Origin of the sequence: Rouxiella sp. S1S-2, assembly GCF_009208105.1 — a bacterium.
Classification (GTDB): Bacteria; Pseudomonadota; Gammaproteobacteria; order Enterobacterales; family Enterobacteriaceae; genus Rouxiella.
Genome location: NZ_WFKL01000001.1, coordinates 1,785,733 through 1,897,473, shown reverse-complemented (window position 1 = coordinate 1,897,473; position 111,741 = coordinate 1,785,733). Strand labels below are relative to the sequence as shown.

The window sequence follows — 111,741 nt, the reverse complement described above, 5'->3', positions numbered from 1 at the left end:
TAAGACATGTCGTTCTGACGAGCTGCTGCGTTGATACGCGCGATCCACAGCTGACGGAACTGACGTTTCTTTTGACGACGGTCACGGTAAGCGTATTGACCAGCTTTGATAACAGCCTGGAATGCAACACGATATACGCGCGAACGGGCACCGTAGTAACCTTTCGCCTGCTTTAAAATTTTCTTGTGACGTGCACGTGCAATCACACCACGTTTTACGCGAGCCATATGCTCTCCTGAGTTTTATTCTTGATTAAAAAAAAGTGATATATCTTAAAACAGATATATTTTTAAGCGTACGGCAAACATGCAGCAACGAGACCCAAATCGTTCTTGGATACCATGCCTTTTGGACGCAGGTGACGTTTACGCTTAGTCGATTTTTTGGTCAGAATATGACGCAGGTTAGCGTGCTTACGCTTAAAACCGCCATTGGCAGTCTTTTTGAAGCGTTTAGCGGCGCCGCGTACTGTTTTGATCTTTGGCATTATTAATAATTCCACTTCGCATTGTTAATAACATGAATCAGTAAGGCGAACTTGAACCACAGCGTGCAAGCACGCTGTGGTTCAGGCTACTTGTAGAGCCTTATTGTTTCTTCTTGGGTGCGAGCACCATAATCATCTGACGGCCTTCGATCTTCGTAGGGAAGGATTCGACCACTGCCAGATCAATATCTTCACACAGGTCTTTACGGACGCGGTTAAGCACTTCCATACCGATCTGCTGGTGCGCCATTTCACGTCCGCGGAAACGCAGCGTGATTTTGGCTTTATCGCCATCTTCCAGAAAGCGAATCAGGTTGCGTAGTTTGACCTGATAGTCGCCATCATCTGTACCAGGTCGGAATTTAATTTCCTTAACCTGAATAACTTTTTGTTTCTTTTTCTGTTCTTTAGTCGATTTGCTCTTCTCGTAGAGGAACTTGCCGTAATCCATGATTCGGCAAACCGGCGGCTCGGCATTCGGACTGATTTCTACTAAATCAACACCAGCTTCCTCAGCTTTTTCAAGAGCTTCATTTAGACTCACAATACCAAGTTGTTCGCCTTCGACGCCTGTTAGGCGAACTTCTAGGGCGCGAATTTCTCTGTTAATGCGATTAGGACGCGCCGGTTGAACTCGTTTTCCGCCTTTAATACTTTATTCCTCCAGTTGATGAAGACTTCTGCTGCGGATTTCCGCCAGCAGTTTGTCAACGACTTCGCTGACGTCCATGCTTCCCAAGTCTTTGCCACGGCGAGTACGAACGGCAACTTTGCCTGCTTCGACCTCTTTATCGCCACAAACTAACATGTAGGGAACACGACGCAGCGTGTGTTCGCGGATTTTAAAGCCAATCTTCTCATTTCTCAAGTCGGCTTTAACGCGAATACCTGCATCTTGCAGTTTCTTGGTTAATTCTTCGACGTAGGCAGCCTGTGTATCAGTAATATTCATTACCACTACCTGTACCGGTGCAATCCAGGTCGGGAAGAAGCCCGCGTATTCTTCAGTCAGAATACCAATGAAGCGTTCCATTGAACCCAAAATTGCTCGGTGAATCATAACCGGGGTTTTACGATCGTTGCTTTCGCCGATGTAAGTCGCGTCTAAACGCTCCGGTAATGAAAAGTCGAGCTGCACGGTACCACACTGCCACGCACGATCCAAACAATCATGCAAGGTAAATTCAATTTTTGGTCCGTAGAAGGCACCTTCGCCCGGCTGATATTCGAAAGCGATGTTATTTTCGACTAACGCAGCGGCCAGGTCTTTTTCTGCACGGTCCCACATTTCATCAGTACCGATGCGCTTGAGAGGACGGGTCGACAGCTTGACCACAATCTTTTCAAAGCCAAAAGTACCGTACATATCGTAGACCATTTTGATGCAGCTGTTCACTTCATCACGAACCTGCTCTTCTGTACAGAAGATATGGGCATCGTCCTGAGTGAATCCGCGCACGCGCATCAGTCCGTGTAACGCACCCGAAGGTTCATTACGGTGACAACTGCCAAATTCAGCCATACGCAGCGGCAAATCGCGGTAAGACTTCAATCCTTGATTGAAAATCTGCACGTGACCCGGACAGTTCATCGGCTTGATGCAGTATTCACGGTTCTCGGAAGAGGTGGTGAACATCGCATCTTTGTAGTTGTCCCAGTGGCCGGTTTTTTCCCACAGCACGCGGTCCATCATAAACGGACCTTTGACTTCCTGATACTGATAAGACTTCAGCTTCATGCGCACGAAGGCTTCCAGCTCACGGAAGATAGTCCAGCCGTCGTTGTGCCAGAACACCATACCCGGCGCTTCTTCCTGCATGTGGTAGAGGTCAAGCTGCTTACCAATTTTACGGTGATCGCGCTTGCCCGCTTCTTCCAGACGTTGCAGGTAAGAATTTAACTGCTTTTTATCCGCCCAGGCCGTGCCGTAGATGCGCTGCAACATTTTATTGTCGCTGTCACCACGCCAGTAAGCGCCAGAGGTTTTCTGCAGCTTAAAGTGATGGCAAAAACGCATATTGGGTACGTGCGGACCGCGGCACATATCAACATATTCTTCGTGATGATACAGGCCAGGACGGTCGTCATGACTGATGTTTTCATCAAGAATGGCAATCTTGTACTGCTCACCGCGACTCTCGAAGGTGTCGCGCGCTTCCTGCCAGCTGACTTTCTTTTTAATAACGTCGTAATTCTTTTCAGCCAGCTCGTGCATGCGCTTTTCAAGCAGATCGATATCTTCCTGAGTCAGCGTGCGGTCCAGGTCAACATCGTAATAAAAACCGTTGTCGATAGTAGGACCAATGGCCATTTTAGTGTTAGGCCACAGTTGCTTGATAGCATGACCCAACAGGTGCGCACAGGAGTGGCGGAGAATTTCTAAACCAGCCTCGTCCTTCGCGGTAATAATGGCTAATTGAGCATCGTTCTCGATAAGGTCGCCAGCATCCACCAGCTCACCGTTCACACGACCGGCGATACAGGCTTTTGCCAGACCTGGACCGATATCCAGGGCAACATCATAAGGGGAAACGGGATGATCAAACTGACGCTGACTTCCATCAGGGAGAGTAATAACAGGCATGTTCTTTCCTCATCTACAGTGGTGCCCCACACGACAGAGCACATATAGAAAAATATATGTATTTGAATTCAGTTGGTTAATTGCGCTATTTAGCTTTACCTTGCCAAATATATACACGCCTAAGCCCAAAAACGGCAGAGCCGAGGATGTGACGCAAAAAACTGGCTAGAGTGTAACACCCGTAAAGCGCACTTTTCCAGCAGCCCGATGCGCTAAATCTTGATTTTTTTCGTGTAATTGCGAGTTGTGGGTTGCATAACGTGCGGAAAACGTATCGATGAGCGCCTGGATATTAAAAATCCTCCCGTTACCAGCCGTGCCATTAAAGGGAGGATTGTATCGTAAAAGACGGTACGTACAGGTTAGCGCATGGCCAGATAGGCCGTGTTCACTTTCCACAGATAGCGCGGCGCCTGAGGGGCGGGATGATTCTGCTGAATGTGTTTGTAGAACTGCTCTGGCGTCAGTTGATTGATTTTCGCCACGGCATAAACCCGGTCTTTCGAAAAGGTTCTCAACAGTGCTCCAGCTCCGTTTACATAAGCAACCGTAGTGGCATAGCGCAGGGTTTGAGGATTATTTATCCCGGCCAGCTGCTGCTGCAACATGCTTAGGTAAGCGGTACCCAAATCAATATTTACTCGCGGATCTTTTAGTTCATGGGTGCTCGGTTGCCCATAGCGTCCTTTAAGTCGGTAGGCGTCTCGTCCGGCGGTGGAGGCTTTCAACTGCATTAATCCCACGGCGTTCGACTTGCTCACGGCACCAGGATTAAATCCTGATTCAACCTGAATAATGGCTTTTACGAGTGTCTCATCAACACCATAGGTGCTGGCGGCCTGTTTAATAACGCTTCCGTAGGGACCCTGATGCATCAACGAGGAAGAGTCTTCGACGAAAGGTTTATTCGGTAGCAATTTACTTGTTTGCATGGGGGGTTCTTTTGCGCACCCCGCCAGTAATAGCGCAGTCGTCAAATAAACAAATTTTAGTTTCACTTGAGATCTCTCGCGACCAGGACGAAAGCAAGCATATACACATTTTTTAAACACTAGAATATATTTTTCGTCTATTATTAATAATGGTAGATGAAACAAGGATCTGGGGAATTAGTCGATCGGATAATTCCTGTATTAATGTCAGATTTTGGTTATATAGCATTTTTTAATGTTATTTCTTCATTTGTAATTAACGAGCCGTTCGGTCTCGCTGTGTTAAATTTCACCGTCAGGCGCAGAGCCTGTGCGCGCGATCGGGGTTTTCATGCCGTAAAAAAGCTAACTTAATGAATTATCTGGCCAGTCAGAAGGGGTGATACCATGTGGCAAGCCGTTAATCGTCTGTTGAGTGAACATCTGGGCAGTGCAGAAATTCGTGAACGCGTAGAGCTGCCGGGCGGGGAGATTCATCCCGCATGGCGCGTTAGCTATGGTGACAAAGACGTTTTTGTGAAGTGTAATTCCCGAGAGATGCTCCCACTGTTTGCCGCAGAAGCTGACCAGCTTGCTCTGCTCGCTAAGAGCCATACGGTGCGCGTGCCTCAGGTTTATGGCGTCGGTAGCGACAGAGATTACAGCTTTTTACTGCTAGAATATCTCCCCCTCACCTTGCTTGATGTTGAAAATGCTTTTGTTTTGGGTCAGCAGCTGGCCAGTCTACATCAGTGGAGTGAACAGCTTGAGTTTGGCCTCGATTTTGACAATGAACTTGCGACAGTCCCGCAGCCCAATGCGTGGCAGCGGCGCTGGGCGACCTTTTTCTCGCAGCAGCGTATCGGATGGCAGCTGCAATTGGCCGCCGAAAAAGGCATGAACTTTGGCGACACCGAGCTGATCATTGAGCGCGTACGCGCCAGGCTGCAAAATCATCAGCCCCAACCGTCCCTGTTGCACGGCGATCTTTGGCCGCATAACTGCGCACTGTCCAGTGAAGGGCCAATAATTTTCGATCCCGCCTGCTATTGGGGAGACCGAGAATGTGATTTGGCCATGCTGCCGCTCTATCCTAATGTTCCCTCGCAACTGATTGACGGATATCAAAGTATTACCCCGTTGCCCAGTGGCTATATTGAGCGGCAGTCGGTCTATCAACTTTACTATTTATTGAACCGCAGCAATCTGTTTGGCGGTCAGCATATGGTGGTCGCAGAACGGGCGGTAGAAAGATTATTACGTGACAACTAAAACGGCAGTGGTGTTAGGAATTATCTGAATAAAGCCCAGTCACAAAAATATGACCGGGCTTATAACATCGATATTTTACGTTATTTATTAGCCCAACAAGCCTAATAATTTCAATACGAAGTATGCAACGATGGCGATAATAAGCGGCAAGATATACAGCGGGAAAATTTGCAAAAAAATGGTGTGACGGGGAATAATAATCCGCTCTTCCAACTGCTGCTGCGTTCTCGCGTCTGTAACTTTTGTTTGTTCCAGGATTAGCTGATCTTGAACACCCTCACGAATGTGTCGCACCTGTCGCGACATACGTGCTCCGCTTGCCTGCAGGGCAAGGCCCACGAAAATAAGCCAGTAAATCACAATGAACATGATATTTGCGCTGGTGATGCCCTGTCCTAGGACAGGTAACGGCGCGTTGTACCAAAAAACGTTCAGAAAAGGGGTGTTAAACTTGGCCATGTCAACCATAACATGAACAAAATCAATCATTACTGCATTGATTCCTTTTTCGGCTTTGGTTTGCTCATAAAAGAAATTAAGCAGTGAGATCACCGTTGAAAGCAACGCAGGTATAAAAATCACCCACCCCAGGATCCTTTTTAAGACGGCGACGCGCCCTGCCTGTTGATACGTCATGAATTCCCCTCGTTAGGACGTCTCATTAGAAACGTCAGTTTACCCGTAGTTAACGAAACACGCCCAAAATTTTAGTTAACATCTTTTAATGGCTCATTATTTCTGCACTGAGTGCCCCAAACGACTGTGTTATGCTCTTTTTCAATCTAGATAATTCAGTGTAATCGGGAGTGGTAAAAATGAGTCATGTAAAACCCGTTCAAGCCGCAATTTTTGACATGGATGGCCTATTAATTGATTCCGAGCCGTTGTGGATGCAGTCTGAGCTGGAAATTTTTTCAAGCATTGGGGTCGATATCACTAAAAAACATCTGATCCCGCATACATTAGGTCTGCGTATCGATCAGACTGTACGTCTCTGGGCACAGGCCTTGCCCTGGAAAGGCCCCAACGAGGCAGAAGTGACTGCACGAATTATTGCCCGCACGATTGAACTGGTTGAAGAAAAGAAACCGCTGCTGCCCGGCGTAATACAAGCGTTACAGCTTTGTCAGGCCCGTGGACTTAAAATTGGTCTGGCTTCCGCTTCACCTCTGCATATGCTCGATAAAGTATTAGAGATGTTTAGTCTGGAGGGCTATTTCCAGACCCGCACATCAGCTGAGCATCTGGCCTACAGCAAACCTCATCCAGAAGTCTATTTACTTGCCGCTGAAAGCCTGGGTGTCGACCCGCTAGACTGCGTCACGCTGGAAGACTCTTTTAACGGTATGATTGCCACCAAGGCCGCCCGTATGCGCTCAATCGTGGTGCCAGACCACGCGCTAAGCGGAGACCCGCGCTGGTCCCTGGCCGATGTCAAACTTTCATCGTTAACCGAGCTGACCGTCGAACATCTGGGTTAACCCACGCATCATCCAAACAAACGAGAAAGACGGGCTGTAAAGTCCGTCTTTTTTTTGCGTTAATGACATAAAGCATGACGTCACACTCAAAAATTAAAACATCATTTCATTTTTATTGAATTCATATGCCAATGGTCCTATGCTTCTTTCATTGAGGATTAGCGGGGTATTGGAATTTTCCTTCTGACTCCCCTTTTCATTTTGTACCCGAAGAAGAGGCAATGACATGCAAGTCCGTCAAAGTATTCATAGCGATCACGCCAAACAACTCGATACCGCAGGACTTCGCCGCGAGTTTCTGATTGAGAAAATCTTTGAAAAAGATACTTACACCCTTACTTACAGCCACATTGACCGCATCATTGTTGGCGGCGTGATGCCGGTTTATAGCGTGGTGTCCGTGGGCAATGAAGTAGGTAAACAGTTGGGCGTCAGCTATTTTCTTGAGCGACGCGAACTGGGCATCATCAACATTGGTGGGCCAGGCCTGGTTGTGGTTGATGGCAAAACCTACGAAATTGGCAATGAAGAAGCGCTTTACGTCGGCAAAGGGGCAAAACAGGTCGAGTTCAGCAGTGTAGATGCCCTGCTTCCTGCCAAGTTTTATTACAACAGCGCACCGGCGCACAGCCGATTCCCAGACAAAAAAATCACGCTGGCCGAAGCCTCACCCACCACGCTGGGCGATGCGGCAACCGGTAACCGGCGCACCATCAATAAGTTTATCGTTCCTGACGTGCTAGAAACCTGCCAACTCACCATGGGCCTCACCAAACTTGAGCCAGGCAGCCTGTGGAATACAATGCCGTGCCACACGCACGAGCGCCGCATGGAAGTCTATTTCTACTTTGATATGGACGAAGACACCGCCGTGTTTCACATGATGGGGCAGCCACAAGAAACCCGTCACCTGTTGGTGCACAACGAGCAGGCAGTGATTTCACCAAGCTGGTCGATTCACTCGGGGGTTGGCACCAAGCGTTACACCTTCATTTGGGGCATGGTCGGTGAAAATCAGGTATTTGATGATATGGACCACGTGGCCATTAACGAGCTGAGATAATTTTTACCCACTGAATTTATCTGCATTCACTGCGGGCGCGGCTGCATCATCGGCGCCAGGCAGTTTGAATGAACATTCAGTTTGAACGGTAAATAAGAGAGTCAATCATGGTGCTTAACAGTTTTGATTTACAAGGGAAAGTGGCGTTGGTCACCGGCTGCAATACCGGATTGGGACAGGCCATGGCCGTCGGCCTGGCGCAGGCGGGATGCGATATAATTGGTGTTAATCGCTCCGAACCCCATCAAACGCTCGACAAGATACACGCACTGGGTCGGCGATTTCTTGATTTACGCGCTGACCTGACCAGCATTGAATCTATCCCACGCCTGCTCGAAAGTGCCGTCAGCGAGTTCGAACACATTGATATTCTGGTTAATAATGCCGGGATCATTCGTCGAGAAGATGCGTTGGCGTTTAGCGAACAAGACTGGGACGACGTGATGAACGTCAACAGCAAAACGCTGTTCTTTATGGCGCAGGCCGTGGCTCGGCAGTTTATCAAGCAGGGCCGCGGCGGAAAAATCATTAACATCGCCTCAATGCTCTCTTTTCAGGGCGGCATCCGTGTGCCTTCCTATACTGCGTCGAAAAGCGCCGTGATGGGCATTACCCGACTGCTGGCCAATGAGTGGGCAAAATACAATATTAACGTTAACGCCATTGCTCCGGGCTACATGGTGACCAATAACACCGAACAACTGCGCGCGGATGAAAGCCGCAGTCAGGAAATACTTGACCGTATTCCCGCCGGGCGGTGGGGCGAACAGCAGGACATTATGGGACCGGTGGTGTTTCTGGCGTCGAGTGCTTCGGACTATGTTAATGGCTACACTCTGGCAGTAGACGGCGGATGGTTGGCCAGGTAGTGACAAAAACGGCCATGACACTGTCACAAAAACACTATTTTAAATCTATTTTTCAATAAATTGACAAATAGTTACAGGGTAACACCTTCCGCATAAAACCGCTTTCCTCTATACTGGATAAAATAACAGTTATTCAGTTCGGATGCATTATGACTGCGGAAGGTCATCTCATTTTTTCTATTGCTTGCGCAGTGTTTGCCAAAAAGGCACAGCTGTCACCCGAACTCGCCCACGGCGACTGGTGGCATATTATTCCTGCGTCTCTTCTAACCTCGTTGCTACCGGATATCGATCATCCTAAATCACTGCTTGGTCAGCGACTAAAATGGATATCGCAACCGATGGCCCGCATGTTTGGCCATCGCGGATTCACCCACAGTTTGCTGGCGGTTGCGGCAGGCATTTTTTTGCTTAAAACTAAACTGCCGCACGACTGGGTTATTCCTATAGATGCGCTGCACGCCATGGTGATTGGGTATTTAAGCCACATTATCGCCGATATGCTTACGCCTGCCGGGGTGCCGCTGCTTTGGCCATGTCGCTGGCGTTTTCGATTGCCGCTGATCAGCAGCCAAAAAGGCAATCAGCTTGAACGTACCTTCTGCCTGTTGATGGTTGGCCTTACCTTGTTTTGGCCGAACTGGACGCCCATTATCGGTGCAATCAACCCGCACGGCTTGAGCTTCATTTTGAAGTATTTAACCTGATGGCGGTGATTAAACAGCCCGATTGGTTTTGCACTCAGCGCAAGGTTTTGCAGAGAATTGCTATTTAACGTGAAGAACAGAGGTTTAACTCGTTGGATAACATAATGTTTTAACAAGGATCTCTTTACTTTCTGTCCCGATCTCGCCGACTGACGGAAAAACAACCGTCCAAGAGGATGGCCGCCGTGGATTTCGTCGCGCATCATGTGATTGAGAGAGAACAAAAAAACCCGCAAACTGCGGGCTTTTTTATGCACAAAGGGAATGTCTTTGCAGCGGCTCAATAATTGGGCGAGGCTTTTGGGATGCTTGCCACAACTCATATTCAGACTGCATATTGACCCACATCTCGGCACTCGTACCAAGCAGGCAAGACAAGCGCAGCGCCATGTCAGCAGTAATTGCCGCGTGCGCATTTAGAATGCGAGACAACTGAGTACGTGTGATTTTCAGGGCAATCGCTGCGTCAGTGACGCTAACGCCTTCCAGATAGTCCCGCAGAACCTCGCCTGGATGCGGCGGATTAAACATGTGCATAGCAACCTCCATCAGTGATAATCGCGGTAATCGACAAGGACGGCATCGCCATCTTCATCAAAACGAAATGTCATGCGCCAGTTACCATGAACCGACACAGACCACACACCGGCCTCGTTACCCTTCAATGGGTGGAGGTCCCATCCCGGAGCACTCATATCAGAAGGTTTTTTAGCCTTACTTAACGCGAACAGCTGTTTTCGCAGCCGAGATTCATGCATAGCCTGAATTCCCGCAGTAGAGCCTGTCCTATAAAACGTCTCCAATCCTTTGTGTCTGAAGCTCTTAATCATCTTCGATGCACCGTAGTTGTGTAGTCACACTATACGACACAAAGGTCTAGTTATCAAGAATGCATAAATCCCGAACAATGCAGCCCATACATCGAAGCTAGGGCACATTGTGGGCACTTAAAATAATTATTACTTACCAATCAATTGGCTAGATATAACCCAAAGTAATAGCCCATTCCTTTTGGTTATAATAAATCCCTCTTTTGATCTGATACCCTATGCATCAGCGAAATACACTGGTGCACCCTTCTAAAGGCAGTACTCACTAGTACATTTAATTAAAGTTATCTCTGGAGCTTGGGTATGAATCTTCCGCTCGTATTAAACGTGGTGGTTTTCGTTGCCCTCCTTTTGCTGTTGGCTAAATCTAGCCGTACACAATGGAGTCTGGCAAAAAAGGTCTTGGTTGGCCTGGTAGTCGGTGTGGTATTTGGTCTCGCGTTACAGCTGATTTATGGCCCGGACAGCGCGGTACTCAAAACATCGATTACCTGGTTTAACATCGTCGGTAACGGCTATGTGCAACTGTTGCAAATGATCGTAATGCCGCTGGTATTTGTCTCAATTCTGAGCGCGGTTGCACGTCTGCACAACGCCTCTTCATTGGGTAAAATCAGTTTCCTGACCATCGGTACCCTGTTGTTCACCACGCTGATTGCCGCGCTGGTTGGGGTCTTCGTTACCAAGCTGTTCGGTCTCACCGCAGAAGGTCTGGTACAGGGCACGCAGGAAACGGCGCGTTTAGCAGCAATACAAACCAACTATGTGGGTAAAGTGGCTGACCTTACCGTGCCACAGATGGTGCTGTCATTCATCCCTAAAAACCCCTTTGCCGACCTGACTGGTGCAAGCCCAACCTCTATTATCAGCGTGGTTATCTTTGCCGCTTTCGTGGGCGTTGCCGCCCTGCAACTGGTGAAAGACGACGCCGAGAAAGGCCCTAAAGTATTAGCCTTCATCGACATCCTGCAATCATGGGTGATGAAACTAGTACGCTTGGTGATGAAACTGACCCCGTATGGCGTATTGGCGCTGATGACCAAAGTGGTGGCCGGTTCAAACATCCATGACATCATCAAACTTGGCAGCTTCGTGGTGGCTTCTTACCTCGGTCTGGCAATTATGTTCGTCGTGCACGCTCTGCTGCTCTCCTTCACCGGCGTAAACCCGGCGAAGTTCTTCCGCAAAGTATGGCCAGTACTGTCTTTCGCCTTTACCAGCCGTTCGAGCGCAGCAACCATTCCGCTGAGCGTAGAAGCACAGACTCGTCGTTTAGGTATTCCTGAATCTATCGCCAGTTTTGCCGCTTCTTTTGGTGCGACGATTGGCCAAAACGGTTGTGCGGGTCTTTATCCGACTATGCTGGCGGTGATGGTTGCGCCAACAGTAGGCATCAATCCGTTTGAGCCGATGTGGATTGCGACGCTGGTCGGTATCGTGACACTGAGTTCTGCGGGTGTTGCAGGCGTGGGCGGCGGTGCGACATTCGCCGCGCTTATTGTGCTGCCTGCCATGGGCCTGCCAGTTACGCTGGTTGCGCTGCTGATTTCAATCGAGCCGTTGATTGATATGGGCCGTACCGCACTTAACGTCAGTGGTTCAATGACTGCGGGTACAATTACCAGCCAGCTGCTTAAACTTACTGATAAAAAAGTGATGGATGAAGAAGAGCACGCCGAGCTGGCGCATCGTTAATCGCATCTATTGAAAGGTAAAAAGGCGAAGCCCTGTGCTTCGCCTTTTTTATGCATTCTAGCCGCGCTTGATACGCTATTTAAAACGGATACTGATGATATCCCAGCTGTTCGGAGATATTACGCGCCGCAGTATGCAGCATGGCCACGTAATCACTTTTGCTCTCCTCCGAGAAGCGAATGGTCGGGAAGGAGATACTCAGGCCGGCAATCACCACCCCAAAGCGGTCGAATACTGGCACCGCGATACAGCGCAGCCCCTGCTCCTGCTCCTCGTTATCTTCGCCATAACCTTGGCTGCGTACTTGCTCGAGTACTTTAACCAAGCTTGGCGCATCCATCACCGTATGCTCGGTGCTGCGAGTAAACTGCATATCCGCCAGCAGGGCGTCTACGTCGTTCTGCTCGCCCCAGGCCAGCAGGACTTTACCAATGGCGGTACTGTGCAGAGGATTACGGCGACCAATGCGCGAATGCATGCGCAGGTTATACATCGAATCAATTTTATGGATGTAAACAATGCCGTCTTCGTCGAGCGCGCCGAGGTGAATGGTTTCACGGGTCAGACGCGATATTTCACGCATTTGAATGTCAGCACTGCGAATAAGATCAACATTCTGCAGCGCTTTAGCACCCAGTTCAAACAGCTTGAGGGTCAGCGTGTATTTTTCCGACTCCCCTTCCTGGTCGACATATCCCAAAGACTTCATCGTTTGAAGAAAACGATAGACTGTGCTTTTGGACATCATGACGCGCTGTGAAAGTTCAGTGATGCCAATTTCGCGCTCATCACCCAGAGCCTGTAAAATGCCGAACACTTTAAGTACCGATGAAACGGAATCGGGTTGCTTATCAAGATCTGCGATAGCCATAATCTTTTTACCTGCCTGATTTATATTTTGAGCATTATTCCATAAATGGGCGACAGATACTTTTTTTGTTTCATTAAAAATGGAACAGCATTTCTGTAAGAGTGAACCGAAAAAAAGAAATTGTGAGCTAAATGTTAATTCTCGTTACAATTAATAAAGTTCACCCACGCCCTGCGAATTCAGACGCCGGGTAGTTAGCATGGTAATATTTGCCACTCTTACTAGCACAACGCTGACGATCAGACATGATAACCACGGTTAATGATGGACTTCCTACTCCCCAACGCTATGGGGCAATACTGACGATTGCTTTGGGCATCACCGTTTCCGTGCTCGACGGCGCGATTGCCAACGTGGCACTGCCGACCATTGCCCAAGACCTGCACGCCAGCCCCGCGTCGTCAATTTGGATAGTAAATGCCTATCAGTTAGCAATCACTATTTCGCTGCTCTCATTAGCCTCACTGGGCGAAATCTTCGGCTACCGCCGTGTTTACATGATAGGCCTGGTCGTTTTCAGCTTCACGTCGCTGGCTTGTGCGCTGTCAGATTCATTAATGACCTTGACCGTTGCCCGTGTGTTACAGGGCTTTGGCGCGGCCTGCATCATGAGCGTAAACGTGGCCCTGGTGAGAATAATTTATCCGCAGCGTTTTCTTGGGCGTGGAATGGGCATTAACGCGCTGATCGTCGCGGTCTCTTCCGCGGCAGGACCGACGGTTGCGGCGGCCATCCTCTCCTTCGCCAACTGGCCGTGGTTGTTCGCTATCAACCTGCCTATCGGGCTGATTGCCTTTTGTATGGGATTGAAGTTCTTGCCCGCCAACTCCACAAAGTCCTCGGGGCAGAAATTCGATTTTATCAGCGGGATAATGAATGCGTTGACCTTCGGCCTGCTTATCAGCGCCATCAGCGGCTTTGCGCAGGGGCAAAATAGACTGCTTATCCTCGGTGAAGTTATCGTACTGGTGATCGTCGGCTGGTTCTTTGTACGTCGTCAGCTAAACAAGACCTCGCCGCTGTTGCCGGTCGACCTGCTACGCATTCCCATTTTTACGCTGTCGATAGGCACGTCAATGTGTTCATTTGCCGCGCAGATGCTGGCGTTTGTTTCGCTGCCGTTCTTCCTGCAAAATTCATTAGGCCTCGACGCCGTCTCGACCGGACTGCTGCTAACCCCGTGGCCGCTGGCGACGATGGTGATGGCACCGATTGCCGGACGTTTGGTTGAACGCTTCCACGCAGGTTTCCTTGGTGGTATTGGACTGGTGGTCTTTTCGTTGGGACTCTACTCCCTGGCGCTGCTGCCAGACCACCCTTCGCATCTGAATATTATCTGGCGAATGATAATCTGCGGTGCCGGTTTTGGCCTGTTCCAGTCACCAAACAACCACACTATTGTTTCTTCTGCGCCGCGCAGCCGCAGTGGTGGCGCCAGCGGCATGTTGGGTACCGCGCGGTTGTTGGGTCAATCAACAGGCGCCGCGATGGTGGCATTAATGTTCAATCTGTTCGGCAACCACGGCACCCACGCCTCGCTGATCCTCGCCGGTTCACTGGCGCTGGGTGGCGCATTCATCAGTATTATGCGCATGACTCAGAAATCAGTGACTCAGCAAAAAGTTTAAACAGTCTGTTCGTTTTAATAAAAAATAAAAGGCCCGGCATATGCTGCCGGGCCTTTTTCTTTTGAGTAATCTACTGCCTGAGATTTAAAAACTACTTCAGGTATTCACCACTGCGCAGCGCTTCAATACGCTTGTCCAACGGTGGGTGCGACATAAACAGCTCGCTAAAGGTCTTGGACTTGCCGTTAATACACAGCGCCATCATGCTGCTCGCTTCCTGCGGCTCATGACTGGTTTTTAAACGCTGCAACGCGGCAATCATTTTCTCGCGCCCTACCAGCTTGGCAGAACCCGCGTCGGCGTGAAATTCGCGGTGGCGTGAGAACCACATGGTAATGATGCTGGCAGCAATACCAAACACCAGTTCAAGCACCATTGAAACCGCAAAATAGACCAGCGGATTGCCGTTGCCGCTCTCTTCATTGTCGCGGTTGCCGGACAAAAAGCCCGAGGCGATTTGCGCCAAAATACGTGAAATAAAGATAACGAAGGTGTTCACAATGCCCTGAACCAGGGTCATTGTCACCATGTCACCGTTTGATATATGACTGATTTCATGGGCGATAACGGCCTCGGCCTCGTCTTGGCTCATGCTTTGTAGCAGGCCAGTACTGACCGCCACCAGTGATGCATCGCGTCGGGCGCCGGTCGCAAAGGCGTTAATGTCGGGTGCATGATAAATTGCAACCTGTGGCATTTTAATGCCCGCCTGCTGTGACTGACGACTGACCACGTTTAGGAGCCAGCGTTCGGTTTCATTGCGCGGCTGCTCAATCACTTCTCCACCCACCGAGCGTAACGCCATCCATTTAGACATCAGCAAAGAGACAAACGCACCACCAAAGCCGAACAGACCGGCCATAATCATCAGTCCCATCACGCTGCTAGAACGAATGCCTGTCAGGCTGAGTACCAGCCCGAAAACCACCATTACTGCCAGGTTAGTTAACAGGAACAACGCTATACGCATCATAAAATTAATACTTCCTCATTGTTGTTGTCATCGTTGGAACATTCATACCGTCTTAATCAGACAGGATAACCTGATCCTATGGGCTTACTGACAGGATTCAAGGGGTAAGGCAATTCAAAGGCGCTAATTCACAATACTTTACATTTTGAAGCGTTTTGTAGATAAATCGCAGCTAAAAATTGCAGATAAATAAAAAATAAAAAAGCGCACCGGAGTGCGCTATTTAAAAAGACCTTCACTGCTGCAGCATTAAGACCTACTTCGACTGGCTGTCCTGCGCTTTTTCAAGCTTAGACAAGTCAACGGCAATATGGTCCGCCTCGTCGAGGTAAGGGTCCGGCGCAATATAATCTTTCGGTAAATCGTCGAGAGATTTAATGGGCTTTTTGCCGTCACGTTTAAAGCGCTCATTTAAGCGAGTTAAACGAATCGCGTCATCTTCTTTATCTTCTTTATCACGCTGGGCGTAATTCAGAGAGACAACGTCGCGCTTGGTCTTGTTGGCATTGTATTTTGCAATATCCTGCTGGATGTACTGGAACTCAGGATCTTTGGCTATACGCGCATCGTGCTCTTTCAGCAGTTCAGGGATAAAAGGTTGCAGGTCACCCGTCTTGGTATACGTCGCAGCATTAATACTGTCCCAAGGCATGGCGTTGTCTTCAAATCTTTCACCCACGTCATTGTCGATCAGGCCCGTAGGCATGACGATGTCTGGCGTAACGCCTTTGCGTTGAGTACTGCCACCGTTAATTCGATAGAATTTTTGGATGGTGTACTGCACAGAGCCCAGAGCTGGCCATTCAGGACGCAGCATCTGATCGTAAATACGGTTCAATGAACGGTATTGCTGAACGGTCCCTTTACCGAAGGTAGGCTCACCCACGATAAGCGCGCGACCATAATCTTGCATTGCTGCCGCAAAGATTTCGGAAGCCGAAGCACTGTAGCGGTCAACCAGCACCACAAGCGGGCCTTTGTAATACACCACGCCGTCGGTGTCGCTGTCTTGGCGGATGTGACCGTTGTTGTCACGAACCTGCACAACAGGGCCGCTCGGGAAGAACAGTCCAGACAGAGAAACCGCCTCGGTCAGCGCGCCTCCGCCGTTGGTACGCAGGTCGATAACCAGGCTGTTAACGTTCTGCTTGGCCATTTTCTGCAGCTGAACTTTAACGTCATCGGTCAGGCCAACGTAGAAGCCAGGAATATCCATCACGGCAACTTTTTCGTTACCGACTTTTTTGATGGTCAACTTCACGGCGCGGTCTTCAAGACGGATTTTCTCACGAGTTAACGTAATAGTACGCGTTTTGGTTCCCTTGCCCGCTGGCAGAACTTCCAGACGAACCTTGCTGCCTTTTGGTCCCTTGATGAGCGAGACAACGTCGTCAAGACGCCAGCCAATCACATCAACCATAGGCTTACCTGTCTGGCCGACGCCAACGATACGGTCGCCTACTGCAATGGTTTTGCTTTTGGCCGCCGGGCCACCTGCTACCATCGAGTTGATCACGGTATAGTCGTCATCGCCCTGCAGAACCGCACCAATACCTTCCAGAGACAGGCTCATTTCGGTATTAAATTGCTCAGTGCTGCGCGGGGACAGATAGTTGGTATGTGGATCAATTTCGTGCGCAAACGCGTTCATCACCAGTTGGAAAACGTCTTCGCTGTTGCTTTGCGTAAGGCGTTTCATCGCAAAGCGATAGCGCTTGCCGAGAATGTCGCGAATTTCCTGATCGTTCTTACCGGTCAGCTTAAGGTTCAGTTCGTCATATTTGACTTTCTGATCCCAAAGATGGTCCAGCTCAGTGGAATCTTTCGGCCACGGAGATTTGGTACGATCGAGGGTTATAGTGTCATTTCCGGTGAAATCCATCGGGCGCTCAAGCACGGACAAAGCATATTGATAACGCTCAAAACGACGTTTTTGCGCCAGATTATACAGTGCGTACGGCGTAACCAACTGACCGGATTTCAACTCTTCACCCAGCGTGCCGCGCTTGTCGGCAAATTGGGCAACATCTGAAGCCATGAGTACGTTATGGCCATTATCGAGCATGTTCAGGTAACGATCGAAAATTTTACCCGAAAAATCTGCATCAAGACTGAATTGACGATAGTGCGAACGGGTAAAGCGTGCGGTAACACGCTCACTCACCGTTGCGTCCTGTGGTTCTTGTGCCAATTTTGGGAGCTGACTGATAGTGACCGGTGCACTATCATTCGCAAAGCTGGTGTTAACCAGACCTGTTCCCGCAAAAAGCAGACCCGCAATCACGCTTAATCTGACAAGTTTGTTCATGCCTGAGTTGGCCTCCGTATCAGAACTGCAAGTGTTCTGCGCGCACGATCATCGCCAGACCCGAAGAGAGTTGTACGCGAACGCCATCTTTTGCAATTTCCAAAACGGTGGCGTCCATAGCACTCTGACCTGCTCTGACTTTGATTTCCTGGCCAATTTGCAGCTTGGTGATATCTGTAACTGGCACCTGACGCGGTTGGCTCACCTCACGTGCGGGACGTGGAGTGCGCGGTTTGCGATTTTCTTGACCAGCAACAGCGGCAGGCGCATTTTCACGACGCGGAGCAGGTTTTTTTGCTGCCGGACGTGGGCGACGCGGCTCGGCGTTTTCACCGTTAGCTTCACGACGCTTAGCCTGTTGTTCAGCACGTTGTGCCTGAACGCGGGCTTTCGCTTCTTCCAATTGTTTACGGGCATGCTCAACGTGCTGTTCTTCAAGAACACCACAGGCATTGCCGTCAAGGTCAACGCGCTGAGCGCCAACTTTGACGCCATACAAATAACGCCAACTAGAGGTATAAAGACGCAGAGCAGAGCGCAATTGTGTCTTGCTCAAATTCTCTTCGCCCTGAACGCGCTCTACCAGATCCTGAAAGATACCGATCTTTAATGGGCGCGCTTCACCTTCGGCGCTAAAGCAAAGCGGGAAACGCTCTGCCAAAAAGGCGATGACTTCTTTACTACTGTTCAACTTAGGTTGATTTTCCATGAAATTTCCTGATTACAACGGGTTTGCCAACCGGCGCAGGCATGAACAGGCGTCATTATAATGACCCCGTCCGTAAATGCTACGTTATCCGTCGATCAACTTGCGATCAAATTGACATATTTTGCAGCACCACTGTTTTCCAGGTGCTTGCAAAGCCCGGCTACCAATTCTGTTAGCCCCTGTTCATCCACTTCGTCGAAGCGTTGATAAATAGTGCTATCGATATCTAAAACACCTATAACCTGACCTGCAACGGTAATAGGTAAGACGATTTCTGCATTGCTGGCAGCATCACAGGCTATATGGCCAGGGAAGGCATGCACATCACCCACGCGTTGTACCGCGTTTTCGGCAACGGCCGTTCCACATACGCCTTTACCTACCGGAATGCGCACACAGGCAATTTTGCCCTGAAACGGACCCAGAACCAGCGAGGAGCCGTCCATCAGATAAAATCCCGCCCAGTTCACGCCCTCAAGACGCTCGTAAAGCAAGGCACTGACATTGGACAATGTTGCAATAAAATTGTTTTCCCCAGCGATTAACGCGTTCAGGTCACGTTTTAATTCCGTGTAGAATGCTTCTTTAGTCATGTTGTAACCATTATAACCAGAGGGTAGACCGCTATTTTGCACGCTTAGCCTCTATAAAATAAGCAATAAATGCGTATCTCGGCAAGGTTAATCCTATGTGTCTTCAAAAAGACTGGCCTACAATATATGTTTTGCCAAAGACAATTTATGTTCTGACGTTTGCATGATACGTTATTTTATCTAAAAATCCTGACCTTCTTGGCGTTAACATCGCCAGATAACCAAAATGTCTGCTTTTTGAGACAATCAGCCATAATTTCTACTGCAGGTCATTTGCAAACAGGCCCTATGAAAATAAACACAATATCAGGCCCGCTGCCACAAACGCGCTATCAGCGTTGCAGCGAGTGCGACTACCTTTTCACTTTGCCCGCCCTGCGCAGGACGCAAACTGCGCACTGCCCGCGCTGCAATAGCAAAGTTGAGAAAGGCAAAGTCTGTTCTCTGCCTCGCCTGATAGTCATTGCCATCAGTATTCTGGTTTTAATGCCTTTTGCCTATACCGAACCTTTAATCAGTATTCGCTTGCTGGGTACCCGCATTGACGCCAGCCTGTTTGAAGGTATCTGGCAAATGTCGAGCCAGGGATCACCGCTGACCGCCAGCATGGTGGCCTTCTGTACCGTTGGCGCCCCCCTCACGCTCGCAGGCTCGATTTTGTATCTGCATTTTGGCAGTAAATTTGGTATGAATCTCAAGCCGGTGCTGCTGATGCTCGACAGGCTTAAAGACTGGGTGATGCTCGATATCTATCTTATCGGTATGGCAGTTGCCTGCATCAAGGTGAAAGAGTACGCCGATATTGATATGGGACCCGCTCTGGTGGCCTATATCATGATGACGATTCTGGTGACGCTGACGCTGATTAACCTCAATATCGAACAACTGTGGGAAGAGTTTTATCCGCAGCGTCGCCCAAAAGGCGTGCCTCAGTCTCTGGTGCTGTGCCTGTCGTGCAAGTTTACCGGTCACCCCGATGTGCGAGGTCGCTGTCCACGCTGCCATGTTCCCATGTCGCTTCGCTACAAGCACAGTCTGCAAAAAACCTGGGCAGCGCTTATCTCGGCGATGGTGCTACTCGTGCCGGCCAACCTGCTGCCCATTTCGATTATCTATGCCAATGGCCAGCAACTTAAAGATACGATTTTTTCCGGCGTCGTGTCGCTGGCCACTTCCGGTAATGTGCCGATTGCCGCTATCGTGTTTATTGCCAGCGTGCTGGTGCCTTTTACCAAGGTCATTGTGCTACTGACACTGCTGTTAAGCATTCACTTCAAGGCGCACCAAGGGTTGAAAACCCGCATTCGCCTGCTGCGACTGGTTACCTGGATTGGCCGCTGGTCAATGCTGGATTTATTCGTTATTTCACTGATGATGTCATTGGTCAACCGCGACCAGTTACTCTCATTTACTATGGGTCCGGCCGCTTTTTACTTTGGTTCTGCCGTGATACTGACTATTCTTGCCGTTGAATGGCTCGACAGCCGCCTGATTTGGGACGCACATGCAACAAGAAACGCCGAATACACCGACTGAAGCACGGGTCAAAAATCGACGCCGGATCTCCCCTTTCTGGCTGCTGCCGTTCATTGCGCTGCTGATTGCCGGCTGGCTTATCTACAGTAATTATCAGGAACAAGGCACCACCGTCACCATCGACTTCCAGTCGGCGGCGGGGATCGTTGCCGGTCGTACTCCGGTGCGTTATCAAGGGGTTGAGGTAGGTACCGTTCAGTCTCTCAGCCTGAGTAAAGACCTGCGTACTATTATGGTCAAGGTCAGTATCCGCAGCGAGCTGGCCGATTCTCTGCGCGAAGGCACCCAGTTCTGGCTGGTGACGCCCAAAGCCTCGCTGGCCGGTATTTCCGGACTCGATGCGCTGGTTGGCGGTAACTATATCGGCATGATGCCGGGCAGCGGCAAGGAGCAAGATCACTTTACTGCCCTCGACACACAGCCTAAATATCGTCTCAATACTGGCGAGTTAATGATCCATCTTCACTCAAGGGATTTAGGCTCATTGAGCACCGGCTCGCTGGTCTACTACCGCAAAATTCCCGTCGGGAAAGTCTATGATTACGATATTGAAGCAGGCAACAATGGCGTGACTATCGACGTGCTTATCGACAAACGCTTTGCGCATTTAGTGAAAGATAACAGCCGCTTCTGGAACGTCTCCGGGTTTAAAGGTGACTTTAGCCTCAGTGGGGCAAAAGTTGAAATGGAAAGCCTGGCCGCGCTGGTCAATGGCGCCATTGCGCTCGACTCCCCTGCCGATGGCAATCAGGCCAAGGCTGATCAGTCGTATGAGCTTTACCCCGATCTAGCACAGAGCCAGCGGGGCGTAGACATCAATCTTGATTTACCCAGTGGGGATGGCCTCACTGAAGGGCGCACACCGCTGATGTATCAGGGTCTTCAGGTCGGTACGCTGACCAAAGTCACGCTGCAGCCTGACAACAAGGTCACCGGCAAGCTGACTGTCGATCCGTCAGTTATCGACATGATGCGTAGCGGTACGCGCATCGAAATGAACAGTCCTAAAATCAGCCTCAATAATGCCAAGATAAGCCAGTTGCTGACCGGCAATACGCTGGATCTCATTCCTGGAGAAGGTGCGCCACAAAACCACTTCACCGTGCTCGACAGCAGCAAGCGCATGCTGCAGGACCCGGGTGTACTGACTCTGCAACTGCTTGCGCCACAAAGCTACGGCATTGATTCAGGCCAGCCGCTGCTGCTGCACGGCATCGTGATTGGTCAAGTGCTTGACCGCACGCTGACTGACGCAGGCATTGTCTTTAATATCGCTGTAAGCTCTCAGTACAAGAATCTTCTGCATCTGGACAGCAAGTTTGTGGTCAACAGCCGTGTCGACGTCAAGCTGGGCCTCGACGGCATGGAAGTACTCGGCGCCAGTGCGCAGGAGTGGATCGACGGCGGAATTCGCGTGTTGCCGGGGACTAAAGGCGCACCATCAGGTCAATATCCGCTCTACAGCAATTCAGAGAAGGCCGAACAGGGTATTAAAGGCGACAAACCTTCTACCACGCTGACTCTCACCGCCAAAAGTCTGCCAGACGTACAGACCGGCTCTGTGGTGCTGTACCGTAAATTCCAGGTCGGTGAAATTGTCAGCGTGCGTCCGAAGGCCAACGAGTTTGAGGTAGATGTCTACATCAGTCCTGAGTATCGCAATCTGTTGACCGCGAAAACTATTTTCTGGGCCGAAGGCGGTGCCAAGGTGCAGCTTAACGGCAGCGGTCTCACCGTGCAGGCGTCACCGCTTGACCGTGCGTTGAAAGGTGCCATCAGTTTTGACAACCTCGAAGGGGTGACGGTCAGTAAAGGCACCAAGCGCGTGCTGTATGATAACGAAACCGCCGCACGCGCAGTAGGTAGCCAGATCACCCTCAATACTTACGACGCCAGTAAGATTTCGCCAGGAATGCCAATCCGCTACCTGGGCATCACTATCGGCCAGGTTGAATCACTCAAGCTTGACCCCCAGTTGAATCAGGTGGCGGCCAAAGCCGTACTCTATCCAGAATATGTCGATACTTTTGCTCGCCTTGGCACCCGTTTCTCGATTGTTTCTCCCGAGATTTCAGCGGCTGGCGTGCAGAATCTCGATACTTTGCTGCAGCCGTATATCAACGTTGAAGCCGGTAAAGGTCCGTCTAATCGCACCTTTGATTTGCAAACCGCCACCATCACCGATTCGCGCTATACCGACGGTTTGGCGATTGTGGTTGATGCTACCGAGGTAGGTTCGCTGCAAATCGGTACGCCGGTGCTGTTCCGCGGCATTGAAGTGGGCACTGTAACCGGATTCCGACTGGGTGAAATGGCCGATCGCGTTAACGTTTCGCTACGCATCAGCAAAAAGTATCAATACCTGGTGCGCGATAACACCACCTTCTGGCTGGCCTCTGGATATAATTTACAGTTCGGTCTGACTGGCGGCAGCTTCAAAAGCGGCACCTTCCAGCAGTTTATCCGCGGGGGAATCGCCTTTGCCACCCCGCCAACGACGCCAGTGGCGCCAAAAGCCTCCACCGGACGCCATTTCCTGCTGATGCCTGAAGAACCTAAAGACTGGCAGCAGTGGGGAACCGCCATTCCGAAAAATTGATCCCCCCCCGTCTTCACGGCGGGCCTGATTGATTCAGGCCCGCCGTGACTCTCCTATCACCTGCTGGAATTTTTCTGCTTAGCGTTTTCCTATGGCACTTTTTGCACAATAAGCTATTCTCAAAGCTGGCTCAACTGGTCATACCTGTAGTGAGCTATTGAATAGTAAAATTTAACAAGGGGCATCTCATGGGAAAATCCAGCATTCGAATCGGCAGTTTTGAAATAGATGATGCACAGCTGTCGTCACCTGAAGCCAAAGGCGGTGACAAAGTGTATATACCGTGTAAATCCGATCCTGACTTATGTATGCAGCTTGATGCATGGGATGACAATGTCAGCGTGCCCGCCGTATTGGATGGCCGTCACTCCGTGTTATACAAAGAAAAGTATGACAGCCAGAAAGATGAGTGGATTATGCGTCTTGAGTAGTTAAAGACATTAGCGCCACGCCGCGCCCGGCAAAAAATCGGGCAAATTGCGTCACCGGCAGTTGCACGTAAGACTGTGTCGCTTCGTTGTGCCCTGAGGGATTATGAAAGGTGATAACGCCCTGCTCAACGGCGGTGACCAACACCAGATGCCCCCCCGTGCGGGGCGGCACGTTGTCAGGGTGGCGAATGCCGGGATGCACGGAAGCAATAAAGAAACGATATCGCCGCAGCTCATGGGCAATATCGTCGGCGATAAGCTCGACCCTGACCTGTGCGGAAACGTTAAGCTCTTGTTTTAAAAACTCGACGAAGGGTGCATAGATAAGCCCGCGGATATTGTCCCCTTCGCGCACATAGGCGCCATAGGGCATGCTTCGACGTGTCAGTTCAAGGACAGGCACCACTTCTCCCGTGGTGGCGGCCAGCGCCATTTTCAGGCAACACATGCCGCAAACGTGATTGGCCCACTCGATAAACTCCGCCTGAGACAGTGCACCGGATTCTGGCCAAACGTCGATATCCCGCAAATCCTTTTCGCCACTCAGAATATCGGGAGCCGAAGAGGGTGACTCCCATTGGCTGAAATACGGTACCCGTTGCTCGACAGGCATCCTCGACGATTTTTTATTGGCAGCAAACGACATGAGATTGATTCTCCAGGGCATTAGCAGGTTATGGCGGGATTTTTGAATGCGACGGCCAACGCGCAAAAGCGGGCCGTCGGGGTCAATCAGAAGGTTTCAACCAGCTCGAATTTCATCAGCAGCAGCGGCATGTCCGGGGAGAACATATCGTAGGCTTCAAAGAAGCGCTGAAGCTCAACGCGCCAGGAAGCCAGCGTGCGATCGCCCTCACCTTCTGCATAGGCATGCTCTTCGGTGACCAGGTCAAAAGGCACCTGTTTTACTTCCGTGAGTTTAACCGCGCAAACCGGGTGATTTTTACCGTCAACCACCACAAAGACTTCACCCACTTCAGGGGTGCCATCATCGTCAAGATTGGCGCAGGTCGCAGTTTTCACACCGGCGATGACTTTCTTCGCCAAATCATCGGCCTGCGCCTCATTGTCTCCAAAAGACCAACGCTCGGCGTCTTTGTACTTTTGCGGGAGAGGAGTAAGCATAATTTATCCTTTTAATTTAACCGGCCTACAGAGTTCACCCTGTAAACATTAGCACGAAATTTTAATAATCGATCACGGGCACTTAACCGGCAGGCTTTGTGGCCACTGACGGACATTGCCACTGCCGTAAAGCACCTGCACACCGCATTCACGGTCAACGCGTGCCAGCGGTTTGCCGGTCGCGTCCACCATCATCGACATTTTCCGGGTCGACACTATCGTCACGCCACTGTTGAAGGCAGAGACGGCCTTAAATACCGGTGGGATAACAAAGCTGCCCTGCGCGTTAACAAATCCGTAGTCTTCACCCACTTTGGCAAACGCCAGCCCTTCGGAAATCACCCCGAGATCGGCAAAGTTCACCGCAGGTGCCGGGTGTCCCTGTGCGTCAATCCAGGTTTTGCTGCCATCAGATTTGGTTAATACTGCCTGACCGCCTTGCATACGGCTGCCAATGCCTGAGACGGTGATCGCCAGCTTGCCCGTTGAGTCAACATAGCGAGTGCTCGGTTTGCCGTCGTCGCTGTCGTAAGAGAGCGACATGTCGCTGTTTTGCGGCAGAACCCAGTTTCCTTCAGGCATGGCGGCTACCCGCGCGCCCTTCTCGTCGATAAGTTCGGTGCCCTGTGGCTGAATGCGCAGAGCACGCGAGTTCACAAACGCCGAACTGGGTAAAATTTGCGGCTGTATCTGCCAAATACCCTGTGAGTTTAAATAACCAATCTGCGGCTGACGAGAAAGTTTCACCCAATCGCCCACGGCGGTGATCTTCGTCTGCTGCTCGTGCAGTTCAATATCGCCCTGCGCGTTGAGCAGCCACGATTGACCTTCGGCCGAACTGGTAAGAATACGCCCATCGTTAAACTGATTGACGCTCAGATCGGTAGTCGGTGCTATCCGCTCCTTGCCGTCGTTGCCGATAATCGCCGACTGAACGCTTGAGGCCGTTTGCTCTGCCGTTTTCAACGGCAAAGTCAGTTGCCACAGTGCGCTGTTAATGCGACGCACACTGGCATAATCTGCCTTCACTCGCGCTTTACCGGAGGCATCGATAATGCCCCACAGACCGTTTGGCAGTTGAACGTCGGCCAACCCGTTGGAATAGGTGCCAACCGACTGATAAACCGGCTCGGCAATGACCTTTTGGCCCACGACGTCATAAATACCCCACGCAGCGCCTTCGGCAGCCGTTTCGCGGAACCTGAACCAGCCATTGCCAATCGACTGCATCTCAAAGACGTTAGGCAGCGCAAAATGTTTGCCGCTGGCGTCAATGACCGTCAATTTTCCATCCTGATAGTCGAAGGCGTAGCCGTTAACGTAAGGGGCTATATTGTCTTCGGTCAGAGGAATAATGGTTTTCCCCTGCGCGTCAATCACGCCGGTTCCTTGGGCTGTTTTAACAATAAATTGTTGCGCCATGCCGCCCTGTGCCGACTCACTGCTGTCGGCGGCTTGAATGTCCTGCCATTTGCTTTCGAGCTGAACACTGCCGTCGGCGCGAATAAATCCGGTACCTGGCTTAGGGTCATCGGAATCGGGACGCACCAGTGCCAACGGCGCACTGCTGTCGCTCTGCGGCTGATTGAGCGGCTGGATGCGGTAATCGTTTAATAGCGAAACATTTTTCGCACTCAGCAGCATTTTACCCGTGTTATCAACAATGTTGATCACCTGCCCACGATCGTCATGCAGCCACAGACGACCATTAATCACCTCGGCATTGTTCACCTGCGCCAGCCAGCTGACAGCCTGAGCTCCGCCAATCAAATTACCGTCGGGAGAGATTATCGCGTTGACCTTGTTTTGCTCACCGCGCGTCGTCAGTAGAAAAAGACCGGTCGGCTGATCGGAAGGCGTGCTCTCTTTTGGCAGCGTGACTGGCTGTTTTTTGCCTGGCACATACACAGTCAGACTTTCTTTCGCACTGTTGTCGAGTAAAAAGTCGCCCTGCACAGTCAATCCGGCGACAGCTTCATTGCTTAAAGAAGCAAGCAGGTTGCCACCGTTGTCCAACAGGCTATTTTTATCTGCCGTTTTCGCCAGCCAGAAGTGGCTGTTTAGCGCTTTTACTGACTGATAAACCTGTTCCACCAGCGTGCCATCAGCACGTATTAGTTGCACCCCGGCTGACGTTTTAGCCATGGCCAGCGCGCTGTTCACGTCGCTTAACGTAATATCGCTAAACTGTGGATTGATACGCCATGCCAGATTTTGGTCGGCAATACCAAAGCCGCTATCGCTGTCACGCGCAATAAACAGGTCACTCTGACCAAAAGGCTGTACCACTTCCATTTTATCGCTGGCGACGTGACGCTGGTCGTCCGGCGAGAGCAGCACCGTTTTGTAATCCAGAGCCAATCGAGCTGGATTACCGTCGCCAAGCTGAACGTCATCCACCAGCTCATCGAGCGGTTTACCCACCGTTTGACCTTTGCGATTAATAATTTCCGGTTTACCTGCATTAATGACCACGGCAAGTTCAACCTGAGTAAAGGTTCCTGCTTTGTCAAAAGTGGGCTGAATCGCCCAATTGCCGGTTGAATCGATGTAACCCCACTTGCCTTTCTGCTTCGCCGCCGCCAACCCGTAGTGGAAATCTCCAACCTGTTCGAAAACAGGTTTGATAACCAGCTGTCCCTGATTGTCGAGGAATCCCCAACGGTGGCCGCTCAGCCCTTTGGTCAGTGCAACGTCATCAATGGCCTGTTGTGCGTCAGGCAGCAGTAAGGCTGCGCGTCCTTCGTGCACAGCCCGAATACAGATATTTTGCGTGGCAGACAGGGCCATTTCGGCGCGCTGCGTACTCTCTGTCGTGGCGCTGGGAGCAAAGCAAGAGGCGTCAGTTTCAGCCGCTAACGACGGCATCGCAAAGGCCATCAGGCCCAGCGCGCCACCGGTGGTTAACATTTGACGAACGGTGCGCGCCAGCAGTGTCGTGTTCATGAGATTCATTGTGCACCTCCGGCCTGCGCAGAACTTGCACAACTTACTGTTTTAGCAGGCCAAGTTTGCTTGTCTTTGGCATCGACAATAACCCGCTGATTGCAGCGTATCGGCAGCTGCGCCTGAACGGCACCGTCAGTATTTATCAGCTGTACTAGCCCTTTTGCCGCAACCCAAGCGCGTTTTTCACTAAAATCAGTGGCCCAATCAAACTTTGGCAGCAGCGTAAAAGTGCCCGTGCCGTTGATATAACCAATTTGTGAACCGTAGGTATCCTGCTTCACCGCTTTGGCGCGCGTGTCTTTCATTGCGCCAACCTGAGTAAAGTAGGAACCGATCAACGCCTTACCGCTAGAATCGATAAAACCATACAGTCCATTGCTGCCGCGAAGTGGCACCATACCTTCACTAGACTGGGCAACTGCAATGCTGCTTAAGCCAGAATAACGTTTAATTTCATTACCCTGCGTGTCATAGAGCACCGTTTCTCCGGTGTTATCGTCATTCATTGCAATACGGTCCATAGAGGCCAGAGGCTGTGCGCCCTCTTTATCTTGCAAAGGCTCAACGCCGTTAGCATCAATCAGAGTAATACGCTTGTCGCTCAAGGCACTCGCCCAGTTCTGCGGCGCAATAAAATTCAGTGCAGCCGAATAAACCGGTGCAATCTGCCAGTCACCCTGACTGTCAATGGCACCGAAGTGTGGGCCAAAGTGCAGCAACGCCCAATTGCCCTCTACATGAACGGATTCGGGCACGATTTCTTTGCTGACGACCGAACGGCCATCATCGTCCATTAAACCGACCCCGCCATTTGACGGCTGAATCAACCAGTGGCTATCGCCCACCTTCTGCGGGTTACTCAGCAAATCCGTGGCCAACGCCAGACCGGTCACGGCGCTATACAAGCTGTAGCGACGGTTGCTGTCGCTGTGCTCTCCGGGCTGGTCACCGTCGGAAACCACGAAAATGCTGTCGCCAACCGGCTGAGGTTTACCGCTTTGGGCTGCATCAGGGGCGATCGCCCACTGACCTTTGCCGTCGATAACGCCCCATCCTGAATCAACCTTGGCGAGAGCATAGCCCTCGTGGAAAGACTCAAGCTGGATAAACTTGGGGGCTATTTTGCCGCTATTGGCCGCAATATCCCAAATACCCCAGCGCCGTGCGCTGTCGTCCCCCTGAGTGTAGAGCAAGTCGGGACCGGAGATGCCCTGCGCGGTTTGAATCACGCGCGTCGGAATATCAATAACGTTGCCCTGAGTGTCAATCACCTTGCGGCTTTCAACGTTTTTATCATCAACCACGCTGGCCCAGGTATAGGCGCCGTCGAAAGGCGTAATTTGTTTAAATTTAGGCTGAATGGCCCACTGACCATTGGCGTCAATCGCGCCTACGGTGCCATTTTCAGTTTTCACCACCAATGGACCGCGAAGTCCGACAGGCCCAATGGCAGCCCACTGGGGACTGGTGAAAATTTCACCTTGGGCAGTAAGAACAGAAGGCGTTTTCTTTTTGTCGACAGGCGTTAACAACGCCATAGGCAAGCCGGCGGATTGACTGTTGGCAGTGGCATCTTCAAGCGACCGAGTATCCAGCGGTTGAACTTTGTACTCATTGAGCGCTGTCAGCGTCGACGGCGTGACGAGCCCTACACCGTTGGCGTCATAAATTTGAACCAGTTGGGCGGACTTATCCTCACCCTGACGGCTATCGGCCTGCAGTATCCACAAGTGACCATTCTGACTGAGCAATTGAGGCCGGGTGGCTTTAACATCAATGACGCGGTTATCAGGGCCAATCATGACGACACCCTTGGCACCTTTACCGACTAACCAATTGCCCCACGCCTGAAAAGCGTCCGCCTGATCGGCCGGGATGTCCTGAATTTTTTCTAATTTATTACTGAGTAATTGCTGAGTATTATTTGCATCAACAACTAGCCAACTGCCCGAGCTGAGCGGCTTAACCGACTTAAACTGCTCTTTACTCAGACTCACGCCGGATTTATCGACAAATACCCAACTTGACTTTCCTTTCACCGCAATAACGTCGCCATTGAGCACCGGCTCGTTGCGCGTTTTGAGCTTAACCGGTTCAATTGCCCATCCGCCGTTATCGTCGAGATAGCCCCAATAACCGCTTTGTCCCGTATCACGCACTTGTGCGGGTATCAGCCCCGACTGTGGCTCGTCAAGGTTCATCACATCATCGGGCAACGCCAGAGAACGGCCAGTAGAGGCGTTCCACAGGGCAGGAGAAATCTGCATTTGCACGCTGGCCAAAGATTGGCCCGGCTTAAAGCCTTCTGAGTCTAAAGATGCGGCGAACGGCAGCGTTTTTATCACCGCACCCTTGCGGTCAATCAGGGCCAGCCGGTTGTCAGTGACCACCAGCGCCGTGCCCTGACTGTTAAAATCGGTGGCTCGCGTAAAGCGTGGCGCAATAGCAAAATTGCCTTTTACATCTATATAGCCAAACAGGTCGTCTTTTTTAACCGCGGCCAAATCGTTTACAAAACCGCGTGCTTCGCGATAAGCCGGTTCGATAGCCATCTGTCCAGACGTGTCAATGTAGCCCCAAAGCCCCTGCTCATCGCGGCTTGAGCCCATTAATACCGGTGCTAAACCTTGTTGAAAAGGTTGCTGGCAGCCGTCGGCAGTTTTTGCATTGGCGCACGCCCGTAACCAAGCGTCATCAGCGTGGGCCGGGGTACTGAAAGTGGTTGCCAGAACCAATGTCAAGGCACTGAAATTCATGACATGTTTTAGTGTTTCGGAATAAATCATCCGATTCCCTTATGACTGAAAATGATGAGATTTGACGCTGAGGCCCGCAATCGTTCTCAAGGCACAGCAGGCAGCGAAAATACGATAATAATAAAGTTTAATAGAATTTTGTTCGCTGATTCTTATAGGGTGTCAGCTTGTGCAAGAAAAAGCAGCTATTTTATTAGCTGGTAACCAATGAATACACTTTATAACGTCATCGGGGTCTAAAAAAACCACATTTTTGACTTAAGAACTTCAAAATTCATCAATTCGCTTCGGCTATTCCCTCACCCACTTTGTTCAAGCACAACAGGCTGCGCCTGCGGGGGCTTTTTACAACACGCTCTCCTACACTTTCAATCAGATACAGGGGGATACCCCGTCCTGCATGACATGTGCCGTATGGGCATTGCCATCCAGGTTCATACATTGCATGCTGTAGACTTAAACACGTCGTGGCTCGGTCCCACCGGGCTGACCCTCTTTAAAGAGACAGATTATCTGACATGAATAATAAAAATCTTTGCACCGTTGCTGACGTAGCCGATCTTGAATCTGGCCTGCGTGAGATTCGCCAACATCTGCACCAAAATCCAGAATTATCTAATGAAGAAGCCAAGACGGCTGAACTGGTGGCCAACAGGCTGCATGCATTAGGTTTTGAAGTGACGACCGGCTTAGGCGGCCACGGCGTAGTGGGCTCTTTAAAAGTGGGGAACGGCACACGCTCTGTTGGCATTCGCGCCGACATGGATGCACTGCCGATTACTGAACAAACTGGCCTTGAGTATGCCAGTCAGGTGAGCGGAAAAATGCACGCCTGCGGTCACGACGGCCACACCACCATGCTGCTTGGCGCTGCACAACAGCTGGCGCGCAGCCGCAACTTTTCAGGCACCGTGCATTTAATTTTCCAGCCAGCGGAAGAAATTGGGTTTAACAGCGGCGCGGAACGTATGCTGGCTGAAGGCCTGTTTGACAGATTCCCCTGTGATGCCGTCTACGGCCTGCACAACCATCCCGGATATCCGGTTGGTAAAATGATGTTCCGTCCGGGCCCATTTATGGCGGCCTGCGACACCGTTAACATCACCGTTCACGGCAAAGGTGGACATGCGGCACGTCCTCACATGACCGTAGACCCGATTCTGGTTGCCAGCAGCCTGGTCGTAGCACTGCAAAGCGTGATTTCACGCAACATCGATCCGAATGAAACCGCCGTCATTACCATCGGCTCACTGCATTCTGGTCACGCGGCCAACGTTATCCCTGATTCCGCACGCCTTGAGATGAGCGTTCGTTCGTTTGACGCAGGCGTCCGCAAAATCCTTGAACAACGCATCCGCTCATTGGTCACCAACCACGCCGAAGGCTACGGTGCGCGCGCTGAGATTGAGTATGTGCCCGGCTATCCTGTGCTGGTCAATCATCAACGGGAAACCGACTTTGCCACCCAGGTCGCGCAAGAACTACTGGGTGAAGAGAACGTGGTTGCCGATTTACCGCCAATTTCGGGCAGCGAAGACTTCGCGTACTTCCTGCAGCAAAAGCCTGGCTGCTTCCTGCGCTTAGGGAATGGCGACAGTGCGGTGTTACATAATCCGGCTTATAATTTTAATGACGAAAGTTTACCGTTCGGCGTGGCCTACTGGACCCGTTTGGTTGAACGTTATCTGAACGAGAAAATTTAACGACAGAAACCAAACCAGCGCATGCCGAGATGAAAATGATTGGCGTGCGCTGCATTATAATCGGGACCGATAATATTGCCGAAAAATGGGCATCCAGTAGCAAAAACCTGATGCAAAAAGTCTGACTCTCGCCCTTCCCGCTTCCACCCTGACGCCACGCTAATATTTTCTCCACCGCTCATTCTGAACATTGCCACATCCAACGCGTCTGCCGTGGCATGTTCGCTAAGCCTCCCCTGCGCACGGTGATAAATATTTCGACAGGCATAGCTGCCAAGATGATCGATGCGAATCAATTTTTCGCCTAATACCCTTTGTGCCATCGGACTCGCCGCCTGGGCAACAAACATTGTAGTGCTTACCGCCAGAGGGCAACTGGCAAGAAAACTTGAGCTCAGTGAAACCGATCCAAAGTTTTGTACTCGCACTGCGCCGTTAAGCGGACACTGTCCATCCGAAGAGGCAACTGTTTGGAAATTGATCAAGCCATCAGCTTTTGCTCTGTCTAACACGGCCAGACAGGCATCCTGATTTTTGCTTAATCTTCTGAGTTTATACTGAGTAATGAGGCCAGGCGGATCGGTCACCGACATCGGCGTGAAAGGATTGTACTGCGCCGGGAGTTGACTCTTCAACCAAGGAAAAGTCGTCACACCCACGACCAATAAAAATAACGCAAAGAGGATATAACGCATACCCTTGCTCCTCTGGCGATGATTGCAGCTCGAATTTTCTATTATAGTGAAAGATATGCGTTTTACTTGAGGAGAGGTCAGGATGGAAGCGAATGCTGAAACCGTTGTATCGAATCAGGCAAATATAGTCGCGATTGGTGGCGAAAGTGATGAAGATTTACTGCAAATAACCCCTATCGACAACTACATTTTATCTTTAACTCACAAAAGTGCGCCCAGGATACTCTACATTTCAACTGCCAGCGGTGACGTGCCGGAGCGAATTGAGCAATTTGAACAAAAATTTACCTCCGCGGGATATGATGTCAGCAGTCTGGCGTTGTTTCGAACCCCTTACCCTACGTCAAATCAGGTTGACGACCTGATTTCGCGGGCAGACGTTATCTTTGTTGCAGGCGGAAATACTCGCGCCATGCTGGCCATCTGGAGAGAATTTTCAATCGATCAACTGGTAAAATCAGCGATGCGCCGCGGCGCAGTGTTATGCGGGGTCAGTGCGGGGGCCATTTGCTGGTTTGATTTGGGGCACTCGGACTCCGGCGGAGGTTATTCCCTGATTCCTGGCCTTGGTTTAATTACGGGCGTTATGTGTCCGCACTTTGGTGCGGAAGCAGGGCGTGAAGAATCTTTTAACACCCTGCTGGCAGAGCAGAATATTTTCCCGGCCTATGCTGCAGATGATGGCGTTGCCCTGCATTTTCGTGATGGAAAACTTCATAAAATAATCAGGACTGAAGCAGCCAAAGACGGAAAAACGCGGGTATCACTTAGCAAAAACGATCCGCCCACTGCTGGATAGCCTGCTGCCCGAAATGGGCCAGAATCACTTTGAACCATGCAGTAAATTGCAATGGAGAGTGGTTGATGGCGTCAAAAATATCGGATACCGTCATCCACTGCCAACCTTCCGCTTCTTCAGGGTTAAGCGCCGGTATGCGGTTGAACAGCCCAATAAATGTGTGATTGTATTCGTTTTCGATCAGGCCATTTGAAACATCAACGCGATATAAAATCTGATCGACCTCATGCAACATACAGGTGAATCCCATCTCTTCATTAAGACGGCGCGTTGCCGCTTCGAGGTTGCTTTCATCGGGTCGTGGATGCCCGCAGCAAGAGTTGGTCCACAGCCCGCCAGAGTGATATTTCCCGCTGGCGCGCTGCTGTAACATTAGCCGTCCCTGACTATCAAAAATAAACACCGAAAATGCCCGATGCAGTGCACCCTGTTGGTGTACCTGCATCTTGCTGCCGATGCCGACCTTATTATCCTGTTCATCAACCAGAATCAGGCGTTCTTCTTGCGTAATCAGGGACATAACTTTATTTCACTCTAGTCAAACTATAGCGCTCGGCAGCATTGGTATTTAAAGCCGTTTCAAAGGTCTGCGGCGTGCCATCAAGCTCAATGGTCATAGCTTTATCAATTGGTGTTATCGCACAGGAAAATTTCACTTTCAAACTGTGCACACCGTTAGGCAAGTACAGGTCAACGTACTGATTCTTCTGGAGACCTGCCGCTTCTTTGTTATCGACGTAGACGATTAACGGACAGCTCTCATCAAGAATAGATCCTGAAAGTTGAGGTTTGCGGTGTACGCGGATTTTCGTGGTATTCGGTTTTTGTGTGGTGTAGGCCTGAAGAACCTGTTGAGTTGGCTCATAGGGGCCGCTTGAACATCCTGCCATCACCAGCGCAGCACAAATCAGGATTAACTTTCGCACGTTAGAGTCTCCGCGATTTAACAAAAGAAAAATTTATCGCCAATGAAGCGATACAAAGTTCACAGAGCTAAACCGTGGCAGAGTACTCATTACGCTTGAATCGGCGATTTCTGATTTCAAACTGCACCGAAGGCAAAAATTCGGTTAACCCTCAGTGCAGAGAAGAGAAGAGAAGGCCTCTAATCTAACGAAAGTTGAAAATTGAATATATTCTTATGGTGCGTTTCCGAGAATATTTCCACTTTGAAACTCAACGTGCCCGCCCGTATGAAAATGCTGCTGCGCAAATTCCTCACGGCCCAAGGGTATCACCTTCGTTATCTCACCTTCAAAGTTACCATCGTCTGCTTCGGTAATCTTGGCTTCCAATCGGTAGCTAACCGGCGGATCCCCAACGGGAAAAGTCACTAATGTGACTTTGTCACCCAATGTAAACTGTGTTAGCAGTTGTAATGGCGCTTGCTCAAACATTGCTTCGCTCATTTTTCAGTTCCTTTTGGATGAGGGTTTTCACGAACACACCTGTCTTATGCAGATTGTTACTACGTTTTATTTACCGACTTGCCGTAAGCGTAGAACATTTCTTGATTTTTATTTGTGCCCTTGGTTTGAGTTTTTAAAAATCTGCTCCGCCTGACGCACTTCTACCTCCTGTCCCTTGCTCCCATACTGAACATTACGCTGCTCTGACGACAACTTACTAAAAAATTTAACTTTTCTTTAATTCGTTACAAATCGAGAAGATGCGAAATTTGCTGTTTAAGTTAAGTTAAATAGCACAAAATGCTTACGCATAAGTTGTACAGATTGAAATTTGTGTATAAGTTTAATGCAGCTCAACTGGAGCTCGTAACGAAGATGCTTTGCATTGCCACTGAAGGGGATACTTGATTTCCACCTTCAGTGGTATTTTTTTACTGTTTATGGGGTTAGAAAATGTCTCAAATTAACAGCGTTGAGTTAGATAATTCCCCTTTTCGTGCAAAAGTTCTTAAAAGTGAATTAGAAGTTATCCAAGATATAAAAATCGAGCTTTCCACACATGGAAAACTCATCAGTAATAAAGCGATTATGATTAAACTTCTTGAGCTTTTAGAGATTGAAACAGATGTCGTGCAGTTGGATGTCTATAGAAATGCGCTTGAAAGCGTCGTTTATAAAACGCCAGATGACCTAATATGACACCTCCATCACAGGACACGGTAAAAGCGTGTGTCTTGTGATGAAAGTTACCCACTCTGAGAATTGGCACTTGTAATATGCCAAAACTAACGCCTAGATCATTGGCTGGCCGCTCTGATCAACTCAACGACTAACGGCGAAAGCTCTCCACGAAGGGCCGCACGCTCAGACTGGAACAGTGTAGCAACAAAGAATTTATGGTCAGGCAATTCAATACCCCGCACGTCCCCTTCGCTGTCCCAGGCACTAATACGCAGCTGATAGTCCTCAAGCTCCGAGACGAAATCTGGATTTACCCCAAAACTGCAGTGATAGCCCTCATGGGTATAGAGCTGGCCGTATGCCTTGGCAATAACTGAACCTTCTTTAATACGAATGTCACCGGTTTTCTCAATCAGAGAGCAGGCCAATGGAAGGATCACCATGCGACCTTCAGCGTCAGTTTCAGCATGCGCAGCATCTTCCCAGCCCAGTACATTGCGAGCATATTCAACGGTTGCATACTGAAAACCACCGCAGCTTCCCAGAAAAGGAACATTATTTTCGCGTGCCCAGGTGATTGCCAGAAAAGCACCAGCATCGTGTAGATAGGGACTCGCCGGAACCACCCAAATAGCGTCAAAATCTGCCAGTACAGAAGCATCTATCACGCTGGGGGTGGGAAGCCATTGGGCAGAGACGTTGAGTTGAAGAGATTCAGCAGCGAGTTGTACAGCGAGAGGGATAGCCTGGTGGGCAACGACTTCAGAACGAAAATCACCAACCAAAGCAATACGGATTTGCGGGTTCATCATTACTTCCTGTGCAGGTAAAAAAGGATGCTACAGCAGCGCTTAAAAAGGTGCAATAAGAGAGTTATGGCAAATTTCAGGCAACAAAAAACCGCCCGCAGGCGGCTACAAATTATTTACGTAGGATGCTTTCGCAGTGTGGCGTTCAAGGCTAAATAAATTAGCAGGCATCCAATTAAAATTAAAAAACGATAGCCTATTAAGCGAAAGAGCCATATCCCTCCCACTCCGCCAACGAGAAATGCCATTAGGGTAAAAAAATGGAGCCTGAGACGCTCAAGGTAAAGTGGCGCATCTTTGGGTGATTCCTTCCTTCTCACTACATCGAAAAGCATGGCTAATTCAATGCCAATGTCGGTGGACGTCCCAGAGACATGGGTTGTTCTTACACGCGCATTCGATATTCGTGTAACGACCGCATTCTGTAGCCCCATTAAAAAACTAAGGCTCAGGATCAATACGACACCAGGTGAAACCAGCGTTGACCAAGTCTCAACAATGCCCAACAGAACGAGTGCGGCGCCTTCAATCAGGATATTAAGCGCATAGATGGAACGAATGTTCTTCCTACGGCCCGCATTGATGAGAGTTGTGGAGAAAGCCGCTCCGGCAATAAAAATACCGACGATTGACAGAAAAAACATGCCGGGACCAAAGCTTGCTTTGGCGAGATGATCGGATAGTGAAGAGACGTTCCCTGTCATATTGGCAGAGAAAAAACCTACGGCCTCAAATGCCGCCGTATTTAAAGCTCCAGCAACCGCAGCGAGAGTACAGGCCAAGCGACTGTCGGCGCTATTATTACGGGCCTCCTCAATGCTGATGAGCATAATGCTTACCGTATGAAATTCAACTTGCAGATATAATCTGCCGATTTTTGATGATCAACAAGCGGTTAAGAGTACGTTAGCCACTCGGAGGCCCAAGCTACCTTCGTTAGGGTTGCGCAACTGCGGGCAGATTTTGGGTCAGACGTATAAAATTGACTTCACGCTCGCAAAAGTTCAGGCCGCCTGAAAGCCCACCAGCCATGCATTTCACTGGTGACCCCTCCCTAAGACAGAGCAAACGGATCGTATAGGCGAATGTAATGTTAATGGGCTTATCTTTAAGGGATCCCCACCGACTTATCACGAGATACGTAGCCTGGCGGGTCGACTTTATGATACGGAAAAAGGGAAGGATTTCGCGAGGAAATTATTAGGGCATAAGTCAGTCAAAATGACCGATAAGTAGCTGGATACTCGAGGGAAGGAATACGTGATTCTTTAAAGACCGGATATGATATTTCGTGGAAATTTCGAGCTTAAAGAATAAAACACTTTAAAATCAGTAAGTAAAAAAAAGACCGAATACGATTCCTATATTCGGTCTAGGGAAATGGCTCTTGGGAGAGAGCCGTGCGCTAAAAGTTGGCATTGATGCAGGCGGTTAAGCCTTACAACTTAAAGCGTAGCCGAGGATGGATGCTTTACCAGCAAGTTTGACGCGTGGTGATAATAACTTTGCGGAATTAATAACGTTTTGTGACAACATTCGCAAAACATAATATTAACATTGCCGGTGTGAGCCCCTGAGGGCGTTGTTTAGGGAGTTTTCAGAGGCCGACGGGTCAGCCTCTGGGTCGTCCAAAACTAGCAGAGCGTAACGGCGCGTTCGATGAACGGAGTCAGGCTCATTTTATGCCCGGGATTTTTAGGGTCATCTAACTGAATAATACTCAACGGCTGAGCACTGACCTTACCCTCTTTGACCCGCTGCGTCGCAACGTCGTTGAGAGGATACTGAGCCAACGTGCTGTCATTAATCACGAACAGGGCTTTACCAGGTCGACACTGCAGCATGACTTCTTCACGGGTAAAGGCCCATGTTTTTCCATATTCCAGGCGGCTTACGGTAACAACTTGCGGGGCTGCAAAACAGCTGGCAGAGAGGGTGAACAACAGGCACCCCAGCAGTGTTTTCTTCATGACTCTTCCTCGTTTCACTTTTTCAAAATCAATCTTGTTGCCAGTCTCATCCATGGCGCATTATCTGGATGCTTAATTGGGAGACAGGGTAGCAAAAAGGCTTACCAAAGCAATGACCAAAAGGGCTAAACCCAGCTCTAACCAGCAAACGGCTATTGTCCGTTGCTGCGCAAGGGGCGAGTGATGCGCAAGCTGCGGTACAAGCCGGTAACGGTTATAGACCGCCGCAACGACCATGACTGCCACTAGCAAGGTTTTACACACCAACAGTAATTCATACGGTGAATGCATATTGGTGGGCCAACGTTGCAGAATCAGTCCGCCATTAATTACACCGGTCAATATCACTACGGCTACGGCAATATGACCCCAGGTCGAAAAGCGCAGCAGTGTCACAATTGCTGCCGGTCGATAAGCGGATTGATGAGTCAATGCCATGCAGGTCAACAAAGGAACCAGACTGCCGAACCAGTATGCCGCGCTGAGCAGATGCAACGCATGGTTGGCGCGTTGCAAAAATCCGCACGCCCCTTCACGCATGGCTGCATGTCCAATCAACGCCTGCCCTATCAGCATTCCCGCACTAAGCAGCAGCACTAGCAGATATCGCCCAGGTAATCTGTCGATGAGAAGCAGTAACAGTGCGCAAACTGACATCAACATATGCCAGCGCCAAACATCACCAAAAGTGGTAGTCAGTACTAACATCCAAACATTAAGGTTGATGGTGTCTGTCCACCCGTTGCCCATCACTCCCGCCTGAACTGCCAGCATCAGGAATGAGGTAAACGCCGAGACGAAGGCTGAAGTTAAAATTAGCGTCTGGTTTTTACGCGCTAAAACCGCCGAAAATCCTTCCGGCGATAAAAGTCGGGTAAAAACGCAGGCACCAAACAGCTGCATAACTGAAACAAAGTGCACAAATCGGCATAGAACAAAAAGCGACGCCAAACTCATGTCGTTATTTCACTGTAAAGGTGTATTTACCTTGGGTTTTATGTCCATCAACGGAAACAACGTGCCATGAAACGACATATTTCCCACTGGTGAGCGGCACAGGCAGGGAGATTAAAACCTGAGTATTGTCGTTGGTGGCGAGCTTAAACTCACCGGTTTTAACGGCTTTATTATCTGGACCACTAACCTCAACCTTGCTGAAGTTTGGCTCGACACCTTCGCTGAAACCTAATGTCAGTTCGCCTGGCGCAACGCTGACCTGGCTGTCTGCCGCCGGAGTCTCGCTTTTGAGATGGGCGTGGGCAAAAGCCTGTTGTGAAATCAAACCTGCAGCTAAAACACAGGCAGTACCGAGAGTACGCATACGCATCAGTTTTTTAATAGACACAATTTATCCTTGGCTAGCTGAACATGAAATTTACGCGCAACTTTAGCGCAAACCGCCGCCAGATTCTGTCAAAATTAATGGGTAATGATTACTGAATTAAAGAATTGAGCAGATTTCGCACGAAAAGTTCAGAGAGGGCGCGGGAATAATCCTATGAATACTAAGGATAAAATAAAAACGCAGAGCATGATAATCAGGCTCTGCGTTGATGCAAGACTTAGAAAACTCAGGCTGCAGGCGATTGACCGACCATGTTCTTCAGATCTTTATCGACAAAGAACAGGCCATTGCCGGTGTTGCTAACCAAGCCGAGTTTATCGAGCACAGATTTGAACAGAGTCTCTTCTTCATGCTGCTCTGCGACATACCACTGCAGGAAGTTGAAGGTAGAGTAATCTTTGGTGGTCATTGCCAGGTCGGCAAGTTTGTTGATCTCTTCGGTGATCAGCTGCTCATGCTTGTAAGCAAGATGGAAAACGTCAGACAGTGATTCAAAATCGGCGCGCGGCGCTTCGATAGTGCCCAACAGCGGCAGTGCGCCGGTGTCGCTGACATATTTGAACAGGCGATGCATGTGGTCCATCTCTTCGCGAGAGTGCTCCATCAAAAATGCAGCCGCACCTTCAAAACCTTTATCACTGCACCAGGCACTCATCTGCAAATATAAATTAGCCGAGTAGAATTCAAGATTCAGTTGTTCGTTGAGCTGCTTGATCATATCTTCTTTAAGCACGATGAGTCTCCAGAATTTAATATTCTTAATTGAATTAGTTTTGTTTGCGTTATTTGTGAGCATTATGCCCAACTCTATTTGAAATAAAAAGGGTTGTTTTCACTAATCGAATTAAAATCAAAGAATTAATATAACATACTGATAAAAATGGTTTTATATTTTACACAAACTGAGCAAGATATTGTTATTGAGAATTATTTACTGAATTTACCGCATTAAAAAGAATCATTCTTATTTCGATTGTTTTTTATTAGCCGCTCTATTTAGGTTAATTAATAGGAATTTCAAACCATGAATATAAATGATTAGTAATCTCATTTACGTTAACTCGATTTTTAATCATTAACGCCAAGCATTCACCTGAGCCTCGCGCTCTTGTACAATGTGGAAAGAATCGATTAGCAGGAAGAGAAAGATGAACCGTAATCTGGCGGAAATTAGCAAAGACGAGATGGATAAAATCAACGTAGACCTGGCTGCCTCTGCCGTTGCGTTCAAGGAACGTTACAATATGCCCGTCGTCTCGGAGATTGTAGAACGTGAGCAGCAAGCGCATTTACGCGACTATTTTCGTGAACGCGTGGCTTTTTACCGTGCAGAGTCACATAAATATTCCCGCCTGCCTTACGAGCCCAAACAAAAATAGTTTTGGCTATCGGGCAGACGGGATAAACAGCAGAACTCTGTCAGTTACGGGCAAACTTCTGATTAGCACGGATCAGTTGGTCGAGTATACCGGGCTCATTAAATGAGTGGCCCGCACCTTCGATGATGTGCAGCTCAGCTTCGGGCCAGGCTTTTGCCAAATCCCACGCATTCTGCACCTGACACGCCATGTCATAGCGGCCGTGAACAATGACTGCAGGAATGTGACGAATCTTGTCGACGTCATGCAGCAGTTGATCGTCGGTATCCATAAAGCCCAAATGGGTAAAGTAGTGGTTTTCAATGCGTGCGAATGCCAGCGCAAACTCGTCTTCTCCAAAAGACGCCGAGTCTTCGGTGGGCAGCAGCGTCACCGTCTCCCCTTCCCACAGGCTCCAGATTTTTGCCGCTTCAAGCTGCACCTGGCGATTTGAGCTAGTCAATCGCGCGCGGTAGGAGGCAATAACATCTTTACGCTCTTCCTCAGATAAAATTGAAAGAACGTTTTGCCATTTGTCAGGGAAGAAGCGCGACGCCCCGTCTTGGTAATACCACAACAGTTCCTCTTTGCGGATAGTAAAAATACCGCGCATTACCAATTCGCTGACGCGATCGGGATGTTTCTGCGCATACGCCAAGGCTAGCGTGGAGCCCCAAGAGCCACCAAATACCAACCATTTATCAACCCCAGCCATCTCACGCAAGCGCTCGATGTCCTCAACAAGATGCCAGGTGGTGTTGTTTTCAAGACTGGCGTGCGGTAAGGAGCGGCCACAGCCACGCTGGTCGAACAGCATGACGTCATAGTCGTTCGGATCAAACAGTTGACGATGCACAGCCGAGCAACCGCCGCCTGGCCCGCCGTGTAAAAATACCGCGGGTTTACCCTTAGGGTTACCGCTTCTTTCCCAATAAATTTGATGCCCATCGCCCGTATCCAGCAATCCACTGGCGTATGCTTCCCGAGGTAAATACAACCCTTTTAATTTACGCATAACATTTCCTGTTATTTTTTCAGTCCAGTGTATTGATTTGCTTACTCCTCTTTACTATCAGCCTAACCGGACAAGGGGGTCAATCACCTTCCCGCTTCCTGGACAAAAAAGGCCAAAAATTTCGACCAAGAGCACAGTAATTCATCAACATCGCACAGATAATCGCCAGTTGCCTCTTCGTTGACCAAAAAGTCTGGTTTAACAGTCTATTGTCTGAAAAGTTGACGTGCCCTATTGCAACTTTGCGTAAATAGGCAGTAAATAGCATAGCAACCCAATCCACCCGATTTAGAGAGGCGTATATGAGTAAAGGAATGGATAGCAAAAAGAATGCGAAGAAAAAGCCACTGAAAACCCCAGCCGAGAAAAAGGCTGAGAAACGTGCCAAAAAGACCTCAGCGTAATACATACTGAATTCGCAGCAAAATAAACCCGCCAAGCGCGGGTTTTTTGTTAATGGCCTAAGTTGCAATCATCCGAGAACATTTCATGAGTCACTTTATTATTGCTGCGGCGCAAATCACCTGCCTGGCCGGTAATATCGACGTAAACCTTAAACACCATGCCCACGTTGTGGCCCTTGCTGCCAAGCAGCAGGTAAAACTGCTCATTTTTCCAGAGCTTTCGCTGACCGGTTATGAGCCAGAGCTTGCTCGTAAGCTTGGCATCACGCTTCAGGACCCACGTCTCGAAACGCTGAGAAATCAGGCAAAAACTCATGATATGACGATTGTTATTGGTGCCCCTCTGTGCTGCTCGGACGGTGATGCTCTGTTTATTGGCGCGATCGTTTTCTCGCCAGACGGCACTCTCTACTCTTATACCAAACAACATTTACACGGTGCAGAAGAGGCATTTTTCACTGCAGGTCAAGGTGGACCTCTATTACCCCTGGGCAACAAAACGTTGGGCCTGGCTATCTGCGCGGACATCGGTGTACCTTCTCACCCACAATTTGCTGCTGATAATGGCGCCGATATTTATGGTGCAGGGGTATTAATTTCAAAGCCAAGCTACGACAAAGAGAGCGCAATGATGCGCTGCTACGCCGAGAAACACGCAATGACCGTGATCATGGCAAACCACTGCGCCCCCACCGGCGGCTGGATCCCGGCAGGAAAAAGCGCGATATGGTCTGAGCTAGGGCATGAAATTGTGGTTGCACCCGCCAATCAGGACGCACTGGCTATTGCCACACTGACGCCACAGGGATGGAAGGGGCACGTTGAACTGGTAAGCTATCAGGGAATTTAAATTACAGGAGCAAAGAAATGACTTTCAGGGTGATTGATACAGAAACCTGCGGGTTCAACGGCGGCGTGGTGGAGATTGCCTCGGTCGACGTGGTTAACGGAGCCATCACTCGGCCAATGAGTGATTTGGTCTGCCCAGACCGTGAAATCAGTCCTCAGGCCATGGCAATTCACCATATTACTGAAGAGATGGTTGAGGATAAGCCTCGGATTGCCGTTGCGGTGAGAAGGTATCAGGATCATCCATTTTATGTCGCGCACAATGCGGCTTTCGACCGCGCCATGCTGCCTGAAATGAACGGTCAATGGATCTGCACTGTCAAGCTGGCGCGCGAGTTATTCCCAAACCAGCCTAGCTATAGTCTGCAAAACTTGCGCAGCAGTCTTGCGTTAGAGGCTTACCCGCCTGAACATTTACATCCCCATCGTGCATTATACGACTGCTATGTCACCGCGGCACTGCTTCAGCGCATTCTCAACGAATCGGGTTGGGAGGCAGAGCAGATGGTTGCTATCACCGAGCGCCCTACTCTGCTGCGCACGCTGAAGTTCGGGAAATACCGAGGGCAGAAGATTGCTGAAATCGCACAGCAAGACCCGGGATATTTGCGTTGGATGTTAAAGTCTATCGCCGATCTGAGTGCCGACATGAAGTACAGCCTGAATTACTTCCTGCAGAAGTAGTCAGCTTGGCTGTAAATCATAATCTGCCAGAGGCAAAAGAGAGAGCACAGGCTCTCTCTTTTTTATACTGATTTTTATATGAAGAAGTTCTGATTACTGCTGATTAAGCGCAATCACAAACGCGTACTCCATCGCAATATCTTCATACGCTTTAAAACGTCCCGACTTACCACCGTGACCGGAGTCCATGTCGGTGTACATCAACAGCTGGTGATTATCCGTTTTTAGGTCACGCAGTTTGGCAACCCATTTAGCAGGCTCCCAATACTGCACCTGAGAGTCATGTAAACCGGTTGTCACCAGCATGTGCGGATAATCCTGCGCCTTAACCTGATCGTACGGACTGTATTGCAAGATATAGTCGTAATAGGCTTTGTCATTTGGATTGCCCCATTCATCATATTCGCCAGTAGTCAGAGGAATAGACTCGTCAAGCATGGTGGTGACCACGTCAACAAACGGCACCTGTGCCACAATGCCGTGATAAAGCGTGGGTGCCTGATTGATAATAGCGCCCATCAGCAACCCACCTGCACTGCCGCCCATCGCATACACTTTATCTTTCGCGCCAAACTGCTGTTTGACCAATTCTTCCGTCACGTCGATAAAGTCGTGGAATGTGTTCATTTTGTTAAACAACTTGCCATCGTCATACCACTGTTGACCCAAATCAGCACCGCCGCGAATGTGCGCCAAAGCAAAGACAAAGCCACGATCCAGCAGGCTAAGACGGCTTCCACTGAAGCCCGGATCCATGCTGCTGCCGTAAGATCCATAGGCGTAGATCAACAGAGGATTATGCCCAGGTTTAAACAGCTCATGGCGATAAACCAGCGATACGGGCACTTTCACACCGTCGCGGGCAGTGACCCACACGCGTTCGCTGCGGTAATTAGCCGAGTCAAAGTCTTTCACTTCCTGCTGCTTCAATAGCGTGCGCTCGCCGCTGTCGAGATCTAACTCAAACAATGAGCTGGCCGTGGTCATTGAGGAATAGCCGTAACGCAACAATGAAGTATTAGGATCCGGATTGAATGAGAGCCAGGTGACATAAGTTGGATCGTCAAATGTCAGCGATTTCTCTTCACTGGTCTTCCAGTGGATCTGGCGCAAATGGGTCAGCCCATCCTGACGCTCTTCGATAACCAACCAGTCGCGGAACAGGCTAAAACCTTCAAGCATTACGTCATCGCGCGCGGCGATCAGCGTCTGCCAGCTGGCTTCATCGGCGGTTTCACTTTTATAAAGACCAAAGTTTTTGCCGTCTTTATTGGAGCGAATATAGAAGTTACCCAGATAATGATCGAAAGCGTATTCATGGTCTTTGCGGCGCGATAAAAACATCTTTGGCTCGGCCAAAGGATTATCGGCGTCGAGCAGCAACACTTCAGAGGTCGTCGTGCTGTCTAAATGAATAAGGATATAGCGCTCGGAGGTGGTTTTGTCGAGGCCGACGTAAAAAGTATCGTCTTTCTCTTCATAAATCAGCACATCGTCCACCGGGTCGGTCCCTACTTCATGACGATAAACCTGATAAGGCAGCAGCGTGGTCTTGTGTTTGCGCACATAGAAAAGGGTTTTTGAGTCGTTGGCCCACTCAGCACTTCCTGAGGTATTACTCAGAACTTCCTCAGACCAGCTGCCGTCGCTCAGATTTTTAACGCGAATATCATACTGGCGGCGTGACAGAAAATCTTCGGCCACCAGCAGTTTGGCATTATCCGGACTGACGTCTAATCCACCCAGCGTGTAAAACTCACCTTCAGCCGCGCGTTCGTTGCCGTCGATGAGCGTTTGCCACTGCTCTGATTCTGCTGCGGGTTGACGAAAGTAGATAGCATACTCATTACCCGGCTCATAGCGAGTCTGATAACGGTAGCCGTGCTTCACATAAGGAACTGAATGATCCTGCTGAGGAATACGGTCGACCATTTCCTGATACAGCGCCTCTCGCAAAGCCTGATGCGGCTGCATTACCTGCTCGGTCCAGGTATTTTCAGCCTGAAGATAATTGAGCACGTCTTCATCGCTGCGCTCATCGTCGCGCAGCCAATAATAGTCGTCCACGCGCGTATCGCCGTGCGTAGTTATAGGATACGGACGTTTTTCAGCCTTTGGAGGTGTCATCATTACGGGTCTCATTTTCCTCAATTTTACTTAACGCAGCAAAAAGGCCTTACAGTTCTTGCCCTTGATTTTGCCTTCCTGCAAACGCTGTAAGGCTTTTTTGGCGCTATTTTTGCGGATTGCCACATAGGCATGAATCGGGAACATATCAATTTTTCCGACGTCGGCAGCAGTCAGGCCCGCATCACCGGTCAGTGCGCCGAGGATATCGCCCGGGCGAATTTTTGCTTTACGACCGCCGTCGATGCACAGCGTCACCATTTCTGGCTCAAGCGTCGTTGCCGCGGCAGACAGGCTTTGCGAGGCTGACTGCCATTTGAATTTCTGATTCAGGTAATCTTCGAGTGCGTGAACGCGCACCATTTCCTGCGGCGCTACCAGGCTAATTGCCTGGCCACTGGTGCCTGCGCGACCGGTACGCCCTACGCGGTGCACGTGCACTTCAGGGTCGAAGGACAGCTCGTAGTTAATCACCAACCCAAGCTGTTTAATATCAAGACCGCGCGCGGCCACGTCGGTCGCGACCAGCACACGGCAACTGCCGTTAGAGAAGCGAATCAATACCCGGTCGCGGTCGCGCTGTTCTAAATCACCGTTGAGCGCCAGCACGCTAATGCCTTTGCTGGCCAACGTGTCGGCCACTTCCTGACAGTCGCGCTTGGTGTTGCAGAATACAACGCACGAGGTCGGCTGATGCTGATAAAGCACGGCGGCCAGCAGCGACAAACGGCTGTGGCGATCGGCTTCAATAAACACCTGCTCGATATCGGCCACGTCATCGCCGCCTTCAATTTCAACGTTCAGCGGCTGGCGCTGGAACTTACCGCTGATGCGATCGATGCCTTCCGGATAGGTCGCGGAAAACAGCAGCGTCTGGCGAGAAGGTGGCGTGTAGCTGACCACGTCTTCGATGTCTTCGCTAAAGCCCATATCGAGCATGCGATCGGCTTCATCAAGCACTAAAACTTTCAGCTTATCGAGTTTGAGCGTGCCCTTGCGCAGGTGTTCCTGAATGCGTCCCGGCGTGCCGACGACGATATGCGGCTGATGCACCAGCGAGTCGAGCTGTGGCGCGATAGGCTGGCCACCACACAGGGTCAGAATTTTAATGTTCTGAGTGAAACGCGCAAGGCGACGGAGTTCTTTACTGACCTGATCCGCCAGTTCACGGGTTGGACACAGCACCAGCGACTGACAAACGAAATCGCCAACGGTAATTTTGTCCAGCAAACCAATACCAAAGGCGGCCGTTTTGCCACTGCCGGTTTTTGCCTTGGCGCGAACGTCTTGCCCGAGCAAAATCGCAGGCAGCGAGGCTTCCTGAATAGGCGTCATTTGGGCATAGCCCAGCTCTTCAAGGTTGGAAAGTTGTTCAGATGGCAAAGTCAGGGTGGAGAAAGAATGCGTGCTCAAGGCGATAACTCTTTATATAAGGCGAATAAAAACGAAGCGGCGCGAGACAGTCAGCGCCATGTATTACTGATGATAATAACAGAGAAGGGGAAATTACGCCTCAGTGCTGTTTCACGGCGTCAAAAAAACCCGCAACGCAGGCGGGTTTTAGAATAACGTTATCTTGTATTTTCAGTTGCCAAAAACCTTGGCGGCCTGACCTGGAAAGTCAGAAAACTGATTACAGCGCGACGACGTTGGCAGCAGACGGGCCACGTGGGCTGTCTTGAATGGTGAATTCTACGTTCTGACCTTCAGCCAGAGTTTTGAAACCATCGCTATGAATTGCAGAAAAATGTACGAAAACGTCTTTAGAACCATCAGCAGGGGTGATGAAACCAAAACCTTTGCTTTCGTTGAACCATTTTACCTGACCAGTTAACTTGCTCATTTTACTATCCTTTACTTTAAAAAAAGCAGCCGCCTCGATCGCGGATGCCCAACTATTAACGCATATTCAGCGCCTGCACGCAAATCGTGACGAAACAACGCAAACGTTTTCGTAGCACAGGATTTTCCTATATAATGCGCCGAAACAGATCCGGGATCGCCGGAAATAAGGTTATTAACCGCAACAAATCTATCATCATCACTGACAACGAGTTAGGTATCCCGCTATGTTAACCATTGGAACTGCACTGCGCACCGACGCTACCCGCGTCATGTTATTGGGCTCTGGCGAACTGGGCAAAGAGGTGGCCATTGAATGCCAACGTCTCGGTCTGGAAGTCATCGCCGTCGACAGATATGCCGATGCGCCTGCAATGCAGGTTGCCCACCGCAGCCATGTTGTCAACATGCTCGATGGCGAAGCGCTTAAACAGCTAATTGAAAGCGAACGCCCTGACTTTATCGTGCCGGAAATTGAAGCGATTGCCACCAGCATGCTGGTTGAGCTGGAAAAACAGGGTCACAACGTGGTGCCTTGCGCCGAAGCCACCCGCCTGACCATGAACCGCGAGGGTATCCGTCGTCTGGCCGCCGAAACGCTGAAATTACCGACCTCTACCTACCGCTTTGCCGATGACGAAGCCAGCTTTAAGCAGGCGGTGCAGGAAATTGGTTACCCGTGCATCATTAAGCCGGTAATGAGTTCTTCTGGTAAAGGACAGAGTCTGATCCGCGGCGAAGAAACGCTGCAGGCAGCATGGGACTACGCGCAGCTGGGTGGTCGTGCCGGCGGCGGTCGCGTAATCATTGAAGGCCTGGTGAAGTTTGATTTTGAGATAACCCTGCTGACCATTAGCGCCGTTGACGGCATTCACTTCTGCGCCCCTATTGGCCATCGTCAGGAAGACGGCGACTACCGCGAATCCTGGCAACCGCAGCAAATGACCGAACTGGCGTTACAGCGCGCGAAAGACATCGCCAAAAGCGTCGTTGAAGCACTGGGCGGTCATGGCCTGTTTGGCGTTGAACTGTTTGTTTGCGGTGATGAAGTGGTGTTTAGCGAAGTGTCCCCTCGCCCACACGACACCGGCATGGTGACGTTGATTTCTCAGGATCTTTCCGAATTTGCGCTGCACGTGCGCGCATTCCTTGGCCTGCCAATCGGGACTATTCGCCAGTTCGGCCCTGCCGCTTCTGCCGTAATTTTGCCTGAGCTGACCAGTAATAATGTGAGCTTCAGCGGTTTGGATCGGGCTTTGGTAGGATCGAATCAGGTGCGTTTATTTGGCAAACCAGAAATTGTCGGCAAACGTCGTTTAGGCGTAGCGCTGTCGATTGGCGATACCGTTGAGCAAGCCGTTGAAACGGCAATCAGGGCAGCCGCAGCGGTAGTCGTAAAGGGCTAACCTTGCAGGGTTGGTGCTGTAGAACCTTACACACTGACTTTTGAATAGATTTATCTGGCCGTTGCACTTGGCATAAACAATACTTTGCATAATAAAAGGTACTTTACGCAAAGTGATAAGTCCGCTGCAACGGCCACTCTTTTCAGAATAGTTTATTCATCATCTTCATCATCAAAAATAACCGTCACGCGGTCACCTTTGTGGGTTTCACGAATTTCGGCGGCAACCGTGGCGATAGCCTCACCGCTGCTCATGCCTTCCTGCATTAATACATGAATACGATCTGCGGCTTCTTGCTGCTCTTTGTGTGAAAGTGAAGGCATACCAGTGAGCATAAGAGTGTTCCTGTCTTCAAATAACGTAAATGTTGCGAGCTTAGCCGAGCATTATACGCCTTAATCTTCCAATGACCTACCCGCATCAAATCTATGCTAGGATCCTCTCGCCAGAATTGCATTGTCATCACGTCAGGAACTTTGCCGAAACCATGTCAGCCGCCCAATCCATTGAATGTAAAGTCTTACCTTATCAGCCTGATGCGTTGCTCACCTGCTTTGCGCCACTCTCTTCTTTGCCTTGGGCGATGCTGCTGCACTCCGGCTCTGCCCGGCATGCGCATAACCGTTTTGATATCCTGGTCGCCGATCCGATAGTCACGCTGACAACCCGCGACGGGACGACTGACATCGAACGTCTTGAGACATCGCCGACGCAAATCGAAACCCGACATGCTGATCCTTTCTTATTATTGCAACAAGAGCTTGAGAGTAGCGGTCTGCAGGCTGTGTTTACCCCTGACTTGCCTTTTCAGGGCGGTGCGCTTGGGCTGTTGGGCTATGATCTTGGCAGAACTGTCGAAGCCCTGCCCTCGCAGGCTGAAAAAGATATCGCGCTGCCAGACATGGCAATGGGCATCTATGACTGGGCGCTGATTGCCGACCACAAGCTACAGCGGCTGACGTTGCTGTCTCACGGTGATATTAATCAGCGTTATGAATGGCTAATGCAGCATCAGGTCAAAAAATCTGCGGTTGATTTCCGACTGACCTCAACGTGGCAGGCGAACATGACCCGCGAGGAGTACGGTGAAAAATTCAGGCAGGTGCAGGAGTATTTACACAGCGGCGACTGTTATCAAATCAATTTGGCTCAGCGTTTTAAAGCAGAATATGAAGGTGATGAATGGCAGGCGTTTCTGCGGCTGAACAACACGAACCGTGCACCGTTTTCGGCCTTCCTGCGATTGCCTGACAATGCGGTTCTCAGCCTGTCTCCGGAGCGTTTTATCTGGCTGGAGCAGGACAGAGTGCAGACGCGTCCCATTAAGGGCACTCTGCCACGCAGTGAAAATCCAGAAACTGACCGGCTTCAGGCACAGCGTCTGGCGCGTTCAGAGAAAGATCGCGCCGAGAATCTGATGATCGTCGATTTACTGCGTAACGACATTGGTCGCGTAGCCACGCCGGGCAGCGTGAAAGTGCCCGAACTGTTTGTGGTCGAACCTTTCCCCGCCGTGCATCACTTGGTGAGCACGATCACCGCCAGACTGCCCGCCGCGTGTCATCCGGCCAGCCTGCTGCGCGCATGTTTTCCGGGTGGATCGATTACCGGCGCGCCAAAAATCAGAGCAATGCAGATTATCGAACAGCTCGAACCCCAGCGCCGAAATGGCTACTGCGGCAGCATCGCCTACATCAGCTGCTGCGGCACCATGGACAGTAATATCACCATTCGCACGCTGTTGACCGAACAAGGAAATATGTTCTGCTGGGCCGGTGGCGGTATTGTGGCCGACAGTCAGGAGCAGGCGGAATATCAGGAAACCTTTGATAAAGTCGCCCGCATTTTGCCGTTGCTCGGCCAGGACGTCGTGCAATGAATGCCTTCGGTGACGTCAACTCTCAGCCGCTGCCTCCGGCGGTGGAAGAGTTTGTGCGTCAGTTTCAGTTACACCTTCCAACACAAACTGTCCACAGGGCGTCGGGTCGTCGTCAAGCCGCCGTGCTGGTGCCGATTATCTGTCGGGAAGAACCTACGCTATTGCTGACTCGCCGATCGGATAAACTCAGAAAGCATGCGGGCCAGGTCGCGTTCCCGGGCGGTTCTGTCGATGAGTCAGACCTGTCGCTGGTGTTTACTGCCTTGCGTGAAGCTCACGAAGAAGTGGCGATTCCGCCCGCCTCGGTGCGCGTGCTGGGGCAGTTGAATCCGGTAGACAGCAGCAGCGGATTTCAGGTCACGCCGATTGTTGGACTGCTGCCGGTTGATGTCCCGCTGCATCCTAATGAGGATGAAGTGGCCGAACTGTTTGAAATTCCTCTTCAGGAAGCGCTCAACCTGGCGCGCTATCATCCGCTTGATTTCCACCGCGCCGGCGTCAGTCGCCGAGTTTATCTTTCGTGGTATGAAGAGCAGTTTGTATGGGGAATGACCGCAGGAATTATTTTACAGCTGGCGAAACAGATTGGCCGGTAAGATTACTCTGTGAGCTGCGTCCCATCTTGCTTTTCTCTAATGCGACGAATTACTTTATTTCATGCGAAAACCGCTGTGCTATCCCTCATGCCCTTTTACACTATAGATCTAACAAGTGAACAATAAATAAACAAAGTTTGGGCAAGTCTGGCCACCCAAGAATGACCTGCAGCCGATTTGCCCCAATCAGGAGTCATTACGTGATCAGTGTTTTCGACATGTTTAAGGTGGGTATCGGCCCGTCGAGTTCCCACACCCTCGGCCCAATGAAAGCAGGCAAACAGTTTGCCGACGACCTGTTGGAAAAAAACCTGTTGCACGACGTTACGCGCATCGCCGTCGACGTTTACGGTTCGTTGTCACTGACCGGTAAAGGTCACCATACCGACGTCGCCATTATATTAGGCCTCGCCGGTAACAAGCCTGATACCGTCGATATCGATGCCATTCCGCACTTTATTAAAGACGTAGAACAGCGCCAGCGTTTGCCCGTTGGCGATACCCAGCATGAGGTGGACTTCCCTCGGGACAGCGGCATGGTCTTTCGCAGCGAGAATCTTTCGCGTCACGAAAACGGTATGCAGATCCACGCATTCGTTGGCGAAAAGAGGGTTTACAGCAAAACTTATTATTCGGTAGGCGGCGGATTTATCGTCGACGACGAGCATTTTGGCCAACCTGTTTTAGACCAGGTGACTGTGCCCTACGCCTTTAATTCGGCCAGTGAAATGCTGCAAAAATGTCGTGAAACCGGCCTTTCTCTGTCGGGCCTGATGATGAAAAACGAGCTGGCCCAGCATAGCAAAGCCGAAATTGACCGCTATTTCGAAACGATTTGGCAGACTATGCAGGCCTGTATCGATCGTGGCCTCAATACTGAAGGCGTGCTGCCTGGCCCGCTGCGCGTTCCGCGCCGTGCCTCGGCGTTGCGCCGCATGCTAGTGTCGAACGACAAGCTCTCCAACGATCCCATGGTAGTGATTGATTGGGTGAATATGTTTGCGCTGGCGGTAAACGAAGAGAACGCTGCAGGTGGCCGCGTTGTAACAGCACCTACCAACGGCGCCTGCGGCATTGTTCCCGCCGTGCTGGCCTACTACGACAAGTTTATCGGCTCAGTCAGCCCGGACATTTACCAACGCTATTTCCTGACATCAGGCGCTATCGGCATCCTTTATAAGATGAATGCGTCAATTTCAGGAGCAGAAGTCGGATGTCAGGGTGAAGTGGGCGTGGCTTGCTCAATGGCGGCGGCAGGTCTCACAGAACTGCTCGGCGGCAGCCCAGAGCAGGTTTGCGTGGCAGCTGAAATTGGTATGGAGCATAATTTGGGTCTGACCTGTGACCCTGTTGCAGGACAGGTTCAGGTTCCTTGTATCGAACGCAATGCTATCGCGTCGGTGAAAGCCATCAACTCATCGCGCATGGCGCTGCGTCGCACCAGCGAGCCGCGCGTATCGTTAGATAAAGTAATTGAAACGATGTATGAAACCGGCAAAGACATGAACTCGAAATACCGCGAAACATCCCGTGGCGGGTTGGCGATTAAAGTTCAGTGTGATTAATGCTTAAAGGGCGTTAAGCAGGCTCGCGCCAACGAGGGCAGGCATTGAAAAATGCCTGCCCTTTTTACAGATTACTCTTCTTGGTCTCGCCCATCGTGGGAGGAGATTTTGGTAATACGCACACGTTCGATGCGGTATTCAGCCACTTCAATCACTTCAAAGCGCAGAGGGGGTATTTCAATAATTTCCCCCTCAACAGGCATCTGCCCGGATTGCGAAAGCAGCAGACCTGCAAGGGTTGCATAGTCGGCATTCGGGCTGACCAGGTCATAGGTGTTAAGCAGTTGTTCAAGCGAGTGCAGGTCCGTGCCGCCTTTTGCCATCCAGCCGTCACCATCAACCACTACGTCAGGCGTTTCGTCTTCGTCGGGGAATTCACCGGCTATCGCTTCGAGTACGTCAAGCGGCGTCACCAGACCTTGAATAACGCCAAACTCGTTGCTTACCACCACTAAACGCCCTTTCGCGCGACGCAGAACCGCCAGCAGCTTGATAACGTCCATGGTTTCGGGCACCACGATGGGAGGCGTTTTCTCGGCATAAGCCACGATATCCTCACCGTTTTCCAGCGCCACCAGCAGATCTTTTGCTCGCACCACGCCGATGACGTCGTCCAGAGACTGTCGGCAAATCGGGAACAAACTGTGCGGCGTATCCAGTAACTGTTCGCGGATATCTGCGGCAGAACGTTCACAGTCAACCCATGAGATGTCGTTGCGTGGCGTCATAATGCTGCGCAGTGTGCGCGAGGCCAGGGTCAACACGCCACTTATCATAAAACGCTCTTCTTCGGCGAACGTTTCATCCTTCGGCTTGGCGGCGTCGTGATTGTCGTCTTCATGCTGATGATTATCGCGCTTACCGCCCATCAGTCGATGAATTGCTTCGGCGGTGCGTTCACGCATCGGGCGATGTGACTGACTTTTCAGGAAGTTTCGGCGCGCAATCTGGTTAAACAACTCAATCAGAACCGAGAAGCCAATCGCCGCGTAGAGGTATCCTTTCGGAATATGGAAGCCAAATCCTTCGGCAATCAGGCTAAGGCCGATCATCAGCAGGAAGCTAAGACACAATACAACGACCGTAGGATGCGCATTCACGAAGCGCGTCAACGACTTAGATGCCAGCAGCATGACGCCCATGGCGATAACCACGGCGGTCATCATCACGGCAAGGTTGTTCACCATACCCACGGCCGTAATGACCGCATCGAGCGAAAACACGGCATCCAGCACCACGATTTGCGCCACGACCGACCAGAAACTGGAATATCCGCGGTTATTACCGCCTATGTCATTGTGCCCTTCCAGCCGTTCATGCAGCTCGCTGGTGGCTTTAAACAACAGGAAAAGTCCGCCGACCAACAGGATCAGGTCACGTCCCGAGAAGGTGAATTGTGCAATGCTAAACAGCGGAGTGGTGAGTTTCACCATCCACGAAATCAGAGAGAGCAGTCCCAGGCGCATAATCAGCGCCAGTGACAAACCGATAATGCGTGCTTTATCTCGCTGTTTTGGCGGCAGTTTGTCGGCCAAAATAGCAATAAATACCAGGTTGTCGATCCCCAGCACAATCTCTAACACGATCAGTGTCAGCAAACCGACCCAAATCGAAGGGTCCATTAAAAATTCCATATCAGACTCCGCATTGAGTAATCAGAAAGAAAGGCACGGTCAGTAGCGTTTCCACTAACGCGTAACTTGGGTTCAAAAAACAGGCGATCGGGAGCAACCTTTGGCGGTAAGCCATTGGAAAATAATGAGCACGGTTTTAGAAAGGCTGTTGTTCCTGAAACAGGCGTTTTGGCGCAGTGGCCAAGCCTTGGGTATATCGCTTTCTGGGGAGTCAAAAATATTGTGGTTGCGAGCGAGGTAAAGCGTCTTCGGTGACGGTCCATAAGGTGGGCTGATGCCCGGTACTCCTGTGTAATAATTGGAAATACAATGTAACAGGTCTACTTCTCGATGCAAAGTTCCTTTTAAGGCGCATTAGCCTAACTGCACCTATGCTGAGAGTTGTTTTATGCGATAAATCATTTAAATGCTCAAATCAGGCCGATCCGGCCCTTATGCATCTCTGAATTACTGACTGTCGTCACATAATTTATTTTTTCACGCACTAAAATAAATCGAGTCGAGACTTTCGGCCGCGATTTTTGATGTTTGTTTGTTGATTTTTCAGAAACAAAAGGAATGGAGAGTTTTTTTAACTCAAAAATAATGTAGGGAACACAGCATTCGCCAAAGGAAACCATTGGTGAATTATAAAAGCTCCATCACTTATGTGCAGAATCCGCAAAGCGGGTTAAAAGAGGAGGTAGCGAGTGAGTATAGCTATTATCATCGGCACTCATGGTTCAGCGGCGGAACAGCTGCTGAAAACGACGGAAATGTTAATAGGCGAGCAAGAAAACGTTGCCTATATCGATTTCGTCCCTGGGGAAAACGCCGATACACTGGTTGAAAAATACACCGCAAAGCTTGAAGGTTTAGACACCCAAAGCGGCGTGCTGTTTTTGGTGGATACCTGGGGTGGCAGCCCGTTTAACGCCGCCAGCCGCATCGTCATCGATAAAGAAAATTACGAGGTCGTCACCGGAGTTAACATTCCAATGATGGTCGAAACGTTTATGGGACGCGACGACAACCCTTCCCTTTCCGAGCTCACCAGTATTGCGCTCGAAACAGGTCGGTTAGGCGTTAGAGCCTTAAAGCATGACGAACCTGAGAGTGATAAGCCCGTTACTCCCCCACCGGCTGCAAAACCCGCCGCGCCAGCTAAACCACTCGGTCCCAATGACCACATGAAAATTGGCCTGGCACGCATCGATGACCGTTTAATTCATGGACAGGTTGCGACCCGCTGGACCAAAGAGACCAACGTAAACCGCATCATTGTTATCAGCGATGAAGTCGCCGCCGACACGGTGCGTAAAACGTTGCTGACTCAGGTTGCGCCTCCAGGCGTAACGGCCCACGTTGTTGACGTTGCGAAAGCTATTCGCGTTTATGACAACCCGAAATATGCCGGCGATCGCGTTATGTTACTGTTCACCAACCCGACTGACGTTGTTCGTGTTGTTGAAGGCGGCGTAAAACTTAGCACCGTCAACATCGGGGGCATGGCGTTTAAGCAGGGTAAAACGCAGGTAACCAATGCCGTTTCCGTTGACCAAAAAGATATTGAAGCATTTAAGAAATTAAATGATAGAGGTATCGAACTCGAAGTGCGCAAAGTTTCCTCGGACAGTCGTCTGAAGATGATGGATTTGATTAACAAGATGAATTAATGAAGCCAGCGCAAAGCGTCCGGCTAGCGCTCATGCTGCGGACGATTTAGGTCGGCATTATTTTACTCAGCTTCCTTTTTTATAGGAGAAGGTCAATGGAGATCACCACACTACAAATTGTGCTGATATTTATTGTCGCATGTATTGCCGGAATGGAATCCATTCTGGATGAGTTTCAGTTTCACCGTCCATTAGTGGCCTGTACGTTAATCGGTATTGTTCTCGGCGATATGAAAACCGGGATCATTATCGGGGGTACCCTCGAAATGATCGCGCTGGGTTGGATGAACATCGGTGCCGCCGTGGCGCCTGATGCCGCTCTCGCGTCGATAATCTCAACTATTCTGGTTATTGCCGGTGGGCAGTCGATTGGTGCAGGTATCGCGTTGGCCATCCCTCTGGCCGCAGCAGGTCAGGTATTAACCATCATCGTTCGTACTATTACCGTGGCTTTCCAGCACGCAGCTGACAAGGCGGCAGAAAAAGGCAATCTCAGTGCCATTTCGTGGATACACGTTTCGGCGCTTATTCTGCAGGCGATGCGTATTGCCATTCCTGCCGCGATTGTTGCTGTTTCAGTCGGAACCAGCGTCGTTCAAAGCATGCTGAGCGCCATCCCAGAAGTCGTTACCAGCGGTCTGAACATCGCCGGTGGCATGATCGTGGTAGTAGGTTACGCCATGGTCATCAACATGATGCGCGCTGGATACCTGATGCCCTTCTTCTATCTGGGCTTCGTTACCGCGGCATTCACCAACTTCAACCTGGTTGCGCTGGGCGTAATTGGTGTGGTGATGGCAGTGCTGTATATCCAGTTGAGTCCGAAGTACAACAAGTCTTCACAGGCTGCCGGACCGGCTCAGGGTATTAACGATCTCGACAACGAATTGGACTAGGGTGAGAGAAATGGTTGATAAAACTCAAGAGAAAAAACTCACACCCGGCGATATTCGCGGTGTGTTCCTGCGCTCAAACCTGTTCCAGGGGTCATGGAACTTTGAACGCATGCAGGCGCTCGGCTTCTGTTACTGCATGGTGCCGGCTATTCGCCGTCTTTATCCTGAAAACAACGACGACCGCAAACAGGCGATCAAACGTCACCTGGAGTTCTTTAACACCCATCCTTACGTGGCGGCACCGGTTCTTGGTGTAACCCTGGCGATGGAAGAACAGCGTGCCAACGGCGCGCCTATCGACGATGCGGCAATCAACGGCCTTAAAGTGGGTCTGATGGGTCCGTTGGCCGGCGTGGGCGACCCCATCTTCTGGGGTACAGTACGTCCGGTGTTTGCAGCATTGGGTGCAGGTATCGCGATGAGCGGGAGCCTGCTGGGTCCGCTGCTGTTCTTTGTACTGTTTAACCTGGTACGCCTGCTTAACCGTTACTACGGCGTGGCCTATGGCTACAAAAAAGGTGTTGATATCGTTAACGATATGGGCGGCGGATTCCTGCAAAAACTGACTGAGGGGGCGTCAATTCTCGGCCTCTTTGTGATGGGGGCGCTGGTCAATAAGTGGACGCACGTTAACATACCGCTGGTGGTTTCAGAGATAACCGACAGTACCGGAAAAACCACGGTGACCACCGTACAGGGCATTCTCGATCAGTTAATGCCAGGCCTGGTGCCGCTGCTGCTGACTTTCGGCTGTATGTGGCTGCTGCGTAAGAAAGTCAATGCGCTGTGGATCATCATGGGCTTCTTCGTATTGGGTATTTTCGGCTATTGGATTGGTCTATTAGGCCGCTAATCGCTCAGCATCAATCGGGGGCTAATCAAGCCCCCGTTTTTTATCAGGAGGAAATTTCGGCATGACGTTGACAGATATCGCACTGGTTATTTTTACTTTTTTGCTGTTGGCCTATGCGGTTTATGATGAATTCATCATGGATAAAAAGAACGGCAAAACCTTGCTCAGGGTTAATCTGCAACGCAGAAACAAAATTGACGCGATCATTTTTATCGGCCTGGTGGCTATCCTGCTCTACAACAACGTTAACGCACACGGCAGTCCGATCACTACGTACCTGCTGATTAGCTTAGGCCTGGTGGCGTTTTATATTTCGTTTATCCGCTGGCCTAAAATGCTGTTGAAACCCACCGGCTTCTATTACGCCAATATCTTCATCCACTACGCACGGATCCAAACGATGAACCTCTCCGAAGACGGCGTGCTGGTGATACAGCTTGAGCAGAAGAAATTGCTGGTCAGGGTGAGTGAACTTGATGACCTTGAGAGAATTTATAAGGTCATGGTCAGCTACCAATAGCCGACTCTTTACGGCGAAACAGGCTTATCACGAAGTCAGTTTCACAGCTAAAGCTCTCACGCTGCGATAGCTCGGCCATCACCGCTTCGGTTGCTCGCCAGGCGAACGGCGTCATCTGTAATAAATCAAAAGCCTGTTTGCCATTAAGGTTCATGCTGTACTCCAGTGACTCGGTGCTCACTCGCTCAAAACCTTCCAAACTCTCTTCTGCGTCACTGTGAAGCTGAACTTCAGAATAAATGCAGGCTTTTAACTGATATAAATGCCGCGGTCCGGGCGCTACGGTTAGCACTAATCCTGAGGGTTTAAGCGCACGATGCAGCTCGGCGGCTTTGCAGGGCGCGTATATGCGCACAATCGCATCCAGAGAGGCGTCGGCAAAAGGCAGGCGATGGCTTGAGGCAACGCAGAACGCCACGTCAGGATAGCGTTTAGCGGCATAACGGACGGCAACCTTGGCAACATCAAGCCCATAAACCTGTATGCGACGACGGGCATTAAGCGCCTGCTCCATTGCCGAGGTGTAATAACCTTCACCACAGCCAATATCCAGCAACGCATCGGCTTCAGCACTCAGATGCTGGTCAAGCAGCGCAACCACTCTGTCACGCAGCGGCTGGTAGTGTGCCCCTTCCAGAAAAGTGCGGCGTGAAAGCATCATCTCGGCGCTGTCACCCGGTTGTTTAGACCGTTTATGCTGCACGGGCAAAAGGTTTACGTATCCCTCTTTGGCATTGTCGAACTGATGATTGTTTTCGCAGCGCCATTGTTTATCAAGGCGTTGCAAAGGAAGATGACAAAGAGGACATTGATAGGTCATGCATATTTCCAGAAAGGTGATGCACCAGGGAATTGGGCGCCGGTGTCTTGCAAAATTACGGGGTCCAAGTCTAAAGAAGCAGCGTGACAGTTGCAACTTTTGCCCGGCAGCGGCGGCTTATAAAAACGGCAAAAAAATACGGTAGCAAGCGGCCCTCGCCCAAGGCTACACTGCTAAGAAGTCATTTTTAGCCCGGTTCTATTCCCTAACCGACCTTATCAACCAATAGCGATCGTTTGATGCCATGAGTGATTTTTCTGCCCTGCTCAGCCAAGTACCGCGAATTCAACACGGATTTGGCAGTAAAGAAGCATTGTTACCTATTTCGTTGCGGCCCTACAGCGACAGCCTACCCACTAAAAAACAGGTTCACGGCTTAAATATTGTCGATGTCACCGTACCCCGACAACACTGCGGCGAAGCTGACGGGTTTTATACCGAATTGCCAGGAATTCTACTGGCCGTGTTTACCGCAGACTGTTTGCCGATAATTTTTAGCCGCAAAGACGGTGGCGCGGTGGGGGCGGTGCATGCCGGATGGCGAGGATTGCGCCACGGCATTATCGAGCAAATGGCACAGCGCATTAATCGACAGGGTTCAACCGCGGACTGGGTTGCGTCGATCGGCCCGGCTGCGGGTGCCTGCTGCTATGAGGTAAGCCAGGAGTTGGTCGATGAGTTCCAACAGGGTTTGAGTCTTCCGCCAGCGCTTATTTCGCCGTCCTATCGGCATCTTGACCTTGGCGCCATAGCCCATGCCAAACTGATTCAGGCCGGTTTTTCGGCGGTGGATTTCACTGGGAGTTGCACCATTTGCACGCCCAACACTGCTGAAACAGTCACAGAGCAGACACCGAACGCCCAGTTTAAGTACACCAGCTTTCGTCGCAATAGTTTGCAACGCGCAGTAGACCCTTCCAAACCCGGCATCAGCGGCCGCAATCAGCAATCGGGAATAATCATCCTGCCCGACTGAGAGAGGGGCTTAAAATCACTTAAAAGTACAAAAACAAAAAACCCGCACCAAGGCGGGTTTTTTTTACAGCTAACGCTGCTTAGATTGCAGTTACGTTAACTGCAGATGGGCCTTTCTGGCCATCTTGGATTTCGAACTCAACGTTCTGGCCTTCAGCCAGAGTTTTGAAGCCGTTACCCTGGATTGCAGAGAAGTGTACGAACACGTCTTTGCTGCCGTCAGCTGGAGTGATGAAACCGAAGCCTTTAGACTCGTTGAACCACTTAACTTGACCTTTGATCTTTGCCATTTTGAGTATTTCCTTTGGATTGTTTAAACCGCCCTGCGGCGTTACACAGACAAACTTGAGTCGTTACTGCTTGAGGCACTAAGATAAAAATCGGCAGAGAAGCGGTATTCAACGATAACGTCTTTACTCAAAACTTCTTTACTGAAAATGCCACACATATACAGAACTGTACCTCGTTTTACCCAGATGCGTTATCACATACTCTGAATTTAATGGCAAGCCATTTTTAATCAGTGATGGACCTGTCGCACATATTTGAGCCGGTTAAAGGCACTTACTGCCAATGCAGACGAAAATAGGTTGGTAGCCCTGCTATTTTTTGCACAGAAGAAAACAGGGCCTCACAAACAAATCAATAACCGTTCACCGCTGATTATTGATCAATAAACGCCGAACAGTAAGAGTTAAAATCAGCTTTAATTGAATTATTATTGTATTTGATATAACAGAAATCACGAATACGCAAGCGTTTCAGTGTATCTGCTGCTAATACAGAATCGGTCTCTTGGACCAACTCAGGCAGTCATAGCAGGGTTCTTGAGGTTTACCAGGCGTCATTTTTCCCCCAACCCACTACTGACAGGAAAGCAGGCCATCAGTACGAAAGTTGATCTGCCTCAATGACTAAATTGATTGATTATGCAGTAACCAATACAGACATAATGGTACTACTCTGGTGCAAACGTCCTATCAACCCGTATTCCACTGCACCTTAAGCGTGCGGGTTTTGAAACATATAAATAAAGTTCTGAGTCATAAGGAAGTTCACCGCCTCCCCCGCTTCAAGCCCCGTTTTTATAAAAGATGACAGTAAAAAATTGCCCTACAGCAATGATTTTACAATTTGATGAAATTTATATTAAACGGAATGTGTAAAATTCAAACAATATATTCAAAACATGGCAAAGCATATTCAATAATCAAATTTAGAATAACCGTGAACCAGTTAGCATTTTTATTATTTAATATTTCCACAACCGGCTTTTTACCCCGTTGGTCGAGAGGCATTTGCCCCGTGACACATCAGTAAGCGCATTGCAAACCAGTACCAATGCCGTCTGGCAAGGAGGCTACAGCAGAGGGATACGCAAACCTTGGTCAAAACATCTGCCATATAGGCTAAAAATCAAATTATCTCTGGCCGACATTCGATTAATGAGATTTAACGAGTGATTGTTCTGTATAGCGGAACTGACATTTTTTGTTTGGCACAGACAATTTAGCGGGTTTATCTTAACAAGATATTAACAAGGGAGGTTTTATTGTGCTGTTTCTAATTGATAAAATGTCTCATCCGAAAAACTCAGACGCTAATTTCTAATCCTCCAGAAATATCGCGTCTCAATTTTCATAACGAAATATGTTGCCCTATTTTTAACGGAGAGAAGTTTTCTGCACTCAATCCGCCCTGCTCAATCGCACTGACTAATTCTTTTGGCGGTTCGTCCAACGATTCATCAGCCAATTCGAATACCCCCCAATGAATGGGAATAGCGCGATGACATCGGGTCTCTTTAAACACCTCTACCGCCTGTTGAGGATCCATATGATGAGACTGCATGAACCATCTTGGTGCATAGGCCCCGATGGGAATCGCTGCAATATCAAAGGGGCCAAGCCGCTGTCCGATTTGAGAAAACTGTTCGCTGTAAGCACTGTCGCCTGAAAAGTAGAAGCTCAATTCATGATGCTTAACGACCCAGCCACACCACAATGAGCGATTTCTATCCCAGGGCGTACGCATACTCCAGTGGCGCGCGGGTACCGCATGAAAACTCACACCGTCCATAATAAGCGCATCCCACCAATCCAGTTCTTCGATGAAATGGGCACCCTGACGTTCAAGCCAGGGTTTCATCCCCAAGGGAACCAGGAAAATGGCCTGTGGAAAGCGTTTAACCAATTTACGAATGGTTGATCTATCAAGATGATCGTAGTGATTGTGTGAAATCATCACATAATCTATTACGGGCAGGTCCGCCACGCTCACTGCTGCAGGCGTTTTACGACGCGGGCCATAGAAACTCAGTGGAGAAGCGCGCTCAGAAAGCACGGGATCGGTCAGAACATAGCGTCCAGCCACACGCAGCAGCAGGCACGCATGCCCCAAGAACCACAGTCGGTCTTCCGTACCACTGAAATCCGGCGTCTGACACCATTCGTTTATAAACTGCTCATAGCCGCTGTGCGGAGGCCGAGGAACACCTTGCTCCTTACGCTCTTTACGCCAACGCTTAAAGTCGCCTGACTGACGCACATCGGGTTCGGGATTTGTGAACCCTTGGGGAGTATGGTGCGGCTTCGCCGGGTCATAGTAGGGATTTTTTTCAGCCATGATTTCCCTTATCGAAAATTTTGCAGGCAAAGGTTGAATATTTATTCAACGTCTCTCTCTTTAGTATCATAAAGGTTAAATGCTTTTCACTACAAAAAGTGCAACCGGTGTTCGCGCAGCCACTTAAGCTAATATCAGGCATTTTTGAGGCGTATTCAGTTGCAAAAAAAGACCCTGCAGACGCTTTTAACGTCGGCAGGGTCTTTGAGCTATTACAAAAACAGGGTTAGTTATGTGACTACACTGTCAGCCGTACTTCAGGCTGCCATCCCACAAAGCTTGGTAAGGTTTCGGGCTCCAATCATTAAAGTCGCAACGTAGGACTGCCGACGCGTTACCACTTCCACGGCAACACGGGCGTCTTTGTATTTGATCAGGTAAGTTGAGGGCCAGCCCTGGCGTCTTTTGCCATAGGCTTTTTCATGACTGTCGATGGCTGCGTGAGCCACGACCAGATGAGAGAGAGTTTTATCACCTTTAATGATGCGCTTCATAATGGACTCCGCCTTAGACACTGCTGTCGAAATGAGGAAACATTAATCACTTGATACTCATCGCTTTATGCGACGCTTATTCGAATCACTGCTTTGTTTATAGCTTGTAACAGATTGAGTATCTCCGCGCTTTTTGTTACGCGCAAGTCTTACTTAACAAGAAACAAATCATTGCCGCGCGCAAAGGTCGCGTACAGCTTGCCTGCCATTGACCTTCCGAACTGGAAATTTGAGCAGACCAGTCTTTATTTTCTGGCAATTCATTGAAATTTATGCTGATTTTATTGGCGCATATAATCGGCCACGCATCAGAGGGGTTGTTGCAGTAGTCTTTTCCTTTCACGCCGCCGTAGGGATACCATTTATCAGGCTCTTCACCTGTCAGCAAAGCAACGTTGTGATTCAGTTCGTTATCGTGTTCTTCAGACCATTTAATCATCTGTCTTTCACCCAGCCAAGTTGTCATGAGACAAGCTACATCAGAATTAAGACAGTTTTATGAACGCAAAAGCCGCCATAAAGGCGGCTTTTTTGTCATAAACTCAATTATCTTTCGGGGATAAAGCCCCTCAATCCAAAGGCCGAGTCATCTTCAACGGTTTCAGGCGTCTCATTGCCCTGCGCCTTGACTAATACTTCCAATAGTTCAGTTTGACGGCGCTGCTGCTCAGCGATTTCAGTCAACAACTGGACCTGCAAATTTGCCTTAACGCTGGCACGGTTAACCACGAACCACACCAGTAAAAATAACAGTGCGGATAGCAGACCCAACACAACGGTGGCCAGGCTTGATTGGCCCATGACTTCACTGAACATTGACAACCCTACAACTTGATTAACCAGACGCCTATCTTATCATTGTCTGAAATACAGGGAAGGTATTCGCGAAAAAACAGACGCTTCTGACGGGATTTAAAGCCTACCAAGGGATAAATGATGTGACCGAGCAAATTCCAAGATCGAAGCTGCCTCCCTGATCGCAATAGCTATTCAGAGCAAGGAGATAAAGCCCTACACACAGCAACAGGAAAACGACGAAAGCAACGACTTTCCTGACGCTAAAAAGGGGTTTTTTCAGTTTGATGGCAGATCTCTTAGGAGTTATCACGCGCTTATTGATGCCCAAAATCTGCGTCCAAGACGTAGTAAAACATCAATCTATCCTACTCTGTATAAGTTAAACAAACTTCAAACGGAGAAGCCCCTATCTGGGCTAAAGCCAATGCACAACATGGAATGTTTCCTCAATCTTTCATGATTTTTTTCAGAGTATTAGAGAAGCGTTGATGTACGATTTATGTTTATACTTTACCGTGACTTTAGTCAGAGTCATTAAGAGAGAATAAGGAATGAGCGTGATTAAAACAATTGTTGTATTAGCGGTTATCTACGCGGTTTTCCTGTTTTCAGGCTACGGTGTGACCGTCGGCAGTAGCGAAAATGCTGCGGGTCTGGGCCTGAAATGCCACTATCTCACTGCGAGAGGGATCGTTGACTCCCAATATATTCACAGTGACAGTGGCATTGTTGGCGTTGCTAACTGCCCTATTTTCAAGCAAGTAGGTGACGTCGTAGACAAATCCTAGCCGTTAAAGACAGATACCCGCAGGCTTGCCTGCGGGCTTTTTCGGCAACGCGTTATAGAGAGTACTCCGCAAAAGCTCTCTCGCGACCCGTCCTAGCTGTCGTGCTTGGTAAACTTAAGCTCGATCAACGAAATTGCTTTTTCAATCGCACGACGAGTTACCGGATCGGCGCCCGCAGGATGCGTACTAAAATCGATGTTTTTCAACTGATGTGACATTTTATCACGCACTTCTGTTGGCGCTATGATGTCGATAACATCCAGGATTTGTTTAATTACCAGTTGGCACGCAACCAAATCTGACTCAAGTTCCTGTTCTTTAGATAAGCTCTGTGACATCCCCGTAACTCCTCGGTACTCAATATTATTCATAAAAAAACGGCGCAAAGGATAACACGCCGCAGCTGAATCTCGCCAAAGCTTCTATGATTAATTGAGTAAAACGAAAGGAGGCAAAGATGTTCGCACTGGTTTTAACCGTATGTTATCTCGGCGGAGGCTGTGACGATTTAGTGGTAGACGCCTTTAACACCGTTACAGAATGTCGGGTCGCCATGCGCCAGCAGGGCCTGAATCAGGCAGGATGCTATCCGATTGAAGAGTTTATCGACGGCTATTGGATCCCGGCACATACTCATGCAGACTTCTAATACTTAATGAAGGCTGTATCAAAACGCTTCATTACGTATTGATTAATTATCCTAATAGCGTTATTTATGACCTGTTACTTATTGATATATCGAATATTAATTTGAATGGGAAAATGACGATGCAAAGATGCAACACAGGATTTAAACGACTTCCTCTTGCACTATTGATTACAGGTCTTTGTTTATCTCCATTAATGGTTAACGCCGCCAACGTACCTGCTGGGGTCGAACTGGCGCAGAAACAGGAAGTTGTGCGTAATAATGGTTCTGAACCCGCAACGCTGGACCTGCAAAAGGCAGAGAGCAGCGTCGAAAGTAATATTCTCGGCGACCTGTTTGTCGGTTTAGTCAGTATTGATGACAACGGTAAAGCGCGCCCGGAACTGGCCGAAAGCTGGGAAACCAAAGATAACAAAACCTGGATATTCCATTTGCGTCCCGGACTGCGCTGGTCTGATGGCTCTCCAATTACTGCCCAGGACGTCGTTTACAGCTGGCGACGCCTAATCGACCCTAAAACAGTTTCTCCGTATGAAAGCTATCTTGGCACCGTGCACGTAGTGAATGCCGACAGCATCATTGCCGGGAAAATGCCAGCCGATCAGCTCGGCGTCAAGGCGCTGGATGCCCAGACCGTACAAGTTGAACTGACGCGACCGATGTCATATTTCCTGCAAATGATTGCCCATTATTCCTTGTTCCCGGTAAGCCAGGCCAACGTCGAGAAATTTGGCGATAAATGGACGCAGCCGGGCAATCTGGTCAGCAGCGGCCCTTTCAAATTGAACAGCTGGACGGTGAATGAACGCGTCACCGCCGTCAGAAACGATAAATACTGGGACAATGCCCACACCGTTCTCACACAGATGACCTATTTGCCTATTGCCTCCGGGGCTGCGGATATCAACCGCTACAAGGCCGGGGAAATCGATATTACCCTCACCATTCCTGAAGTGCAGTTTGCTTCGTTGAAAAAAGAGCTCGGCTCGCAGGTGCACACTAACCCTTATCTTGGGGTTTATTACTATGCGTTTAATAATCAGAAACCACCGTTCAACGACGTGCGCGTTCGACAAGCGCTTAGCCTCGGATTAGACCGCGATATTATTGCCAATAAGGTATTGGGCCAGGGTCAAACGGCGGCTTATACCATCACGCCTGACAATACCGGTGGCTATACGTTTAAACCGTCAGCGATGGCAAAACAAACGCAGGAACAGCGCAACGAAGAGGCCCGCAAGCTGCTGGCAGACGCTGGATTTGGTCCCCAGCACCCTCTAAAATTCAATCTGCTGTATAACACCAGCGAGTCCCACCAGCACATTGCCATCGCGGCCTCATCTATGTGGAAGAAAAATCTGGGCGTGACCGCAGTCCTGCAGAATCAGGAATGGAAAACCATGCTCGACACGATGCATCAGGGTAATTATGACGTGGTGCGTTATGCATGGATAGCCGACTACAATGAGCCTTCAACCTTCCTGAACACCTTCCGCACTGACAACAGCGAGAATACGCCTAAATTCAGTAATGCGGAGTACGATAAAGTTCTGGACGATGCGCTGGCGGCCACCAGCAAAGATCAGGTCGAAAAAGACTATCAGAAAGCTGAAGATATTCTGAGTTCTCAGGCGCCGATAGTGCCGCTTTATCACTACGTGAGTGCCAAACTGGTTAAACCTTTTATCGGCGGATTTGATAATCATGACCCGCAGGGCCGTGTTTATGCCAAAGATCTGTATGTGATTAAGCACTGAGTTCAGTTTTACATTTCTCTAGACAGCCCCGCCAAGTCTCTGAAAGGCGGGGCTCATTTCTGAAATCACCACCTCACAACCTCCCCTCCTCAGGCATTGTTTATTTATTAAACTTGCCTCTGTTTACTCAGATGATAAATTGGAGATTATTCGTACAGATGGGAGGCCCTATGCATTTCTCGGAAAGCGAGATCCAACCTCTTTGGGACGAAGTTGCCCGCATTATTGGTGAGGCAGTGATCCAGCTGCAGCATCGAGGTGAACCCCTCGCGGCAGATTCGTTGGTTAAATATCTCGAACACGAGTTGGCCGCGGCCGGCGTTCAACAACGCATTTTGATAGGTGCGGCGATCAACATGTTGAGAACAGACCGGCGCTCATAGCAGGAGAACGCCGATGGAAGGTATTCTGAGTGCTATCAAAAAAAAGCGTTGTTATCTTGACTGGGCAGCGCGCCCCTGAGCAAACAGAAAAATACGCTGCGTGATATCATCTGCACCGAGAATATTACTCTTTTGCTCAAGGTTGGCACGGGCATAGGCAATATCATGGGCCTGATCGACCATATGGATCACTTTGTCTCGGGTGTTTTTATCAAGATTACCTAGCAGAGTCGTCAAAATAGCCTGATAGGCATTTGAGGCATAGGTAAGTTGCTTCTCGCGTTGTTCCAGCGCTTCGATACGCGCCATCAGCGCCTCTAACTGCTCTTGATTGGACATAGCGGCATCCTTATTCGTTTCGCAGAGTAAAACTGAAACACGGACTCATACTGAGTGTTATTTATACAGTTTAAACCACTTTAAAACAAAATATTGATTAAACCAATCTTAAACTGCCATAAAACTACGCCGAAAAATCCCTTAATTGTAAACGGCGTCAGGCTGCATACTTTGCCACTGTCAGCCTGACGCCAATGCACCGCCAATTTGCTCGTAACAAAAGCATCACTTGCTTACAGAAGCGGCGATGACAGCCTACCAGGACTTATGACATGTTTTACACTGAGTTCATTCTTCCTTTGGGGATATAAATATGCGTAAGATTGCCTGTAGCTTTGCTGTATTTGCGGTTTTAATGTCTGCCACTTCTATGGCTCGTGCAGAAGGTTGCTTGAAAGGCGCAGCCGTGGGTGCTGTGGCCGGTCACGTTGCCCACCACCACGCTGTGTTAGGTGCTGTTGGCGGTTGCGTAGTCGGCCATCACATGGCGGCTAAAGCTAAAAAAGAGAAAGCAGCAGAAGCGCAGAAATAATCACAATATCGGGCCACCACTCAGCCGCTGGCCCTTAAAATTCTACTGTGATGCTTTTACTCAAACCAACCTTCTAAGGTTGGTTTTTTACTTTTTAACCCGGCAAGGAAGAGGTCAAATGTATCCAGATGCCATAACAGCACATAACGTATTAACTCAGCACATAGGGACTAAAAACGAAAACCGAGAAGCCTCCCATTTCACTAAAAAAATTAATAAAGTAATGAATGTAATAAAGCAACCGTTCACGATTTACGCAAAATATAAAGATATATTAGAAACATCCAGTGAGTATAGTTTCTGTTACATGGACTCTATTGGACTTGATAAGAAATATGCTGCAGGAGAAACTCACCTTATTAAAGCAAAAGACACGCCTTTTGAAGCAGCACTAATTAATCACTTAATTGGTATGAAAAATCCAGAAAAGACAAATATAATAGTAACCTGTACGGCTATTGAGGTCCCGATGACAGGCGCCGATGGCCATCGCTATCTGGTAAGAAGTAATTTCGTGCATTACCGGGGCGCAAAAGGACAGATAACGATAATGCCAAATGGTGAGATTGACATATCAGAGAGTCAGCACATGAAAAGAAACATGTTACCCGGCATGAAGAGAATATCCGGGGAATTTGCTGTTTACGAGATCCCCAAAAATCAAATGATTCAAAAAACGAGAGGAACCTTCTCTTCTTTTACCTTCATAAATGAGTAAACACCGCTTAAAATGATATTACCGATGGCCTAAAGCATGCAAATTTACGCCGACAATATGAGTGATTTTATCTTTGTCGCCTTTTCGAATTTGCCGCAATTTTAGCCTCGCAGATCCTAATAATTTTTTCCTTTATTCCTGCTCTCATGATCCCTACCTTTCATAAAATTTTGATCGCCATCTCATCTAACCAACATAATATCTGTTCGGATTGCCACATTTTAGTATGATAATTTATTCAATTAATGGATTGATTTAATGGGAATTTATGATAAACACAATGGCGATACTCAAGCAAAAATACCCTGATGCCCTTGTATGGCAGTTTGGAGATACCCCAGAAATGGCTAATGAATTATCAAATCTAGTTATTAAAGGAATAAAAACGGCAGGATGTAGCTCACTGACTGCTTTAAAATCAGAAGAAACACCGCCCACAATTGGCTGTTACAACATTATTTTAAACGGCGAACAAAAGCCGGTCTGTGTCATCAGAACGATCGCCATGAGGCTGATTCGTTTCTGCGATGTCACTGAAGACATCGCTAAAAAAGAAGGCGAAGGAGATCTCAGTCTTCAGTATTGGAGTACCGGCCACCAAGAGTTTTTCGAAAGAGCGGGGACTTATACCTACGATATGGAACTGGTTGTAGAAGAGTTTGAGCTGATCGACGTTCTCTGAATTTTAAATTCCATTCATTATCGATTTCACTCTTGGAAAAGTTCAGGCAACCTGTATAGGCTCACAGCAACACTCTTTAAGCCCAAAAAGGGCGCGTCGCGACGTTACTTTCTACTCGTCTTATCTCTTAGCGTCTATTAAGCACATCAATCTTAAGGAGACCCGCCATGACGAATAATCCCCCCGAAGGACTGCCAAGATACAGGATTTTGACTGGTCCGGATGACGCATCCTTCTGCCATCGTGTTTCTGCTGCACTCGATCTTGGATATGAGCTTTATGGAAATCCAGCAGTGACCTACGACTCTGATAAAAAAACCGTGATTGCTGCCCAAGCGATAATTTGGAAAAGTGAAAAGAGTTAGAAAAAACTTGAGAGGTGCGCACGATCGGAGTTTTTGGACCGAAGCCATAATGAAAACGGGTCGTTTTTTTGCAGAAGGGTTTTGCAGGAGTTTTGCAGAAAGCTCATATTGTCCTAAAAAAAACGGGACCCTTTCGGCTCCCGTCTCATGCATCTCGGTTTCCCGACATTACATATTCGCGATCATCGCATCGCCAAACTCTGAACATTTCAACAGCTTAGCGCCGTCCATCAGACGTTCGAAATCGTAGGTCACGGTTTTCTTGGCAATCGCCGCTTCCATTCCCTTCACAATCAGGTCGGCCGCTTCGAACCATTCCATATGACGCAGCAGCAGGCGGCAGTAATGACGTTAATTAATTGAATTAAATGATAAAATCACCGGTAACGGCATCGAAGTAAGTGCTTTAAAAGCAGTTTGTAACCAACTGAATTAACAAGGAATAAATTTAGTTTTGCAGAAGGCTTTTGGTGCACCGCCCCCGCTTATTTTCTTATATTGGTATTCGCATTTTGCTTGACGGCCTGTTCGCAAATTATTTTTTCGTTTACAACAAAATTTTAAACATCTGAGGGCAAGTTGACCGGCAGCTTTGAGCGAGGAGCGGACATAATGACGGTCTCAATATATTTTCCCTTGTTTGTTATGATTCATATGTTTCCAAATTTCTTCGAAAACATCTCCATTTACATAACCCATGTAACCGATTGATAATTTTTCAAACTCTGCTCTGAGCGATTCCTTACTTTTCAAAGAAACATCCAGTAATTTTCTTGCTCTATTGAGATAATCATGTTTATCTTTTGGACTCATTTTAATCCAAGCTTCACCCAAACTCATAATTGCCTCAGTGATTAAGGTTTCTCTTCTTGTCTTTAAGGCTATCCCTCTATGATTTTTTTGCATTGTTTCATGAAAAGCTCGATGAAGCATATAATCAGAATTGTAAGTGTAAAGTTTTTTTGAATCCAAAAGTTTAGCGGAAAGTGTTAAATTTCCTGTTGCAAATAAGTTTTTATAGAAAGTAAGTGCTGAATTTTCAATATCAATAGCGGGAATTTGTTCTAGGGGTGCAATGCAAAAATAAACAGGTGCGAATTCTTTAATTGTGTGATTATTATAAATAAAGTGGTAACCATGACAGGTTCCAATAAATGTGATAAGTTGATTGCACATAAATTTATTAATAATTCTGAGGTTATCAGCAAGATCACTCCATGGAATGATACTTTTATCTGGCAGTTCCATTGACAGTGAATTACCATGAGCTTCAATGTGAATAATTGGTTGGAAACCAATGTTTAACTCAGGACTGAACATCTCCTTTATATCTTGCAATATATCTCGAAATTTTTTTTCATTTTCAATTTTAAGCAAGGAAATACCACTTCCAAATCCTTTGTCGCTTAGGTTTTCATGAAGGTGCCTTGCTGTCTGGTAATCATTTTCAGGCAGGCAATCGAGGATAATCAGCTTGTTAAAATTTAGGCTCTTATGAAATGTACTATGCTCCATTTTCTTTTCCGTCAATAAAAGTGATTACATAAGTTTAAATTAAATGCTAGCTAAATATATTAAAGCAGTAGTAATGTTGAAGTTATAACACTTTTGACAAGTTTTATAAACGTTCCGCTTCTGGTACCGGCGTACAAGTTAATTTTGTTGGAGGTCTGACCTGCTCCCGATTGATTAACACATGCCCATAATAGCCCTACATCCTGATAGTTGTGACAAATGCGAACTTCCGCTTTTGGCACACAGCAGACAAACACGTGACGCTGAAAGTCTGCTGTGAGCGAGGAGCGGACGTTTATGCAAAATACAGCCTCGCCCGCTTTTACATTTGAAATTATTTTTCCTATAGTTGTTGAGTTATTGAACATCCATTTTCAGTGAATAAAACAGTTGCACTTGCCCCATTCACCAGCGAAAGTTGAGGCGGCATGTGACCAATATCCACATCATAAAGCACGGGCACAGCAATATCTTCTAAAGCGGCCCTGAGGGCGTCCATATAGTTATGTTTGGTCGGATCGTTTACATCGGGTGCCGCACTTCTGCCTATAAGAATACCGCTTAAATTATTCAACCAACCCTGTAAGCGTAAGCTGAATAATGCGCGCGTTAATTCACAGGGAGCCATTTCTACATTTTCAAAATAGAGAATAACTCCTTGTCCGCTATTTTGTGCCTTAAACAAAGGCAAATTTCCGAACGGCGTGCCTGCTAATCTGGATATTATTTCGAGGCAGCCACCAATTAGGCACCCACTAAACTTAGCTGAAGATGTAACTCCATCCAGGTGTTTCCACTGCGTTTTCTGAGTCAGATTGAAACCTTCATTTGTCGCTGTTCCCCACTGATTTTCATCAGTTTGAAATGCTTCTGAAGAGTTCTGTTTAACTACACTTCCCCGGGTAGACCCCAAAATATCCCATACAGCCTGTGTGGTAGAGTCTAACTCTTGAGCACCAAGATCCATTAAATTGGGTCCATGCAAAGTGGCCCAACCAGAAAGCGTAGTTAGTGGAAAATGAAGCGTACTAAGATCTGAATAACCCACAAACCATTTTGGTTCAGACTGAGCTAACAGATTAAAATCAATCAACTCAAGCAACTCCATCGCAAGATCACCTCCCCATGGTGGCATAACAGCTTTTATTTCCGGGTCAGTTAAATAAGACATTAACTCTTCTGCGCGAGAGGTTTTACAAGAGCTTTTATTTTTGTGCTGCGAACGCAAGCACCTTCCTTCGAGAACTCTGAAACCTTTTTTCTTAAGGTTACCTATCGCAAGTTCCAGCCTGGGGTGCAGGTGTTGAGGAACACCAGAGGATGGGGCTGTTATCGCAATCAAATCTCCTGGTATGAGTTTGGGTGGAAATCGAACACTCATGTTTTAATCCTTTTCAGAACAAAGGTGAGAATCCATAATCTATTAGTTTGGTTTAAAAGGAAACCAGCTGACCTGAATCACTTAAAAGTGTAACTCTCAGGGTTCGAATGACTATACTTGGCACTTAGCAGTCAGCAATGCATGTGGCGAGAAGTCCGGTTTACCGCTAATTTTCTGCTGGAGGTGGTCAAATTGTTTGCGAACAGACAGTCAATTAAGATGCGAATGGAGTCTATGTCAGATGAAATTACGCACTTAAACCGTCCGGGGGTTCAAATCCCCCCAGCTCCACCAAATTAGATAGGACAGTGACCGGACAAACTCAGACAAACCAGTAAGTTATGAGCGCGGTAAGGACTACACACTGACACCATCGAGACAGAAAAGGATACGTAAAAGATACGCGGCTCCTTTGAAGGAATGAACCTCTGCTAACCCAGAGGTTTTTTTTCGCCTGCTACCCAGGGATGAGCGACATCCGCCCCAATTCCACCGTCCACCTCTCCAACGCCTCCAATCTTTCCAGATCTGCCTCTGTCGCCATCCCGTGCTTTTCAGCCCTTTGCAGCAGAGTAATCTCTACCTCGGCTGCTCGCATCTGTTCTGCCTGTTGCTTTTCAGCCTCAGCCGTTAGATGTACCTGCTCTGCCACCTCGTCAAACACCCAGCCCTTCCCGTCCCATCGGTCCCACGTTGTTGCAGGAGCCACCGTCGTTGTGTTGCCCGGCAGAGCTCCCGGTGTCTCGATGTATACGGATAACCCGGTCTCGGTGCTATATACCTTAGTACCGCGATAATCCTCACTGATAATCCATTTGCCGCTTTTAAAGATCGCCACAGTCCCTTTCTTTGCTATGGGCGGCGCTAGCTCAGTGCAATGCGCCGGTAATCCCGTGTGAGCCGGAATGTGGGCATCCCCTGCCCCGATATACTCTTGAGTATCGGCACGCAGGTTATAGATTTTTATGGTTTGGGGTTTATCTGTCATTTGAAACATTATGCGAGCCTCACGATGTAGTTAAATGCGATGTTTTTGACGGTGTTTTCTGCTTGCCCGCTCGGGGAGATGCGGATGGTGTGGCTGTGTACACCCATATCGATGTAGTGGTTGTGCCCGCCGATATTGGTCCAGTGATCGTGCCCGCCGATAAAAACGCTGTGCGCATGACTTCCTTCCCAGCTGGTTCTATTTTTCTCGTACCATCCCGTGTTGTCCGTTCCCGTTCGAAAATCTCCCCATTTGCCGCCAGGTGCAGCCACTCCGCCCAGATGGTCGTGCCAACCCTGCACGTCGGTGGTTTTCGAACCATAGTCAAAACCGGTTGAGACCTTAGATCCATAATCAAACCAACTGGTTGTTTTACGGCCCAAATCGGTATTGTCGGCGCTGGCGTTATGTCCGTGAGACTTAATGGCGTCCATCTCAAAGGAGAGCGCTTTGCGTCCTCCTACGGGCGTACCTTTAATGACCTGGCTGCGCATATCGGGGATAACGCCGGAGGGATAGGCAATAGCAAGATGGGGGTAGGCCGTTTTATTAAATTGTTGGCCCACCATTAGCGCCATACCGGCAGGCGCTACGTCCGAGGGCCACGGGATCGGTGCGCCAATTGGATATTCACTGCCCAGCAGGCCGATAACATCGGCAGCTTTAGGCTTATTGGCGGTGTTATAGAAAGCCACCCACTCGCCCCAAGGCCCATTTTCACCCTTCCATTCACCGCTAAGCTCGCGCACATATTTGGTCCCTCTCCTCGTCGTATATTCCTGCTGCATCCCAAATCCTCCCCGCAACACGGATAGAGAGCCGCCGAGCGCCTCGGGATAATTGAGGGCCGTTGTTGCGAATTCATCATGGGTAACCTGATAAATGCCAAGACACCGATGATCCATTTCATTCAAATCCCCCCAATAATCCTGCCGGATCACTGGAAGTCCGCCAATATTTGCCAAAAACGTGTCTTTATCCGCCGCATCGGCACCGTTCTGGTCTATCCGTAAAAACAGCCCGTCTCCTGTCGCCACTTTCAGCGTTATATTTTTGGAATCTGAGACTGCCAGGCGAAACTGCAGGTTAATGCTCACGCCGGACACCGGTTTCTCAAGCGCGGCACTGCTGGCAATAGCGTATAGCTCGCCCCTGTCGGTTAATAAGCCAATCTCACGGACGGTGAATCCTCCCACGCCGGTAGGTAAAACCAGCATCGCCATCATCTGGTTATCCTGATCTGGCGAGACCGACAGGCTGGCAATTTCTCCGCGATAAACTTCGTTGACCAATTTCGTCGCCTCAGGTTTGGGAACCTGCTCTTTACCTTTTCCGTCGCCGATTACAAAGTGCGTCAACACTATCGTCTCGCTTGTGGCGACGGCATCGGCCGCCAAACGTCTTCCCGCGTGGGTGATAACACTGTAATACTCAGACATTGCCCGTTTCCTTTCCTTGAATATCCACATCAATATGCCCAGTCACCGCGCCGCCAATGTAATAAAGGCCCGTGCTGCCAATATCTGAAATCACATCGATTGAGCTGAGCCAGCTGCGGAGGTTTTTAGATTTATCGGTCTGTCGGCGTATCTGGTCGTAGAGGGGTATGGAGATGGTTGTCGTGCTGTAAACCTGCACGCGAAAGGTGTAGGGCATCGCTCGCGGGGCGTCTTGCCACCATTCGATAACCGTGGTCGAGAAGCCTACCGCACTTAGAGAACGCCGCACCGCGCCCGCTGTTCCGCGATGCTGATGAATGTAGGCTGCGTCCTGTATCACCTGCCGCTTTTGTTGCTCGCTCCAATCGGCCTCCCAGCTGTCGACGGCATATTCCCAGGCTAACCACGGCAACAGCGCGTAGGGGCATTTTTGCGGATCCTTCGCCTGGCGAACGAGCACCGGTATATTTATGATTGTCGAAACGGAGGCTTGCTCGAGCGTGCGTTCGGCACGTTCAGCGTTCAGCGGTAAGAGGGATGTGAAGGTCATCCTGTTTATCTCCCCGATACAACCGGATAGTGATTTGGTCACAGTAAGGCGCGACTCCGGTGGCCGCATTTACCCCTTCGACAGGCGTCATCAAGTGAACCTGTTGGACGCCTGGCTGATGCAATGCGCGATAAATTCCCGACATCGGGATATCGGCTTCAATACGCTGGATCTTCTTGATGTACATAAAAAGCGCGCTGGCGGCGTTGTTAAGCACCAGTTGCGGGTCGGGTCCTTCCGGTATCTCCAGGTCTGCGGCTACAACATAATGGTTGATGGTTGCCGACCTGACTATCACACAGTCACTCAAGGGCCGGGTTTCATCTTCATTGAGCGCCGAGCGAACTTTGTTGAGTAATGCCTCTGATGCTGCGCCGTCGCCGGTGCGGGATAAGACATAAACATCTATCTCCCCGGGGCGTCCATGAGTTTCAGGACCATAACATTCGGCGTCGAGAACGTCAGCGTCGGCAGATTTTGCATGAAAGCGATAGGCATCACGGCTTCCGGCGGTATTGAGCTGTGACCAACTGAGCTGAATACGCGTCCGGAATGCTTCATCGTCTTCCATTACGGCCGCAACAGGAGGGACGACCTCGGGTTGCGCCGCGATTATCTCCAGTCTTGAGACGTTAAACCCCGCCCCTAACTGGTCCAAATCGGCCTTTTGTGCGCTGGCCAGCAACACGCCGCGTACCGAGTCATTTACTCGCTGGAGCAACAACGTGGTTTGATAGGTTAATACCTCGCCCTGCTTAAATGCGGGGTCGGACTCAACCAACGCATCGAACTGCGAGTCGAGACTGCGCAGCCTGGCTAACCATGAATTGAAAATCACTTCAGGGTGAGGTACATGCACCGCGTCGGGTACGGCCAGTTCAGAGAGATTTATGGTTTTAGGACTGATGGCCATTGAGCGGGATCCTGTTGAAGGTAATGGATAAGCCGGTTTCTTTATGCGTCCCCTCGATAGAAATTTCGACGACACTCTCCTCCTGCTTTATGACCTGAATGCGCGTCACCGTTAATCGCGGCTCCCATCTCGCCAGCGCGGTGGCCGTTGCGGAAATAATGCGTATCCGATTGCTCTCATCTAGGGGGTTATCGACCCGATCATGCAGGTCACTGCCGTAGTCGCGACGCAGTACGCGGGACCCTTTAGGTGTGGTGAGAATATCGATAATTGACTGCCGCAGATGGGCGGTACCGGAAAGACGTTTTCCGGTTTTAGCGCTAACTCCCTGCATAAAGACTCCTGATTAGGTGCTCTGTCAGCCGAAGTAATCAGGCCCCGGCGTTGTTTTGGCTTTCTTCTTTTTTTGGTTCGACGACGGATTAATATCAACAACCAGTGCAAACTCGACTGACATTCCGCCGGCGTTCAGTTGATAGGTCATAGACTCAATCAGCCAACTGCGGTCCTCGCGTTCGCCAAATCGGTAGGTTGTGATCCGCGCTTCGGCAGTTAACGGAAGGTGCCACGGTCGACAGGCACCGCTGAGAGTCATACGCTGCTGGTTGCGGTTGGCCTGGGTCTGTTTGGCGGTTGCCTGTTGGCTTGCCTGCAATTCTTCGGACTGAGTGAAAGGATTGGTGATATCTGGCCCCTCATGCTCTTTATGCACCACGCGGGTATGACCGGTTTGTTCATCATAATAGGCGACGCCAATCTTACCTTTTCCCTGCTTGCCCTTGTTCGTGGCCTTGCCGGTGGTCGCGCCGCGCTGTCCTTCGCTGTAACTCCAGCTTGAGACGTCACTGGGTGTCACCGTGATCGCGGCCAGACCTTTACCGCTGACGGTCGTTGCTTCTCCCTGCTCGAGGAAAAGCCAATATCCGCCGCTGGGTTTGCTCACCGCGTTATACGAACGGGCCAGTCGTGTCAGCAGGTTGGCATCGGACTCTGCAATCTGGTCGAGATGAGCAATGGCGATGGCGGCGAGTTTGGTGGTGATTTTAGGTTTCAGGCCATTGTCGGTGGCTACGGTTTTCACCACGTCGCCGAGCGTCACGGCGTCCCAACTGCGCGTTTTATGGCTTTGCACGTTTCCGACCTGCTTCTGGCTGTTCATCGGCGCGGCGGTGGCAAAGATAACCACTTTTCTCGGCGGCCCACTGCTGGCCACCCCGCTCACCACAAACCAGCCTTTATCCTGCAGTACGCCGTTAAATCCCAGGCCGAGATTTAGCCGAGCGCCCTTAGTCGGTAGCGGCAGGCTCTCGGCCAGCAAAGTGATGTGTAATTCATCGGCCCTAGCCGTCGCGCCGCCGTTATCCGTCAGGCGCAAGTCAATCAAGCTAGTGCGCAGTGCCTGGGTGATGTCTTTCCCCTCGGCGGCTAGGCTAAACTCGGGCCGAAACTCTGTTGTTTGCGGCATCATTAATCCCACAGCTGTATCGCTGAGCTGGCTAGAGGTAAGTCGAGTATGGGCAGTTGAATCGAAATACCGGCGGGATAAACCGCATCAAGTTCGGCCAGACCGGGATTGGCATCAAGCACTGCAACCAGCGTCTGGCTGACATTTACCGCGCCGTAATGTTTGAAGCAAATGGCATCGAGCACGTCCCCTTCACGGGTTAGATAATTCGTCGGCATAGTGTTTTATCGTCAGAGTGAAAGTTTTATGACGCGGCACGCCACCCGGAAGAAACGTGGACGTTGTGTCAGCATAATCGGTTACCACCCACCAGCCCAATACGTCGCCATGACCGCTGACCAGCTGCTGCGGCTCGGCTTTGTCAGCAAGGGTGTAGAGTTCATCTAGCGCCGCCATGCCCTTGCGAAAAAACGCATGGGCTTCACCGGCCAGCTTGATGGTGCGAGGTTCTTTGCCGGTGAACTGCAGCAGATCCTGTTTGCCGATGCGCTCCTGGCCACTCCAGCGCCAGCTGGCTTCCCGAACCAGCTGGTTATAGGCGGCGGTATCGATGGCAAATTCGAAGGTGCCTACCATCAGCATCACCTGCGGCGGGTCGTTGGCGGTCAGCGCGCGGCGGGTCGAAAATCCGCTTTGCTCGACCGCGCCAATCACTCTGTCGGTTATGGCCATTACCAGTTGCTCCCCGAGTCATAGAGGGCATTATTGCCGTTGAAAACGTCTGCGCTCCTGGCCTTGCTTAACGCCGCCTCTGCCAGTTGATTTTCGCTTTGTCCCGGCAAGGGATAAATATTGATGTTCAGCTCCTGCCGTCGGTTGTCTTCGACGCGCGGCCCGGGGTGGTTGCTCTCCAGTTTTGACAGGGTCTGCATCAGTGATGGCCAACGGCCTAACATGTTTTCGGAAGAGGGGGCGGGATCGCCCAGGTCGTTGCGCTGCTTGTTGAATTGCGCATCAAAATCGAAGGGAAAAGCCTCATTATCTTTGCCGTCGACCGATTCAAGCAGGGTTTGGCTGGTCCGCTCATGCAACTCGTCCGGCATAAAGTGGGACTTCCAGAAACCGGCCTCCTGCTCGACGTCATTCCACTGGTTACGGAGAGTGTTAATGACCTCAGGCTTATCGACGTTCTGAGCGAACCATTCCCCCAGCCCCTTACTCTCGGCCTGAATGCGGGCAATATCGACCGAGCCGCCGCTCGCGACGCTTTTGAGAATACTTTTCTTATTCTCTTTATCGTTGGGCAAAAGCCAGGAGAGTTTCTTAGCCAGCGCGAAAGCGATTTTGCCGACGTACACCAGCCCGTTACCAAACGTAAGCACCTTGGGATACCACTCGTCGCGAAGTGCGCGGGTTATGGTGCTGACCCCGCCATTTTTAAACCAATCGGCAAGATCAGCGGCAACCTTTACCACCTGCAGGGCCAATTCGTTGCCTAATGCACCGGCTATCTCTTCTGCGCCAGAACGTAAAACGGTACTGAGATTATTGACCGCAATATTGCCGCGATGCGCCCCGTCGGCCCCCTGCTGGGTTACGATGTTGTAGCGTTTCTGCTCGTTTATCAGGTCCTGATAGCCTTTGCCTGAGCGCTTAATTAACATCATCACCTTGCTCGCTTCGCCGCCAAACAGTGAGTCCAGTGCAAAGGATCCCTTCGATTCGTCTTTAAGGGACAGCGCCCGCTCAATGATTTTATTGAATTGCTCAATGTCGCTGAGGCCTGCAAAATCCCCGGCACCAAAGCCGAGCGTGGAAAAAGCGTCTTCAAGCGAACCCATTTTGCCGGTCTGTTTATACTCGCCGGATTTATGCAAATACTCCTCAAACAGGTCACCAAAGTGGTCACCGTCCAGCCCGAAGTTCTTTCCCAGCGAGTCCCATGCATTGTAGGTCTCCACGCCCACGCCATAGCTTTTGGCCTTTCCCGCCTTTTCCGCTGTCCGAGCGTTTAGCGCAACCGGTGAAAGTAGCGTGCCCATTGCCGCGGCGGTCAACCCAACTCCGCCCATAGATAAACCACCGGGAAACATTGATGACGCGGCGCCCAGCGTTTTGCCCATCATTCCTCGCCCCAACCCCTTGTACCGTTTGATTTTTTCAACGCGCTGCAGGTCGCGGTTAAGCGCCTCCTGTGCCGCGCTGGCCTTTTTGATTTCTTTGGTAATGCCGCTGTATTCACGTTTCAAGCTGGCGATATCTTTGCCCGCCAGCTTCGACTTTTTCATCTGAGCAGCCAGCTCTTTTTGTTGCTTGGTCAGTTTTTGCGACTGCTGGTCGACCGTTTTTAAGCCTTTCCTTATACCCTCGGTCGACTGGGTCCAACTGCTGGCCAGCTTGCCGCCGAAGGTTATCGTAGCTTTAAGGTTTTGACTGAGTCCGCCCACGTTCCACCGCCTCGGCTTCCTGCCATAAAAGTTCGAAAAATGCGTTAAAAGGCATGGCCAGATAGTCGGCCATAGAGAAATTCAATCGCCGCCCGAGCAACCTTAAACATCGCTGGATTTCGGCTTCGGACGTTTGGCGGGCGGTAACATAAAATTATTGAAGGTGTCCTGCAGCTGGATCATGTCGGCCGCCGTGAGCGACTCCATATCGTTATCATTGATACCGCACAACAACGCCAGCATGCGCGCCTCTCTTGCCTCTTCAGTGCCGCGATCTTTTGCATAAACCAGCCGGTCACGCACTAACGGCTCACGCATGGTGACCGTCTTAAGCTCGCTGCCGTTCTCGAGCGTTAAAGGGCTATAAAGCGTGATAGTTTCCAAACTGCCGGGATAATTCATGATGTTCCTCCATAAAAAAACGGCCCATAAGGGCCGTAAATTAAATCGCTGTGATAATCAATAAACGTCAGGGCTTGTGAGCCTAGCGTGTTGAAATAATGCTTTTAATTTAGTCAGTTTGAATATAATTAAATTAAGATAAGCTGCTAATAGCAGTTAAACACTAATATCTTCAACCATCAGAACTTGTCTCCGGGTTTTGTCTAAGATGTCTTCTTCACTCATCAAACAAGTTAAGTCATCGATTTTTTCAGACAAAATAAATATCAGTGATTCTCTCGTCCTGGGATGTGTGACTTCAATAATCGCTTGAGATAAGGATTGGCATTGTTCGAGGATTTCTTCAACGGTCAGCGGGGTTGCATCAATCATAATGCACCACCCAAATGGCTGGATGTGTACGAATAAATGGTGGGTATAGATAAAAAAGTGTGATAGCCATGAAGCCACCTCCAAAAGGATTGTTTAATAGCTACCACCAGAGACGCTAATCTCTTTGGTGGTAGCCCAGGCGGAGTTAGCGTTACCGGACCTCTTGGAAACCGGCGCTTCTTTCGAAGCCCCCGCCTGAGCCACCATTGGGGTGTAACAGGCCATACCTATAGTAACCCTGTCCTTAAGGCCAAGCTAGGTATCAAGAAGTTTTCGAAACGCTAATTCCGACTGCGGATATGCCGCAGTACGATAATCATACAGCAACCCATTTATATAAGTGTGCAATAACTCAACAATTAAGTTGTTTTAGGACTAATTGCAGTTAATATAAATATGCATAATTAAAAATAAATCAATGTCCAACAATTACTCTGGGTATTTATGAATAAAACAAAGAATTTTATATTGGATGGTCTCGCCCAATTTAACTTGAGTGATTTGCCTGGACGCCCCTACGATACCGCCTTCCAAGTTCTGGCTTCCGAGCCTGCGAGAAAAAGACTGGTCATTATGGGATTCAATGGCTCGTCCGTAGATTCAAAAATGACAAATTCGACGTCTATTATTAATGATCACGCATCACCGCATGTCTCAAATGTACAATGCGGTACAGAGGGAGCTTGGGGGATTAAGCATCTTGCAAACAGGTTGCAGCAAATTCCCTTTTGGCTGGGCTATGACTGGCAAGATGTTATCTATACCAATGCTCTATTGATGTGCTCAACCAATGCGGCATCCCTGAAGAAAGAGGCTTTATGCTTCAATCAAACACTTCCAGATATAGTAAAAAACTCGATGGGTTTCTTTGAGCATATAACCCTGTCCTTATGCTCTCCTGACGTGATTGTCGCTTACAGCAACAGCCTTGCCTCCCTCTCAGCGGCCAGTCTCTTGCTTAAACATTTTGGCGATATTTCTACCCTAAAGTATTCCCAACCAAGGGGCTATCACACCACGTTCGCGTTTATTGCAACGATCAACGGAAAAAAAATCCCAGTGATCTGCCTACGTCACATGTCGAGATTTAAACCAGACGAAACATACGTTAAAGCGGCTCTTTCGATGGTTAGAGATTAACATGGCTGATAGCTCTAATAGAATGTTAAAAGGCTTAGATAGCCTACGAATTATATTAAAACAGTTTTATTTTTAGAGGTGGCTATGAAGTTAATCAGTGATTTGTCTTCAGATAAATTTTTAAGCATGATGACCGCTTTCTTTGTTAACCCGGTAGAGCTATTCACCGCTGCCCGCAAGAAGCCTTTCAAGGTTTACAGTGAAGATGGCCGACTGTTTATCCTAAACTCCAAAGGGAATAAGCGCCCATTGCGTCAAACTGAGTTAGAGGAGTTTCATAAGAGGTTTATAAAGACGGGCAGCATTACCCCGGTAACCTATCAAGACGTTACTTTCAACTCGTCGTATATCTTAGCTGCAATTGAGCACATCAATCTCAAGGAAGCCGTCCATGACAAATAGTCCCCCGAAGTACTGCCAAGATACAGGGTTTTGACTGGCCCGGATGACGCTGTCAGCATAAAGAATTAATCGATTAGCATCAGCCAATCATCATCAGCAGATTGCGCCCTTCCCGCCCTTTTACAGTTTAAGCGGTTCGCGTTTGCGGTAGATCTTATCTATTACCGCGCTCGGCTCGAGGTTCAATAACCGAGACAGATGTAAAAACTCCACGATATCCAGTCTTCTCTCGCCGTTCTCAACCTTGGCGATGAAGGACTGAGGTCGACCAAACGCTTCCGATAGCTGAACCTGTGTAATTCCTCTGTCTTTACGCGCCTTTTTCAGCATGCTGATCACATATTGATAGTCTTCTGCGTAAACGGATGCCATACAAGTAATCTCCCTTTGAAAAATATCCCAAAATCGAATATCTTCCATAAAGCCAAATATCCCAAATTAGGATATTTAACAACTTTGAAGTTACTTGGACGTGTATCGTTAACAGTTTTTAAGGATGAATATGGAAAGGGACAACTGGCATCATGCCGACATCATTGCAGCACTGCACAAAGCAAACACCACCTTAGCAGCACTTTCTCGTCAAAATCGGTTAAGTTCTTCCACTCTGGCTAATGCGTTAATTCGCCCTTGGCCCAAGGGCGAATGGCTGATCGCTAACCGCCTGAACGTTCATCCCTCGGAGATTTGGCCCAGCCGCTATTTTGATAACGAGGGTTTACTTAAGGACAGAAAGGCCCGCCCAGACTTTAGGCTGAGTAAATAATCAAGTTGTGTAGTATCACGGGGAGCAGGTCAAACCCATTAGCTAAAGTCGTACCTTGGCCGCCAATCCACCGAGCTGATTCACGCCGTTAACGCGGCGGATAAACCGCTCGGTGTCTATCTCAAACAGCTCTACGCCTTCAAGGCTTTGCTTGTAATAGCTGATGGCGATATCGACAGTGACCGCGTTCTCTGACATCCCCTGATTACCGCGCGGATCCCGCGATACCTTCTGCACAAAGCCTTCGATCTCTTCCATCGTGCCCAGCGCCAGTCCGTTGCTGAGATAACCCTCGTAGGCGGTGAAGCGTGGCCGACGTCCGCTGATGAACCCGAAGCTGGCCAGCACGTCGGTATCTATACCGTAGAACTTAACCTGACAATTCAGCGCTTCCATACCGTCGTCCAGCGGCGTTGGGGCGTCCTGTGCACCGGTGCGAATATCTGTTTTTAAGATAGACAGTTCGGGTGGTGTGTATTCATGCGCACCGGCAACACGGCCACGCTGGGTGAAGAAAGTCCAGACACGAAGCGTGTTTTTATTCATTGAGTGTCCATCTCCAGCAGGGCGTAATCATTATTCACACGCACTCGCAAAGAGATGCGCTCGGTGGGCGATTTTGGCCCGAAATCATAATTAATATAGATAACGCCCGATGCCAGTGACTCGGCGGTGTTCAACTCCTCGTCCGGCCAGGCTCTGCCGCCAAATATCGCCTTAAGCCCCACCAGCTGACGTATATAGGCATTAATAGTGCCGACAATGTCATCAGCGTTTTGCTTATCAAGCGGCCGGTCGTTGTAGAGCATCACCGTTTCCTGGATGCTGTCTTCGATAACGTCTGCCGTGCGGCGTACCGACTCGAAACGCCATTGCGGATTAGAGGTACAAAGCCGGTTTCCCCAATGCTTAAAGCCGTCGCGGCGAATAATGGTGCTGATGTTTTCCATGTTGAGCAGATTCGCCTGGCAATTTGGCTCACCGAGAATGAATTCATCGACCTGCTCGACGCCAAGAATATTATAAATGTCTTGATTCGACTTACTCCACCACCAGCCGCGTTCCATATCGATGCGGGCGCGTAGCCCGGCGGCACGGGCAGAGTACGGCAGGTAAACCAGCTCTCCGGCGGCGTTAGCGATACACACTCGGGAGCGCAAAAGTTCAACGCGCGCACCGAACGTTTGCCGACGCTGCGCCACCTCGGCCGCAGTGGCCATTGGTGCACAGTCAACGTAAGCAACGGCGCGCAGCTTGTTGGCCGCTGTTTCCAGCCCCTTGCCGATGACGTCGTCTTCACTAAAACCGGTGGCTATCAGCACGCGGGGTTGATAACCGGTTAAAGCCTTGGTCTTAGACCAGCTTTGCATACCCGCCAGCAATGCAGCGCGCTGTTTGGCAACATCGGCGTCTTCAATGACTCGAACCACAATGATGAGCGCCGTACGCTGGTCATTAATATCCGTCAACGCCTGATGCAACGTACCGGCCTCACCCAGCTTTTTCATTTGCGTTGTGCCGACAATCGCCACCGGTTTGTTAAGTGGGAAAGGCTCATCTTCGCCGCCGGAGAGCGTTAAGGCAAAAGGCATAACAATGCCTGCCGCCGCCGTCCTCTCCATTAAAATCTCACTCACAGCTAGCCCATTTACGGTATTAAAAACCTGCGCGGCGGTGGCCGTGATTTTTCCAGTGGCGTCGCAACCCAGCGTGACAGTAAGCGTCGCATCTTTATAAGCCGCGACGGTGGGTACTGGCGCTGGAATTTTGGCATCCGGTTTAGCGCCGATAGCCACCACCCGCATTTGATTACGTAATCGGCCTGGCTGCTTGCTCTTAAATAAGAGCTGATTTTGCAGCAGCGGCGTACTGTACGAACCGGTCGCCTGAGTACCTTTCGACGCTTTAGGCGCGGTGCCAACCAATCCAATCACTGCAGTCGCAATGGTAGTAACGGCCACAGTACCTGCAATAATCTCAATGGTTTCAACGCCATGTAATTCGGCCATCCGACCTCCTGTAAATAAGCGCCAGAAATAGAAAACCTGCCGCAGCAGGTCACATAGGTTGGTTCGGTTTATTCGTGGTTCCCCCGCTATCTCCGGGGTGGTTATGGCTGTTGTAGACTTCACGAACCTTCGCCATTGACCCTTCACCGTCAGAAATATCCCCGCTCGCACCGATTTTCCCCTTCACGGCAGTATCGGCATTAAGCTTCGTTTCACCCTGCACGGTTAGGGTTTCAGTGATTTCGACCGGTCCCTCGAGCGTGCCCTTGCCTGTGATTTTATAAGTCCCGTTTTCAGTCAGTTTGATAGTCAACGCATGCGCGGCACGGTCGTAACGGATTTCAGTGCCGTCAGCAAATTGGGTGATGTGCTCGCTTTCACTGCCGGTAGGAACTGGCATTTGTCCGGTGTTCCAGCCTGGGAAAACGCGGCCATTTTTAAGGTCTCCGGCTTCTGAAAGCACAGTGACAGGGTCGCCAACGGCGCAAGGGTTGGAGTCGGAACGGTTAGCGCCCGCGAAGCTCTGGCACAGCGGCAGCCAGCCGGTTATTAGCTCGCCGATGGTGACGCGACATTTGGGGATACCGACATGCTTAACCGAGTGGATCACACCTCGCCGAACGATGTTGGCCAGCCGTCGCTGTAAATCACCGAGCAGTTGCTCCATCTTGTTCCAGCGCCTCGATTTTAGCCTGATAAATCAATCGATAATCGGCAACGTGTTCTTCTCCAACATCGGGTACTACGCCCAAATAAGCTTTTTTGATCAGCGCGCTAGTGATAGCAGTAGGATCTGCCCCAAACGCGGCCAATTGTTCGTAGGAAATTCGCCAGACCAGATAATCATCCATGTTTGGATCAAAGTTGTCCTCAGACGCTCCCATGAAAATCGCCGGTTCAATGTGTGGTAACCCAAACTGTTGCCCCTCAATCCATTGGGTGATGTCCGCCGCTGCTGCACGCACGTAAATATCCGGTTTCTCTTCGATGTCGCTGGAGCGGTCGATGACCACATAAAGCGAAGCACTCAGCGAAACATTGGTTTGCCCCGCTGACGTTGCAGCTGGGTCCCAGCCTTCTACCGAGAGGTAAACGGCTGGGGTAACCAGCTGGGTGATCTTTTCGGGATAAGTATCGGCATCTTTTACCCATGATAATTTTCTCAATGAGCCGAGAACGGCGCGGTGATAAGCGCCCAGCAGCAGCGGTTCGGCCATAGGGTTCCTTAAAGAGAGATGCGGGCCTTAATGCGGCCTCGTAAATCGGTTTCAAAATGATGAAGGAAAATCGCGGGGACATCGGCGAAGGCGTTGTCTTCAATGACGTTAAGCATTGGCTCGTAGATATCGACTTCAGCTTCTTTGGTACGGCGAGTTTGGGGATCGCGTATTACCACCGTTCGCCTGCCGCTGCGGGTGCGCCCCACTTCACCATTGATGAAATTTTGTGACGACAGCAGGCTGCCTTTCGGATCGAAGCCTGTCTCAGTGGTTTTGCGACGTCCAGCGATAAAACGGCCGGTTATTGGTGAATGCAGGTCATGATGTGGGCGAACTCGTCCACGGATGCGACCTTTAAGGTCTTTCACTTTGACAGCGTTCAGTCCTAACCAGATTTTCCCTTCATCCAGCGCCGCGCCGCGCATCAAGCGAAACGACAGCAGGCGCTTGCGAACCATTACCAAACTTCGCGGTGCCAAGCCGGTTTTAATGTCGGCCATTGCCCGCTTGCGCAGCGTGGCGGCTGTTCGGCTCAGAGCGCGACCGTAGGCACTCATATACTGTTTATGGGTTGCTCTGACCGAAACCGCAATCTTTTGCAATGCGCCTAAATCGATATCGACAGGCAAATTGCGCTGTAATAGACGCTCGCGTCCGGACATCTTATTTGCTCCAGCTATCTATCACTGGGGCAGGTTTGCCAGGCTCTCCGTTTGCCAGCCGAACGCGCGTCCGCCCCGCTTCATCCGAGCCTACATGTGTCACCCACCAACTTTCGGTCCCCATAAGGATTTGATGACGCTTTTTCAGCCCCTTCATGTCGGCGGTATAGAGGCTGAACGCCGGAGCACAGTCTTCTATCTCACCACCGCCGCTGATTTTCATTGACGCATCCGGACTCTCAAAAATGCCGGTGACTGGCCGTCTCTCAGAATCTATAAGCAAAAACACCGGCTGCTGCTCGGCAAATTGCCGGTCGACCTGCCTGTCGACAGTTTTCATTCTCATTAAGAAGCGGCTCATCAATATCCCAGGCGAACGAATGCCTGCGAGTCACCCGCCTCCTGTGCTGACCACGCGGTTCCGGCGCGGGCGAACCAAACCGGCTTATCCGCTCCCTCCTTAGAATTGACGGTCAGAGCGCCAGAAGGATGAAAGAACAACGAAGTGCCAATTTTCCAGGTTTCAGCCGGGACTTTAGGCAGCGTAAACACGCCCGACATAAACAATACGCCAGCGCTACCGGCAGGAACATCGCTACACGCCACGCCGACAATGCTACCCAAGATAACCGCCTGTCCTGAGAACACTTTCGTATCGCTGCCATTGCTCCAGTCGAGCGTATTGCCGTCCTGCAAATGGTTTTTTGCCATGATTTACCTCGATAGAAATGAAAAAGGGACGGCCGAAGCCGTCCCTTAGGGATGTAGTGCTATAAAACAAAAAGGCCCCATTCAGGGACCTTCAATATTTATGAAGATTTATTGAATTCGTTTTGTCACGACTTCACCGTTCTGCTCAGCTTTTTTCTTAGCTTCAAGAAATTGCAGGAACTGTGCTGTTTTCTGTTCACGAATTGCTTTGTAATCAATGTCCATCGTATTTTTTTCTTGTCCATATGACATAAAAAGCCCCCTCGGCATGTACTTGGAGATTTTTGGACTTAGCATATTTTTTAACAAGCCTGTCGTACACTCGCCTGAGTTTCTCGCTATATGCCTGGAACGTCAAAATATCTATAGATTCATAATCAGCTATTCTGAGTATTATGTCAACTAACGTATGATAGACGTATAATGCTTCAGAAGCGGAAAGATTTGGCGCATCCGGAGGCTTTTCAAATAAAGAATTACATTGATCGTTATCTTCCGCTTTAACATTATAAAAACTAACAGCGCTAATTATGGGCGATTTTAGTTCATCTCCACAAAACTGTTTTAATATTGAATTACAGAATTCATTTTGCTTACAAAAAACCAATTTAAAAACAATCTCCCTACTTTTTTCTCCAAAAAAATTGAATCGTATGTCCGTATATTTAAAAACATCAAAACCTTGAAGTTCGTGATGTAAAATATCATGCGTATGACCCAGCATTTATAATTCTCATAATTATTTTTACTTTATGCATCCTACAGCAATATCCATATCAGTAATGACTCTGTTTCGCTGATTAAGGCTGCAAATAGTCTTATTTAGTACCGGTCGATTTAATTAATCCACGATGATCTATCGGTGCGACACCGGCATCGATACGTACCTTAAAAGCAGCGCCATCAATAGTGAATCCCTGCTGCTGTTCGAGGTATGGGGCGTCGACACCGTCGAGATAGGCGATTTCTATCGTGTCGCGTCCCTGCGCGGCGCAGAGATACCACTCCTTATTATTGAAGGAATCAAACCGCGCCTCGGCGATCACTGTGGCGAAATTTTGGATTGGGTTAACAATGCCGCTGTTGGCATCAACACCGGGCACACTGGTTGATTTAATCAGCTGATTGGCCCGAGACTCCAGAGCCACCGGCACCAGCATATACGCCGGGCGGATGTTCAGTTTGCGACCATTCGACTCCTGCAACAGCATCGTCTTACGGGCCAGATCGAGTCCCTCGATATCCAGCGCCGCGCCTACCAAGTTTTTATGGTCACCACTGAACAGCGGCTTGCCGTCCTTCATTTTCATATTGCCGGTCAGCACGGCGTAAACCAAATCGCCAACCGTGGCACGCGCCGCACTGCCCATGCCCATCGGGATGCGAGTCAGCATATGCAGGTCATCATTGATGATGGTCTGGCGGGTGATGGAGAACAATTCGCCATAGGTGGCCAGCGCGATCTCTTCGGCTTTGTCGCCGACAGTGATGTATTTGTACTCCGCGCCTTCGCGAACTTTACGCAGCGAGGCAATCGAGTTAAGGCCAACGCGGTGCGAGGTTTTAAAGTCTGTCAGCGTGCCTTTGCGGGTCCATTTATCGAAAGTTTCGTCCGCCTCGTCCCAGCCGAGCAGTGCTGCCTTGTGCGCCACGTCCATCAGGATATTTCCGAAGTCCGAGCGCGAATGGGTAAATGCCATGCCGACCATCGCCATTGGGGAAGATTGCCCAGAGAGGCTGATACCTCGGTCAGTCAATGACGCGCGGGCCAGCTCGCGCAGGGTAAAGCCGTTGTAATCGTTGTCCTTTTCAGCTTCTGCGTAACCCGCGCGGGTCATCACTGATGCGCGGATAGAATCGCCCACCAGATTGCCGTTACCGGCGTGAATATGCGCATTGTGCCCGGCAGTTGGCGTGGTACCCGTGGCAAGTGCTTTGAGCAATTTCTCCTGCGCACCGCTGTCGGTACAAACAATGTCAGCCAGGCATGCCGCTTTTAACTCGCCAAATTGAGGAAAGGCCTCAAACACCGCGTTGATTTTACTAATGCGTTCTGTGTTGGCGACCTGCATTTGCTGCTGCAGCTGTACTGCCAACGCGTTGATATCGATATTCTGTAGCGCTGCGGTGACTACAGGAACCGGAATTTCTGGCGCGGTGGCTCGCGCGCCAAACAGGGCATTAATTTGCTGAGGCATATTTTTATATTCCTTTAATTTGTTGGTATTGAGTGAAGCAGCCGCGACCAGCGCCGGTTCGATAATGTCGGCAAAGCCCTTCTCTTTGGCCTCCACCCCGTTCATCCACGTTTCCGCTTTTAACAACGCGGCAATTTCCTGGCGGCCGAGGCCGGATTTATTCTCATAGGCCGACACCAGCAGTGATTCATTGCGATCCATCCACTCGGCGTAATCGCGGATTTCGTCCGCATCTCCAGCAACGCCACCCCACGGTTTATGCACCATCAGCCAGGCATTTTCCGGCATGTGGAGCGTGGCATTCGGCAGGCAAGCAATCACCGAGGCCATGCTGGCTGCGACGCCGTCGATATAGATATTGATCGGTGTGGTGAGACGACCGAAAGTATTAAAAATCGCGAAGCCGTCCATGATGTCGCCGCCGGGGCTGTGAATGTGCAACTCAATCGCCGAGGCTGTAAACACGCCGCTGTCCCTGCAATCACTGAGAAACTGTTGGGCTGAAATTCCCCACGAGCCGATCAGGTCGTAGAGGTACACTTCAACCATTCCGCCGGTTTGATCTGCGGCCTTAATCTGGTACCAGCTTTCGATTTTGGCCACATTTGACAGTGTGGCTCGCGGGTTAATCAGGCTTGTTTTTCTTCGGTGGTTCGTCGTCATCGTCGGATAGCTCATTACTTTTTGCTCCTGAGTCGTTGGCTGCATCAGAGTCAAAAATCAGACCTTGCTCGCGGTTATATTCAATTTCACGCAGGCGCTGTCGCCTGACTTCCTGCGTCGACTGGCCACGGGCACGTATCCATTCAGATTCGGTACCGGCTCCGCCGCGCACAATCGCCTTCCACGCCAGCGCCTCTTTCACCGGATCAATCCAGGGCATTACCGGGCCAAGATAAATCGCGTTATAAAGCGAGGCGGGGTCAACGTCGTCTGGAATGGGAATGCCTGAGAGTTTGAACATATCTATCCAACTGCGATAAATCGGTCGGCTGTGCTGGCCCACAAACCAGTTTTGCAGCACGTTGTAACCTTCAAACCCCTCCACCAGCTCCTGTCGCTGAGAGGAATAAGTGCCGTTGTAGTCGCGGGCAATGCTGGAATAACTGCTGCGTGTGCCCCCGGCGACGGCACGAAGTTGGCTGTTGCGAAACTCATAGAGATGTACGTTCGGTCGATTGGATTCGACCATGCCTAAATCTTCACCGGGCTTTAGGCCGTCAAAAATCATTCCGGGTGAGATATCGAATAGCCGATTTTTGGTTTCTTCATCCTGCTCGTCGCCCTGCTCCCAACTCGCGGCATCGCCACGTTTGATATAAAACCCCAGCGCAGCAGCAATACGGGCGGCGACGCGCTCGGATTCTTCATAATCTTTAATGTCGGCCAGTCGGGTGATCACGCCGTGCAACAAGCTGACACCGCGCTTCTGATGCAGACGTTTTCGCATCGCCAGATGCAGCATGTTCTCCGCCCGTACCCGTTTGGCGCCGGAGGTCATGCGCACGGTGCTGGCGGGATGATATTTGTAAACGCTATAGGCCACGGGCCTGCCCCAGCTGTTGATTTCAATGCCCTGCTGGACCTGCGTCGACTCACTGAGGCTTTCGGTAAACGGCACAAAATCGGCTTCGAGCATTTCGATAGAGAGTTGAATTTTAGTGGCATGATTGAGACCGGCAACAGGACCGCGCACCAGTTGCTCAAACACTTCACCGTCGCGTAATGCCGAACGTAGCAACATTCGCTCCATCTCGGCACGGGTGTATTGACCGGTAACTTCTGGCCTTATTGACCACTCAGACCACCACGTAGAGAGCGTCGAGGCGAATGCTTCATGTAACTTGCCGTCAAAGGTCAACGGCTGCGGCTCAATTTGAATACCTCGCGCGCCGACCACTCGCTCCTCGAGCTTGTCGAGAATGCCGATCACGATGTCGTGGTTTTCATCCAACCAGCGCGCCTGTTCGCGCAGTGACACACCGCCTGCAAACACCGCGTTATCGGCTGACTGTGTCTCTTTTTTGGCTTTGTGCAGGCGCGATGGGCTGGCGGCTTCATAGGCGTTCACCAGATTGCGATGCTTGGCGCGCGTCGAGGCCCAGCCAGGCGAGAACAGCGCAATACCCTTTTCTAACAGGTTCATCATTTCGCCTTATGTAAATCGGGCCAGCTTATGTGTGTCGCTAGGTTTAATCGCCCGCTGATAGCGCGTTTCCCAATACTCCAGCTCCTTGCGCATGGCAACCGGGTCATGATGGGTGACCGCGCGGCCGTTGAGGCCGGTGAAGGAAACCGCTTTGCCGTCCAGTGAATCCTGATAGGCCTGCCGCACGCAATCGAGCATGGTTTTGACTTCGGTAACGGTCATGAAAGCCAGCCTTGTCCGCCGCCACTGCCGCCAGTTAACCAACCGGATGCGCCACTGCTGGCTTGTTTGGCTGGTGCGGGGTCAGACGATTGTTTTCTATTTTGGGTTGTCACGATGTGCGGATCTCCGGATGCGTTTTCGGTAAATACGTTGGGGTTAAGACTCTGGATCTCGGCCCAGGCAGGCGGCTTTTCCCATTTAATTCGCTCATAGCCACGCAGAAAGGCGATAGCGTGGACGTAGCAGAAAAGATCCATCGCTTCATTAGCACCTTTGCCCGGCTTACTCCATTTGCCGTCAAGGCCGCGTTCTTCATAGGTCAGCTCGTCATAAAACCACTCGCCTATCCACGCGGGGAAATGAATAAATCCTGTGCCAGGGACGTCGCGATCCAGTGAATTTTTAAGCTGGTCTTTGAATATGTCGGTTTGTAGTAAATACACCGGCACATCGCCGCGTGCATCTGCCCGCCGGTCGCTACGCTCAGAGTTGTCGGGATAGGTTTTGGTGACGGATTTTTGACGGCGGTTGCTGTCGCCTTTCACTAAATAGACCCGTTTATGGCAACCGTTTTTGCGACATCGACGCCAAAATTTATAGGCGTTATCGGTCACACCATCTTCACCGCCGGTGTCGACGGCCATCGCCAGCACCGGCATGCGTTTTTCATCATCATCAGCCAACCGGTAGGATTTGTTTAAAACATCAGATATCAGCAGGTCCCAGTCTTCTGCAAATGCGCCAGGGTGAATGGGTAAAGACTCGCCGGCATCGTCACAACGTAAGGACTGCTTGATGTTGTAGCGGTCAATCAGCCAGCGCTCCCCCTGTTCGCCGTAACCGATAATTTGCACCACGAACCGGCGATTCTTGCCGGCCTGCACATCGACGGCGGCCATAAGAAACCGCACTTCGACTGGCACCAGTCGTTTGCCGTAATCCTTGGCGCGCGCCATCAGTTCATCACTGCGGCGCTGCTCACCGGCGGCCTTCGGCAAATAGGGCCGACCCCAGTCGGTGTTGATGATCGCGCGCAAGGTTTGCTCGCTGCCGGTGGTCTCAAAAACCTGCTCGGCACAGAGCAATTTGTAAACCATCTGCGCCCACGTCTGGTAGGCCGCTGCGGGACCTTCCATCCAGAAAGAGGCGATACGGGAATGGCGTGGCTCGCCGCCTCGCCGCCCTTGTTTATCGATAGTCTCGCCCTCGCGTAGCCAGACGCCCTGCTGATTGAGCTGACGCTTTTCCTTTGGTTTGATCTGCAGGTGACAGTGTGGGCACTCAACCATTGCCGCCTCACTGGCCTTTACTGGGTCAGCAATATCGCGGTAGCCAGTCATTGCAGCCATCTCCGGCTGGAAATACTCGCTGCATTGCGGGCAAGGCCAGTACCAGCGCCGACGATCGCCGAGGTTATACAGCGACAAAATACCAGTGGTCGGCGGAGCTTCATGGAGTGATTTTCGCCGCCATTTACCGTCGACGATTTCGCGTCCGGGAGAACTTTCGACCAGAGTCATTCCGGATGACATAAAGGTGGTGTTTCGCTTTGAGGCAATGGTGTAGCCATCGCCCTCTCCGTCGACGTCATCTGGCCAGCGGTCGTAGTCGGTCAGCGCCACAAACTTGTAATCCGACGACGACATGATGTTGATCGACGGCCATCCGATTTTTAAATAGTTACCGGCACGGAATGTCTTATCGTGAACGTTGTTGTCATTGGTGCGCGGGCTCAGGCGCTTTTTAACGGCTTTACTGACGCGGAAAGTGCGGTCCAGACGCTTCTTTGAGTGCTCGCGGGCTTTCTCTTCAGTCATCTGGATCAGCAGAAAATCTGACGGGTCGCAGACGATGGTGTAAACGATCCAGCCGTCGATCAGCCCAATCGTTTTGCCCGTCCGCGCCGGACCGACGAATACCACCGTATCAAAACTGCGCGATGCCAGACAGTTCATCGGTTCAATGATGTACGGCGTTAAGGCGGCGTCCCATGGTGAAGAACTGCCGCCGCCGTCGGGCACGCGCATAAATTTTGAGACTGCATCGGCCACCGGCATGCGGCGCGGAGCTTTGAGCAAGGCGGAGACGTCCCGACGAATCGCGCTTGCTGAGGCGTAAGGGTCATTACTCATCGTCTACGTCCTCGGCGGTGAGGATTTCAGCCGCCATCACCTCACGGATCTCGTCGATAGCCCGCTGCGCTTCAGCTATTTGGTCAGGTAGCCAACCCCGGTCGCGTTCAAGCTTGTCGGGCCAGGTGTCGAGAACCTGAGAAACAGATTTCAGGATTAGCGCCATCTCACGATGCACGTCCGACGCAGGAACCAGCTGCTTGAGCGAGGCTTCAAGCTTCACCCTTTCATTTTCCGACTGGAACCAGTCTTTGCGATCTTTGGGCGACATCGTCGAGGGGTCGTGCTGACGTTCAGGACCGGCGGGCGCGTCGGCGGCGAACAAAATCGGGCCGATATCTTTCAGGGCGTAAACAGGATTGCCGCGCACCGTGGCGGCGATGGTTGTGTTGGCATCCAGCAAACGCTTTTTCACCGTGCTGCGGTTTAATCCAAATGCTTCAGCAATCTTCGCCACACTCCAGTGATAGGCATCCCCCAGATTGCTTATCGTTGACATAGCGCCTCACGCTGACAGGTGATTTGCAAGATTTGTTCATTAAATCATGATGGTAGAGGTGGGAGAGATGTCGGCCGCAGCAATAAATCGACAGGTTAAAATAGAAATTCCTCAATGCTTACAGCCGGTTGCGGGACCTGCTGCTGTCGCGATAAAAACTCAAAAACCAGCCGCTTTCCGCGATGTTTCCCCCTCTCGGTAATTGAAATGTCAGGGAGGACCCGTGGAAATCGGCAGGTTTTGCGGGAATAAAAAAAGCCACCAGCGACCAAGCTCAGAGTGAGCAGGCAGGGGAAGCTGAGCGGCTTTGCTTGCGCATTATGAAGCCCCTGCGATATATAGGGGCTTGGGAATGAATTAATGAAAAAACCAATCATGATGAAATTATTTTATAGGTCTTGTTTTATCAAATTTTAGATATACTATTTAAATAGAATCTTCCCATATAACCGATTAAGGAATAAAAATGCCATTTGAAAGTTTCGATCAAAAAATTGATTCACTAGAGGGTGCAGTTCCATCAATCTTGTTAGGTAATGGTTTTTCCCAATCGTGGGATGCGGCTATTTTTAATTATAAAAACCTGTTAGCTTCAGCAAACTTCGGTCCACGTGATGTTGCAATTCGTCATATTTTCAGTATTTTTGATACTTTTGATTTTGAAAAAATAATGCTATCGTTAGATTCCGCTAAACGTATTTGTGAAATTTACAGACCTCAATTAAACCTTGTTGATGAGTTTGAGCAAGATAAAAATCAATTGAAAAACTCGTTAATTAACGTAATTTCAGATACTCATCCAGCGAGATCTAGCAGAGTATCTATCCCTCAATATTCTATAGCAAAGCCTTTTATTTCACAATTTGATAAAGTATTTACCTTAAACTATGATCTTCTTCTTTATTGGATTATCAACAAATCAGAAGTACACCCATTAGGATACAACCATTCTGATGGCTTTATGGGTACAACTTGGATCGCTCGTGAAGAACAGAGCATCTTCTTTTTACATGGTGGTCTTCATTTGTACGATACCGGAACATCTATTCATAAAATAGCTTTCAATGGTAACTTAAATGAGAGTATCTCTGAACAAGTAAGAACAAATCTTAATAATGGTAACTTCCCTTTGTTCGTTTCAGAACCAACTGCTGACAAAAAGCTCGAACGAATAAAACATAACCCTTATTTAAATTCATGTTATTTGTCTTTAAAAAAGCTTAGCGGTAATCTTTTTATCCATGGCCACTCTATTGATGAAAATGACAGGCATATTTTCGATAAAATTAAGGAAAGTAACGTTGAGAAAATTTTTGTTGGCATTTATGGTGATGAGAATTCCCACTCAAACTTACGCTCGATTGCTAATGCAAATGCATTTTTAAGCTCTCGTAATATTGTTATAGAATTTTATGATTCATCTACTGCTCCAATTTGGCAATAATTATAAATTCATACTGGCGTATTTGCCGGTATTTTTAATCTATTTTTTGTAGCGACCATTTCCAGATACCGCTGTAAATACTCCAATTTCGCTTGGTCCTTCACTATCCCTTCCCGGATAGCGAGAACAGTGCGTCCAGCAGCTGCAGAGAGTTCGACTTGGTCTGCATCGCCCACGCTGCCGGTTGCGGAGGCTCGATCTTTTGCAAGCTGACAGGTGGCAAGATTGGCGCGGGCGAACAGCCCCCGCCGAGAACCATTAGTAACATCAGCCTTGAGCTTTTCATTTTTGACCAGCGCATCGGCCAGCTCCTTGGTATATTTTTTATCAAGCTCAGCGGCTAGCCGTTGCGCCAATTGTGTCCGTTCTAAAACAACACTGATATCTATCAATGCCCTATCACTTATAGCCTTGAGTTGAACACTATGATTCTTCTGCAAACGGAATACTTCTTTAGTCCAGTGCAAATTCTCTGCCCACCAGCATCCACCAGCAACGAACGCCAGCGCCGCAGCTATCATTATCGTTTTCATAACAGGAACAACTCCGCCTCAATTTTACGACGTGCTACCAAACCGCCGCTCACTTTTCCCTTTGCCCTCACCCAGCGCCCGAACTGATTAGCAGCACCGTCAAAATCAGCTATGCTTAATTTCTTGAGGAGCGTTGAACGAGAGAATTTTCGACAACCGAGATTAAAGACAAACGATGATATTGCGTCATATTGGTTCTGGGTTAATGAGACACTTACGAGTCTTCCAACCGCCCGCTCTACCACTACTAAATCATCTGTTAAAAACAACTCGGCTTGAGCTTTGGTTATTACTTGTCCCGACTGCACATTAGATGTGTGGCCATAGCCAATCGTTAACACCCCCGCGCTGCATCGATATGCCGAGAGCCTTAGGCCTTCGAACTGCTTAATCAAACCGATCCCTTGGCTACTTATTTTCATTACGATGCCCACCATCTAATCGGTTGCCGACAAAACGAAATGCCAAACGTCGGATTTGCTCGACCCCCATGAATCCAATCAACCCGCCCACAGCTGGAGTCAAATCTTTGTGCAGTGAAAAATAATCGAGAGCAGAGACTGCTGTGAGGGTCAGACCTCCGCAGATTAGTCCTTCAAGAAATGTTTTTTTCCATCCGCCTCCAGTGTAGGCCACCCGCAGTACTGCCATGACCACGGATAAAAGCACACCACCTATAGGCACATCACCCCGCCACCACGATTGGAATAATTCAACCCATCCTGACCACGTATAAGGGCTATTTTGCATTTTCATGATCTCCGCCTGTCGCCATCTTGCTGGAAACGCATAAAAGAAAAAGGCCCGCTATGGGCCTCAAGAATTTCAGTCTGTGTTTGCTGGAACCGCTCGGCCTCCAGTTCGACCCCAATAAAATTTCGTCGGTGCTTAATGGCAGCCTTTATCGTTGCTCCCGATCCCATGAAAAAGTCGGCCACAACATCACCTTCGCGTGAGCTGGCTTGAACGATGTGGTCCATCATTGCCGCCGGTTTCTCGCAAGGGTGTTTGCCTGGATAATAGGGTACCGAAGGATAATGCCAGACATCGGTAAACGGCACGCTGGATGAGACAACAAAGGGTCTTCGTAATGATGAATACTCATTCTGTAGTTCATGGTAGCTTTTACTTAAAACTTGATGCTCCGCCTTAAGGTCTTGATAGCATCGACCCAGTCCACCAGCCTGGCATTTTTCAATCGCCAGACGCTGAAAAAGAGACTGCAAAGCGCAATAATCCTGCTGATTCGGCAACTGCCACTGACTGTCGCTGAACCAGTGGCTGGACATTTGTTTACCCGTGGCCTGATTGATGGCCTTTGAAGAAATACCGAGAAATCGACGAGCATCCCTGAAATAGTCGATTAACGGTCTAAACACGTTTTGTTTTAACTCGCGGCATTTATCCGTGTAGCCATTATTCTTCGGCTTATAAGGCCCTGCATAATGTTCTGCAAAGAGAACACGCTCAGTCGCCGGAAAGAAACACCTCAGGCTGGCTTTATTTTGAAGGTTCCACGGGCCAGAGGGCTTAGCCCAAATTATGTGATTCAATATTTTCAACCGCTGTCGCAGCAAACTCTCTGTATCGGACACCAGCCACGAACTGCAAAACATATATAAGCTGCCCGACGGTTTCAACACTCGCCAGAACTGCCCGATCATCTCATCGAGCCAAGCTAAATAGTCTTGCTCACTTTTCCATTGGTTATCCCAGGAGCAGGTTTTAACTCGAAAGTAAGGCGGGTCAGTGGCGATCAGGTCGATACAGTTGTCGGGTAAGGTCTGAATAAATTGAAGTGAATCGGCGTTAAATAGATTAAAACCATCTGAATTTAAAGTACTTTTCATAGATCGGAAGTGGCCTTTTGGATAGGTATCATCCGGTGCGGGTGTGTAGCAGGGAGTTTTAGGTTGCTTGTGCTCACGTAAGCGTCTTGAGAGGTCGATGTTGAGGCGCGGATACTGCCGCCTATTTCCACATACAAAAAAGCCCTGACTCGTAAGAGAAAGGGTTTTTTTTGGTACTAACAACAACACTCCCACTGATCAGGGTTGGGATTTCGTAAGCACCGTGTTAAGTGACCACTCTTAACAGGTTACAAGATGTTTTGCGTACGCGTTAGGATTTTTGTAATATAAAGTTATAAAAATACTGCAAAGGAGAGCAAAATGATACTTGTAGTAACATCAAGCTTTGACAAAACTATCGACTATATAGTTAATAAACATGGAGTAAACAATTTTTACAAACTAAATGTAGACTTTTTTTCTGATTACAAAATTTCTTTTACAAGAGAAGGTTTTGTGATTTCATCAAAAAATAATGGAATACTTAGGGAGTCAAATTGCCAATCAATATATTATAGAAAACCTACACCTGAAGATCTTGATAAAAAAATTGACTATAAATATTGGACGCATTGCTTCAGAGAGGTTTTCTCTTTAATAGATGGGATTGTTGAATCTTTTGAGCGAAGATGTTTATCTAAACCCTCGCTAATGAGAAGGGCTGACAATAAAATATTACAAACAAGAGTCGCAGAGTCTTATGGTTTTAACATACCTAACTACCTGATAACAAATAATCATGAAAGTATCGCTATAAGCGGGTTTGAAACAGCAATTGTCAAACCTTTATCTTCTGGTTTGATTGAAAGTCAATATGAGAAAGAATACGTGCAAACAAATATTTATGATAAGAGTAAATGTACGAATTTTTTAAAATTCTCGCCAAGTTATTTTCAAGAATATACAACCAAGGATTTCGAAATTAGAGCTACTTTCGTTGACCAAGAGGACTTCACAGTTAAGATAGAATCAGAGAACAAGATTGATTGGAGAAAAAAAGATAATATCATTTCATACTCAAAATATAAATTACCGCAAAGTATCAAAGAAAAATGTTTAAATTACATGGATAATTATGGATTGAAATTTGGTTGTTTCGATTTTATAATATCCCAATGTGAGTGGTTTTTTTTAGAAATGAATGCAAATGGACAATGGGCTTGGCTTGAGCAAGAAACTGACTTGCAAATATCAAAATCAATATTGAGATATTTAAATGATTAATAAATCTCTTTATTTCTTAGCGAAAATTTTTAATTGCTCGCTGCTACTGCATGTATCACATGATATGAACTTTGATACAGTTGATGGGAAAAATAATTTTAGGGACTTCCGAATATCATTCCTACAAATCCCGCTAGGTGAGAAGATATTATATTTTCTCACCTATAAAATAATAGGGACGACTGTCTTTTCAAGGAAAAATTTTAAATTTTTTTATAGTTTAAAATTTGATTCGATTCAAAAAAGAATTGGTAGTCAATGCATTGATACTCTTGTTAAACAATACGAACAAAATGTATCATCAAAGTTAGAACTAAATCAATTAAATCAACAAGAGGCCTTCCTCACTCAGCGTATTTCTGAATGCAATGATTCGATAAGCAATGTATATAATAGGATATCCTATTATTTAACTATTATGCTGGCTTTTTTTGGTGTAATTACTTATTTATTTACTGTAAATTTCAATTGCGAATTTTTGATAATTCAAACAATTTATTATTATTTGATTTTAATTATAATATTTGACAATATTTCTTTAGCTTTTTTCATAAAAAAAGGACTTTCCGTAAATAGTTTTCACAGATCTTCATTTAAAGACTTAAGGACAGACAGTGGATCAGATGCGCTAGCAAAGTCATTGTATAGAGATTGGACAGCAAGTAAAAATGATACAGAGTATTTTGTAGGTATACTAAAAAACTCAGAAAAGTATATGTATAGAATAATTGTGATTGGTATAATCACGCTGTCGCTTTCCTATATACCACAAGTAGTAAAACCTAGTAACTCAGGAAATAACATTATTATAGAGTCTCACAGCAATTATCCAACCAACAGTTTATATCAGGAGATGCAAAATGAAACCTTATATTATGCTATATAGCGAGACAATTGAAAAGATAGAAATAAATCACGGTGCACTTTTAAGCATGGGACATACTTCTCGCACATTTACAATTGAATCCAGTGATGATGACTCAGCCACACTCAAAAATTGGACAACAATAACCAAAGTAAATGAAGCATCAGATCAAGACCAAATTTCCCCAAGCACAATCAGAACCAATACTACTGAGAGTAGTGATGAAGATTACATCAGCAATTCATTTATAATGAACATACATGAAGTAAAAAAATATTTAAAAGATAACACATTCCTCACAGAATATATTGAAAGCAGCGATGAAGATAGTATAAATACCCCGAAAAAACCCCGTATACCTAATGTTTTAAATATTTAAAAAATTAAATATTACAATAAATAAATTTGAAACTTCGCTGCTATTAATGGCTAGTGGCGAAGTACAATAGTTACGACAAAATTCTACCTTCAATAAACCCCTCAGCCATCCCCATATCCTTCCTAACCGTCCCATCAGAACACTTCCGCCTTTTAGCTATTGCTCTCAACGACACCCCATAGACAAAGTGCAGCACCACCAACTCATACTCCTTTGGCCTGTGCTGTTTTAAACGCGCCACGCAGCCGTCGATCAAAATCCCTTCATCGTCATTACACTGCATCCGAGTCTTTGACGTCGACGGCAGCAGACCTCTAAATCCGGCCGCAACGTTGGAGAAATCCAGCCCGCTGTTATCACTGGCTGCCCAAGCTCCCCAAAGTTCCAAAAGGGTATGTATATCCCTTCCCTCATCTATTAAGCGAGTCATAGCAGCACCGCCAGCAGCTGTTCGCCAGCATACTGTTTGGTATATTCGAAGGAAGCAATTGTCAGGCACGCTAATACCCAAGCATTACAATTAGCGGGCATCGATACTACAGGGGCTGTTTTGTTCGTAGATAGCTGTGTCATTCTCACCTCAATTTTTGAAGGAGACACAGCGGTTTCAAGGGTTATCAGTTGTTCAGGCTGACAACGACACTATAACGCCTCACTTAGTTTTGTCGTTAATCTAATTCAGGCTTTGTGACACGATATCCGGCCTGACCTGCTAGTTCGAGCAATACAGCCAGACTTGCGACATGCTGGTCGGGGCGTAATAATTCTGCGCTCGACATTTTCCCATTTTCAATAAAAACCAGTACCCGCCCGTTTTCAGGCAAAGCAAATTTCACTCCTTTGATAGGTATATAACCTTTCATCCCAACCCCTTGTTTCAACTTGTTTTAACGTGCAATCCCTTGTTGCATCCCTGCCCGCACATGTTCAACAATTAGCCAAAAATAAATCAAATACAAATGCATATAATTAATAGATTTAGTTTAACCACTCCTACATATGTATATGTCGTCTTACAACATATCGATAAATGAAAATCGAGAAATTACAGCTTGTGACTATTAAAAAATGTGAAAAAGATATCGCAAATTATTGACTATGTATAACCACTCTCTTGCGATTGATTTTCACTCAAATGTAAACTTTTCTATAACATCAATTCTCCAGACACCACATTGGCCCGTGACTGAGTAACAACAATTTTTCCCGCTAAGAGAAACCCTCTCAACCTCTCGTTAAAAAATTCACTCATTTAATAATAAAATCAATGAATTAATCATAAAACCTTCATGCTTGCTTCTTATGTAAGCATCACGTTTTGAAACGGTCTAACACTGAATACCAGCAAGCTAATTTTAGTTAGTTATAAAAATCTAAATAAACCTTGCAAATAAATCACCCCACAATTACTGTATATAAACACAGCATCTCTACTGTGTACTAATCAGCTTCAATTAAATTTTAAAAAGGAAATGAGAATGAGTGGTATTAACGATAATCAAGGTGATGGCTGGGGTGTGAGTCAGACACCTTATGGTGATATTACTAACTATGATCCAAGTCAATTTGGAAGTACTTCCTACAAAGCAGGAAGTACTGGTAATAACACAGCCACAGCACAACCAGGAACAACACATGGTGGATATTTAAATTTAAATAATTACAATAAAGCAGCATCAAATGCAGGAATTGGTTCTGACGAACTTGCACGCATTGTAGATAACACGATTAAGTGGGAAGGGCTCGTACATAATATGTATGCGGATACTAAAGGCAACGTAACCGTGGGTATTGGCACTCTTCTGTCTAATGTAGATGATGCAAAAAAAATGAAATTCGGTAAAAGGAATACTTTCCACGCACATGGAGATGACGAAATATCTTATACTTCAGCGAGTGATGATCAGGTCGCAGCAGCATATCAACATGTGAAAGATGTCTTCAATGATCCAACTATTAAGAATAAAAGATCAGCTTGGGCCGCAAGCAGCATTGTTCTTAATGATGATCAAATTGGTCAGTCACTAATAACTCGTACCATTAGCGATCAATCAGCACTGGAGAGCTTGTACTCTGGCTATGGTGACTTCCCAGCAGACGCCAAAGTTGCTTTGCATGATATGATTTATAACCTTGGTCTTACAAATTTAAAAAATGAGTTTCCGAATTTCAATGCAGCCATAAACCGTCGAGATTGGAATACTGCAGCAGCTGAATCTCACAGAACTGGAATTCAAGATGCACGAAATGATGCTACTAAAAACCAGCTACTTTCTGCCGCTAAGGGTTAATATTATGGCCCCCATTAGATGGGGGCTTGATTTTCAAATTGGTGAGTTCTCATCTAATTCTTTGACGTCCCAGATTTTACCTTGGGTTGATTTTATTATGTAACTTTTCAAAATAGATTGAGTACCTTGAGTTACTCCAGAACCAATGGTTATAAAACTGACCAAATCGCCATTTTCATTTTTATAACTTGCAAACCACCATACACTATAGCTTACCCCTTCTTTATCAGAAATCATTTTCCTATCATTAATTTTTAGAGAAGGTGTATATTCGAGAATTGACTTACCGGAGCTATTTTTTTTAATTTTAGCCTGCTCATCTTTGTTTACAAAGTAAGCCTCGCTTGCTGGAAAGTGTGAGAGCACATCTTTGATGTTTGGAGTTTTGGCAGTGTTATCTAAAGTTAGTTTGTTTTCCTTGACGTACCAATCTATGTAACAACCTGTAAGGGAGTTTTTAGCATCTATCCAGTCCGGATCAGATAACCCGTTTATTTTTGATATTTTCAAATCATTCAATCTTAAAAAGGTAAATTGCTTACAATCACTTATGGTTCTTTCTTTACCATCGCTGGTAACTACACTTAAAGGTTTGCCGCCTTCTTGAAGGGCACTTTCTTCAGCAAAAGCATTATGGCTGGCCATAAGAAAGGCTGCCAAGCACACAGACTTCACAGATTTATACTTCATTATTCCTCTCTATCTTTACGGTTTACTTACAAATTACTATAGCAAGATACTAATATCTTAATTAATAATTTAAAATCAATGTTTTTAAAAATGTTTAACCTTTATAAGTCTAGCCCTTAAAATATCAGAATCAGCGTTAGCACAAATTCAGCTCAGCATTGCGCCGTACTTTGCCGATGACCGCGAGCGAACTTATCTCATAAGAGGATAGGAACGGTGTATTTTATAACCCACTTAGTTTGGAAAGAAGCTGGTCCGCCCTTCTCACTTCACATAGCGTTGACCGGCTGCGAGCTGCTGCGCCGGTGTTGAGCCAACGGGTCGTACAGGCGCATTTAATATGGTGCGAACCGGCGGTATAGAAAAACCCTTTTCAACGTGCTTAACCCATTTATCAAGCTGCCGCTTCGCCAGTATGGTGAGTTCTGCCTGTGATAAATGGCGTTTGGCCCCTTCCCGTCGCATTAGTGTGCAGACTTGATAATAGACAGGATGAGCCCAGGGAAAATCTTCAGCGGTGTCGTATTTCCAGTAGTGTTTGATGTAGCGCCAATATTCAGTCATCACCTCCTCCACGCCCAGCCCTAGCGGGTTGACGGAGTACTCACCGGCGATAGCGCTAAATTCTGCCAAATCTGGCGGCCAATGCTCTCCAGCCGAACAGCGGTCCATGCAGCGCTTGGTCGAGAACGCCAATTGATCGTCAGAACACTGCGACACCTTGGCTATCCAGAGCGATGTGGGTGCTGCCCCATTTTTTGCCAACCAGCGATTGGCATAAATCGTCGCCATAGTCTCCCAGAACAACCAAGCCCTGTCGGATACGTTCGGCGTTTCGTGCGGCCCTGACCTGTCGGACAGCATTGCTGACAAATGCGCATCCTGCGGTTGCTTTTGCATATAAACCTCCTGTTTTTTGTCGTAAATTTCTGGTCGACTGCTTACGATAATTCATGATGCTGCGTTCGAACTTCTGCTCCCACTGTGCCTGATTAAAAACTTTGCCACCGGCCTGCCAGAACATCACAAAATTCAGTAACTCATCGGCTACATAGCCAGATACTCGGTGCAAAAAATCCTTCTGGGGTAACCAGTTACCGGTCATGGGAAAGTCTGCGGGATCGCCGATCTCGATAGTCATTGGGGATGACTCGTTCAAAAAATTATCCGCAATTTGAACATCTAACGAAGCCGGCAAAAATTCTTCTCGCGCGCTGTGTGGGGTTTTATTCTCTTTCTCCTGCTCCTTCTCGTTCTCCTTGCTTGCAAGCCCCTCAGAAGCCCCTCCAGGTGCCTTGGGATTTTCGCAGGTAAAATATCGCCGGTTGTGTAGATGATAATCATCCCGATACATCAGGAAAAAGTCCGATAGATAGGGGTTGTCAGGCAATAAGTCATAGGTATTTTGAACACCTTTGCACTGCTTATCCGTGGCCTTTAAGCACCTGCCAATTTGGCTATGCGCCATACCTGGGATCCACACCATCTCAGATTCAGGGTCATAACGGCAGAAACCGACACTTTCAGCTCTTGCAAGCCCCTCCTTAGCCCCTTCAACGCCCAGACCAGTTTCATGGGCCAGATAGATAATCGGCAGATAATAAAGCCCGATCATGTTGGAGTGCGGGCAAGTCATGAGATAGAGAGACACCACTAAAGCCTCGGAACCCAATTCCCTGATTTTTTTCTGAGTGCTTCCCATCCAAAATGTGGGTGATATCTTCGCAAAATCACGCATAAATACTCCTGTTAATCCAGCCGCATAGGGAGAGGTGCTGCCATGATTACCAGCCCTGATTATTTGAAATGATGTGGAAAGCCTTCACCTGTCGCGCCAACTGCTGGTTGATGCGACGTTTGGCTATTTTGCGAATAACGGCGCGCATTGATGTCTTGTTGATCGGCATACTGCCGTAACAAAATTTACCGCCGATGCATCGAAGTCTTTTCATTGGTCATACCTCACGCTATTGGATATGTGCGCACAGTTTGGCCTGTCTCTTCACGACTTTGGCCGATTCAAGAAGGTGATGGTGTTTGGTTTCCATTTATCGAAACTTAGGCAGCAGTGACGTTTGACAGCCGATCGGGAGGGATCCCGTCCGTAAGGTTTGGGTAATCTTCCGCATTAAGATCATGCGGGGTAACCTGAAAAGCCGTGGCCTCTGACCACTGACGAGCAACCTTGCCACGCAGAATGTATCGTCCAGATAAAACTTGGCTTATATATCCTTGTGAACGTCCAACGGTGAGAGCAAACTTGTGCTGAGGGATTTTGTTAACTCTTAGATATTCTTTAAGCTTCATGACAACTCCTTTGTTTGGTCGCCTAAATATTAGTGTTGCGAATATTTATAGTCAAGCGTATTACGCTTTGTCGTTTATTAGCGTTACCAATAAAATGGACTCATGAACGAAAATATCCCAGATAAACTTCCTGATAATGCGGCTCGTCTGCACGCTATTTGGAACAAAAAGAAAGTTGAATTGCGCCTTACTCAAGAAAAGGCGGCAGATGCGCTCGGGTTTAGTACGCAGGCAACGGTAAGTCAGTATCTGAGAGGAAAAATTCCTTTAAATACAGATGCGGTCCTCAAATTTGCGGTTCTTCTCCAGGTAAAACCAGAAGAGATTGATCCCAGTCTGACTGATTTGATGAACTATATCCGTAGCTCTTCGCCTTCTACAGAGCAAGTTGATAGTGTCGGATGGCGTCTGCTAAAGCCCCAGCAAGCTGAACTTATTGAGATTTTCAATCGTTTACCTGAAAGTGAAAAAGAGCAGCACCTCAAAGAGCTGAAAACCAAAACAGAAAATTACGATCGACTTTTTGAAGAATTACTCGCTGCCAGAAAGCAATAATCCTCACTAAATTCCCTTCTTAGCAATTTACCGCCCTCTTGAGGCGGTTTTTTTGTGACTAAATCGCCTTTAAAATCATCGATAAATCATCATTACGCATATTATTATTACTATTACGCTTGATTTTAATAATTCGCATCACTAATATTAGGCTCATCGAACGGCACAGCGCTTTCGAGGGTTTTAGTTCTGACAGCGGGAAAGACTGCATCCGATAAGCGGCGAAAAACGCCGAAAGTAAATAATAATTTTAACTTTGGAGATAATTTTAATTTAACGGAATAAGTTAATTCACTCAAAATAGAGTTCAAAATAGAGGAATGGCCAACGTGACCCCTACATTAAATATAATAAACCTTCATGACAATATCGTTAAGTTAAAACTGGATAAAACGCTAATAGGATATATGGTTAAAACTGAAAGTCAGGGAAAATCACAAGCAATAGTTTTACCTAACGGCTCGACCTTAGGTGACTTTAGCTGCGCAAATGAGGCAATTTCAGCGGTATTAGAAAACTTTACCGGCATCGATCAGAGTAAAATCGTACTGTACCCCAGTGCAATAAAAACAAACGTAATGCTTTTGGCTTTAATGGCTTTCATGAGTGACGTAAACCATTAATTAGCTGCGAACGGTGCTGGCAAGACACGCTTAGTACGCATGGACGATGAGCAGAAAATACACTCAATAACAAAGGGGTGAGAATGATATGGCAAGAACACAAACTTTAGATGAGTGGGCCGTTGATGAGTTCACCATACCCATTCCTAGCATGCCTACCCTGCTTAAATATGCTCAAAATGGCATGATATTCCCTCCACCTTTCAAAGCAGGACGATGCTGGCGTGTTGATAAAACAGCCAGATTTATTGGTATGTCAGATAAGCCAGTTATTAAAAAAAATGACAGTCCACGATTAATGAGGATCCTGGAAGATGGCACGACCCCGTAAATATAACGTTACTGTTCAGGGTCTTTTTTGCTCAACCGATGCCAGAACAAATAAAGTCTATTGGCGATATAAACATCCCATTACCGGCAAGTTTCATGGATTAGGTGATGACAAGGAAGAGGCAAAAGCCATTGCGATTGAAGCAAATGGGAGATTTGCCGAGCAACAAACAAATCAGCTTTTCAAAATTAAAGAACGTGTCAGTGAAAACTTTGGGCTATCAATAACAGTAACAACCTGGCTGGATCGTTATATCAAAATCCAAGAAGACAGACTGAAAGATGGCGAAATAAAACTCAACACGTTTAAACAAAAAATCACCCCAATAGAATTATTCCGACGCGAGTGCGGCCTTATGGAACTGCAATCAATTGGGGCAAAAGATATTGCCAGACTTATTGAGAATTATAAGAAAAAGGGTCAGAGAAGAATGGCTCAGGTCGTCAGGATGGTTTTAATTGATGTATACAAAGAGGCGCAACATGCCGGTGAAGTGAAGCCGGGATATAACCCTGCCTTGGCGACCAAACAACCAAATAATAAAGTCCAGCGCGAACGTTTCAATTTAGAAGAATGGAGAACAGTTTTTGCAGCAGCCGAAACAAGTCAAAGATACGTTCAAAACTCCATGCTTCTTGCCATTGTGACCGGACAACGTCTCGGGGATATTGCCAGAATGAAATTTTCAGATGTTTGGGATGACCATCTCCATATAATACAGGAGAAGACGGGTATGAAACTGGCTATTCCGGTCGCTCTTCGATGCGATGAATTGAGCATGACCCTCAAAGAAGTAATAAGCCGTTGCCGCGACAGGATCATCAGTCCTCATATTCTCCATATCCACCACACCACAGGCCTAGCTAAACGAGGTGGGCCTGTATCGAGTAGTTCTATTACTATGGCCTTCTCCCGAGCCAGGGATAGGAGCGGCCTCAAATGGACCGAAGGCACCCCACCGACATTCCATGAACAACGTTCATTATCCGAGAGACTCTATCGCGCTCAGGGAGTCGATACTCAGAAGCTGCTAGGGCATAAAAATCAGGACATGACAGATAAATATAATGACGATAGAGGGAAAGGATGGGTGGTTCTCGCAGTATAGGATAGGTTGTTTATTGTACAGTTTTGCAGAAGGGTTTTGCAGGAGTTTTGCAGAAGGATCATGTTGTCCTAAAAAAAACGGGACCCTTTCGGCTCCCGTCTCGTGCATCTCGGTTTCCCGACATTACATATTCGCGATCATCGCATCGCCAAACTCTGAACATTTCAACAGCTTAGCGCCGTCCATCAGACGTTCGAAATCGTAAGTCACGGTTTTCTTGGCAATCGCCGCTTCCATTCCCTTCACAATCAGATCGGCCGCTTCGAACCATTCCATATGACGCAGCATCATTTCTGCAGAGAGGATCACTGAACCTGGGTTCACCTTATCCTGACCGGCATATTTTGGTGCGGTACCGTGGGTCGCTTCAAACAGCGCGCATTCGGAACCAATGTTGGCACCGGGAGCAATACCAATACCGCCAACCTGTGCCGCGAGGGCGTCGGAAATGTAGTCGCCGTTGAGGTTCATACAAGCGATAACATCATATTCTGCAGGGCGCAGCAGGATTTGCTGCAGGAATGCATCGGCGATAACGTCTTTAATGATGATATCTTTGCCGTTGTTTGGGTTCTTAATTTTGACCCAAGGACCGCCGTCAATCAGTTCACCGCCGAACTCTTCACGAGCCAGCTGGTAACCCCAATCTTTGAACGCACCTTCGGTGAATTTCATGATGTTGCCTTTGTGTACCAGCGTCAGTGAATCACGATCGTTAGTGATAGTGTATTCAATAGCCGCACGTACTAAACGCTTGGTGCCCTCTTCAGAGCAAGGTTTCACGCCAATGCCGCAGTCCTGTGGGAAACGGATTTTGTTGACGCCCATTTCGTCTTGCAGAAATTTGATCACTTTGTCCGCTTCAGCAGAACCGGCTTTCCACTCGATACCGGCATAGATATCTTCGGAGTTTTCGCGGAAGATAACCATGTCGATATCTTCAGGGCGCTTAACCGGGCTTGGCGTGCCGGTGTAATAACGAACCGGACGCAGACAGATATACAGGTCTAACTGTTGGCGCAG

The 111,741-nt window shown here is 48.7% G+C and carries 127 protein-coding genes, 1 tRNA gene and 3 pseudogenes (2 of these 131 cut by a window edge); 47 read left to right on the top strand and 84 right to left on the bottom strand.

Features of this window, described 5'->3' with window-relative positions; all coding sequences use genetic code 11:
- From rplT to GA565_RS08895, 5 genes are all read right to left on the bottom strand, one after another.
- Positions 1-227, bottom strand: partial view of a 50S ribosomal protein L20 gene (gene rplT, locus GA565_RS08915; RefSeq protein WP_013576134.1) — the 5' portion only. Its footprint begins 130 nt before the window's first position; only the first 227 of its 357 coding nucleotides appear in the window; its start codon is at positions 225-227; the stop codon falls past the left edge of the window.
- Positions 228-289: 62 nt separating this feature from the next.
- Complete coding sequence (gene rpmI / locus GA565_RS08910) at positions 290-487, bottom strand: 50S ribosomal protein L35 (RefSeq protein ID WP_055770082.1); 198 nt, start codon at positions 485-487, stop codon at positions 290-292.
- Between the two features lie 100 nt (positions 488-587).
- The gene (infC, locus tag GA565_RS08905) at positions 588-1,139 is read right to left on the bottom strand and encodes a translation initiation factor IF-3 (protein ID WP_072156369.1); all 552 of its coding nucleotides are present in this window, start codon (positions 1,137-1,139) and stop codon (positions 588-590) included.
- A gap of 3 nt (positions 1,140-1,142) precedes the next feature.
- Entirely contained in the window at positions 1,143-3,071 is a 1,929-nt protein-coding gene (gene thrS, locus GA565_RS08900) for a threonine--tRNA ligase (RefSeq protein ID WP_055770079.1), read from the bottom strand.
- A 362-nt stretch (positions 3,072-3,433) separates the two neighbouring features.
- Complete coding sequence (locus GA565_RS08895; protein WP_139804144.1) at positions 3,434-4,069, bottom strand: transglycosylase SLT domain-containing protein; 636 nt, start codon at positions 4,067-4,069, stop codon at positions 3,434-3,436.
- A gap of 321 nt (positions 4,070-4,390) precedes the next feature.
- Between GA565_RS08895 and GA565_RS08890 the strand changes: the two genes are divergently transcribed.
- A complete protein-coding gene (locus GA565_RS08890; RefSeq protein ID WP_152198168.1) occupies positions 4,391-5,254 on the top strand; it encodes a fructosamine kinase family protein in 864 nt (287 codons plus the stop codon).
- A gap of 87 nt (positions 5,255-5,341) precedes the next feature.
- Here GA565_RS08890 and GA565_RS08885 read toward each other — a convergent pair whose 3' ends face one another.
- A complete protein-coding gene (locus GA565_RS08885) occupies positions 5,342-5,890 on the bottom strand; it encodes a YniB family protein (RefSeq protein ID WP_152198167.1) in 549 nt (182 codons plus the stop codon).
- A gap of 179 nt (positions 5,891-6,069) precedes the next feature.
- Here GA565_RS08885 and hxpB point away from each other — a divergent pair, with 179 nt between their 5' ends.
- From hxpB to GA565_RS08865, 4 genes are all read left to right on the top strand, one after another.
- Positions 6,070-6,735: a hexitol phosphatase HxpB gene (hxpB, locus tag GA565_RS08880; RefSeq protein WP_152198166.1), complete on the top strand. Its 666-nt coding sequence runs from the start codon at positions 6,070-6,072 to the stop codon at positions 6,733-6,735.
- 226 nt (positions 6,736-6,961) lie between these two features.
- On the top strand, positions 6,962-7,798 hold the full coding sequence (gene kduI, locus GA565_RS08875; RefSeq protein ID WP_152198165.1) for a 5-dehydro-4-deoxy-D-glucuronate isomerase: 837 nt from the start codon (positions 6,962-6,964) through the stop codon (positions 7,796-7,798).
- Positions 7,799-7,905: 107 nt separating this feature from the next.
- Positions 7,906-8,667, top strand: a complete 762-nt coding sequence (gene kduD / locus GA565_RS08870) for a 2-dehydro-3-deoxy-D-gluconate 5-dehydrogenase KduD (RefSeq protein ID WP_152198164.1) — start codon at positions 7,906-7,908, stop codon at positions 8,665-8,667.
- A gap of 149 nt (positions 8,668-8,816) precedes the next feature.
- Entirely contained in the window at positions 8,817-9,374 is a 558-nt protein-coding gene (locus tag GA565_RS08865) for a metal-dependent hydrolase (RefSeq protein WP_152198163.1), read from the top strand.
- 249 nt (positions 9,375-9,623) lie between these two features.
- Here the strand turns inward: GA565_RS08865 and GA565_RS08860 are convergent, their stop codons facing one another.
- Complete coding sequence (locus GA565_RS08860; RefSeq protein WP_152198162.1) at positions 9,624-9,911, bottom strand: HigA family addiction module antitoxin; 288 nt, start codon at positions 9,909-9,911, stop codon at positions 9,624-9,626.
- An 11-nt stretch (positions 9,912-9,922) separates the two neighbouring features.
- Positions 9,923-10,204 carry a type II toxin-antitoxin system RelE/ParE family toxin gene (locus GA565_RS08855; protein ID WP_152198161.1) on the bottom strand — a complete coding sequence of 94 codons (282 nt, stop codon included), beginning with the start codon at positions 10,202-10,204 and terminating at the stop codon, positions 9,923-9,925.
- A gap of 303 nt (positions 10,205-10,507) precedes the next feature.
- On the opposite strand from GA565_RS08855, the gene GA565_RS08850 reads away from it, so the two are divergent.
- A complete protein-coding gene (locus tag GA565_RS08850; protein WP_152198160.1) occupies positions 10,508-11,899 on the top strand; it encodes an L-cystine transporter in 1,392 nt (463 codons plus the stop codon).
- Positions 11,900-11,978: 79 nt separating this feature from the next.
- Here GA565_RS08850 and kdgR read toward each other — a convergent pair whose 3' ends face one another.
- Positions 11,979-12,770 carry a DNA-binding transcriptional regulator KdgR gene (gene kdgR / locus GA565_RS08845; RefSeq protein ID WP_152198159.1) on the bottom strand — a complete coding sequence of 264 codons (792 nt, stop codon included), beginning with the start codon at positions 12,768-12,770 and terminating at the stop codon, positions 11,979-11,981.
- A 245-nt stretch (positions 12,771-13,015) separates the two neighbouring features.
- Between kdgR and GA565_RS08840 the strand changes: the two genes are divergently transcribed.
- A complete protein-coding gene (locus tag GA565_RS08840) occupies positions 13,016-14,398 on the top strand; it encodes an MFS transporter (protein WP_152198158.1) in 1,383 nt (460 codons plus the stop codon).
- A 91-nt stretch (positions 14,399-14,489) separates the two neighbouring features.
- Here GA565_RS08840 and htpX read toward each other — a convergent pair whose 3' ends face one another.
- From htpX to GA565_RS08820, 4 genes are all read right to left on the bottom strand, one after another.
- Positions 14,490-15,371: a protease HtpX gene (htpX, locus tag GA565_RS08835; protein WP_055770050.1), complete on the bottom strand. Its 882-nt coding sequence runs from the start codon at positions 15,369-15,371 to the stop codon at positions 14,490-14,492.
- A 256-nt stretch (positions 15,372-15,627) separates the two neighbouring features.
- Complete coding sequence (prc, locus tag GA565_RS08830; RefSeq protein WP_152198157.1) at positions 15,628-17,679, bottom strand: carboxy terminal-processing peptidase; 2,052 nt, start codon at positions 17,677-17,679, stop codon at positions 15,628-15,630.
- Positions 17,680-17,698: 19 nt separating this feature from the next.
- On the bottom strand, positions 17,699-18,388 hold the full coding sequence (proQ, locus tag GA565_RS08825) for an RNA chaperone ProQ (protein ID WP_055770044.1): 690 nt from the start codon (positions 18,386-18,388) through the stop codon (positions 17,699-17,701).
- A gap of 95 nt (positions 18,389-18,483) precedes the next feature.
- A complete protein-coding gene (locus GA565_RS08820; RefSeq protein WP_055770041.1) occupies positions 18,484-18,981 on the bottom strand; it encodes a GAF domain-containing protein in 498 nt (165 codons plus the stop codon).
- Positions 18,982-19,269: 288 nt separating this feature from the next.
- On the opposite strand from GA565_RS08820, the gene yebS reads away from it, so the two are divergent.
- The 3 genes from yebS (at position 19,270) to GA565_RS08805 (ending at position 23,547) form a co-directional block, all read left to right on the top strand.
- Positions 19,270-20,517, top strand: a complete 1,248-nt coding sequence (yebS, locus tag GA565_RS08815) for a membrane integrity lipid transport subunit YebS (protein ID WP_152198156.1) — start codon at positions 19,270-19,272, stop codon at positions 20,515-20,517.
- Positions 20,486-23,116, top strand: a complete 2,631-nt coding sequence (locus tag GA565_RS08810; RefSeq protein WP_152198155.1) for a PqiB family protein — start codon at positions 20,486-20,488, stop codon at positions 23,114-23,116. The genes yebS and GA565_RS08810 overlap by 32 nt, the downstream gene beginning before the upstream one ends.
- A gap of 188 nt (positions 23,117-23,304) precedes the next feature.
- Positions 23,305-23,547: a DUF1480 family protein gene (locus tag GA565_RS08805; RefSeq protein WP_152198154.1), complete on the top strand. Its 243-nt coding sequence runs from the start codon at positions 23,305-23,307 to the stop codon at positions 23,545-23,547.
- On the opposite strand, the gene GA565_RS08800 is transcribed toward GA565_RS08805, so the two are convergent.
- From GA565_RS08800 to GA565_RS08785, 4 genes are all read right to left on the bottom strand, one after another.
- On the bottom strand, positions 23,531-24,193 hold the full coding sequence (locus tag GA565_RS08800; RefSeq protein ID WP_226950931.1) for a hypothetical protein: 663 nt from the start codon (positions 24,191-24,193) through the stop codon (positions 23,531-23,533). The genes GA565_RS08805 and GA565_RS08800 overlap by 17 nt on opposite strands.
- Before the next feature lie 86 nt (positions 24,194-24,279).
- Positions 24,280-24,672, bottom strand: coding sequence for an ASCH domain-containing protein (locus GA565_RS08795; RefSeq protein WP_152198153.1), 393 nt, complete (start codon positions 24,670-24,672; stop codon positions 24,280-24,282).
- A 72-nt stretch (positions 24,673-24,744) separates the two neighbouring features.
- Positions 24,745-27,627 carry a WG repeat-containing protein gene (locus GA565_RS08790; protein WP_152198152.1) on the bottom strand — a complete coding sequence of 961 codons (2,883 nt, stop codon included), beginning with the start codon at positions 27,625-27,627 and terminating at the stop codon, positions 24,745-24,747.
- Positions 27,624-30,407, bottom strand: a complete 2,784-nt coding sequence (locus GA565_RS08785; protein WP_152198151.1) for a WG repeat-containing protein — start codon at positions 30,405-30,407, stop codon at positions 27,624-27,626. Before GA565_RS08785 ends, GA565_RS08790 begins: the two co-directional genes overlap by 4 nt.
- Positions 30,408-30,895: 488 nt before the next feature.
- Between GA565_RS08785 and GA565_RS08780 the strand changes: the two genes are divergently transcribed.
- A complete protein-coding gene (locus tag GA565_RS08780; RefSeq protein WP_152198150.1) occupies positions 30,896-32,080 on the top strand; it encodes a M20 aminoacylase family protein in 1,185 nt (394 codons plus the stop codon).
- Here the strand turns inward: GA565_RS08780 and GA565_RS08775 are convergent.
- Entirely contained in the window at positions 32,077-32,775 is a 699-nt protein-coding gene (locus GA565_RS08775; protein ID WP_152198149.1) for an extensin family protein, read from the bottom strand. The two genes, GA565_RS08780 and GA565_RS08775, sit on opposite strands and share 4 nt — an antisense overlap.
- Before the next feature lie 82 nt (positions 32,776-32,857).
- Between GA565_RS08775 and GA565_RS08770 the strand changes: the two genes are divergently transcribed.
- Positions 32,858-33,574 carry a peptidase E gene (locus GA565_RS08770; protein ID WP_152198148.1) on the top strand — a complete coding sequence of 239 codons (717 nt, stop codon included), beginning with the start codon at positions 32,858-32,860 and terminating at the stop codon, positions 33,572-33,574.
- On the opposite strand, the gene idi is transcribed toward GA565_RS08770, so the two are convergent.
- The 3 genes from idi to GA565_RS08755 all read right to left on the bottom strand — a co-directional run bounded on the left by idi (position 33,543) and on the right by GA565_RS08755 (position 34,983).
- Positions 33,543-34,094, bottom strand: coding sequence for an isopentenyl-diphosphate Delta-isomerase (gene idi / locus GA565_RS08765; RefSeq protein WP_152198147.1), 552 nt, complete (start codon positions 34,092-34,094; stop codon positions 33,543-33,545). The genes GA565_RS08770 and idi overlap by 32 nt on opposite strands.
- Before the next feature lie 4 nt (positions 34,095-34,098).
- A complete protein-coding gene (locus GA565_RS08760) occupies positions 34,099-34,500 on the bottom strand; it encodes a hypothetical protein (protein ID WP_226950930.1) in 402 nt (133 codons plus the stop codon).
- A 213-nt stretch (positions 34,501-34,713) separates the two neighbouring features.
- Positions 34,714-34,983: a hypothetical protein gene (locus GA565_RS08755; protein WP_152198146.1), complete on the bottom strand. Its 270-nt coding sequence runs from the start codon at positions 34,981-34,983 to the stop codon at positions 34,714-34,716.
- A gap of 453 nt (positions 34,984-35,436) precedes the next feature.
- Here GA565_RS08755 and GA565_RS08750 point away from each other — a divergent pair, with 453 nt between their 5' ends.
- A complete protein-coding gene (locus tag GA565_RS08750) occupies positions 35,437-35,682 on the top strand; it encodes a biofilm development regulator YmgB/AriR family protein (RefSeq protein ID WP_152198145.1) in 246 nt (81 codons plus the stop codon).
- 98 nt (positions 35,683-35,780) lie between these two features.
- On the opposite strand, the gene GA565_RS08745 is transcribed toward GA565_RS08750, so the two are convergent.
- A complete protein-coding gene (locus GA565_RS08745) occupies positions 35,781-36,473 on the bottom strand; it encodes a CTP synthase (RefSeq protein ID WP_152201382.1) in 693 nt (230 codons plus the stop codon).
- A 116-nt stretch (positions 36,474-36,589) separates the two neighbouring features.
- Positions 36,590-37,303, bottom strand: coding sequence for a YoaK family protein (locus GA565_RS08740; RefSeq protein ID WP_152198144.1), 714 nt, complete (start codon positions 37,301-37,303; stop codon positions 36,590-36,592).
- 268 nt (positions 37,304-37,571) lie between these two features.
- On the opposite strand from GA565_RS08740, the pseudogene GA565_RS24765 reads away from it, so the two are divergent.
- Positions 37,572-37,709 (top strand): annotated as a pseudogene (locus tag GA565_RS24765) (integrase); the annotation flags it as partial.
- A gap of 398 nt (positions 37,710-38,107) precedes the next feature.
- Here the strand turns inward: GA565_RS24765 and GA565_RS08730 are convergent.
- The 4 genes from GA565_RS08730 to ftnA form a co-directional block, all read right to left on the bottom strand.
- The gene (locus tag GA565_RS08730) at positions 38,108-38,443 is read right to left on the bottom strand and encodes a YebY family protein (RefSeq protein ID WP_152198143.1); all 336 of its coding nucleotides are present in this window, start codon (positions 38,441-38,443) and stop codon (positions 38,108-38,110) included.
- A 72-nt stretch (positions 38,444-38,515) separates the two neighbouring features.
- Positions 38,516-39,400 (bottom strand): copper homeostasis membrane protein CopD, encoded by an 885-nt coding sequence (gene copD, locus GA565_RS08725; RefSeq protein ID WP_152198142.1) that lies wholly within the window; start codon positions 39,398-39,400, stop codon positions 38,516-38,518.
- 4 nt (positions 39,401-39,404) lie between these two features.
- Positions 39,405-39,788, bottom strand: a complete 384-nt coding sequence (gene copC, locus GA565_RS08720; RefSeq protein ID WP_152198141.1) for a copper homeostasis periplasmic binding protein CopC — start codon at positions 39,786-39,788, stop codon at positions 39,405-39,407.
- 226 nt (positions 39,789-40,014) lie between these two features.
- Complete coding sequence (ftnA, locus tag GA565_RS08715) at positions 40,015-40,506, bottom strand: non-heme ferritin (protein ID WP_370518094.1); 492 nt, start codon at positions 40,504-40,506, stop codon at positions 40,015-40,017.
- 430 nt (positions 40,507-40,936) lie between these two features.
- Here ftnA and GA565_RS08710 point away from each other — a divergent pair, with 430 nt between their 5' ends.
- Positions 40,937-41,167 (top strand): DNA polymerase III subunit theta, encoded by a 231-nt coding sequence (locus GA565_RS08710; RefSeq protein WP_152198139.1) that lies wholly within the window; start codon positions 40,937-40,939, stop codon positions 41,165-41,167.
- Positions 41,168-41,207: 40 nt separating this feature from the next.
- Here GA565_RS08710 and pip read toward each other — a convergent pair whose 3' ends face one another.
- Entirely contained in the window at positions 41,208-42,161 is a 954-nt protein-coding gene (gene pip / locus GA565_RS08705; protein ID WP_152198138.1) for a prolyl aminopeptidase, read from the bottom strand.
- Positions 42,162-42,650: 489 nt separating this feature from the next.
- Between pip and GA565_RS08700 the strand changes: the two genes are divergently transcribed.
- Together GA565_RS08700 and exoX are read left to right on the top strand one after the other, a co-directional pair.
- Positions 42,651-43,415 carry a carbon-nitrogen hydrolase family protein gene (locus GA565_RS08700; protein WP_152198137.1) on the top strand — a complete coding sequence of 255 codons (765 nt, stop codon included), beginning with the start codon at positions 42,651-42,653 and terminating at the stop codon, positions 43,413-43,415.
- 17 nt (positions 43,416-43,432) lie between these two features.
- Positions 43,433-44,098 carry an exodeoxyribonuclease X gene (gene exoX / locus GA565_RS08695; RefSeq protein WP_152198136.1) on the top strand — a complete coding sequence of 222 codons (666 nt, stop codon included), beginning with the start codon at positions 43,433-43,435 and terminating at the stop codon, positions 44,096-44,098.
- Positions 44,099-44,191: 93 nt separating this feature from the next.
- On the opposite strand, the gene GA565_RS08690 is transcribed toward exoX, so the two are convergent.
- The 3 genes from GA565_RS08690 to cspC all read right to left on the bottom strand — a co-directional run bounded on the left by GA565_RS08690 (position 44,192) and on the right by cspC (position 48,068).
- Entirely contained in the window at positions 44,192-46,228 is a 2,037-nt protein-coding gene (locus tag GA565_RS08690; RefSeq protein ID WP_152198135.1) for a S9 family peptidase, read from the bottom strand.
- A 27-nt stretch (positions 46,229-46,255) separates the two neighbouring features.
- Positions 46,256-47,638: an ATP-dependent RNA helicase DbpA gene (gene dbpA / locus GA565_RS08685; RefSeq protein WP_152198134.1), complete on the bottom strand. Its 1,383-nt coding sequence runs from the start codon at positions 47,636-47,638 to the stop codon at positions 46,256-46,258.
- 220 nt (positions 47,639-47,858) lie between these two features.
- Positions 47,859-48,068 carry a cold shock-like protein CspC gene (gene cspC, locus GA565_RS08680; RefSeq protein WP_055778654.1) on the bottom strand — a complete coding sequence of 70 codons (210 nt, stop codon included), beginning with the start codon at positions 48,066-48,068 and terminating at the stop codon, positions 47,859-47,861.
- Between the two features lie 226 nt (positions 48,069-48,294).
- Here cspC and purT point away from each other — a divergent pair, with 226 nt between their 5' ends.
- Complete coding sequence (gene purT / locus GA565_RS08675) at positions 48,295-49,473, top strand: formate-dependent phosphoribosylglycinamide formyltransferase (RefSeq protein ID WP_152198133.1); 1,179 nt, start codon at positions 48,295-48,297, stop codon at positions 49,471-49,473.
- 152 nt (positions 49,474-49,625) lie between these two features.
- Here purT and GA565_RS08670 read toward each other — a convergent pair whose 3' ends face one another.
- Complete coding sequence (locus tag GA565_RS08670) at positions 49,626-49,808, bottom strand: YoaH family protein (protein WP_055778660.1); 183 nt, start codon at positions 49,806-49,808, stop codon at positions 49,626-49,628.
- Positions 49,809-49,960: 152 nt separating this feature from the next.
- Between GA565_RS08670 and pabB the strand changes: the two genes are divergently transcribed.
- From pabB to GA565_RS08655, 3 genes are all read left to right on the top strand, one after another.
- On the top strand, positions 49,961-51,352 hold the full coding sequence (gene pabB / locus GA565_RS08665) for an aminodeoxychorismate synthase component 1 (protein ID WP_152198132.1): 1,392 nt from the start codon (positions 49,961-49,963) through the stop codon (positions 51,350-51,352).
- Positions 51,349-51,948, top strand: a complete 600-nt coding sequence (locus GA565_RS08660) for a CoA pyrophosphatase (protein WP_152198131.1) — start codon at positions 51,349-51,351, stop codon at positions 51,946-51,948. Before pabB ends, GA565_RS08660 begins: the two co-directional genes overlap by 4 nt.
- Positions 51,949-52,148: 200 nt before the next feature.
- Entirely contained in the window at positions 52,149-53,513 is a 1,365-nt protein-coding gene (locus tag GA565_RS08655) for an L-serine ammonia-lyase (protein ID WP_152198130.1), read from the top strand.
- A 71-nt stretch (positions 53,514-53,584) separates the two neighbouring features.
- Here the strand turns inward: GA565_RS08655 and GA565_RS08650 are convergent, their stop codons facing one another.
- Entirely contained in the window at positions 53,585-55,147 is a 1,563-nt protein-coding gene (locus GA565_RS08650; RefSeq protein WP_152198129.1) for a TerC family protein, read from the bottom strand.
- Positions 55,148-55,836: 689 nt separating this feature from the next.
- Between GA565_RS08650 and manX the strand changes: the two genes are divergently transcribed.
- From manX to GA565_RS08630, 4 genes are all read left to right on the top strand, one after another.
- Positions 55,837-56,802 (top strand): PTS mannose transporter subunit IIAB, encoded by a 966-nt coding sequence (gene manX, locus GA565_RS08645; protein ID WP_152198128.1) that lies wholly within the window; start codon positions 55,837-55,839, stop codon positions 56,800-56,802.
- A gap of 95 nt (positions 56,803-56,897) precedes the next feature.
- Complete coding sequence (locus tag GA565_RS08640) at positions 56,898-57,698, top strand: PTS mannose/fructose/sorbose transporter subunit IIC (RefSeq protein WP_055778683.1); 801 nt, start codon at positions 56,898-56,900, stop codon at positions 57,696-57,698.
- Between the two features lie 10 nt (positions 57,699-57,708).
- Entirely contained in the window at positions 57,709-58,551 is an 843-nt protein-coding gene (locus GA565_RS08635; protein WP_055778686.1) for a PTS mannose transporter subunit IID, read from the top strand.
- A 61-nt stretch (positions 58,552-58,612) separates the two neighbouring features.
- On the top strand, positions 58,613-59,071 hold the full coding sequence (locus tag GA565_RS08630) for a DUF986 family protein (RefSeq protein ID WP_152198127.1): 459 nt from the start codon (positions 58,613-58,615) through the stop codon (positions 59,069-59,071).
- Here the strand turns inward: GA565_RS08630 and rlmA are convergent.
- Complete coding sequence (gene rlmA, locus GA565_RS08625) at positions 59,058-59,891, bottom strand: 23S rRNA (guanine(745)-N(1))-methyltransferase (protein ID WP_152198126.1); 834 nt, start codon at positions 59,889-59,891, stop codon at positions 59,058-59,060. The genes GA565_RS08630 and rlmA overlap by 14 nt on opposite strands.
- Before the next feature lie 244 nt (positions 59,892-60,135).
- Here rlmA and GA565_RS08620 point away from each other — a divergent pair, with 244 nt between their 5' ends.
- A complete protein-coding gene (locus GA565_RS08620) occupies positions 60,136-60,867 on the top strand; it encodes a polyphenol oxidase family protein (protein ID WP_152198125.1) in 732 nt (243 codons plus the stop codon).
- A gap of 79 nt (positions 60,868-60,946) precedes the next feature.
- On the opposite strand, the gene cspE is transcribed toward GA565_RS08620, so the two are convergent.
- The 7 genes from cspE to GA565_RS08585 all read right to left on the bottom strand — a co-directional run bounded on the left by cspE (position 60,947) and on the right by GA565_RS08585 (position 65,093).
- Complete coding sequence (gene cspE / locus GA565_RS08615) at positions 60,947-61,156, bottom strand: transcription antiterminator/RNA stability regulator CspE (protein WP_002221949.1); 210 nt, start codon at positions 61,154-61,156, stop codon at positions 60,947-60,949.
- A gap of 41 nt (positions 61,157-61,197) precedes the next feature.
- Positions 61,198-61,314 (bottom strand): DUF2627 domain-containing protein, encoded by a 117-nt coding sequence (locus tag GA565_RS08610; protein ID WP_072156473.1) that lies wholly within the window; start codon positions 61,312-61,314, stop codon positions 61,198-61,200.
- A 1,190-nt stretch (positions 61,315-62,504) separates the two neighbouring features.
- Positions 62,505-63,491: an MBL fold metallo-hydrolase gene (locus GA565_RS08605; protein WP_152198124.1), complete on the bottom strand. Its 987-nt coding sequence runs from the start codon at positions 63,489-63,491 to the stop codon at positions 62,505-62,507.
- Positions 63,492-63,748: 257 nt separating this feature from the next.
- Positions 63,749-63,985 (bottom strand): DUF4060 family protein, encoded by a 237-nt coding sequence (locus GA565_RS08600; RefSeq protein WP_055778705.1) that lies wholly within the window; start codon positions 63,983-63,985, stop codon positions 63,749-63,751.
- 136 nt (positions 63,986-64,121) lie between these two features.
- Entirely contained in the window at positions 64,122-64,424 is a 303-nt protein-coding gene (locus tag GA565_RS08595; protein ID WP_152201379.1) for a phage protein NinX family protein, read from the bottom strand.
- Between the two features lie 107 nt (positions 64,425-64,531).
- Positions 64,532-64,801 carry a YebO family protein gene (locus GA565_RS08590; protein ID WP_152198123.1) on the bottom strand — a complete coding sequence of 90 codons (270 nt, stop codon included), beginning with the start codon at positions 64,799-64,801 and terminating at the stop codon, positions 64,532-64,534.
- 103 nt (positions 64,802-64,904) lie between these two features.
- A complete protein-coding gene (locus GA565_RS08585; protein WP_152201377.1) occupies positions 64,905-65,093 on the bottom strand; it encodes a PhoP/PhoQ regulator MgrB in 189 nt (62 codons plus the stop codon).
- Between the two features lie 241 nt (positions 65,094-65,334).
- Here GA565_RS08585 and GA565_RS08580 point away from each other — a divergent pair, with 241 nt between their 5' ends.
- A complete protein-coding gene (locus tag GA565_RS08580; protein ID WP_152198122.1) occupies positions 65,335-65,571 on the top strand; it encodes a YobH family protein in 237 nt (78 codons plus the stop codon).
- Positions 65,572-65,663: 92 nt separating this feature from the next.
- Here GA565_RS08580 and GA565_RS08575 read toward each other — a convergent pair whose 3' ends face one another.
- Positions 65,664-65,909 carry a DUF2766 family protein gene (locus tag GA565_RS08575; protein WP_055778717.1) on the bottom strand — a complete coding sequence of 82 codons (246 nt, stop codon included), beginning with the start codon at positions 65,907-65,909 and terminating at the stop codon, positions 65,664-65,666.
- Between the two features lie 119 nt (positions 65,910-66,028).
- On the opposite strand from GA565_RS08575, the gene GA565_RS08570 reads away from it, so the two are divergent.
- The 3 genes from GA565_RS08570 (at position 66,029) to GA565_RS08560 (ending at position 68,360) form a co-directional block, all read left to right on the top strand.
- Positions 66,029-66,220, top strand: a complete 192-nt coding sequence (locus tag GA565_RS08570) for a YebW family protein (protein WP_152198121.1) — start codon at positions 66,029-66,031, stop codon at positions 66,218-66,220.
- 119 nt (positions 66,221-66,339) lie between these two features.
- Complete coding sequence (locus tag GA565_RS08565) at positions 66,340-67,977, top strand: ABC transporter substrate-binding protein (protein WP_152198120.1); 1,638 nt, start codon at positions 66,340-66,342, stop codon at positions 67,975-67,977.
- A gap of 170 nt (positions 67,978-68,147) precedes the next feature.
- Entirely contained in the window at positions 68,148-68,360 is a 213-nt protein-coding gene (locus GA565_RS08560) for a hypothetical protein (RefSeq protein ID WP_055778723.1), read from the top strand.
- Positions 68,361-68,411: 51 nt separating this feature from the next.
- On the opposite strand, the gene GA565_RS08555 is transcribed toward GA565_RS08560, so the two are convergent.
- Positions 68,412-68,699, bottom strand: coding sequence for a hypothetical protein (locus GA565_RS08555; protein WP_055778725.1), 288 nt, complete (start codon positions 68,697-68,699; stop codon positions 68,412-68,414).
- A gap of 313 nt (positions 68,700-69,012) precedes the next feature.
- On the opposite strand from GA565_RS08555, the gene GA565_RS08550 reads away from it, so the two are divergent.
- The 4 genes from GA565_RS08550 (at position 69,013) to GA565_RS08535 (ending at position 70,996) form a co-directional block, all read left to right on the top strand.
- On the top strand, positions 69,013-69,231 hold the full coding sequence (locus tag GA565_RS08550; RefSeq protein ID WP_055778729.1) for a hypothetical protein: 219 nt from the start codon (positions 69,013-69,015) through the stop codon (positions 69,229-69,231).
- A 118-nt stretch (positions 69,232-69,349) separates the two neighbouring features.
- Positions 69,350-69,949, top strand: a complete 600-nt coding sequence (locus tag GA565_RS08545; protein WP_152198119.1) for a hypothetical protein — start codon at positions 69,350-69,352, stop codon at positions 69,947-69,949.
- 268 nt (positions 69,950-70,217) lie between these two features.
- On the top strand, positions 70,218-70,631 hold the full coding sequence (locus GA565_RS08540; RefSeq protein WP_152198118.1) for an ASCH domain-containing protein: 414 nt from the start codon (positions 70,218-70,220) through the stop codon (positions 70,629-70,631).
- Positions 70,632-70,798: 167 nt separating this feature from the next.
- The gene (locus GA565_RS08535; RefSeq protein WP_084983472.1) at positions 70,799-70,996 is read left to right on the top strand and encodes a DUF1737 domain-containing protein; all 198 of its coding nucleotides are present in this window, start codon (positions 70,799-70,801) and stop codon (positions 70,994-70,996) included.
- Between the two features lie 168 nt (positions 70,997-71,164).
- On the opposite strand, the pseudogene GA565_RS08530 reads toward GA565_RS08535, so the two are convergent.
- The 3 genes and pseudogenes from GA565_RS08530 to GA565_RS08520 all read right to left on the bottom strand — a co-directional run.
- Positions 71,165-71,332 (bottom strand): annotated as a pseudogene (locus tag GA565_RS08530) (NADP-dependent isocitrate dehydrogenase); the annotation flags it as partial.
- 285 nt (positions 71,333-71,617) lie between these two features.
- Positions 71,618-72,511 (bottom strand): hypothetical protein, encoded by an 894-nt coding sequence (locus GA565_RS08525; RefSeq protein ID WP_226950929.1) that lies wholly within the window; start codon positions 72,509-72,511, stop codon positions 71,618-71,620.
- A gap of 343 nt (positions 72,512-72,854) precedes the next feature.
- Positions 72,855-73,892, bottom strand: coding sequence for a S66 peptidase family protein (locus tag GA565_RS08520; protein WP_152198115.1), 1,038 nt, complete (start codon positions 73,890-73,892; stop codon positions 72,855-72,857).
- Between the two features lie 179 nt (positions 73,893-74,071).
- Between GA565_RS08520 and GA565_RS08515 the strand changes: the two genes are divergently transcribed.
- Positions 74,072-74,186 (top strand) — tRNA-OTHER (locus tag GA565_RS08515).
- Positions 74,187-74,349: 163 nt separating this feature from the next.
- Here the strand turns inward: GA565_RS08515 and GA565_RS08510 are convergent.
- The 12 genes and pseudogenes from GA565_RS08510 to GA565_RS08450 form a co-directional block, all read right to left on the bottom strand.
- Positions 74,350-74,889 carry a tail fiber assembly protein gene (locus GA565_RS08510; protein ID WP_152198114.1) on the bottom strand — a complete coding sequence of 180 codons (540 nt, stop codon included), beginning with the start codon at positions 74,887-74,889 and terminating at the stop codon, positions 74,350-74,352.
- Complete coding sequence (locus tag GA565_RS24760; RefSeq protein ID WP_226950928.1) at positions 74,889-76,319, bottom strand: phage tail protein; 1,431 nt, start codon at positions 76,317-76,319, stop codon at positions 74,889-74,891. Before GA565_RS24760 ends, GA565_RS08510 begins: the two co-directional genes overlap by 1 nt.
- On the bottom strand, positions 76,312-76,869 hold the full coding sequence (locus tag GA565_RS08495; RefSeq protein WP_152198113.1) for a phage tail protein I: 558 nt from the start codon (positions 76,867-76,869) through the stop codon (positions 76,312-76,314). Before GA565_RS08495 ends, GA565_RS24760 begins: the two co-directional genes overlap by 8 nt.
- The gene (locus GA565_RS08490) at positions 76,835-77,782 is read right to left on the bottom strand and encodes a baseplate J/gp47 family protein (protein WP_152198112.1); all 948 of its coding nucleotides are present in this window, start codon (positions 77,780-77,782) and stop codon (positions 76,835-76,837) included. Before GA565_RS08490 ends, GA565_RS08495 begins: the two co-directional genes overlap by 35 nt.
- The gene (locus tag GA565_RS08485; protein WP_055778777.1) at positions 77,766-78,116 is read right to left on the bottom strand and encodes a GPW/gp25 family protein; all 351 of its coding nucleotides are present in this window, start codon (positions 78,114-78,116) and stop codon (positions 77,766-77,768) included. Before GA565_RS08485 ends, GA565_RS08490 begins: the two co-directional genes overlap by 17 nt.
- Positions 78,117-78,140: 24 nt before the next feature.
- Positions 78,141-79,247 carry a contractile injection system protein, VgrG/Pvc8 family gene (locus GA565_RS08480; protein ID WP_370518026.1) on the bottom strand — a complete coding sequence of 369 codons (1,107 nt, stop codon included), beginning with the start codon at positions 79,245-79,247 and terminating at the stop codon, positions 78,141-78,143.
- A 2-nt stretch (positions 79,248-79,249) separates the two neighbouring features.
- Entirely contained in the window at positions 79,250-79,465 is a 216-nt protein-coding gene (locus tag GA565_RS08475; RefSeq protein WP_152198110.1) for a tail protein X, read from the bottom strand.
- Complete coding sequence (locus GA565_RS08470) at positions 79,440-79,919, bottom strand: phage tail protein (RefSeq protein ID WP_152198109.1); 480 nt, start codon at positions 79,917-79,919, stop codon at positions 79,440-79,442. Before GA565_RS08470 ends, GA565_RS08475 begins: the two co-directional genes overlap by 26 nt.
- The gene (locus GA565_RS08465; protein ID WP_152198108.1) at positions 79,919-81,634 is read right to left on the bottom strand and encodes a hypothetical protein; all 1,716 of its coding nucleotides are present in this window, start codon (positions 81,632-81,634) and stop codon (positions 79,919-79,921) included. The genes GA565_RS08470 and GA565_RS08465 overlap by 1 nt, the downstream gene beginning before the upstream one ends.
- A 102-nt stretch (positions 81,635-81,736) precedes the next feature.
- A complete protein-coding gene (locus GA565_RS08460; protein ID WP_055778799.1) occupies positions 81,737-82,036 on the bottom strand; it encodes a phage tail assembly protein in 300 nt (99 codons plus the stop codon).
- Positions 82,037-82,192: 156 nt separating this feature from the next.
- Entirely contained in the window at positions 82,193-82,408 is a 216-nt protein-coding gene (locus GA565_RS08455; protein ID WP_152198107.1) for a hypothetical protein, read from the bottom strand.
- A gap of 99 nt (positions 82,409-82,507) precedes the next feature.
- Positions 82,508-82,615: pseudogene (locus tag GA565_RS08450) on the bottom strand (ash family protein); the annotation flags it as partial.
- Between the two features lie 237 nt (positions 82,616-82,852).
- Here GA565_RS08450 and GA565_RS08445 point away from each other — a divergent pair.
- Both GA565_RS08445 and GA565_RS08440 read left to right on the top strand, forming a co-directional pair.
- On the top strand, positions 82,853-83,548 hold the full coding sequence (locus GA565_RS08445; protein ID WP_152198105.1) for a hypothetical protein: 696 nt from the start codon (positions 82,853-82,855) through the stop codon (positions 83,546-83,548).
- An 84-nt stretch (positions 83,549-83,632) separates the two neighbouring features.
- Positions 83,633-83,950, top strand: coding sequence for a hypothetical protein (locus tag GA565_RS08440; protein WP_055778810.1), 318 nt, complete (start codon positions 83,633-83,635; stop codon positions 83,948-83,950).
- Between the two features lie 120 nt (positions 83,951-84,070).
- Here GA565_RS08440 and GA565_RS08435 read toward each other — a convergent pair whose 3' ends face one another.
- On the bottom strand, positions 84,071-84,322 hold the full coding sequence (locus GA565_RS08435; protein WP_055778815.1) for a helix-turn-helix domain-containing protein: 252 nt from the start codon (positions 84,320-84,322) through the stop codon (positions 84,071-84,073).
- Positions 84,323-84,446: 124 nt separating this feature from the next.
- Here GA565_RS08435 and GA565_RS08430 point away from each other — a divergent pair, with 124 nt between their 5' ends.
- The gene (locus GA565_RS08430; RefSeq protein ID WP_152198104.1) at positions 84,447-84,716 is read left to right on the top strand and encodes a helix-turn-helix transcriptional regulator; all 270 of its coding nucleotides are present in this window, start codon (positions 84,447-84,449) and stop codon (positions 84,714-84,716) included.
- A 42-nt stretch (positions 84,717-84,758) separates the two neighbouring features.
- On the opposite strand, the gene GA565_RS08425 is transcribed toward GA565_RS08430, so the two are convergent.
- From GA565_RS08425 to GA565_RS08365, 13 genes are all read right to left on the bottom strand, one after another.
- A complete protein-coding gene (locus GA565_RS08425; RefSeq protein WP_152198103.1) occupies positions 84,759-85,262 on the bottom strand; it encodes a phage major tail tube protein in 504 nt (167 codons plus the stop codon).
- Entirely contained in the window at positions 85,259-86,725 is a 1,467-nt protein-coding gene (locus tag GA565_RS08420) for a phage tail sheath C-terminal domain-containing protein (protein ID WP_152198102.1), read from the bottom strand. Before GA565_RS08420 ends, GA565_RS08425 begins: the two co-directional genes overlap by 4 nt.
- 49 nt (positions 86,726-86,774) lie before the next feature.
- Positions 86,775-87,392 (bottom strand): phage baseplate assembly protein V, encoded by a 618-nt coding sequence (locus GA565_RS08415; RefSeq protein ID WP_152198101.1) that lies wholly within the window; start codon positions 87,390-87,392, stop codon positions 86,775-86,777.
- Positions 87,373-87,942, bottom strand: a complete 570-nt coding sequence (locus tag GA565_RS08410) for a hypothetical protein (protein ID WP_152198100.1) — start codon at positions 87,940-87,942, stop codon at positions 87,373-87,375. Before GA565_RS08410 ends, GA565_RS08415 begins: the two co-directional genes overlap by 20 nt.
- A gap of 8 nt (positions 87,943-87,950) precedes the next feature.
- Positions 87,951-88,607, bottom strand: coding sequence for a hypothetical protein (locus tag GA565_RS08405; protein WP_152198099.1), 657 nt, complete (start codon positions 88,605-88,607; stop codon positions 87,951-87,953).
- A 1-nt stretch (position 88,608) separates the two neighbouring features.
- Complete coding sequence (locus GA565_RS08400) at positions 88,609-88,953, bottom strand: head-tail joining protein (RefSeq protein ID WP_226950927.1); 345 nt, start codon at positions 88,951-88,953, stop codon at positions 88,609-88,611.
- Positions 88,954-88,967: 14 nt separating this feature from the next.
- A complete protein-coding gene (locus GA565_RS08395) occupies positions 88,968-89,318 on the bottom strand; it encodes a DUF2190 family protein (RefSeq protein ID WP_152198097.1) in 351 nt (116 codons plus the stop codon).
- A 214-nt stretch (positions 89,319-89,532) separates the two neighbouring features.
- Positions 89,533-90,042: a hypothetical protein gene (locus tag GA565_RS08390; protein WP_055778856.1), complete on the bottom strand. Its 510-nt coding sequence runs from the start codon at positions 90,040-90,042 to the stop codon at positions 89,533-89,535.
- 94 nt (positions 90,043-90,136) lie between these two features.
- A complete protein-coding gene (locus GA565_RS08385; RefSeq protein ID WP_226950926.1) occupies positions 90,137-92,194 on the bottom strand; it encodes a ClpP-like prohead protease/major capsid protein fusion protein in 2,058 nt (685 codons plus the stop codon).
- Complete coding sequence (locus tag GA565_RS08380; protein ID WP_152201372.1) at positions 92,142-93,662, bottom strand: phage portal protein; 1,521 nt, start codon at positions 93,660-93,662, stop codon at positions 92,142-92,144. The genes GA565_RS08385 and GA565_RS08380 overlap by 53 nt, the downstream gene beginning before the upstream one ends.
- A 9-nt stretch (positions 93,663-93,671) precedes the next feature.
- A complete protein-coding gene (locus GA565_RS08375) occupies positions 93,672-93,887 on the bottom strand; it encodes a hypothetical protein (RefSeq protein ID WP_152198096.1) in 216 nt (71 codons plus the stop codon).
- Positions 93,884-96,019, bottom strand: coding sequence for a phage terminase large subunit family protein (locus tag GA565_RS08370; protein WP_152198095.1), 2,136 nt, complete (start codon positions 96,017-96,019; stop codon positions 93,884-93,886). The genes GA565_RS08375 and GA565_RS08370 overlap by 4 nt, the downstream gene beginning before the upstream one ends.
- Positions 96,012-96,518: a DUF1441 family protein gene (locus tag GA565_RS08365; RefSeq protein ID WP_152198094.1), complete on the bottom strand. Its 507-nt coding sequence runs from the start codon at positions 96,516-96,518 to the stop codon at positions 96,012-96,014. Before GA565_RS08365 ends, GA565_RS08370 begins: the two co-directional genes overlap by 8 nt.
- Before the next feature lie 466 nt (positions 96,519-96,984).
- Between GA565_RS08365 and GA565_RS08360 the strand changes: the two genes are divergently transcribed.
- A complete protein-coding gene (locus tag GA565_RS08360) occupies positions 96,985-97,962 on the top strand; it encodes a DUF4917 family protein (protein WP_152198093.1) in 978 nt (325 codons plus the stop codon).
- An 8-nt stretch (positions 97,963-97,970) separates the two neighbouring features.
- Here the strand turns inward: GA565_RS08360 and GA565_RS08355 are convergent, their stop codons facing one another.
- The 4 genes from GA565_RS08355 to GA565_RS08340 are packed head-to-tail and all read right to left on the bottom strand — an operon-like array spanning position 97,971 to position 100,345.
- Positions 97,971-98,495, bottom strand: a complete 525-nt coding sequence (locus GA565_RS08355) for a lysis system i-spanin subunit Rz (RefSeq protein ID WP_152198092.1) — start codon at positions 98,493-98,495, stop codon at positions 97,971-97,973.
- Positions 98,492-98,917, bottom strand: a complete 426-nt coding sequence (locus tag GA565_RS08350; RefSeq protein WP_152198091.1) for a lysozyme — start codon at positions 98,915-98,917, stop codon at positions 98,492-98,494. Before GA565_RS08350 ends, GA565_RS08355 begins: the two co-directional genes overlap by 4 nt.
- Positions 98,904-99,251, bottom strand: coding sequence for a phage holin, lambda family (locus GA565_RS08345; protein WP_055778880.1), 348 nt, complete (start codon positions 99,249-99,251; stop codon positions 98,904-98,906). The genes GA565_RS08350 and GA565_RS08345 overlap by 14 nt, the downstream gene beginning before the upstream one ends.
- Positions 99,248-100,345 carry a site-specific DNA-methyltransferase gene (locus tag GA565_RS08340; RefSeq protein WP_152201371.1) on the bottom strand — a complete coding sequence of 366 codons (1,098 nt, stop codon included), beginning with the start codon at positions 100,343-100,345 and terminating at the stop codon, positions 99,248-99,250. Before GA565_RS08340 ends, GA565_RS08345 begins: the two co-directional genes overlap by 4 nt.
- Before the next feature lie 321 nt (positions 100,346-100,666).
- Between GA565_RS08340 and GA565_RS08335 the strand changes: the two genes are divergently transcribed.
- From GA565_RS08335 to GA565_RS08325, 3 genes are read left to right on the top strand one after another with little or no spacing between them, the layout of a single operon-like run.
- Entirely contained in the window at positions 100,667-101,569 is a 903-nt protein-coding gene (locus GA565_RS08335; RefSeq protein WP_152198090.1) for a hypothetical protein, read from the top strand.
- Positions 101,562-102,455: a hypothetical protein gene (locus tag GA565_RS08330; RefSeq protein WP_152198089.1), complete on the top strand. Its 894-nt coding sequence runs from the start codon at positions 101,562-101,564 to the stop codon at positions 102,453-102,455. Before GA565_RS08335 ends, GA565_RS08330 begins: the two co-directional genes overlap by 8 nt.
- The gene (locus tag GA565_RS08325; RefSeq protein WP_152198088.1) at positions 102,430-102,813 is read left to right on the top strand and encodes a hypothetical protein; all 384 of its coding nucleotides are present in this window, start codon (positions 102,430-102,432) and stop codon (positions 102,811-102,813) included. Before GA565_RS08330 ends, GA565_RS08325 begins: the two co-directional genes overlap by 26 nt.
- 70 nt (positions 102,814-102,883) lie before the next feature.
- Here GA565_RS08325 and GA565_RS08320 read toward each other — a convergent pair whose 3' ends face one another.
- Positions 102,884-103,243: an antiterminator Q family protein gene (locus GA565_RS08320; protein WP_152198087.1), complete on the bottom strand. Its 360-nt coding sequence runs from the start codon at positions 103,241-103,243 to the stop codon at positions 102,884-102,886.
- A 238-nt stretch (positions 103,244-103,481) separates the two neighbouring features.
- The gene (locus GA565_RS08315) at positions 103,482-103,676 is read right to left on the bottom strand and encodes a hypothetical protein (RefSeq protein WP_055778897.1); all 195 of its coding nucleotides are present in this window, start codon (positions 103,674-103,676) and stop codon (positions 103,482-103,484) included.
- A 615-nt stretch (positions 103,677-104,291) separates the two neighbouring features.
- On the opposite strand from GA565_RS08315, the gene GA565_RS08310 reads away from it, so the two are divergent.
- Positions 104,292-105,104: a hypothetical protein gene (locus GA565_RS08310; protein ID WP_152198086.1), complete on the top strand. Its 813-nt coding sequence runs from the start codon at positions 104,292-104,294 to the stop codon at positions 105,102-105,104.
- A 33-nt stretch (positions 105,105-105,137) separates the two neighbouring features.
- Here GA565_RS08310 and GA565_RS08305 read toward each other — a convergent pair whose 3' ends face one another.
- The 5 genes from GA565_RS08305 to GA565_RS08290 form a co-directional block, all read right to left on the bottom strand.
- Positions 105,138-105,794 carry a hypothetical protein gene (locus GA565_RS08305; protein WP_152198085.1) on the bottom strand — a complete coding sequence of 219 codons (657 nt, stop codon included), beginning with the start codon at positions 105,792-105,794 and terminating at the stop codon, positions 105,138-105,140.
- 264 nt (positions 105,795-106,058) lie between these two features.
- Positions 106,059-106,514, bottom strand: coding sequence for a replication protein P (locus tag GA565_RS08300; protein WP_152198084.1), 456 nt, complete (start codon positions 106,512-106,514; stop codon positions 106,059-106,061).
- Positions 106,498-107,532 (bottom strand): DnaT-like ssDNA-binding domain-containing protein, encoded by a 1,035-nt coding sequence (locus tag GA565_RS24755; protein ID WP_226950925.1) that lies wholly within the window; start codon positions 107,530-107,532, stop codon positions 106,498-106,500. Before GA565_RS24755 ends, GA565_RS08300 begins: the two co-directional genes overlap by 17 nt.
- A gap of 46 nt (positions 107,533-107,578) precedes the next feature.
- On the bottom strand, positions 107,579-107,746 hold the full coding sequence (locus tag GA565_RS24605; protein ID WP_193311885.1) for a hypothetical protein: 168 nt from the start codon (positions 107,744-107,746) through the stop codon (positions 107,579-107,581).
- A gap of 106 nt (positions 107,747-107,852) precedes the next feature.
- Positions 107,853-108,101: a helix-turn-helix transcriptional regulator gene (locus GA565_RS08290; RefSeq protein WP_152198083.1), complete on the bottom strand. Its 249-nt coding sequence runs from the start codon at positions 108,099-108,101 to the stop codon at positions 107,853-107,855.
- A 102-nt stretch (positions 108,102-108,203) separates the two neighbouring features.
- Between GA565_RS08290 and GA565_RS08285 the strand changes: the two genes are divergently transcribed.
- The 4 genes from GA565_RS08285 to GA565_RS08270 all read left to right on the top strand — a co-directional run bounded on the left by GA565_RS08285 (position 108,204) and on the right by GA565_RS08270 (position 110,718).
- Entirely contained in the window at positions 108,204-108,656 is a 453-nt protein-coding gene (locus GA565_RS08285; protein WP_055778912.1) for a helix-turn-helix domain-containing protein, read from the top strand.
- A gap of 329 nt (positions 108,657-108,985) precedes the next feature.
- Complete coding sequence (locus GA565_RS08280; RefSeq protein WP_152198082.1) at positions 108,986-109,279, top strand: hypothetical protein; 294 nt, start codon at positions 108,986-108,988, stop codon at positions 109,277-109,279.
- 88 nt (positions 109,280-109,367) lie between these two features.
- A complete protein-coding gene (locus GA565_RS08275; RefSeq protein ID WP_055778920.1) occupies positions 109,368-109,610 on the top strand; it encodes an excisionase in 243 nt (80 codons plus the stop codon).
- Complete coding sequence (locus tag GA565_RS08270; RefSeq protein ID WP_152198081.1) at positions 109,594-110,718, top strand: site-specific integrase; 1,125 nt, start codon at positions 109,594-109,596, stop codon at positions 110,716-110,718. Before GA565_RS08275 ends, GA565_RS08270 begins: the two co-directional genes overlap by 17 nt.
- Positions 110,719-110,841: 123 nt before the next feature.
- Here GA565_RS08270 and icd read toward each other — a convergent pair whose 3' ends face one another.
- Positions 110,842-111,741, bottom strand: partial view of an NADP-dependent isocitrate dehydrogenase gene (gene icd / locus GA565_RS08265; protein WP_084983473.1) — the 3' portion only. 354 nt of this gene lie beyond the right edge of the window; the window shows 900 of its 1,254 coding nt (coding positions 355-1,254); its start codon lies off the right edge, out of view; it ends in the stop codon at positions 110,842-110,844.

Coding starts and splice junctions, on each gene's coding strand:
- GA565_RS08610 (WP_072156473.1), bottom strand. CDS start 61,314: ATGTGTGGCATTTTCAGTAAAGAAGTTTTGAGTAAAGACGTTATCGTT.
- ftnA (WP_370518094.1), bottom strand. CDS start 40,506: ATGATCAAGCAGCTCAACGAACAACTGAATCTTGAATTCTACTCGGCT.
- GA565_RS08485 (WP_055778777.1), bottom strand. CDS start 78,116: ATGCAGGGAGTTAGCGCTAAAACCGGAAAACGTCTTTCCGGTACCGCC.
- GA565_RS08420 (WP_152198102.1), bottom strand. CDS start 86,725: ATGGCCGAATTACATGGCGTTGAAACCATTGAGATTATTGCAGGTACT.
- GA565_RS08555 (WP_055778725.1), bottom strand. CDS start 68,699: ATGTCCAATCAAGAGCAGTTAGAGGCGCTGATGGCGCGTATCGAAGCG.
- GA565_RS08445 (WP_152198105.1), top strand. CDS start 82,853: ATGAATAAAACAAAGAATTTTATATTGGATGGTCTCGCCCAATTTAAC.
- GA565_RS08390 (WP_055778856.1), bottom strand. CDS start 90,042: ATGCTGGGTCATACGCATGATATTTTACATCACGAACTTCAAGGTTTT.
- GA565_RS08350 (WP_152198091.1), bottom strand. CDS start 98,917: ATGAAAATAAGTAGCCAAGGGATCGGTTTGATTAAGCAGTTCGAAGGC.
- GA565_RS08795 (WP_152198153.1), bottom strand. CDS start 24,672: ATGCTTACTCCTCTCCCGCAAAAGTACAAAGACGCCGAGCGTTGGTCT.
- GA565_RS08270 (WP_152198081.1), top strand. CDS start 109,594: ATGGCACGACCCCGTAAATATAACGTTACTGTTCAGGGTCTTTTTTGC.
- GA565_RS08780 (WP_152198150.1), top strand. CDS start 30,896: ATGAATAATAAAAATCTTTGCACCGTTGCTGACGTAGCCGATCTTGAA.
- GA565_RS08840 (WP_152198158.1), top strand. CDS start 13,016: ATGATAACCACGGTTAATGATGGACTTCCTACTCCCCAACGCTATGGG.
- GA565_RS08865 (WP_152198163.1), top strand. CDS start 8,817: ATGACTGCGGAAGGTCATCTCATTTTTTCTATTGCTTGCGCAGTGTTT.
- GA565_RS08460 (WP_055778799.1), bottom strand. CDS start 82,036: ATGAATTATCCCGGCAGTTTGGAAACTATCACGCTTTATAGCCCTTTA.
- GA565_RS08790 (WP_152198152.1), bottom strand. CDS start 27,627: ATGAATCTCATGAACACGACACTGCTGGCGCGCACCGTTCGTCAAATG.
- GA565_RS08660 (WP_152198131.1), top strand. CDS start 51,349: ATGAATGCCTTCGGTGACGTCAACTCTCAGCCGCTGCCTCCGGCGGTG.
- GA565_RS08755 (WP_152198146.1), bottom strand. CDS start 34,983: ATGAGCGAAGCAATGTTTGAGCAAGCGCCATTACAACTGCTAACACAG.
- GA565_RS08490 (WP_152198112.1), bottom strand. CDS start 77,782: ATGGCCATCAGTCCTAAAACCATAAATCTCTCTGAACTGGCCGTACCC.
- GA565_RS08415 (WP_152198101.1), bottom strand. CDS start 87,392: ATGGAGCAACTGCTCGGTGATTTACAGCGACGGCTGGCCAACATCGTT.
- GA565_RS08590 (WP_152198123.1), bottom strand. CDS start 64,801: ATGTTCAGTGAAGTCATGGGCCAATCAAGCCTGGCCACCGTTGTGTTG.
- GA565_RS08630 (WP_152198127.1), top strand. CDS start 58,613: ATGACGTTGACAGATATCGCACTGGTTATTTTTACTTTTTTGCTGTTG.
- prc (WP_152198157.1), bottom strand. CDS start 17,679: ATGAACAAACTTGTCAGATTAAGCGTGATTGCGGGTCTGCTTTTTGCG.
- GA565_RS08455 (WP_152198107.1), bottom strand. CDS start 82,408: ATGATTGATGCAACCCCGCTGACCGTTGAAGAAATCCTCGAACAATGC.
- purT (WP_152198133.1), top strand. CDS start 48,295: ATGTTAACCATTGGAACTGCACTGCGCACCGACGCTACCCGCGTCATG.
- GA565_RS08805 (WP_152198154.1), top strand. CDS start 23,305: ATGGGAAAATCCAGCATTCGAATCGGCAGTTTTGAAATAGATGATGCA.
- GA565_RS08605 (WP_152198124.1), bottom strand. CDS start 63,491: ATGGCTGAAAAAAATCCCTACTATGACCCGGCGAAGCCGCACCATACT.
- GA565_RS08355 (WP_152198092.1), bottom strand. CDS start 98,495: ATGAAAACGATAATGATAGCTGCGGCGCTGGCGTTCGTTGCTGGTGGA.
- idi (WP_152198147.1), bottom strand. CDS start 34,094: ATGTCCCTGATTACGCAAGAAGAACGCCTGATTCTGGTTGATGAACAG.
- pabB (WP_152198132.1), top strand. CDS start 49,961: ATGTCAGCCGCCCAATCCATTGAATGTAAAGTCTTACCTTATCAGCCT.
- GA565_RS08770 (WP_152198148.1), top strand. CDS start 32,858: ATGGAAGCGAATGCTGAAACCGTTGTATCGAATCAGGCAAATATAGTC.
- GA565_RS08520 (WP_152198115.1), bottom strand. CDS start 73,892: ATGAGTGTTCGATTTCCACCCAAACTCATACCAGGAGATTTGATTGCG.
- GA565_RS08600 (WP_055778705.1), bottom strand. CDS start 63,985: ATGAAGCGCATCATTAAAGGTGATAAAACTCTCTCTCATCTGGTCGTG.
- GA565_RS08785 (WP_152198151.1), bottom strand. CDS start 30,407: ATGATTTATTCCGAAACACTAAAACATGTCATGAATTTCAGTGCCTTG.
- GA565_RS08360 (WP_152198093.1), top strand. CDS start 96,985: ATGCCATTTGAAAGTTTCGATCAAAAAATTGATTCACTAGAGGGTGCA.
- GA565_RS08855 (WP_152198161.1), bottom strand. CDS start 10,204: ATGATTAAGAGCTTCAGACACAAAGGATTGGAGACGTTTTATAGGACA.
- GA565_RS08425 (WP_152198103.1), bottom strand. CDS start 85,262: ATGAATAAAAACACGCTTCGTGTCTGGACTTTCTTCACCCAGCGTGGC.
- proQ (WP_055770044.1), bottom strand. CDS start 18,388: ATGGAAAATCAACCTAAGTTGAACAGTAGTAAAGAAGTCATCGCCTTT.
- GA565_RS08510 (WP_152198114.1), bottom strand. CDS start 74,889: ATGTTTCAAATGACAGATAAACCCCAAACCATAAAAATCTATAACCTG.
- htpX (WP_055770050.1), bottom strand. CDS start 15,371: ATGATGCGTATAGCGTTGTTCCTGTTAACTAACCTGGCAGTAATGGTG.
- GA565_RS08405 (WP_152198099.1), bottom strand. CDS start 88,607: ATGTCCGGACGCGAGCGTCTATTACAGCGCAATTTGCCTGTCGATATC.
- rlmA (WP_152198126.1), bottom strand. CDS start 59,891: ATGACCTATCAATGTCCTCTTTGTCATCTTCCTTTGCAACGCCTTGAT.
- cspC (WP_055778654.1), bottom strand. CDS start 48,068: ATGAGCAAGTTAACTGGTCAGGTAAAATGGTTCAACGAAAGCAAAGGT.
- GA565_RS08710 (WP_152198139.1), top strand. CDS start 40,937: ATGAACCGTAATCTGGCGGAAATTAGCAAAGACGAGATGGATAAAATC.
- GA565_RS08580 (WP_152198122.1), top strand. CDS start 65,335: ATGAGCGTGATTAAAACAATTGTTGTATTAGCGGTTATCTACGCGGTT.
- GA565_RS08800 (WP_226950931.1), bottom strand. CDS start 24,193: ATGTCGTTTGCTGCCAATAAAAAATCGTCGAGGATGCCTGTCGAGCAA.
- GA565_RS08885 (WP_152198167.1), bottom strand. CDS start 5,890: ATGACGTATCAACAGGCAGGGCGCGTCGCCGTCTTAAAAAGGATCCTG.
- GA565_RS08750 (WP_152198145.1), top strand. CDS start 35,437: ATGTCTCAAATTAACAGCGTTGAGTTAGATAATTCCCCTTTTCGTGCA.
- GA565_RS08370 (WP_152198095.1), bottom strand. CDS start 96,019: ATGAGTAATGACCCTTACGCCTCAGCAAGCGCGATTCGTCGGGACGTC.
- GA565_RS08285 (WP_055778912.1), top strand. CDS start 108,204: ATGAACGAAAATATCCCAGATAAACTTCCTGATAATGCGGCTCGTCTG.
- GA565_RS08400 (WP_226950927.1), bottom strand. CDS start 88,953: ATGAGAATGAAAACTGTCGACAGGCAGGTCGACCGGCAATTTGCCGAG.
- GA565_RS08550 (WP_055778729.1), top strand. CDS start 69,013: ATGCGTAAGATTGCCTGTAGCTTTGCTGTATTTGCGGTTTTAATGTCT.
- GA565_RS08730 (WP_152198143.1), bottom strand. CDS start 38,443: ATGAAGAAAACACTGCTGGGGTGCCTGTTGTTCACCCTCTCTGCCAGC.
- yebS (WP_152198156.1), top strand. CDS start 19,270: ATGAAAATAAACACAATATCAGGCCCGCTGCCACAAACGCGCTATCAG.
- GA565_RS24760 (WP_226950928.1), bottom strand. CDS start 76,319: ATGTCTGAGTATTACAGTGTTATCACCCACGCGGGAAGACGTTTGGCG.
- GA565_RS08565 (WP_152198120.1), top strand. CDS start 66,340: ATGCAAAGATGCAACACAGGATTTAAACGACTTCCTCTTGCACTATTG.
- GA565_RS08320 (WP_152198087.1), bottom strand. CDS start 103,243: ATGACTCGCTTAATAGATGAGGGAAGGGATATACATACCCTTTTGGAA.
- GA565_RS08365 (WP_152198094.1), bottom strand. CDS start 96,518: ATGTCAACGATAAGCAATCTGGGGGATGCCTATCACTGGAGTGTGGCG.
- GA565_RS08570 (WP_152198121.1), top strand. CDS start 66,029: ATGTTCGCACTGGTTTTAACCGTATGTTATCTCGGCGGAGGCTGTGAC.
- kdgR (WP_152198159.1), bottom strand. CDS start 12,770: ATGGCTATCGCAGATCTTGATAAGCAACCCGATTCCGTTTCATCGGTA.
- GA565_RS08380 (WP_152201372.1), bottom strand. CDS start 93,662: ATGAACCTGTTAGAAAAGGGTATTGCGCTGTTCTCGCCTGGCTGGGCC.
- exoX (WP_152198136.1), top strand. CDS start 43,433: ATGACTTTCAGGGTGATTGATACAGAAACCTGCGGGTTCAACGGCGGC.
- GA565_RS08275 (WP_055778920.1), top strand. CDS start 109,368: ATGGCAAGAACACAAACTTTAGATGAGTGGGCCGTTGATGAGTTCACC.
- GA565_RS08385 (WP_226950926.1), bottom strand. CDS start 92,194: ATGAGCTATCCGACGATGACGACGAACCACCGAAGAAAAACAAGCCTG.
- GA565_RS08325 (WP_152198088.1), top strand. CDS start 102,430: ATGAAACCTTATATTATGCTATATAGCGAGACAATTGAAAAGATAGAA.
- GA565_RS08410 (WP_152198100.1), bottom strand. CDS start 87,942: ATGGCCGAACCGCTGCTGCTGGGCGCTTATCACCGCGCCGTTCTCGGC.
- thrS (WP_055770079.1), bottom strand. CDS start 3,071: ATGCCTGTTATTACTCTCCCTGATGGAAGTCAGCGTCAGTTTGATCAT.
- GA565_RS08315 (WP_055778897.1), bottom strand. CDS start 103,676: ATGAAAGGTTATATACCTATCAAAGGAGTGAAATTTGCTTTGCCTGAA.
- GA565_RS08670 (WP_055778660.1), bottom strand. CDS start 49,808: ATGCTCACTGGTATGCCTTCACTTTCACACAAAGAGCAGCAAGAAGCC.
- GA565_RS08650 (WP_152198129.1), bottom strand. CDS start 55,147: ATGGAATTTTTAATGGACCCTTCGATTTGGGTCGGTTTGCTGACACTG.
- GA565_RS08540 (WP_152198118.1), top strand. CDS start 70,218: ATGATAAACACAATGGCGATACTCAAGCAAAAATACCCTGATGCCCTT.
- GA565_RS08745 (WP_152201382.1), bottom strand. CDS start 36,473: ATGAACCCGCAAATCCGTATTGCTTTGGTTGGTGATTTTCGTTCTGAA.
- hxpB (WP_152198166.1), top strand. CDS start 6,070: ATGAGTCATGTAAAACCCGTTCAAGCCGCAATTTTTGACATGGATGGC.
- kduD (WP_152198164.1), top strand. CDS start 7,906: ATGGTGCTTAACAGTTTTGATTTACAAGGGAAAGTGGCGTTGGTCACC.
- GA565_RS24605 (WP_193311885.1), bottom strand. CDS start 107,746: ATGAAAAGACTTCGATGCATCGGCGGTAAATTTTGTTACGGCAGTATG.
- GA565_RS08850 (WP_152198160.1), top strand. CDS start 10,508: ATGAATCTTCCGCTCGTATTAAACGTGGTGGTTTTCGTTGCCCTCCTT.
- GA565_RS08820 (WP_055770041.1), bottom strand. CDS start 18,981: ATGACTAAAGAAGCATTCTACACGGAATTAAAACGTGACCTGAACGCG.
- copD (WP_152198142.1), bottom strand. CDS start 39,400: ATGAGTTTGGCGTCGCTTTTTGTTCTATGCCGATTTGTGCACTTTGTT.
- GA565_RS08340 (WP_152201371.1), bottom strand. CDS start 100,345: ATGAAAAGTACTTTAAATTCAGATGGTTTTAATCTATTTAACGCCGAT.
- GA565_RS08690 (WP_152198135.1), bottom strand. CDS start 46,228: ATGATGACACCTCCAAAGGCTGAAAAACGTCCGTATCCTATAACTACG.
- GA565_RS08525 (WP_226950929.1), bottom strand. CDS start 72,511: ATGGAGCATAGTACATTTCATAAGAGCCTAAATTTTAACAAGCTGATT.
- GA565_RS08810 (WP_152198155.1), top strand. CDS start 20,486: ATGCAACAAGAAACGCCGAATACACCGACTGAAGCACGGGTCAAAAAT.
- GA565_RS08475 (WP_152198110.1), bottom strand. CDS start 79,465: ATGCCGACGAATTATCTAACCCGTGAAGGGGACGTGCTCGATGCCATT.
- GA565_RS08595 (WP_152201379.1), bottom strand. CDS start 64,424: ATGATTAAATGGTCTGAAGAACACGATAACGAACTGAATCACAACGTT.
- GA565_RS08470 (WP_152198109.1), bottom strand. CDS start 79,919: ATGGCCATAACCGACAGAGTGATTGGCGCGGTCGAGCAAAGCGGATTT.
- GA565_RS08330 (WP_152198089.1), top strand. CDS start 101,562: ATGATTAATAAATCTCTTTATTTCTTAGCGAAAATTTTTAATTGCTCG.
- GA565_RS08545 (WP_152198119.1), top strand. CDS start 69,350: ATGTATCCAGATGCCATAACAGCACATAACGTATTAACTCAGCACATA.
- kduI (WP_152198165.1), top strand. CDS start 6,962: ATGCAAGTCCGTCAAAGTATTCATAGCGATCACGCCAAACAACTCGAT.
- GA565_RS08430 (WP_152198104.1), top strand. CDS start 84,447: ATGAATATGGAAAGGGACAACTGGCATCATGCCGACATCATTGCAGCA.
- GA565_RS08480 (WP_370518026.1), bottom strand. CDS start 79,247: ATGCCGCAAACAACAGAGTTTCGGCCCGAGTTTAGCCTAGCCGCCGAG.
- GA565_RS08375 (WP_152198096.1), bottom strand. CDS start 93,887: ATGACCGTTACCGAAGTCAAAACCATGCTCGATTGCGTGCGGCAGGCC.
- GA565_RS08440 (WP_055778810.1), top strand. CDS start 83,633: ATGAAGTTAATCAGTGATTTGTCTTCAGATAAATTTTTAAGCATGATG.
- GA565_RS08640 (WP_055778683.1), top strand. CDS start 56,898: ATGGAGATCACCACACTACAAATTGTGCTGATATTTATTGTCGCATGT.
- GA565_RS08395 (WP_152198097.1), bottom strand. CDS start 89,318: ATGGCAAAAAACCATTTGCAGGACGGCAATACGCTCGACTGGAGCAAT.
- GA565_RS24755 (WP_226950925.1), bottom strand. CDS start 107,532: ATGCGTGATTTTGCGAAGATATCACCCACATTTTGGATGGGAAGCACT.
- GA565_RS08535 (WP_084983472.1), top strand. CDS start 70,799: ATGACGAATAATCCCCCCGAAGGACTGCCAAGATACAGGATTTTGACT.
- GA565_RS08575 (WP_055778717.1), bottom strand. CDS start 65,909: ATGTCACAGAGCTTATCTAAAGAACAGGAACTTGAGTCAGATTTGGTT.
- cspE (WP_002221949.1), bottom strand. CDS start 61,156: ATGGCAAAGATCAAAGGTCAAGTTAAGTGGTTCAACGAGTCTAAAGGC.
- GA565_RS08860 (WP_152198162.1), bottom strand. CDS start 9,911: ATGCACATGTTTAATCCGCCGCATCCAGGCGAGGTTCTGCGGGACTAT.
- GA565_RS08740 (WP_152198144.1), bottom strand. CDS start 37,303: ATGCTCATCAGCATTGAGGAGGCCCGTAATAATAGCGCCGACAGTCGC.
- GA565_RS08635 (WP_055778686.1), top strand. CDS start 57,709: ATGGTTGATAAAACTCAAGAGAAAAAACTCACACCCGGCGATATTCGC.
- GA565_RS08495 (WP_152198113.1), bottom strand. CDS start 76,869: ATGACCTTCACATCCCTCTTACCGCTGAACGCTGAACGTGCCGAACGC.
- GA565_RS08890 (WP_152198168.1), top strand. CDS start 4,391: ATGTGGCAAGCCGTTAATCGTCTGTTGAGTGAACATCTGGGCAGTGCA.
- GA565_RS08620 (WP_152198125.1), top strand. CDS start 60,136: ATGAGTGATTTTTCTGCCCTGCTCAGCCAAGTACCGCGAATTCAACAC.
- GA565_RS08435 (WP_055778815.1), bottom strand. CDS start 84,322: ATGGCATCCGTTTACGCAGAAGACTATCAATATGTGATCAGCATGCTG.
- rpmI (WP_055770082.1), bottom strand. CDS start 487: ATGCCAAAGATCAAAACAGTACGCGGCGCCGCTAAACGCTTCAAAAAG.
- GA565_RS08310 (WP_152198086.1), top strand. CDS start 104,292: ATGAGTGGTATTAACGATAATCAAGGTGATGGCTGGGGTGTGAGTCAG.
- GA565_RS08305 (WP_152198085.1), bottom strand. CDS start 105,794: ATGAAGTATAAATCTGTGAAGTCTGTGTGCTTGGCAGCCTTTCTTATG.
- GA565_RS08560 (WP_055778723.1), top strand. CDS start 68,148: ATGCATTTCTCGGAAAGCGAGATCCAACCTCTTTGGGACGAAGTTGCC.
- GA565_RS08775 (WP_152198149.1), bottom strand. CDS start 32,775: ATGCGTTATATCCTCTTTGCGTTATTTTTATTGGTCGTGGGTGTGACG.
- GA565_RS08335 (WP_152198090.1), top strand. CDS start 100,667: ATGATACTTGTAGTAACATCAAGCTTTGACAAAACTATCGACTATATA.
- GA565_RS08345 (WP_055778880.1), bottom strand. CDS start 99,251: ATGAAAATGCAAAATAGCCCTTATACGTGGTCAGGATGGGTTGAATTA.
- GA565_RS08700 (WP_152198137.1), top strand. CDS start 42,651: ATGAGTCACTTTATTATTGCTGCGGCGCAAATCACCTGCCTGGCCGGT.
- GA565_RS08290 (WP_152198083.1), bottom strand. CDS start 108,101: ATGAAGCTTAAAGAATATCTAAGAGTTAACAAAATCCCTCAGCACAAG.
- pip (WP_152198138.1), bottom strand. CDS start 42,161: ATGCGTAAATTAAAAGGGTTGTATTTACCTCGGGAAGCATACGCCAGT.